This window comes from Lentzea alba (assembly GCF_011067745.1).
GTDB lineage: Bacteria > Actinomycetota > Actinomycetes > Mycobacteriales > Pseudonocardiaceae > Lentzea > Lentzea alba.
This window is the reverse complement of record NZ_JAAMPJ010000014.1, coordinates 57672-171515: the sequence shown is the minus strand read 5'-3', so window position 1 is coordinate 171515 and position 113844 is coordinate 57672. Positions and strand designations below refer to the sequence as shown.

General features: G+C 69.5%; 110 protein-coding genes and 1 pseudogene (2 of these 111 running past the window's edge). 51 read left to right on the top strand and 60 right to left on the bottom strand.

Annotated elements, in window-relative coordinates; all coding sequences use genetic code 11:
* A protein-coding gene (locus tag G7043_RS38960; protein ID WP_166053715.1) for an FAD-dependent monooxygenase crosses the window boundary here: on the top strand, nt 1–827 show its 3' portion. It extends 391 nt beyond the left edge of the window; 827 of the gene's 1218 nt are visible here — the last part of the coding sequence; the start codon falls outside the window, past its left edge; it ends in the stop codon at nt 825–827.
* Between the two features lie 18 nt (nt 828–845).
* Here the strand turns inward: G7043_RS38960 and G7043_RS38955 are convergent, their stop codons facing one another.
* Nucleotides 846–2507, bottom strand: a complete 1662-nt coding sequence (locus G7043_RS38955) for a M14 family metallopeptidase (protein WP_166053714.1) — start codon at nt 2505–2507, stop codon at nt 846–848.
* A gap of 104 nt (nt 2508–2611) precedes the next feature.
* On the opposite strand from G7043_RS38955, the gene G7043_RS38950 reads away from it, so the two are divergent.
* From G7043_RS38950 to G7043_RS38940, 3 genes are read left to right on the top strand one after another with little or no spacing between them, the layout of a single operon-like run.
* Nucleotides 2612–3334, top strand: a complete 723-nt coding sequence (locus tag G7043_RS38950; protein ID WP_166053713.1) for a class I SAM-dependent methyltransferase — start codon at nt 2612–2614, stop codon at nt 3332–3334.
* Between the two features lie 13 nt (nt 3335–3347).
* Nucleotides 3348–3947, top strand: a complete 600-nt coding sequence (locus tag G7043_RS38945) for a DinB family protein (protein WP_166053712.1) — start codon at nt 3348–3350, stop codon at nt 3945–3947.
* Nucleotides 3948–3952: 5 nt separating this feature from the next.
* Entirely contained in the window at nt 3953–4549 is a 597-nt protein-coding gene (locus tag G7043_RS38940) for a DinB family protein (protein ID WP_166053711.1), read from the top strand.
* Between the two features lie 48 nt (nt 4550–4597).
* Here G7043_RS38940 and G7043_RS38935 read toward each other — a convergent pair whose 3' ends face one another.
* Nucleotides 4598–5125 (bottom strand): hypothetical protein, encoded by a 528-nt coding sequence (locus tag G7043_RS38935; RefSeq protein WP_166053710.1) that lies wholly within the window; start codon nt 5123–5125, stop codon nt 4598–4600.
* A 119-nt stretch (nt 5126–5244) separates the two neighbouring features.
* Here G7043_RS38935 and G7043_RS38930 point away from each other — a divergent pair, with 119 nt between their 5' ends.
* The 3 genes and pseudogenes from G7043_RS38930 to G7043_RS38920 all read left to right on the top strand — a co-directional run.
* Complete coding sequence (locus G7043_RS38930) at nt 5245–6213, top strand: ArsR/SmtB family transcription factor (protein ID WP_166053709.1); 969 nt, start codon at nt 5245–5247, stop codon at nt 6211–6213.
* Between the two features lie 46 nt (nt 6214–6259).
* Entirely contained in the window at nt 6260–6835 is a 576-nt protein-coding gene (locus G7043_RS38925) for a pyridoxamine 5'-phosphate oxidase family protein (protein WP_166053708.1), read from the top strand.
* 77 nt (nt 6836–6912) lie between these two features.
* Nucleotides 6913–7401 (top strand): annotated as a pseudogene (locus G7043_RS38920) (pyridoxamine 5'-phosphate oxidase family protein); the annotation flags it as partial.
* Here G7043_RS38920 and G7043_RS38915 read toward each other — a convergent pair.
* Both G7043_RS38915 and G7043_RS38910 read right to left on the bottom strand, forming a co-directional pair.
* Nucleotides 7393–8679 (bottom strand): M20/M25/M40 family metallo-hydrolase, encoded by a 1287-nt coding sequence (locus G7043_RS38915; protein ID WP_166053707.1) that lies wholly within the window; start codon nt 8677–8679, stop codon nt 7393–7395. The pseudogene G7043_RS38920 and the gene G7043_RS38915 overlap by 9 nt on opposite strands.
* 45 nt (nt 8680–8724) lie before the next feature.
* Nucleotides 8725–9552 (bottom strand): M55 family metallopeptidase, encoded by an 828-nt coding sequence (locus G7043_RS38910; protein ID WP_313888293.1) that lies wholly within the window; start codon nt 9550–9552, stop codon nt 8725–8727.
* 45 nt (nt 9553–9597) lie between these two features.
* Between G7043_RS38910 and G7043_RS38905 the strand changes: the two genes are divergently transcribed.
* The 4 genes from G7043_RS38905 (at nt 9598) to G7043_RS38890 (ending at nt 14815) form a co-directional block, all read left to right on the top strand.
* A complete protein-coding gene (locus G7043_RS38905; protein WP_166053706.1) occupies nt 9598–11367 on the top strand; it encodes an ABC transporter substrate-binding protein in 1770 nt (589 codons plus the stop codon).
* On the top strand, nt 11368–12318 hold the full coding sequence (locus tag G7043_RS38900; RefSeq protein WP_313888292.1) for an ABC transporter permease: 951 nt from the start codon (nt 11368–11370) through the stop codon (nt 12316–12318). It abuts the gene before it with no gap.
* A gap of 73 nt (nt 12319–12391) precedes the next feature.
* Nucleotides 12392–13270: an ABC transporter permease gene (locus tag G7043_RS38895; protein ID WP_166053705.1), complete on the top strand. Its 879-nt coding sequence runs from the start codon at nt 12392–12394 to the stop codon at nt 13268–13270.
* 9 nt (nt 13271–13279) lie between these two features.
* Nucleotides 13280–14815: an ATP-binding cassette domain-containing protein gene (locus G7043_RS38890; RefSeq protein ID WP_207312311.1), complete on the top strand. Its 1536-nt coding sequence runs from the start codon at nt 13280–13282 to the stop codon at nt 14813–14815.
* A gap of 683 nt (nt 14816–15498) precedes the next feature.
* Here the strand turns inward: G7043_RS38890 and G7043_RS38885 are convergent.
* Entirely contained in the window at nt 15499–18234 is a 2736-nt protein-coding gene (locus tag G7043_RS38885; protein WP_166053704.1) for a BTAD domain-containing putative transcriptional regulator, read from the bottom strand.
* A 165-nt stretch (nt 18235–18399) separates the two neighbouring features.
* Between G7043_RS38885 and G7043_RS38880 the strand changes: the two genes are divergently transcribed.
* Nucleotides 18400–20532 (top strand): choice-of-anchor P family protein, encoded by a 2133-nt coding sequence (locus tag G7043_RS38880; RefSeq protein ID WP_166053703.1) that lies wholly within the window; start codon nt 18400–18402, stop codon nt 20530–20532.
* Between the two features lie 64 nt (nt 20533–20596).
* Here G7043_RS38880 and G7043_RS38875 read toward each other — a convergent pair whose 3' ends face one another.
* A complete protein-coding gene (locus G7043_RS38875) occupies nt 20597–20992 on the bottom strand; it encodes a cupin domain-containing protein (RefSeq protein ID WP_390829154.1) in 396 nt (131 codons plus the stop codon).
* A gap of 49 nt (nt 20993–21041) precedes the next feature.
* Here G7043_RS38875 and G7043_RS38870 point away from each other — a divergent pair, with 49 nt between their 5' ends.
* Nucleotides 21042–22013, top strand: coding sequence for a GlxA family transcriptional regulator (locus G7043_RS38870; protein WP_166053701.1), 972 nt, complete (start codon nt 21042–21044; stop codon nt 22011–22013).
* Here the strand turns inward: G7043_RS38870 and G7043_RS48875 are convergent.
* From G7043_RS48875 to G7043_RS38845, 5 genes are all read right to left on the bottom strand, one after another.
* Entirely contained in the window at nt 21991–23028 is a 1038-nt protein-coding gene (locus tag G7043_RS48875) for a GrpB family protein (RefSeq protein WP_313888291.1), read from the bottom strand. The two genes, G7043_RS38870 and G7043_RS48875, sit on opposite strands and share 23 nt — an antisense overlap.
* A gap of 32 nt (nt 23029–23060) precedes the next feature.
* Complete coding sequence (gene ligD / locus G7043_RS38860) at nt 23061–23933, bottom strand: non-homologous end-joining DNA ligase (RefSeq protein WP_166053700.1); 873 nt, start codon at nt 23931–23933, stop codon at nt 23061–23063.
* Entirely contained in the window at nt 23923–25365 is a 1443-nt protein-coding gene (gene ligD, locus G7043_RS38855; protein ID WP_166053699.1) for a non-homologous end-joining DNA ligase, read from the bottom strand. The genes ligD (G7043_RS38860) and ligD (G7043_RS38855) overlap by 11 nt, the downstream gene beginning before the upstream one ends.
* Entirely contained in the window at nt 25366–26193 is an 828-nt protein-coding gene (ku, locus tag G7043_RS38850; RefSeq protein WP_313888290.1) for a non-homologous end joining protein Ku, read from the bottom strand.
* A gap of 124 nt (nt 26194–26317) precedes the next feature.
* Nucleotides 26318–27295 (bottom strand): tyrosine-type recombinase/integrase, encoded by a 978-nt coding sequence (locus tag G7043_RS38845; RefSeq protein WP_166053698.1) that lies wholly within the window; start codon nt 27293–27295, stop codon nt 26318–26320.
* Nucleotides 27296–27673: 378 nt separating this feature from the next.
* On the opposite strand from G7043_RS38845, the gene G7043_RS38840 reads away from it, so the two are divergent.
* From G7043_RS38840 to G7043_RS38830, 3 genes are all read left to right on the top strand, one after another.
* Nucleotides 27674–28327: a hypothetical protein gene (locus tag G7043_RS38840; RefSeq protein ID WP_207312310.1), complete on the top strand. Its 654-nt coding sequence runs from the start codon at nt 27674–27676 to the stop codon at nt 28325–28327.
* Nucleotides 28324–28818 carry a DinB family protein gene (locus G7043_RS38835; protein WP_166053697.1) on the top strand — a complete coding sequence of 165 codons (495 nt, stop codon included), beginning with the start codon at nt 28324–28326 and terminating at the stop codon, nt 28816–28818. Before G7043_RS38840 ends, G7043_RS38835 begins: the two co-directional genes overlap by 4 nt.
* A 62-nt stretch (nt 28819–28880) precedes the next feature.
* Nucleotides 28881–29678, top strand: coding sequence for an LLM class flavin-dependent oxidoreductase (locus G7043_RS38830; RefSeq protein ID WP_166053696.1), 798 nt, complete (start codon nt 28881–28883; stop codon nt 29676–29678).
* Here G7043_RS38830 and G7043_RS38825 read toward each other — a convergent pair.
* Nucleotides 29667–30227, bottom strand: a complete 561-nt coding sequence (locus G7043_RS38825) for a TetR/AcrR family transcriptional regulator (RefSeq protein WP_166053695.1) — start codon at nt 30225–30227, stop codon at nt 29667–29669. The genes G7043_RS38830 and G7043_RS38825 overlap by 12 nt on opposite strands.
* Before the next feature lie 573 nt (nt 30228–30800).
* On the opposite strand from G7043_RS38825, the gene G7043_RS38820 reads away from it, so the two are divergent.
* Both G7043_RS38820 and G7043_RS38815 read left to right on the top strand, forming a co-directional pair.
* A complete protein-coding gene (locus G7043_RS38820; RefSeq protein WP_166053694.1) occupies nt 30801–31352 on the top strand; it encodes a cadmium resistance transporter in 552 nt (183 codons plus the stop codon).
* 29 nt (nt 31353–31381) lie between these two features.
* The gene (locus tag G7043_RS38815; protein WP_166053693.1) at nt 31382–34315 is read left to right on the top strand and encodes an NACHT domain-containing protein; all 2934 of its coding nucleotides are present in this window, start codon (nt 31382–31384) and stop codon (nt 34313–34315) included.
* On the opposite strand, the gene G7043_RS38810 is transcribed toward G7043_RS38815, so the two are convergent.
* Nucleotides 34227–34493, bottom strand: coding sequence for a hypothetical protein (locus G7043_RS38810; protein WP_166053692.1), 267 nt, complete (start codon nt 34491–34493; stop codon nt 34227–34229). The two genes, G7043_RS38815 and G7043_RS38810, sit on opposite strands and share 89 nt — an antisense overlap.
* 2 nt (nt 34494–34495) lie before the next feature.
* Nucleotides 34496–35440, bottom strand: a complete 945-nt coding sequence (locus G7043_RS38805; protein ID WP_166053691.1) for a helix-turn-helix transcriptional regulator — start codon at nt 35438–35440, stop codon at nt 34496–34498.
* A gap of 52 nt (nt 35441–35492) precedes the next feature.
* Here G7043_RS38805 and G7043_RS38800 point away from each other — a divergent pair, with 52 nt between their 5' ends.
* From G7043_RS38800 to G7043_RS38785, 4 genes are read left to right on the top strand one after another with little or no spacing between them, the layout of a single operon-like run.
* Nucleotides 35493–36578: an epoxide hydrolase family protein gene (locus G7043_RS38800; protein ID WP_166053690.1), complete on the top strand. Its 1086-nt coding sequence runs from the start codon at nt 35493–35495 to the stop codon at nt 36576–36578.
* 14 nt (nt 36579–36592) lie between these two features.
* The gene (locus tag G7043_RS38795) at nt 36593–37342 is read left to right on the top strand and encodes a ZIP family metal transporter (protein WP_166053689.1); all 750 of its coding nucleotides are present in this window, start codon (nt 36593–36595) and stop codon (nt 37340–37342) included.
* A 42-nt stretch (nt 37343–37384) separates the two neighbouring features.
* Nucleotides 37385–38308 (top strand): isopenicillin N synthase family dioxygenase, encoded by a 924-nt coding sequence (locus G7043_RS38790; protein ID WP_166053688.1) that lies wholly within the window; start codon nt 37385–37387, stop codon nt 38306–38308.
* Between the two features lie 12 nt (nt 38309–38320).
* The gene (locus tag G7043_RS38785) at nt 38321–38683 is read left to right on the top strand and encodes a VOC family protein (protein WP_166053687.1); all 363 of its coding nucleotides are present in this window, start codon (nt 38321–38323) and stop codon (nt 38681–38683) included.
* Nucleotides 38684–38986: 303 nt separating this feature from the next.
* On the opposite strand, the gene G7043_RS38780 is transcribed toward G7043_RS38785, so the two are convergent.
* The 5 genes from G7043_RS38780 to G7043_RS47815 form a co-directional block, all read right to left on the bottom strand.
* Nucleotides 38987–39616: a class I SAM-dependent methyltransferase gene (locus tag G7043_RS38780; RefSeq protein WP_166053686.1), complete on the bottom strand. Its 630-nt coding sequence runs from the start codon at nt 39614–39616 to the stop codon at nt 38987–38989.
* A 68-nt stretch (nt 39617–39684) separates the two neighbouring features.
* Nucleotides 39685–40206: an AAA family ATPase gene (locus G7043_RS38775; protein ID WP_166053685.1), complete on the bottom strand. Its 522-nt coding sequence runs from the start codon at nt 40204–40206 to the stop codon at nt 39685–39687.
* A gap of 37 nt (nt 40207–40243) precedes the next feature.
* Nucleotides 40244–41107 carry a sucrase ferredoxin gene (locus tag G7043_RS38770; protein WP_166053684.1) on the bottom strand — a complete coding sequence of 288 codons (864 nt, stop codon included), beginning with the start codon at nt 41105–41107 and terminating at the stop codon, nt 40244–40246.
* An 80-nt stretch (nt 41108–41187) separates the two neighbouring features.
* Entirely contained in the window at nt 41188–41520 is a 333-nt protein-coding gene (locus tag G7043_RS47820; protein WP_207312308.1) for a hypothetical protein, read from the bottom strand.
* Entirely contained in the window at nt 41517–42104 is a 588-nt protein-coding gene (locus G7043_RS47815) for a PadR family transcriptional regulator (RefSeq protein WP_207312307.1), read from the bottom strand. Before G7043_RS47815 ends, G7043_RS47820 begins: the two co-directional genes overlap by 4 nt.
* 48 nt (nt 42105–42152) lie before the next feature.
* On the opposite strand from G7043_RS47815, the gene G7043_RS38760 reads away from it, so the two are divergent.
* Together G7043_RS38760 and G7043_RS38755 are read left to right on the top strand one after the other, a co-directional pair.
* Nucleotides 42153–42851, top strand: coding sequence for an SDR family oxidoreductase (locus G7043_RS38760; protein WP_166053683.1), 699 nt, complete (start codon nt 42153–42155; stop codon nt 42849–42851).
* Between the two features lie 47 nt (nt 42852–42898).
* A complete protein-coding gene (locus tag G7043_RS38755) occupies nt 42899–43576 on the top strand; it encodes a hypothetical protein (RefSeq protein ID WP_166053682.1) in 678 nt (225 codons plus the stop codon).
* Here the strand turns inward: G7043_RS38755 and G7043_RS38750 are convergent.
* Nucleotides 43530–44144 (bottom strand): TetR/AcrR family transcriptional regulator, encoded by a 615-nt coding sequence (locus G7043_RS38750; RefSeq protein ID WP_313888289.1) that lies wholly within the window; start codon nt 44142–44144, stop codon nt 43530–43532. The two genes, G7043_RS38755 and G7043_RS38750, sit on opposite strands and share 47 nt — an antisense overlap.
* Nucleotides 44131–44337 carry a hypothetical protein gene (locus G7043_RS38745; protein ID WP_166053681.1) on the bottom strand — a complete coding sequence of 69 codons (207 nt, stop codon included), beginning with the start codon at nt 44335–44337 and terminating at the stop codon, nt 44131–44133. Before G7043_RS38745 ends, G7043_RS38750 begins: the two co-directional genes overlap by 14 nt.
* 26 nt (nt 44338–44363) lie before the next feature.
* Here G7043_RS38745 and G7043_RS38740 point away from each other — a divergent pair, with 26 nt between their 5' ends.
* A complete protein-coding gene (locus G7043_RS38740) occupies nt 44364–44864 on the top strand; it encodes a CGNR zinc finger domain-containing protein (RefSeq protein ID WP_166053680.1) in 501 nt (166 codons plus the stop codon).
* A gap of 49 nt (nt 44865–44913) precedes the next feature.
* Here G7043_RS38740 and G7043_RS38735 read toward each other — a convergent pair whose 3' ends face one another.
* The gene (locus G7043_RS38735; RefSeq protein WP_166053679.1) at nt 44914–45420 is read right to left on the bottom strand and encodes a hypothetical protein; all 507 of its coding nucleotides are present in this window, start codon (nt 45418–45420) and stop codon (nt 44914–44916) included.
* Nucleotides 45421–45470: 50 nt separating this feature from the next.
* On the opposite strand from G7043_RS38735, the gene G7043_RS38730 reads away from it, so the two are divergent.
* A complete protein-coding gene (locus tag G7043_RS38730) occupies nt 45471–46895 on the top strand; it encodes an amidase (RefSeq protein WP_166053678.1) in 1425 nt (474 codons plus the stop codon).
* A gap of 36 nt (nt 46896–46931) precedes the next feature.
* Here G7043_RS38730 and G7043_RS38725 read toward each other — a convergent pair whose 3' ends face one another.
* From G7043_RS38725 to G7043_RS38705, 5 genes are all read right to left on the bottom strand, one after another.
* Nucleotides 46932–48014, bottom strand: a complete 1083-nt coding sequence (locus G7043_RS38725; protein ID WP_166053677.1) for a hypothetical protein — start codon at nt 48012–48014, stop codon at nt 46932–46934.
* Between the two features lie 84 nt (nt 48015–48098).
* Nucleotides 48099–49379, bottom strand: a complete 1281-nt coding sequence (locus G7043_RS38720; RefSeq protein ID WP_166053676.1) for an RNA polymerase sigma factor — start codon at nt 49377–49379, stop codon at nt 48099–48101.
* A 26-nt stretch (nt 49380–49405) separates the two neighbouring features.
* On the bottom strand, nt 49406–49828 hold the full coding sequence (locus tag G7043_RS38715; RefSeq protein WP_086661643.1) for a YciI family protein: 423 nt from the start codon (nt 49826–49828) through the stop codon (nt 49406–49408).
* Nucleotides 49829–50006: 178 nt separating this feature from the next.
* Nucleotides 50007–51227, bottom strand: coding sequence for an SPFH domain-containing protein (locus tag G7043_RS38710; RefSeq protein WP_207312305.1), 1221 nt, complete (start codon nt 51225–51227; stop codon nt 50007–50009).
* A 37-nt stretch (nt 51228–51264) separates the two neighbouring features.
* Nucleotides 51265–51690 (bottom strand): NfeD family protein, encoded by a 426-nt coding sequence (locus tag G7043_RS38705; protein WP_166053675.1) that lies wholly within the window; start codon nt 51688–51690, stop codon nt 51265–51267.
* A gap of 399 nt (nt 51691–52089) precedes the next feature.
* Between G7043_RS38705 and G7043_RS38700 the strand changes: the two genes are divergently transcribed.
* Nucleotides 52090–53370, top strand: a complete 1281-nt coding sequence (locus G7043_RS38700) for an amidase domain-containing protein (protein ID WP_166053674.1) — start codon at nt 52090–52092, stop codon at nt 53368–53370.
* Nucleotides 53319–53843, top strand: coding sequence for a hypothetical protein (locus G7043_RS38695; protein WP_166053673.1), 525 nt, complete (start codon nt 53319–53321; stop codon nt 53841–53843). The genes G7043_RS38700 and G7043_RS38695 overlap by 52 nt, the downstream gene beginning before the upstream one ends.
* Nucleotide 53844: 1 nt before the next feature.
* On the opposite strand, the gene G7043_RS38690 is transcribed toward G7043_RS38695, so the two are convergent.
* The 5 genes from G7043_RS38690 to G7043_RS38670 all read right to left on the bottom strand — a co-directional run bounded on the left by G7043_RS38690 (nt 53845) and on the right by G7043_RS38670 (nt 57898).
* Nucleotides 53845–54645 carry a DUF3097 domain-containing protein gene (locus G7043_RS38690; protein WP_166053672.1) on the bottom strand — a complete coding sequence of 267 codons (801 nt, stop codon included), beginning with the start codon at nt 54643–54645 and terminating at the stop codon, nt 53845–53847.
* A 9-nt stretch (nt 54646–54654) separates the two neighbouring features.
* Nucleotides 54655–55368, bottom strand: coding sequence for an aminoglycoside phosphotransferase family protein (locus G7043_RS38685; protein ID WP_166053671.1), 714 nt, complete (start codon nt 55366–55368; stop codon nt 54655–54657).
* A 37-nt stretch (nt 55369–55405) separates the two neighbouring features.
* Entirely contained in the window at nt 55406–56440 is a 1035-nt protein-coding gene (locus G7043_RS38680; protein WP_166053670.1) for a S66 family peptidase, read from the bottom strand.
* A gap of 86 nt (nt 56441–56526) precedes the next feature.
* The gene (locus G7043_RS38675; protein WP_166053669.1) at nt 56527–57315 is read right to left on the bottom strand and encodes an SCO1664 family protein; all 789 of its coding nucleotides are present in this window, start codon (nt 57313–57315) and stop codon (nt 56527–56529) included.
* Between the two features lie 10 nt (nt 57316–57325).
* Nucleotides 57326–57898, bottom strand: coding sequence for a DUF3090 domain-containing protein (locus tag G7043_RS38670; protein WP_166053668.1), 573 nt, complete (start codon nt 57896–57898; stop codon nt 57326–57328).
* Between the two features lie 78 nt (nt 57899–57976).
* On the opposite strand from G7043_RS38670, the gene G7043_RS38665 reads away from it, so the two are divergent.
* Together G7043_RS38665 and G7043_RS38660 are read left to right on the top strand one after the other, a co-directional pair.
* Nucleotides 57977–59869: a prolyl oligopeptidase family serine peptidase gene (locus G7043_RS38665; RefSeq protein WP_166053667.1), complete on the top strand. Its 1893-nt coding sequence runs from the start codon at nt 57977–57979 to the stop codon at nt 59867–59869.
* The gene (locus G7043_RS38660) at nt 59866–60714 is read left to right on the top strand and encodes a S66 peptidase family protein (protein WP_166053666.1); all 849 of its coding nucleotides are present in this window, start codon (nt 59866–59868) and stop codon (nt 60712–60714) included. The genes G7043_RS38665 and G7043_RS38660 overlap by 4 nt, the downstream gene beginning before the upstream one ends.
* Nucleotides 60715–60774: 60 nt before the next feature.
* Here G7043_RS38660 and G7043_RS38655 read toward each other — a convergent pair whose 3' ends face one another.
* The gene (locus tag G7043_RS38655; RefSeq protein WP_242643161.1) at nt 60775–61488 is read right to left on the bottom strand and encodes a poly-gamma-glutamate hydrolase family protein; all 714 of its coding nucleotides are present in this window, start codon (nt 61486–61488) and stop codon (nt 60775–60777) included.
* A 54-nt stretch (nt 61489–61542) separates the two neighbouring features.
* Complete coding sequence (locus G7043_RS38650) at nt 61543–61974, bottom strand: Hsp20/alpha crystallin family protein (protein WP_166053664.1); 432 nt, start codon at nt 61972–61974, stop codon at nt 61543–61545.
* Nucleotides 61975–62077: 103 nt separating this feature from the next.
* Here G7043_RS38650 and G7043_RS38645 point away from each other — a divergent pair, with 103 nt between their 5' ends.
* Complete coding sequence (locus G7043_RS38645; RefSeq protein ID WP_166053663.1) at nt 62078–62620, top strand: HSP18 transcriptional regulator; 543 nt, start codon at nt 62078–62080, stop codon at nt 62618–62620.
* Nucleotides 62621–62630: 10 nt separating this feature from the next.
* The gene (locus tag G7043_RS38640) at nt 62631–62987 is read left to right on the top strand and encodes a VOC family protein (RefSeq protein ID WP_166053662.1); all 357 of its coding nucleotides are present in this window, start codon (nt 62631–62633) and stop codon (nt 62985–62987) included.
* Here G7043_RS38640 and G7043_RS38635 read toward each other — a convergent pair.
* From G7043_RS38635 to G7043_RS38620, 4 genes are read right to left on the bottom strand one after another with little or no spacing between them, the layout of a single operon-like run.
* Nucleotides 62984–63490 (bottom strand): GNAT family N-acetyltransferase, encoded by a 507-nt coding sequence (locus G7043_RS38635; protein ID WP_166053661.1) that lies wholly within the window; start codon nt 63488–63490, stop codon nt 62984–62986. The genes G7043_RS38640 and G7043_RS38635 overlap by 4 nt on opposite strands.
* Before the next feature lie 4 nt (nt 63491–63494).
* On the bottom strand, nt 63495–64700 hold the full coding sequence (locus G7043_RS38630; protein ID WP_166053660.1) for an acyl-CoA dehydrogenase family protein: 1206 nt from the start codon (nt 64698–64700) through the stop codon (nt 63495–63497).
* Nucleotides 64701–64703: 3 nt separating this feature from the next.
* Nucleotides 64704–65708 carry a phosphotransferase family protein gene (locus G7043_RS38625; protein ID WP_166053659.1) on the bottom strand — a complete coding sequence of 335 codons (1005 nt, stop codon included), beginning with the start codon at nt 65706–65708 and terminating at the stop codon, nt 64704–64706.
* Entirely contained in the window at nt 65705–66361 is a 657-nt protein-coding gene (locus G7043_RS38620; protein WP_313888288.1) for an HAD family hydrolase, read from the bottom strand. The genes G7043_RS38625 and G7043_RS38620 overlap by 4 nt, the downstream gene beginning before the upstream one ends.
* Nucleotides 66362–66506: 145 nt before the next feature.
* Here G7043_RS38620 and G7043_RS38615 point away from each other — a divergent pair, with 145 nt between their 5' ends.
* The 4 genes from G7043_RS38615 to G7043_RS38600 all read left to right on the top strand — a co-directional run bounded on the left by G7043_RS38615 (nt 66507) and on the right by G7043_RS38600 (nt 72201).
* Nucleotides 66507–68006 carry a carboxylesterase/lipase family protein gene (locus tag G7043_RS38615; RefSeq protein WP_166053658.1) on the top strand — a complete coding sequence of 500 codons (1500 nt, stop codon included), beginning with the start codon at nt 66507–66509 and terminating at the stop codon, nt 68004–68006.
* A 5-nt stretch (nt 68007–68011) separates the two neighbouring features.
* Nucleotides 68012–69493: a carboxylesterase/lipase family protein gene (locus G7043_RS38610; protein ID WP_166053897.1), complete on the top strand. Its 1482-nt coding sequence runs from the start codon at nt 68012–68014 to the stop codon at nt 69491–69493.
* 3 nt (nt 69494–69496) lie between these two features.
* Complete coding sequence (locus G7043_RS38605) at nt 69497–70771, top strand: MFS transporter (protein WP_166053657.1); 1275 nt, start codon at nt 69497–69499, stop codon at nt 70769–70771.
* A gap of 218 nt (nt 70772–70989) precedes the next feature.
* On the top strand, nt 70990–72201 hold the full coding sequence (locus G7043_RS38600; protein ID WP_313888287.1) for a GGDEF domain-containing protein: 1212 nt from the start codon (nt 70990–70992) through the stop codon (nt 72199–72201).
* 164 nt (nt 72202–72365) lie between these two features.
* Here the strand turns inward: G7043_RS38600 and G7043_RS38595 are convergent, their stop codons facing one another.
* The gene (locus G7043_RS38595) at nt 72366–73208 is read right to left on the bottom strand and encodes an alpha/beta fold hydrolase (RefSeq protein WP_166053656.1); all 843 of its coding nucleotides are present in this window, start codon (nt 73206–73208) and stop codon (nt 72366–72368) included.
* Between the two features lie 10 nt (nt 73209–73218).
* Here G7043_RS38595 and G7043_RS38590 point away from each other — a divergent pair, with 10 nt between their 5' ends.
* Nucleotides 73219–73683: a PPOX class F420-dependent oxidoreductase gene (locus G7043_RS38590; RefSeq protein ID WP_166053895.1), complete on the top strand. Its 465-nt coding sequence runs from the start codon at nt 73219–73221 to the stop codon at nt 73681–73683.
* A gap of 13 nt (nt 73684–73696) precedes the next feature.
* On the opposite strand, the gene G7043_RS38585 is transcribed toward G7043_RS38590, so the two are convergent.
* The 3 genes from G7043_RS38585 to G7043_RS38575 all read right to left on the bottom strand — a co-directional run bounded on the left by G7043_RS38585 (nt 73697) and on the right by G7043_RS38575 (nt 76778).
* Nucleotides 73697–74326 carry a VOC family protein gene (locus tag G7043_RS38585; RefSeq protein WP_166053655.1) on the bottom strand — a complete coding sequence of 210 codons (630 nt, stop codon included), beginning with the start codon at nt 74324–74326 and terminating at the stop codon, nt 73697–73699.
* Between the two features lie 36 nt (nt 74327–74362).
* Nucleotides 74363–76363, bottom strand: a complete 2001-nt coding sequence (locus tag G7043_RS38580; protein ID WP_313888286.1) for a putative bifunctional diguanylate cyclase/phosphodiesterase — start codon at nt 76361–76363, stop codon at nt 74363–74365.
* 73 nt (nt 76364–76436) lie between these two features.
* Complete coding sequence (locus G7043_RS38575) at nt 76437–76778, bottom strand: hypothetical protein (protein WP_030475304.1); 342 nt, start codon at nt 76776–76778, stop codon at nt 76437–76439.
* 380 nt (nt 76779–77158) lie between these two features.
* Between G7043_RS38575 and G7043_RS38570 the strand changes: the two genes are divergently transcribed.
* Complete coding sequence (locus G7043_RS38570) at nt 77159–77920, top strand: glycerophosphodiester phosphodiesterase (protein WP_313888285.1); 762 nt, start codon at nt 77159–77161, stop codon at nt 77918–77920.
* A 54-nt stretch (nt 77921–77974) separates the two neighbouring features.
* Nucleotides 77975–79384: an MFS transporter gene (locus G7043_RS38565; protein ID WP_166053653.1), complete on the top strand. Its 1410-nt coding sequence runs from the start codon at nt 77975–77977 to the stop codon at nt 79382–79384.
* On the opposite strand, the gene G7043_RS38560 is transcribed toward G7043_RS38565, so the two are convergent.
* From G7043_RS38560 to G7043_RS38550, 3 genes are read right to left on the bottom strand one after another with little or no spacing between them, the layout of a single operon-like run.
* Complete coding sequence (locus tag G7043_RS38560) at nt 79347–80234, bottom strand: hypothetical protein (RefSeq protein WP_166053652.1); 888 nt, start codon at nt 80232–80234, stop codon at nt 79347–79349. The genes G7043_RS38565 and G7043_RS38560 overlap by 38 nt on opposite strands.
* Nucleotides 80231–81103: a hypothetical protein gene (locus tag G7043_RS38555; protein WP_166053650.1), complete on the bottom strand. Its 873-nt coding sequence runs from the start codon at nt 81101–81103 to the stop codon at nt 80231–80233. The genes G7043_RS38560 and G7043_RS38555 overlap by 4 nt, the downstream gene beginning before the upstream one ends.
* Nucleotides 81100–81447 (bottom strand): PadR family transcriptional regulator, encoded by a 348-nt coding sequence (locus G7043_RS38550; protein WP_313888284.1) that lies wholly within the window; start codon nt 81445–81447, stop codon nt 81100–81102. The genes G7043_RS38555 and G7043_RS38550 overlap by 4 nt, the downstream gene beginning before the upstream one ends.
* Before the next feature lie 390 nt (nt 81448–81837).
* On the opposite strand from G7043_RS38550, the gene G7043_RS38545 reads away from it, so the two are divergent.
* Nucleotides 81838–82593, top strand: coding sequence for a thymidine kinase (locus G7043_RS38545; RefSeq protein WP_166053649.1), 756 nt, complete (start codon nt 81838–81840; stop codon nt 82591–82593).
* 238 nt (nt 82594–82831) lie between these two features.
* Nucleotides 82832–83176, top strand: coding sequence for an RNA polymerase-binding protein RbpA (locus G7043_RS38540; RefSeq protein WP_030466135.1), 345 nt, complete (start codon nt 82832–82834; stop codon nt 83174–83176).
* 58 nt (nt 83177–83234) lie between these two features.
* Here the strand turns inward: G7043_RS38540 and G7043_RS38535 are convergent, their stop codons facing one another.
* Nucleotides 83235–83867, bottom strand: coding sequence for a TVP38/TMEM64 family protein (locus G7043_RS38535; RefSeq protein WP_166053648.1), 633 nt, complete (start codon nt 83865–83867; stop codon nt 83235–83237).
* A 30-nt stretch (nt 83868–83897) separates the two neighbouring features.
* Here G7043_RS38535 and G7043_RS38530 point away from each other — a divergent pair, with 30 nt between their 5' ends.
* The 3 genes from G7043_RS38530 to G7043_RS38520 all read left to right on the top strand — a co-directional run bounded on the left by G7043_RS38530 (nt 83898) and on the right by G7043_RS38520 (nt 85798).
* Nucleotides 83898–84722: an aldo/keto reductase gene (locus G7043_RS38530; RefSeq protein ID WP_166053647.1), complete on the top strand. Its 825-nt coding sequence runs from the start codon at nt 83898–83900 to the stop codon at nt 84720–84722.
* Nucleotides 84723–84730: 8 nt separating this feature from the next.
* A complete protein-coding gene (locus G7043_RS38525) occupies nt 84731–85210 on the top strand; it encodes a hypothetical protein (protein WP_166053646.1) in 480 nt (159 codons plus the stop codon).
* A 159-nt stretch (nt 85211–85369) separates the two neighbouring features.
* Nucleotides 85370–85798 (top strand): MgtC/SapB family protein, encoded by a 429-nt coding sequence (locus G7043_RS38520; RefSeq protein ID WP_166053645.1) that lies wholly within the window; start codon nt 85370–85372, stop codon nt 85796–85798.
* Here G7043_RS38520 and G7043_RS38515 read toward each other — a convergent pair.
* Together G7043_RS38515 and G7043_RS38510 are read right to left on the bottom strand one after the other, a co-directional pair.
* Entirely contained in the window at nt 85795–86103 is a 309-nt protein-coding gene (locus G7043_RS38515; RefSeq protein ID WP_166053644.1) for a DUF1540 domain-containing protein, read from the bottom strand. The genes G7043_RS38520 and G7043_RS38515 overlap by 4 nt on opposite strands.
* Nucleotides 86104–86219: 116 nt before the next feature.
* Nucleotides 86220–88544 (bottom strand): DUF7617 domain-containing protein, encoded by a 2325-nt coding sequence (locus G7043_RS38510; protein ID WP_313888283.1) that lies wholly within the window; start codon nt 88542–88544, stop codon nt 86220–86222.
* Nucleotides 88545–88823: 279 nt separating this feature from the next.
* Between G7043_RS38510 and G7043_RS38505 the strand changes: the two genes are divergently transcribed.
* Entirely contained in the window at nt 88824–89666 is an 843-nt protein-coding gene (locus G7043_RS38505; protein WP_166053643.1) for an AfsR/SARP family transcriptional regulator, read from the top strand.
* Here the strand turns inward: G7043_RS38505 and G7043_RS38500 are convergent.
* Genes G7043_RS38500 through G7043_RS38485 form a run of 4 tightly spaced genes read right to left on the bottom strand, consistent with a single transcriptional unit; the run spans nt 89638 to nt 93670 of the window.
* Nucleotides 89638–89790 (bottom strand): hypothetical protein, encoded by a 153-nt coding sequence (locus G7043_RS38500; RefSeq protein WP_207312304.1) that lies wholly within the window; start codon nt 89788–89790, stop codon nt 89638–89640. The two genes, G7043_RS38505 and G7043_RS38500, sit on opposite strands and share 29 nt — an antisense overlap.
* Before the next feature lie 40 nt (nt 89791–89830).
* Nucleotides 89831–90352, bottom strand: coding sequence for a flavin reductase family protein (locus G7043_RS38495; protein WP_166053641.1), 522 nt, complete (start codon nt 90350–90352; stop codon nt 89831–89833).
* 11 nt (nt 90353–90363) lie between these two features.
* Nucleotides 90364–92439 carry a tetratricopeptide repeat protein gene (locus G7043_RS38490; protein WP_166053640.1) on the bottom strand — a complete coding sequence of 692 codons (2076 nt, stop codon included), beginning with the start codon at nt 92437–92439 and terminating at the stop codon, nt 90364–90366.
* A 25-nt stretch (nt 92440–92464) separates the two neighbouring features.
* Entirely contained in the window at nt 92465–93670 is a 1206-nt protein-coding gene (locus G7043_RS38485) for a hypothetical protein (RefSeq protein WP_166053639.1), read from the bottom strand.
* 302 nt (nt 93671–93972) lie between these two features.
* Between G7043_RS38485 and G7043_RS38480 the strand changes: the two genes are divergently transcribed.
* Nucleotides 93973–94941, top strand: coding sequence for a threonine ammonia-lyase (locus G7043_RS38480; protein WP_242643160.1), 969 nt, complete (start codon nt 93973–93975; stop codon nt 94939–94941).
* On the opposite strand, the gene G7043_RS38475 is transcribed toward G7043_RS38480, so the two are convergent.
* Entirely contained in the window at nt 94923–96140 is a 1218-nt protein-coding gene (locus G7043_RS38475) for an extracellular catalytic domain type 2 short-chain-length polyhydroxyalkanoate depolymerase (RefSeq protein ID WP_166053638.1), read from the bottom strand. The two genes, G7043_RS38480 and G7043_RS38475, sit on opposite strands and share 19 nt — an antisense overlap.
* Nucleotides 96141–96404: 264 nt before the next feature.
* Here G7043_RS38475 and G7043_RS38470 point away from each other — a divergent pair, with 264 nt between their 5' ends.
* A complete protein-coding gene (locus G7043_RS38470; protein ID WP_166053637.1) occupies nt 96405–97769 on the top strand; it encodes an alpha-amylase in 1365 nt (454 codons plus the stop codon).
* A 30-nt stretch (nt 97770–97799) separates the two neighbouring features.
* On the opposite strand, the gene G7043_RS38465 is transcribed toward G7043_RS38470, so the two are convergent.
* A complete protein-coding gene (locus tag G7043_RS38465; protein WP_166053636.1) occupies nt 97800–98831 on the bottom strand; it encodes a LacI family DNA-binding transcriptional regulator in 1032 nt (343 codons plus the stop codon).
* A 246-nt stretch (nt 98832–99077) separates the two neighbouring features.
* Between G7043_RS38465 and G7043_RS38460 the strand changes: the two genes are divergently transcribed.
* Genes G7043_RS38460 through G7043_RS38445 form a run of 4 tightly spaced genes read left to right on the top strand, consistent with a single transcriptional unit; the run spans nt 99078 to nt 103558 of the window.
* Nucleotides 99078–100334 (top strand): ABC transporter substrate-binding protein, encoded by a 1257-nt coding sequence (locus G7043_RS38460; RefSeq protein WP_166053635.1) that lies wholly within the window; start codon nt 99078–99080, stop codon nt 100332–100334.
* A gap of 10 nt (nt 100335–100344) precedes the next feature.
* Entirely contained in the window at nt 100345–101280 is a 936-nt protein-coding gene (locus tag G7043_RS38455) for a carbohydrate ABC transporter permease (RefSeq protein WP_166053634.1), read from the top strand.
* Nucleotides 101281–101284: 4 nt separating this feature from the next.
* A complete protein-coding gene (locus tag G7043_RS38450) occupies nt 101285–102172 on the top strand; it encodes a carbohydrate ABC transporter permease (protein WP_166053633.1) in 888 nt (295 codons plus the stop codon).
* Nucleotides 102173–102193: 21 nt separating this feature from the next.
* A complete protein-coding gene (locus G7043_RS38445; RefSeq protein WP_166053632.1) occupies nt 102194–103558 on the top strand; it encodes a GH1 family beta-glucosidase in 1365 nt (454 codons plus the stop codon).
* Here G7043_RS38445 and G7043_RS38440 read toward each other — a convergent pair.
* From G7043_RS38440 to G7043_RS38415, 6 genes are all read right to left on the bottom strand, one after another.
* Nucleotides 103527–104921: an alpha/beta hydrolase gene (locus G7043_RS38440; RefSeq protein ID WP_313888282.1), complete on the bottom strand. Its 1395-nt coding sequence runs from the start codon at nt 104919–104921 to the stop codon at nt 103527–103529. The genes G7043_RS38445 and G7043_RS38440 overlap by 32 nt on opposite strands.
* A gap of 78 nt (nt 104922–104999) precedes the next feature.
* The gene (locus G7043_RS38435; protein WP_166053630.1) at nt 105000–107189 is read right to left on the bottom strand and encodes an NACHT domain-containing protein; all 2190 of its coding nucleotides are present in this window, start codon (nt 107187–107189) and stop codon (nt 105000–105002) included.
* A 55-nt stretch (nt 107190–107244) separates the two neighbouring features.
* Complete coding sequence (locus tag G7043_RS38430; protein ID WP_166053628.1) at nt 107245–108285, bottom strand: hypothetical protein; 1041 nt, start codon at nt 108283–108285, stop codon at nt 107245–107247.
* 66 nt (nt 108286–108351) lie between these two features.
* A complete protein-coding gene (locus tag G7043_RS38425) occupies nt 108352–109731 on the bottom strand; it encodes a hypothetical protein (protein WP_166053627.1) in 1380 nt (459 codons plus the stop codon).
* A gap of 46 nt (nt 109732–109777) precedes the next feature.
* A complete protein-coding gene (locus G7043_RS38420; protein ID WP_166053626.1) occupies nt 109778–113098 on the bottom strand; it encodes a CHAT domain-containing protein in 3321 nt (1106 codons plus the stop codon).
* A 93-nt stretch (nt 113099–113191) separates the two neighbouring features.
* On the bottom strand, nt 113192–113844 hold the 3' portion of the coding sequence (locus tag G7043_RS38415) for a hypothetical protein (protein ID WP_166053625.1). Its footprint extends 706 nt past the window's final position; only the last 653 of its 1359 coding nucleotides appear in the window; the start codon falls outside the window, past its right edge; the stop codon is at nt 113192–113194.

Sequence of the window (113844 nt, the reverse complement as noted above, 5' to 3'; positions counted from 1 at the left end):
CGGACAGCGGTGAGGTCACGTTCGAGGTGGGCGCGCCGCGGCGGTTCGACCTGGTGGTCGGGGCCGACGGGTTGCACTCGAACGTGCGGCGACTGGTGTTCGGCGAGGTCGAGAAGCTGTTCACGGGGGCGTACCTGGCGGTGTTGTCGGTGCCGCGGGAACTGGTGGGGCCCAACAGGATGGTCGGACACATCGGGCCGGGACGGATGGCGTCGGTGTACCGGGCACGGCACCTCGACGAGGCGCGGGCGGTGTTCTTCTTCCGCAGCGCGCGGGAGCTGGACTACCACCACCGGGACGTGCCGCGGCAGAAGCGGTTGCTGCTGGCCGCGTTGGCGGGCCTGCACCCGCAGGTGGACGGGTGGCTCGAGCACCTGGACGGCGGCGGGGCGTTCTACTTCGACTCGATCACGCAGCTGCGGACGGACACGTGGTCGCGCGGGCGGGTCGCGCTGACCGGTGACGCCGCCTACTGCCCCGGCCCGGCGATCGGCGGCAGCACCAGCCTGGCCGTGGTCGGCGCGTACGTGCTGGCGGGTGAGCTGTCGCGCGGGGACTCGCACACGGCGGCGTTCGCGCGCTACGAGCACGAGATGCGGGAACTGGTGCACGCCAGCAGGAAGTTCGCGCTGGGGACGGCGAAGACGCTGATCCCGGCGACGGCGAGCGGTGTGTGGGCGTTGACCCGCGGTGCGCAGTTGTTCAACGCGCTGCCGACGTGGCTGGTGCGGCCGCTCGCGCGGCTCAACACGAAGGGGGTGCGCATGCACGACTCGATGCGCGTGCGGGACTACGAGCGTCAGGGCGCCGGCGTACCGGCGCCCTGACGGTTCAGCTCACGACAGTCAGAACTGCAGGCTCCACTTGTCGAGGAACCCGGTGTCCTGGTTGGCGTTGTCGTTGACCCTCAGCTGCCAGGTGCCGTTGGCGACCTCGCTGGAGGCGTTGACGGTGTAGGTGGTGTTGATGTTGTCCGTGCCGCCGCCGGTGCGGTTGTGCAGGACGTAGACCGTGCCGTCCGGCGCGACCAGGCTCACCTGCAGGTCGCCCTGGTAGGTGTGCTTGACGTCCACGGCGACCTTCAGGGTCGCCGGGGCGTTGCCGGTCACCTCGGACACCGCGATCGGGGAGTTGATGGTGGTGTTGTCCGCGATCTGGAAGTCCGTGGCGTTCTCGAAGTACTTGCCCGGCTGCGGCGGGGTGCCACCGCAGTACTGCGCTTCCTTGCCGATGGCCTCGTACGGGCAGTCGGCGCGCTCCAGCAGCTGCAGCACGGCTTCCTTGTTGCGGGAGGTCTGCGCCGGGATGACCTCGTCGGGCGGGTAGAAACCGCCGCCGGAGCCGGAGCTGCCGGGGTACATCTCGAAGGTGTAGGCGAAGACGCCCTGCGTGCCCCACAGCCAGTCGGGGATCGACCCGTCGGTGATGTACAGGTCGCTGGACTGCTCGGGCGTGTAGCCGTTGCTCTGCCCCATCGACTGGCCGATGGTGGCGAACGTGTCGCGCTGATCCTGGGTCAGGCCGGGCGCGACGTCGTCGTAGGTCCAGCCCCACGGCCACAGGATGAGCTGGCTGTAGGTGTGGAAGTCGATCGACGCGGTGATCTGCTGCTTGCCACCGACGTTGCGGCCGCGCACGAAGTCGGCCACGACCTTGACCTCGGGCGCGGACTCCGCGCTCGGCCCGCGGTAGGTGTCGGAACCGGTGCTGCCCGAGGAACCGCCGCAGCAGCCCCACTTGTAGCCCCAGTTGCGGTTGAGGTCGGTGCCGACGTTGCTGGAACCGGCGTTGGGCTGCCGGTTCTTGCGCCACGACCGGTAGCTGCCGGTCGCGATGTCGTACTCGCCGCCGTCGGGGTTGACGTCCGGGATGATCCAGATCTCACGGGTGTTCACCAGGTCCGTGAGCCGCGCTTCGGAGCCGTACTTCGTGGTGAACTCCTTGACCAGGTACAGCGCCATCTCGACGGTGAGGTGCTCACGGGCGTGCTGGTGGTGCGTGAACAGCACCTCCGGCTCGTTCTCGTCGACGCCGACGTTGTCGCTGATCTTGAGCGCGATGATGTCGCGGTTCTCGTAGGACTTGCCGATGACCTGCTTGCTCAGGATGTTCGGGTAGGCGGCGACCGCGGTGTTGATCTCGGCGGTCATCTCGGCGTAGTTGTGGTAGTTCGAGTCCGCGGCGGGGAAGTCGAACGGACCGATCTCGGCGTTCGCCTCCATCCGCTTGGGCAGCTCGGCGACCTCGAAGCCCTGGGCCTTGAGGTTCTTCGCCTCGCGTTCGGTCGCGGTGATCACGACGATGCCGTGCTCCTCGACCGAGTCGATCGCGGCACCGGACTTGGCGACCTTGGAGCGCTGTTCAGCGGTGCGAACGTTGCTGACCTGGTAGTTCGTCGTCGTCTCGGCCTTGTCGGGAGCGGCGCCGGTGGGCACCCCTCCCATCGTGAACACGACGCTCGCGGCGACGGTTACCCCGATCAGGGGTCTGAGATGGCTCTTTCGCATGCAGGGCAACCCTTTCGTACCACGGCAGGGACATGGCTTCGCCTTGTGTAGTCCGTGTGAAGGCTCACTGTCATCCCGCCATCCGTATGGGGTTACCTGGTGGGATGACGCGCTACGACGCTGTGGAGGCCACCTCGTACCGGGTGGCCCGCGAGATTTCACTGGCCGGGTTGTCGTCGTGGCGGGACGCGGTGGCGCCGTATTTCCAGCCGGGACGCACGGTGCTGGACCTGGGCGCGGGGACCGGGTTGTTCGTGCGGGCGTTCGCCGCGTGGTTCCCGGACGTCGAGGTCGTCGCGGTGGAGCCGTCGGCGGACATGCGCTCGGCGTCGGGCTTGCCGATGCTCGACGGAGACGCGGAGTCGATTCCTTTGCCGGACGGGTCGGTGGACGTGGTGTGGATGTCCACCGTGGTGCACCACGTGCGGGACTTGCCGGCCGCGGGCGCGGAGCTGCGGCGGGTGCTGCGTCCGGGCGGAGTGGTGGTGTTGCGGTCGTTGTTCCGGGAGCGGCATTCGGGCATCGGGCTGTTCCGGTTCTTCCCCGAGGCGGCGCGGGCGCTGACCGGGTTCCCGACCGTGGCCGAGGTGGCCGATGGGATGGGGTTCGCCGTGCAGCGGCTGGAACCGGTCCCTCAGGTGACGGCGGAGTCGTTGGCGGACAAGGCGTCCACCGTGCGGTGGGAAGCGGACACGTTGCTGCGGTCGCTGTCCGCCGAGGAGTTCTCGAAAGGCCGGGCGCGGTTGGCCGCAGCCGCGGAAGTGGAGACCGGGCCGGTGGTGGATCACCTGGATCTGCTCGTGCTCAAAACTGTCGGTGCTGTCTGAGACGCTGCTTCTCGTGGATCTCATCGACGAGAAAGCGCTGCTGCACCGGTTCCTGGAGGCGGCCCGCTCGGCGTTGCTGTGGAAGCTCGAGGGGCTGTCGGAGTACGACGTGCGGCGGCCGCTGACGCCGACGGGCACGAACCTGCTGGGGCTGGTGAAGCACGCGGCCGGGGTGGAGCTGAACTACTTCGGCCGCGTGTTCTCCCGGCCGTTCCCGGAACCTCCGCTGTGGTCGACGGCGGAGGCGTTACCGGCGTCGGACATGTACGCCTCGTTGGAGGAGTCGCGGGAGTCGGTGGTGGCGTTCTACGCGCGGGTGCGGGAGTTCGCAGACGCGACGATCGCGGCGCTGCCCGTGGACGCGCCGGGGGTGGTGCCGTGGTGGTCGCCCGGCCGGCGTGAGGTCACGTTGCGGCAGGTGCTGGTGCAGGTGTCGATCGAGCTGCACCGCCACGCCGGGCACGCGGACGTGGTGCGGGAGCTGATCGACGGCGCGGTCGGCATGCAGGACGGCAACTCCAACATGCCCGCGGTGCCCGAGGGGTGGTGGGCCGGGCACCACGCCCGGCTGGAAGAAATCGCCGTCGCCGCGGGCCGGGCTCTGCGAGGCTGACCGGCATGGCATCGGATCCGAAAGCCGACCTGCACCGCTACCTGAAGGTGGCCAGGCAGGCCGTGCGCTGGAAGCTCGAGGGACTGTCGGAGTACGACGTGCGCCGGCCGTTGACGCCGACGGCGACGAACCTGCTGGGCCTGGTCAAGCACCTCGCGACCACCGAGCAGGGGTACTTCGGCGACTGCATGGGCCGCTCGTTCGGTGAGAAGCTGCCGTGGGCCGACCTGTACGACACCGACCCGAACGCGGACATGTTCGCCACCGCCGAGGAGTCGCGGGAGGACCTGCTGGCGCTGTACGAGCGGGTCGCGGAGTTCTCGGACTCGGTGATCGCGGAGCTGCCGCTGAACGCTCCCGGTGTGGTGCCGTGGTGGCCGGAGGAACGCCGTTACGTGACCCTGCACCTGCTGCTGGTGCACATGATCGCGGAGACGAACCGGCACGCCGGGCACGCGGACATCCTGCGCGAGGGCCTCGACGGCGAGGCCGGGCTGCGGGAGGGCCTGTCGAACCTGCCGGAGCAGGACTGGGCGACGCACCGGGAACGGGTGGAGCGGGCGGCACGGGAGGCGTCGGGCCAGGCGTCGGGCCGGGTGTGAGCACGGGGTGTGCCGGGACGCCTCTCCTCGTCCCGGCACACCCGGCGGTCAGCAGCTCACCGGGATCGTCTTGCTCTGCCTGGTGATCCGGCTGGAGCTCAGGACCGGGACGTTGATGGCGCCGGCGGCGGTGACCGACGTGGCGTTCGGCTTGAGGTCGCACACCCTGGAGCGCGTCACGGCGGTGCCGAAGCACCCCGCGTAACGGTTGGCCGACAGACCGCTGTCACTGCAGCCGTCATCGGCGACCTGGGTCGACGTGGCGGGCCCGGCCCACAGGTTGATCTTCGTGGCGCTCATCTGGAAGCCGGTGTTGCCGAGGTTCCACACGACCATCACGGCCTTGTAGACCGGTTCGACGCCGTTGTGGGAGTTGATCACGCAGACGTCGATCGCGCCACGTGGCGAGGTCGGCGAGGGGAAGTAGTTCTCCGTGCAATGCCAGTTGGCCGGGTACGGGTAGTCCGGCGAGACCACCCAGCCGCGCACGGCGGCCGACGCGGGCTGGGCGAGTGCCAGGATCATGAGCAGGCACGACACGAGTGCCGCGGCGCCGGTTCTTTTGGGTCGATTCATCTGTTTCCCCTCGCTGTGGTGTTGTCCGCCCCCTCGGCCGACCCGCACAGCTCAGCGCAGCCCCACAGCGTTCACGAAACGATTTGAAACAGTTCGAATCGCTGCTAGTTTGCGAAGCCGTGATCACGCTGCGGGTGGATGCGGACACCATGGCCAGGGTCCGGTTCTCGTTCTCACCGGCGAACGAGGTCGTGTCGTGGCTGAAGATCGCGGCGACGGGCGGCGTCCACCCTGTTTTCGGTGATCCCGGCCCTGCTGCGCGCGCGGCGCTCACCCATCCCGACGTCGCGTTGCTGGCCGGGCTGGTGCCGCCGTCAGGGGCGAGTTACGTGCCGGATTTCGTGACACCGCAACCCGGTTTCGGCGACCGGTGCGCGGACGTGTTCGACGAACAAATCGCGGCGGTGGAAGCCACCGGGCACGAGGTGCTCGAATTCCAGCTCGGTGAGGCGATTGCGGCGACCTGGGGCCGGTCCGCGCCCGTCGCGGTCCGGCGGGCGGCGGAATCGGGAAGAATGCCGAAGCGGCTGGCCGCGGGACTCGCCCGGTTCTGGAAGGAATGCCTGGCGGAGATGTGGCCGACGCTGCAGTCGGTCATCGACCACGACCTCGCGATCCGTGCGGCGACGCTGAGAACGCGTGGCTTGGCGCGGCTGCTCAACACCGCGCACCCGACGTTGGTGTGGACCGGCGAGGCCCTCGTGCTCGACAGTGCCTTCGACGGTGCACACGACTTCTCCGGCCGCGATCTCGTGCTCTGCTGCGGTGTGCTGTCCTGGCCACAGGTGCTGGTGCAGGGCCCGGACGACGCGGTGATCTACCTTCCCGCACACCGCGTCGGCACCGGGACTCCCCGGTCCGGCCGGGATCTCGGCGCCGTGATCGGGGACGCCCGCGCCCTGCTGCTCGTGGAGTTGGAGCAGGCCCGCTCCACCACGGACCTCGCCCGCCGGCTGGGCTACACGCCGGGCACGATCTCCTACCACCTCAGCGCGATGCACCGCGTCGGCCTGGTCACCAAACGCCGCGACGGCCGGCACGTGCTCTACAAGCGCACCCCGCAGGCGCTGGTGTTGCTGCCCGACTAGCGAAACACCGCTGACAGGTGCCGCGAGACGATCAATACTGCTGAGCATGGGTAAGGAATACGAGCGCATCGAGCCGCGGCTGTGGGAGTTCATCGAGAACCAGAAGGTGTTCTTCGTGGCCACCGCCCCGCTGGCGGGTGACGGTCACGTCAACCTCTCGCCCAAGGGCCGGCAGGGCACGTTGCGGATCCTCGACGACCGCACGGTGGCCTACCTCGACTTCGGTGGCAGTCACGCCGAGACGATCGCGCATCTGCGGGAGAACGGCCGGATCACGTTGATGTGGTGCGCGTTCGAGGGGCCGCCGAACATCGTGCGCGTGCACGGCCGTGGTGAGCCGGTGTTCCGCGACGACCCGCGCTTCGCCGAGCTCGCCGCGGGGTTCGGGGAGGCGGACGGGCCGGCGCTGCGGGCGATCATCGTGGTCACGGCGGAGCTGATCAGCGACACGTGCGGGTTCGCGGTGCCGTTCATGGACTACCGGTCAGAGCGGGACCTGCACGCGGACTACTTCGGTCGCAAGAGCGACGAGGAGTTCCGCGAGTACACGGGCCGCAAGCCGTACAACAACGCGAGCATCGACGGTCTGCCGGCGGTTCCTCAGCCGTTGCCGCCCCGCTGAAAAGTTCTTGTGCGGGTGATGTCGAGAACGTCGCACCGGCTCCGTCCCCGCGGTGACGACGACGAAGGAGACCCGAGATGCGCACGCACGAGATCGCCGAGGTGCTCGACCGGCCGCTGAGCCGGGAGCTGCTGGGCCGCGACCTGACCCGGTTGGCGTACGTGGCCAAGGACGGCACGCCGCGCAGCATCCCGATCGCGTTCACCTGGAACGGCGCGCAGATCGTGTTGTGCACGTCGAAGAACGCGCCGAAGCTGCACTCGTTGCGGGCGAACCCCTCGGTGGCGCTCACGATCGACACCGAGGTGCACCCGCCGAAGATCCTGCTGATCCGCGGCACGGCGGAGCTGGACCCGGTCGACGGCATCCCGGAGGAGTTCCTGCGGATGAACGGCAGCTACGAGATGTCGCCGGAGCAGCGAGTGGAGTGGGAGCGCGAGGTCCGCTCCCTCTACGACGACGGCATGGTCCGCATCGTGGTCACGCCGACGTGGGCGAAGCTGATCGACTTCGAGACCACCCTGCCGACGCCGGTGCAGGAGCTGGCGCAGCGGCGGTCAGCTCGACAGGAAGCGGTCCAGGACGCGGACGCCGAACTCGAGGCCCGCGACGGGGACGCGTTCGTCGACGCCGTGGGCCATGGAGCGGTAGTCGAAGCCGACGGGCAGCTGCAGCGGTGAGAACCCGTAGCAGTGGATGCCCAGCTGGCTGAACGCCTTCGCGTCGGTGCCGCCGCCCAGGCAGTACGGCACGACCACGGCGGCGGGGTCCTCGTCGCGCAGCGCTTCGGCCATCGACGCGAACCACGCGGTGTCCACGGGCGCCTCGACCGGTGGCTGGTGTTCGAGGAACTCCCGCGTGACGCCGTCGGACAGCAGCGAGTCGATGGTGGTGACGAGCTCGTCGACGGTGCCGGGCAGGGTGCGCACGTCGAGCTGGGCGGTCGCGGTGCCGGGAATGACGTTGACCTTGTACCCGGCCTGCAGCATCGTCGGTGTGGTCGAGCAGCGCACGGTGTTCTCGACGAGCTTCGCGGCGGGGCCGAGGCGGGCGATCGTGGCGTCGACGTCGTCGAGGTCGACCTCCACGCCGAGGGCTTTGCCCGCGCCGACCAGGAACGCCTCGACCGTCGGGGTGAGCCGGACCGGGTGCTCGTGGGCGGAGATCCGCGCGAGTGAGGTGACCAGCGCGGTCACCGCGTTGCTGGGGTTGCGCCGCGAGCCGTGCCCGGCGCGGCCGGTGGCGGTGAGCTTCATGTGGGAGGTGCCGCGCTCGGCGGTGCCGATCGGGTAGAGCCGGGTGCCGTCGACGTCGAAGGAGAAGCCGCCGGACTCGCTGATCGCGGCCTCGACGCCGGCGAAGTAGCCGCCGTGGTGCTCGACCAGCCAGTGCGCGCCGTAATTGCCCTGGTCCTCCTCGTCGGCGACGAACGCCAGCACCACGTCGCGGCGCGGCCGGCGGCCCTCGACGTGCCAGCGGTTGATCACCGCGAGGGTCATCGCGGCCATGTCCTTCATGTCCACCGCGCCGCGGCCGTGCACGAACCCGTCGCGGATCTCCCCGGCGAACGGGTCGAAGCTCCACTCGGCGGCGTCGGCGGGCACGACGTCGAGGTGCGACTGGACCAGCAGGGCGGGCAGGCCTGGGTCGGTGCCGTGGATGCGCGCGAGGACGTTGGTGCGGCGGGGCGCCGGTTCGAGCAACGTGGGCGGCACGCCGTTGTCCTGCAGGATCGTGGCGACGTGCTCGGCGGCCTCACGTTCGCCCGCGCTGTCGCCGCCCCCGCGGTTGGTCGTGTCGAAGCGGATCAGCCGCGCGCACAGCTGCGCCACGTCCAGCGTCATGCCGCCACCCTACGCACGGCCACACAGTGCTTTTCTGGCCGGCGTTCAGCCGTAGATCCCTTCGATCGCCCCGGCGGCGACGTGCGTGACGATTTTGAACGCTTTCATGGCCTCGGTCATCGACGGCGCGTCGAACCCGACGCGCCGGGTCCCGATCAGGTCGACGGTCGGCACGACGGCCGCGGCGTCGGCGAGGTGGGTGGCGTCGAACTCGACCTCGATCCGATGCGCGGACACGACACCGCCGGACCGCCCGGCGGAGGCCATCGCCGCGGTGGCCGCTTCTGTGATATGTGAAAAAGCCACCGCGGGCGGCAGGCACACCGCCGCGTACCGCGACACGCACTCCTTCACCGCCACCAGCGTGGCGCCGGGCGCGTAGTCCGCGGCGTCGTCGCAGGTCAGGTCGTCACCGGTGACCAGCAGCACCGGGACGCCGTACTCGGCGGCCAGCGCGGCGTTGAGGCGTCCCTCGGAGGCGGGCACGCCGTCGAGCCACACGCCGGTGATCGAGTTCTCCAGGTAGGTGTGCGCGAGCACGCCCGCCGAGCCCGCACCGGTGTGATAGCCGAGAAACACCACGCCGTCCACGCCGCTGTCGATACCCTGCATCATCGAGAGCGGTTTGTGCCGGCCGGTGAGCAGGCGCGCCGCGGTGTGGAGGTCTTCGAGCAGCAGGTTTCGTTGCGAGGAATGGGCTTCATTGACCAGAACATCGTCGGCGCCGCCGGCGACCAGGCCCGCGACGCAGGCGTTGACGTCTCCGGTGAAGAGCCTCCGAAACCGTTGCCATTGCTCAGTACCGGGGACGACGTCCCCGGTCCAGGTGACGCCGGTGGCGCCTTCCATGTCCGCCGAGATCATGATCCGCACATCTCGGTAACGTAGCGGTGGGCTGCTGGGGAAGAGGGGTATTTCGTGCGGGTGAAATCGTCCGCGTTGCTTGCAATAGCAACGACACTGGGGGTGTCGGCCGCTCCGGCCACCGCCCAGGAGCAGGCTCCGACGCCGGTGATTCTCAAGGTCGCGATCACGCAGCAGATCGACTCGATGAACCCGTTCCTCGCGGTGTTCCAGTCGAGCACCGAGATCGGCCGGCTGATGTACGACTACCTGACCGCCTACGCGGCCGACGACCAGCGGGTCACCGAGGGCCTCGCGAACAGGTGGGAACCCTCGGCCGACAAGCTCACCTGGACGTTCACGGTCCCGGAGGGCAAGAAGTGGTCCGACGGGCAGCCGATCACGGCGCAGGACGTCGCGTTCACCTACAACCTGATGCTGACCGACGAGGTCGCGCGGACCGCGAACGGCAGCTTCGTCACCAACTTCGCCTCCGTCGCCGCGACCGACGACAAGACCGTCGTCGTCAAGACCAAGGCGCCCCAGGTGACGATGCTGGCCCTGGACATCCCGATCGTGCCCAAGCACGTGTGGGAGAAGGTCACCAGCGTCAAGGACTACACCAACGAGCAGATGCCGGTCGTCGGGTCGGGCCCGTTCGTGCTGACCGAGCACGTGGCCGGGCAGTTCATCAAGCTCAAGGCCAACAAGAACTACTGGCGCGGCGCGGCGAAGTACGACGAGCTGCACTTCGTGTACTTCCAGAACTCCGACGCCGCCGTGCAGGCGCTCGCGAAGGGCGAGGTCGACCTGGTCAACCGGATGGCCCCGGCCCAGTACGAGTCGCTCGAGGGCAAGGCGGGCGTCACCCGCAACAAGGCGCAGGGCCGCCGCTTCACCGAACTGCTGATCAACCCCGGCGCGCAGACCAGAACCGGCGAACCGATCGGTGACGGCAACCCCGCGCTCAAGGACGTGCGCGTGCGGCGGGCGATCGCGCAGGCCATCGACCTCGACGCGCTGGTGTCGCGGGTGAACCTCGGCTACGCGGAGAAGGGCGCCGGTCTGGTGCCGCCGGTGTTCGACAAGTGGCACTGGCAGCCCGGCACGTCCGAACAGCGCGAGTTCGACCCGGCCGCCGCCAACGCCGCCCTCGACGCCGCCGGCTTCCCGCGCAGGCCCGACGGCACCCGGTTCGGGCTGCGGCTGATCGGCCGGGCCGGCCGCGCCTACGACGAGCAGGCCTCGGAGTACCTGAAGCGGTCGATGAGCGAGATCGGCATCCCGCTGGACGTGCGGCTGGTGACGGACAACCAGCTCAACGAGGTGACCACGGCGGCGACCTACGACCTGGCGTTCTCGGGCTGGGCGACGAACGTGGACCCGGACTTCATCCTGAGCCTGCACACCTGCGCGCAACGGCCGGGCGCGGATGGCAAGGGCGGCACCACCGACGCCTACTTCTGCGACGAGACCTACGACAAGCTCTACGCGCAGCAGCTCTCGGAGTTCGACGAGGGCAAGCGGGTCGAGATCGTGAAGCAGATGCAGGCGCGCTTCTACGACCAGGTGCCCGCGGTGGTGCTGGCGTACGAGAACGCGCTGGAGGCCTACCGCTCCGACCACTTCGCCCGGTTCACCACGCAGCCCGCGGAGGGTGGCGTGATCATGGCGCAGAACGGCATGTGGGGTTACTACGGCGCCGAACCCGCCGGACGGGCCGCGCAGTCCTCGGGCAGCAGGTGGCCCGGACTGGTGCTGGGCGGTGTGGTGATCGCCGGTCTGGTGGTGGTGAGCGTGCTGTACGCGCGCCGGCGCAACGCGACGGCCGGGGAGCGCGAGTAGGTGCGTCTCGCCGGCCGGCTCGGTGGTGCCGCGGTCAGTCTGCTGATGGTGGCGGTGCTGGGCTTCTTCCTGTTCCGGGTGGTGCCCGGCGACCCCGTGGTCTCGATGACGCGCGGCCGGCCGACGACGGCGGCGATGCAGGCCGAACTGCGCACGCAGTTCGGCCTGGACCGCCCGTTGGTCGAACAGTTCTGGCACTACTTCACCGGGCTGCTGCGCGGCGACATGGGCACGTCGTTCACGTTCCGGCGCCCGGTGGCGGACGTGATCCTCGAACGCCTGGGCCCGACGCTGCTGCTGGTCGGCACCTCGACGCTGATCGCGGTGGTCCTCGGGCTGTGGCTGGGCGTCCGCGCGGCGTGGCGTCGTGACTCGGGCTTCGACCGGGCCACGACGGGGGTGTCGCTGACGTTGTGGGCGGTGCCGACGTTCTGGCTCGGCATGCTGCTGATGATGGCGACGGGAGACCTGTTCCCGTCGCGGGGCATGCGCGACACCGACACGGCGCCGGACTTCGTGTCGCAGGCCCTCGACGTCGGCCATCACCTGGTGCTGCCGTCGCTCACGCTGGTCGCGGTGGTGTGCGCGGAGTACGTGCTGGTGATGCGGTCGTCGTTGCTGGAGGAGATGCACGCGCCCTACCTGACGACGGCGCGCGCGAAGGGGCTGCGCGACGACCTGGTGCGCCGCCGCCACGCCGTGCCGAACGCGGTGCTGCCGGCGATCACGCTGGTGTTCCTGCGGTTCGGGCTGGTGGTGGCGGGGGCGATCACGACGGAGACGGTGTTCTCGTGGCCGGGGCTGGGGTTGTTGTTCTACGACGCGCTGACCGGGCCCGACTACTTCCTGCTGCAGGGGCTGCTGGTGGTGACGGCGGGCGCGGTCGTGGTGATGAACCTGCTGGCCGATGTGCTGCACGGGGTGCTGGATCCACGGGTGAAGGTCGTATGAGCGGGGTCGACGCACGAGGGTGCGGGACGAGCGGGTCCCGCACGGCGGGCCGGCACGGGGTGGTGGCTGCGGCATGACGGGGTTCCGCACGCGGTGGTTCAGCCGCGTTGGTCGCGGTGACGGCGCGGTGGGCGGGTTTCTCGCGCACCGGGCGGGTGTGGCGGGCGCGGTGGTGCTGGCGGTGGCCGCGCTGGTCGCGGTGATCGCGCCGCTGTTCATCCCCGCGGACGCGCTGGACGTGACGCGGGTGAGCGATGCGCCGTGGCAGGCACCGGGGCTGGGGCACTGGCTGGGGACCGATCACGCCGGGCGTTCGGTGGCGTTGCTGGTGGTGCAGGGGGCGGGGACGTCGTTGTTCGTCGGGTTGACGGCGGCGGTGTTGTCGGTGGGGATCGGCACGCTGGTCGGGATCGTGAGCGGGCACTTCGGTGGGCTGGCGGCTGGGGTGTTGTTGCGGGTCACGGACTTCTTCCTGGTGTTGCCGGCGTTGGTGCTGGCGATCGCGTTGTCGACGGTGCTGCCGCGCGGGCTGGGCACGATCGTGCTGGCGATCGGGCTGACGAGTTGGCCGTCGACGGCGCGGATGGTGCGGGCGCAGACGTTGACGATCGAGGCGCGGCCGTTCGTGGAGCGCGCGCGGGCGTTGGGTGGCGGGCACGGGCATGTGATCGGGCGGCACGTGTTGCCGTCGGTGTTGCCGTTGGTGCTGGTCAACGCGACGTTGGCGGTGGCGTCGGCGATCGTGGCGGAGTCGACGCTGGCGTTTTTGGGGTTGGGGGATCCGACGCGGATCTCGTGGGGTGCGATGGTGCACCAGGCTCAGCTGCACGGGGCGGTGCCGCAGCGGGCGTGGTGGTACCTGTTGCCGCCGGGGCTCGCGATCGTGGTGGTCGTGTTGGCGTTCACGCTCGTCGGGCGGGCGCTCGAAGCCGTTGTGACGCCGAAGAGGTAGCCGGCCAATATGATCAAACCCAGCCTGGAGCTGAAGAACCTCTCCGTCCATTACGGACACAAACGCGTCGTCCACGACGTGAACCTGGCGCTCGAGCCCGGCCAGACGCTGGGGCTGGCGGGCGAGTCGGGGTCGGGCAAGTCGACGGTGGCGATGTCGGTGCTGCGGTTGCTGCCCAGGACCGCCCACGTCGAGGGCGAGATCCTGCTCGACGGCGACGACGTGCGGACGATGTCGTGGGGCCGGTTGCGGGCGGTGCGGTGGGCGTCGGCGTCGATCGTGTTCCAGGGCGCGATGCACTCGCTCAACCCGGTGCAGCGTGTCGGTGAGCAGATCGCCGAGCCGATGCGCCTGCACGGCACCGGTGGCAGCGTCGGTGAGTTGCTGGAGCAGGTCGAGCTGCCGCTGGGCAAGGCGCGGGCGTATCCGCACGAGCTGTCGGGCGGGCAGAAGCAGCGGGTGATGATCGCGATGGCGCTGGCGTGCGGGCCGCGGCTGGTCATCGCGGACGAGCCGACGACGGCGCTGGACGTGGTGGTGCAGGCCCAGGTGCTGGGGGTGCTGAAACGCCTGGTCGCCGAGCAGGACCTCGGGCTGCTGATGATCAGCCACGACCTGTCGGTGCTCGCCGAGACGTGTGACGACCTGGCGGTGATGCACCGCGGCGAACTGGTGGAACGCGGCCGCACTCGCGAGGTGATCGCGAACCCCCGGCACCCGCACACGGCGGCGCTGACGGCGGCGTTCCCGGTGATCGGCGATCCGGCCCACCGCTGGGCCGAACCGGCGCCCGAACCACAGCCGCTGCTCGAGGTCCGGGACCTGGCGGTGGACTACGGCCGCACGCGCGCGGTCGACGGGGTGGATCTGACGATCGGGCGGGGCGAGATCGTGGCGCTGGTCGGGCAGTCCGGCTCCGGCAAAACGACACTAGCCCGTACCATAATGGGGCTGCGGACACCGTCCTCCGGTCGGGTGATCTTCGACGGTGTCGAGGTGCCTCGCAAGGGCAAGGCGCTCAAGGCCTTCCGCCGCCAGGTGCAGCTCGTGTTGCAGGACCCCGCGAGCGCCCTGAACCCGCGGCACACAGTGCACGACGCGGTCGCCGAGGGACTACGTGTCCACGGCCTCGCCGACGATGAGGAATCGCAGGTCACAGCCGCTGTGGAACGGGCGGAACTGCGTCCGGCGAGCCTGTATCTGGAGGCGTTGCCGCACGAGCTGTCCGGGGGTCAGCAACAGCGGGTGGTGATCGCCGGTGCCCTGGTGCTGCAACCCCGTCTGCTGGTGGCCGACGAGCCCGTCGCGTCGCTGGACGCCTCGGTGCGCGGGGAGATCGTGGCGTTGCTGCTCCGGTTGCGGCGCGAGCTGGGCCTTGCTTCATTGATCATCACGCACGACCTCGGGCTGGCGTGGCAGATCGCCGATCGGGTCGCGGTGATGCATCAGGGGAAGATCGTGGAACAAGGCTCGGTGGAACAAGTGCTGCTCAACCCCACTCATGACTACACCCGCGCCTTGCTGCGCGCGGTGCCTCAGGTCTGACGTGATCCCGATCGAACACGCCCGGTATCGGGCCTCGCTGACGCCTGCCGAGATCGGGCGGGGCGGGGCCGACGGCTGGGTGGACGTGGACGAGGTGCCGACGCTGGCCTGGCTGGCGTGGAACGACCTGGGCCGCCCGCCCGGAGTGCTGGGCGAACTCGCCGAGGCCAGCGAGCCAGGGCACGTCTTGGAACTGTGCCGGATCCTGGCCTCGACCTCACGCGCGGACACCGCGGCGGTGTGGCGCTACTTAGCCGCGGACTGGGAACGCACGGGGGAGCGTTCCGACGGCAGGCAACGGTTCCTGCTGGACCGGGCGATGCGTGGGGATGGCATGGACTGGCGCAGCTACTCGGCGTTGATGGGCACCGCCCGGCCCGAGGAGGTCGACGCGGCGTTCGACCGCGGCGAGGACATGGTCGGCATCGCCGTCATCGGCCTGGCCCTGTCGTATCCGGACCCGTGGGTGGCGCTGCACCGCGTCGCCCGCGCGTTGGACCACAACCGCATCGAGGTCCGCCGGCAGGGCGCCACCGCCCTCGCGCACGTGGCGCGACTGCACGGCGTGGTGTCGCGGGAGTGCCTGGAGGTGCTGCACCGCCACCCCGACGACGTCGCCGAGGACGACCTGTGGACGTTCATCGCCCACCACCGGCTGCCGCCGTGGTTGTGGTGGCGGCGGATCAAGGCCCGGCTAGGGCGGCGAGTTCCGCGCGCACCGCGTTCTCGGTTACGCGGTTGCGCTGCCGCAGCGCCCGTCGCAGCGCGTCGTCCAGACACGCTCGTGCCTCGTCGAGATCGCCCGCGTCGCGAGCGATCCGGCCGCGTTCCATCGCGATGTGACAGCGCATCTCGTCCGGCCCGTACCAGCCGCCGGGTGTCAGCTCCCACGCCTGGTCGCAGTGCGCCCGGGCGGCCACGTATTCGCCGGTGAGCCGAGCCAGCTCCGCCAGGCCGAGATGGGCGCCCGCCTGCACGACCAACGCTCCGGCGCGACGGGCCAGGCCGAGCGCGAGGTCGAAGTCGGCCCGCGCCCCGTCCAGGTCACCCGCCGCGAGCCTGGCCTGAGCCTGTCCGGTGACCACCTCGGCCGTGTCCTCGGTGGACCCGAGCTCGGCGAGCAGCCCGCGGGCCCGCTCGACGCAGGCCAGCGCGCCCGCGGCATCGCCTTGCGACAGGACCAGCTCACCGAGCTGGTTGAGCGCCAGCGCCGCACCCCACCGGTCACCGACCTGCTCGAACGCCACCGCGCCCGCCCGCAGAAAGTCCTGACCGCGCACGACGTCACCCTGCATGCGAGCCACGAGACCGTCACCGACCAGGGCGAGCGCCGCACTCCACGGATCGGTGCCCAGCAGCCGGTTGCGGCGGTGCCACATCTGCGACTCGGCCTCGGGCGCACCGAGCGCCATGCCCCACATCATGGTCATGATCGGGTAGCGCGGCGGCTCCCGCATCAACCCCAGCAGCGAGTCGGCCTGCCGGATCCGCGCGGTCTGGTCGCCGGCCGCGACGGGCCACGCGAGCAGCAGGCACAACGCGTACTCCTGCTCGCGCCCCGCCGGCGGAGTCTCGCCGCACGCGTGCAGCACCGCGTCGGCTTGTTGCGCGGCCTCCGTGCGCAGACCCCGGAACCAGTAGTAGGTCGCCAGCGCCGCCACCAGCTCCAGCGCGAGCTCGACGGAGTTCCCGGTCGCCCACGCGACGGCGGCGACGAGGTTGTGGTGGTCAGCGGCCAGCCGCTCGATCCACCGCACCTGCTCGTGCGCCCGCAGATGCGGTTCGGTCTCCTGGGCGAGGGTGAGGAACCAGCGGGCGTGCCGCTCCCGCAGATCCGGTGCGTGCCCGGCGCAGAACGCGCGGATCGTGTCGAGCATCCGGTACCGGTCGTCGGCCACCTCGACCAGTGACTTGTCCGCCAACGACGTGAGCGTGTCGACGTCGGAACCGGTGATGTCCGTGACCGCGGCCAGATCCGCGCCGCCGGAGAACACCGTGAACCGCGCGGCGAGGTCGCGTTCGGCGTCGGTGAGCAGGTCCCAGCTCCACTCCACGACGGCGTGCAGCGTGCGGTGCCGGGGCGCGGCGGTGCGACTGCCGCGCGAGAGCAACCGGAACCGGTCGTCCAGCCGCGCCGTGATCTCACCGATCGGCAACGACCGCACCCGCGCCGCCGCGAGCTCGATGGCCAAAGCGATCCCGTCGAGCCGCCGGCACACCTCCGCGATCACGTCCTGATCCGCGGTGAACCCCGGCTTCACGGCCTGCGCCCGGTCGCGGAACAGCTGAACGGCCGCCTCGTCGTCCAACGCGGTGACCGGGCTCAACGTCTCCCCGGTGATCCCCAGCGGTTCCCGGCTCGTCGCGAGCACCCGCACGTCCGGGCACGCCGACAGGACACCGCCCAGCACCCGCGCGGCCTCGTCGATCACGTGCTCGCAGTTGTCGACGACCAGTACCACCTCGCGTGCGGTCAGCGCCGCCCGCAACCGTTCCTCGACGCTGACCGGATCACTGGCGGGCCCCGCCGACAGCAGCCCGGCCTCCCGCGCACCGACGCCGTCCAGCAACGCCCGCGCGACATCGGCGGTGGCGGTGAGGTCGACGAACGCCACCTCACCGGGTTCGCGATGGGCGACTTCGACGGCGAGGCGGGTCTTGCCGGTGCCACCGGGCCCGATGAGCGTGACGAGCCGGTTGTCCTGCAGCCACTTGGCCACGCGACGCAGGTCCTCGTCCCGTCCGACGAAGCTGGTGAGCTGCGCGGGCACACCCCGGTGCGGCGCCTCGGCCCGCAGCACCTCCAGATGCGCCGCGGCCAGATCGGGGGAGGGGTCGACGCCGAGCTCCTCGGCCAGCAGCGCACGGCCCTCGGCGAACACTTCGAGCGCCTCGGTCTGCCGTCCGTCGCGGTACAGCGACCGCATCAACGCGGCCCGGACGTCCTCCCGCAGCGGGTGCTCGGAAACCAACCCTCGGAGGTCGTTCTGGGTCCCGCCGGAAAGTGCGCACTTGATGAACACTTCCGTCAGCCGCCGCCGCGCCTCGTCCACGAACGGCGCGTCGACGTCGGCCAACGCCGGGCCACGCCACAACCGCAACGCCTCCGCCCCCCGCCCGGCGCCGAGCAGCTCCAGGCACAGCAGCACATCCACCTCGGCAGGTGCCGCGACCAGCCGATATCCGGCCGGGTGATGCTCGATCACCAACCCCGGCACCGTCCGGCGCAGCCGGGAGACCTGGGACTGCAGGGCGTTGGCCGCACCTGCGGGAGGCGAGGAGTACAAGCCGCCGATCAGCTGGTCGTGCCCCACGATCCGCCCAGCGTCGAGCGCGAGCATCGCCAGCAGCGCGCGCTGCCGGGGCGCCGCGACCTCCACACCGTCGACCAGCACCGGACCGAGCACCCCGAACCTCACGAGACGTGATTGTTCCCGAGTCACAAGATCCACGAGGCCGGAACCCGGACTGCGCCGAATAGGTCGACTATCGATGCATTTCAGTGACACCGCGTATCAGCTCCGCCACCTGCGGTCTCCTTCCGTTCGGTCGGGGACGAATCTCACGAGCGGAGAAGGCACAGCATGAGACCCATGATCACGGTCGGCACCGCGCTGGTGACCACCGTGGCACTCGCGATCCCTGCACACGCGGCCGCCGGAAACCTGCCCGGCGGCACCAGCATCGGCGTGACCATCACCAGCCCCGCGGACAACTCCGTCGTGGTGCCGGGCCCGGTCACCGTCACCGGCAAGGCCTCCATCGGCACCGGCGTCGCGGTCGTCGACACGGCGCTGACCTACGTGCTGGACGTGTCCGGCTCCACCCAGGGCAGCGTCGCCGCCGGCTGTGGCGGCGACCAGAACGGCGACGGCAACCCGGCCACGATCCTCGACTGCGAGATCGCCGCCGCGAAGGCGTTGCACGCCAAGGCCGCCGTCCCCAACACCGTCGTCGGCAACACCGGCGCCGCCGTGTTCGGCGAGAACGGCCAGACCGTCGACGTCAGCCCCGCCGCGGGTGACCAGAAGGTCGTCGCACCCGGTGCCGACGGCAACGGCAACGGCACGAAGGACGTCCCCGAAGCGCTCGCCAGCGCGTTCTTCGGCGGCGGAGTGAACCTCTTCACGCCCCGCAACGCCGGCAACACCACGAACTTCGTCGGTGGCCTGAACGCCGGCATCTCCTCGGCCACCGCGGCACCGCAACCGCGCAAGCTGATGGTCTTCTTCTCCGACGGCGAGTCCAACGGCCCCGGCACCGTCGACGCCGCGCTGCAGCAGGCCGCCAACGCCGGCATCAAGATCTTCACCTTCGCCGTGTCCAACGCCGCGGCCTGTGACAACCCCGGCCTGCAGGGCTCGCTGCGCAAGATCGCCCAGACCACCGGCGGCACCTGCACCGAGGTCCCGGACGTCTCCCAGCTGCCCGACGTCGTGCCCGGTGTCATCGCCTCCAAGCTCACCCAGCTCACGCTGAAGGTGAACAACGGCGCGGACATCCCGATCACCTCGATCACGCCCGGCCTGCCGCAGGACGGTCCCGCCGAGGTCGGCTACACCGTCGACACCCCGCCTCTCGCAGCGGGCACGCACGAGCTGTGCGTCACCGCGCACGGCACCGACGGCGGCGGCAACGGCAGCGTCACCGAATGCACCACCGTCAAGGTCAACGCCCCACCGGTCGTGAAACCCGGCGGCCCGTACGCCGGGCAGGAAGGCACCGACGTCGGCATCGCCGGCCAGGTCACCGACCCCGACGGCCCGGCGCTGACCACCACCTGGACCGCCACCCCGAAGTCGGGCGTCGACGCGGGCGCCACCTGCTCGTTCGCCAACGCGGCCGCGCAGACCACCACGGTCAAGTGCACCGATGACGGCGTCTGGACCCTGACCCTCACGGCGAACGACGGCGTCAACCCGCCCGTCGCCGCCACCACGGACCTCACGCTTACCAACGTCGCACCGAAGACCACGCTGAGCGCCGACAAGACGCTCGTCACCCGCGGCACCACGGTGAACTTCACCGCGCCGTTCACCGACATCGCCACCAACGACAAGCACACCTGCACGCTCAACTACGACGACGGCACCCCGGTCGCCAACGGCACCGTCGCCCAGGGCGCCGGCAGCGGCACCTGCACCGCCGCGCACAAGTTCACCCAGCTCGGCGCGCACAACGTCCTGGTCACCGTGACCGACGACGACGGCGACTCCGCCACCGCCGTCGTCAAGGTCGTCGTCTACCTGCGCGGCGAGGCGTGGGCACTGAGTGCCTCGGGCCTGATCAACGTCGCGAAGACCCCGCACGCCCAGTGCCCGCCCAACGAGAACAAGACCGTCGCCACGGTCAACGTGCTGGGCCTCGCCTCGGTCAACGCCCTGCACGCCGACTGCACGCTCAACCCGGACACCGGCCGCACGGTCGCCTCGGCACGGGTCGAGGGAGCCACACTGCTCGGTGGCGCGATCAAGCTCAACGCCATCGAAGCGTCGTGCGTGAGTGACGCGAACGGCATCACCGGCTCGTCGAAGGTCGGCACGCTCAACGGCCAGCCCATCGGCACCGGCCCCGCCACCATCGGCATCCCCGGCGTCGCCACCGTGCACCTCAACGAGACCGCGACCGGGCCGAACGGCCAGCTGATCCAGAACGCCGTCCGCGTCCGCACGCTGCTCGGCCAGGAGATCATCCTGTCGGCCTGTCGCCTGGGCTGACCCGCTAGGACCGCACGCGGGGGCCTTTCGTACTGACACACAGTACGAAAGGCCCCCGCGTGCGTCACTGAAGGGCGTGGCCGATCGTCGCGTCGACGTGGTCGGGGATCTCGTCGTGGCTGTCGCCGACTGTCAGCGTGCCGGTGGGTTCGAACAACAGGATCTGCGCACCCGAGGGCGCGGACGGCTTGTGGTAGATCCCTCGCGGCACAGTGAAAACCGAGCCCTGGGGCAGAACCACCGTGCGTTCGCCGGCGGGCTCACGCAACGCGATGTGCAGTTCGCCGTCGAGCACCAGGAAGAACTCGTCGGTGTTGTCGTGGACATGCCAGATGTAGTCGCCGTCGACCTTGGTCACCCGCACGTCGTAGTCGTTGACGCGCGTGACGATGCGAGGGCTCCACAGCACGTCGAAGGAGGCCAGGGCCTTGTCGAGGGCGATGGGTTCACTGTTCACCACCCCAGCCTCGCCTCTACCGCACGGCCGGCGTGAGTGCTAGGAATCGCACATGTCGCAAGAATCCTCGCACCGGATCGTCGTGATCGTCGAAGAGAGCACGAACCCGTTCGAGCTCGGCTGCGCGATCGAGATCTTCGGCCTGCACCGCCCGGAGATCGGCGGCCACCTCTACGACTTCCGGCTGTGCACACCCGAACCGGCCACCCTCATGCGCGACGGGTTCTTCACCCTCACCGGCGTGGCCGACCTGCACGTCGCCGACACCGCCGACACCCTGATCATCCCCAGCCGCCCCACCCTCGACGTACCCCGCCGCCCGGACGTGCTCGACGCCCTCCGTCACGCCCACGTCCGCGGCACCCGCCTCGTCAGCTTCTGCACCGGCGCCTTCACCCTCGCCGAAGCCGGAGTCCTCGACGACCGCCGCGCCACCACGCACTGGCAGTGGGCCGAGAAGTTCCGCGCCCGCTTCCCAGCCGTGCAACTCGAACCGGACGTGCTCTTCGTCGACGACGGCGACATCCTCACCTCCGCCGGCAGCGCCGCCGCCCTCGACCTCGGCCTGCACCTCGTCCGCCGCGACCACGGCGCCGAGATCGCCAACGCCGTCAGCCGCCGCCTCGTCTTCGCCGCCCACCGCGACGGCGGCCAACGCCAGTTCGTCGAACGCCCCGTACCCGACCTGCCCGACGAGTCACTGGCCCCCGTACTCGCCTGGGCCCAGCAACACCTCGACACCGCCCTCACCGTCGCCGACCTCGCCGCACAGGCCGCCGTCAGCCCCGCGACCCTGCACCGCCGCTTCCAGGCCCAGCTCGGCACCACCCCGCTCGCCTGGCTCACCGGCGAACGCGTCACCCTCGCCTGCCGCCTGATCGAACTGGGGGAGCAGCGCTTCGACGTCGTCGCCCGCCGCACCGGACTCGGCACCGCCGCCAACCTCCGCGCCCTGATGCGCCGCGAAACCGGCCTGACCCCGTCGGCCTACCGGCGCCGGTTCAGCTCAGCGCCCGCAGGGTGATCCGCTCCACCACCCGCGTCTTCGCATCCGCGTAGTCCTGCACCCGCTCCCACGTCCGACCCGCCAGGTCACGCTTGGCCGCCTCGTACTCCGCCCGGTCCCGCGGGTGCGTGCGCAGCCGGTCGCGGAAGGCCAGCATCCGATCAACCTCCTCGCAGGCAGGGGAGAAGACGTGCAGGTTCACGTTCGGCACCGTGCCCTTCAGCACCCGGTGCCCGTACCAGGACGGCTCCCGCAACAGCAGGTAGTAGCCCGCTTCGACGAGAGCCGGCACATAGGCGTCCTCATCGGCCGAGTCCGGCACCACCAGCAGGACGTCGATCAACGGCTTGGCCGCCAGCCCCGGCACCGACGTCGACCCGCAGTGCTCCACCCGCACGACCACGTCACCCAGCGCCGCCCGGATCTTCGCCTCCTCCGCCGCATACCACTGCGGCCACACCGGGTCGTACTCCTGCAACACGATCGGCGCGTTGTGCGGCGGGTGCTCCGTCACGAACTCCACGTCGTCCGGCTCCGCCCGCCACGTCACGTAGGCCCGCTCGAGGATCTCCAGCACGACCTCGTTCTTCGCCGCCGCGTAGTCCTGCACCCGCTCCCACTCCCGCGCGGCCAGCTCCCGCTTCGTCCGCGCGTACAGCTCCCGGTCGTCCCCGTTGTCCCGCAACCAGTCCCGGAAGATCACGTGCCGCCGCACCTGCGCACAGCCACGCGGGAACACATGCAGGTTGATGTTCGTGTCCGGTCCCTTGAGGATCCGGTGGTCGTGCCAGTCGTCCTCCCGGATCGTCACCCGGTACCCGGCGGCCTCCAGCGCCGGCACGTACGACGCCTCGTCCTTCGGGTCGTCCACCACCAGCATCAAGTCGATCACCGGCTTCGCACACAACCCCGGCACCGACGTCGACCCCACGTGCTCCAGGTCCGCACCCGGCAGCACAGCGAGAATCCGCTCCCTCTCACGCTCGTACAAACCCGGCCACGCAGCGTCGTACTCGACCAGTTCGATGTTCACGGCGACCCCCTCGTAGGCAGTCGGCCAGAATATCAACCGCCGAACAAGTCACCCGCCGCCTCGACCCGCGCCAGCACCTCGTCCGCCGTGAACACCAGATCCTCCACCACCTGGCACTCCTCGACCTCGTCCCACGTGATCGGCGTCGACACCGTCGGCCGCTCCCGCGCCCGCAACGAATACGGCGCCACCGTCGTCTTCGCCGGATTGTTCTGCGACCAGTCGATGAACACCTTCCCCGGCCGCTGAGCCTTCGCCATCGTCGACACGACCAGCTTCGGCTGCTCCTTGGCCAACCGCTGCGCGATCGCCTTCGCGTACTCGGAGGTGTCCTTCGCCGGCGCCGAGGCGTACACCTGCATGCCCTTGTTCCCCGACGTCTTCGCCCACGCGTCCACACCGTCGTCGTCCAGCACGGTCCGCACCAGCTCAGCCACCCGGCAACACTCCACCACCGTCGCCGGCGCACCCGGATCCAGATCGAACACCAGCAGATCAGGATCCCGCTTGCCCCCGCGCGGCCCCACCGTCCACTGCGGCACGTGCAACTCCAACGCCGCCAGATTCGCCAGCCACACCAACGTCGCCAACTCGTCCACCATCACGTAGTTGACCGTCTCGTTGCCCTTCGAACTACCCGGCGACTCCAACCGCATCGTCCGCACCCAGTCCGGACGATGCTCCGCCGCGTTCTTCTCGAAGAACCACTTCCCGTCCACCCCGTTCGGATACCGCTTCAACGTCACCGGACGATCCTTGAGATGGGGGAGCAGCACCGGAGCGATCCGCGTGTAGTAGTCGATCACTTCACTCTTGGTGAACCCGAACTCCGGGTACAACACCTTGTCCAGGTTCGTCAGCTTCAACACCCGATCCTCGACCCTGACCGCGGCATCACTCGACAACCCGACGCACCTCCTCAGGCGACTTGTCCGGCCTCAACCCGCGCCACGCCGGAAACCGCATCCGCCCGTCCGGCGTCCACTGCCGGAACACCACCTCCGCCACCAACTCCGGCTCCACCCACAACGCACCCTTCGCCCGTTCCCTCGGCATCTCCGTCACGAACGGCGAACCCTTGCGCGCCAACGCCTTCAACCGCGGCGTCAACACCGCCAACTCCGCGTCGTTGAACCCGGTGCCCACCGAACCCGCGAACGCCAGCCCGCCGTCCTGCGGAATACCCAGCAACAACGCCCCCACCACACCCGCCCGCTTGCCTTCACCCATCCGCCAGCCGCCGATCACCACCTCCTGCGCCATCAGATCGGTGATCTTGCGCCACACCGGCGACCGCAACCCCGGCTGATACGGCGAATCCAGCCGCTTCGCCACCACCCCCTCCAACCCCTGCTCCCGGCTCGCCGCCAGCACCGCCGCCCCGTCCTCGTCGTAGGACGGGGGAGTCAGCCAGTGCGGACCCTTGAGCTCGAGCTCCCTGAGCAGCTCACGGCGCTGCCGAAAGGGGAGTTGCAGAGTGGAACTGCCGTCCAGGTGCAGCAGATCGAACAACAGCAACGTGATCGGGTACTGCCTCGCAGCCCGCCGTGCCGCATCGGACTTGCTCACGTGCATCCGGTTCTGCAACGCGCTGAAACTCGGCCGGCCGTTCTGCAACGCCACGATCTCGCCATCGAGAAGCGCCTCCGTCGAACCCAACTGCTCGCCGACGCCCTGCAGCTCCGGGTACGCGACCGTGATGTCGTTGCCCAGCCGCGACCAGGCCTGCACCCGACCGCCCTCCACCCGCAGAATTGCCCGGACACCGTCCCACTTGAACTCGTAGGCCCACAGATCATCATCGTCCTGGGGGAGAGGACCGGGCGTCGCCAGCATCGGCTTGAGCTGCTCAGGGAGGGTTTCCCAGTCCGGACGCGCCGGAGCGTGCCGGCGCTTCATCATCCAGTTCTTGCCATCCGCACCCGACCGGAAGAACACGAACTGACCCTCGACCCGATGACCGTGCAAGATCACGTCGACCTCGCGATCCGACCACTTCACCGTCTCGTAACGACCGCGATCCCAGATGACCATCTCGCCGCCGCCGTACTCACCCTTCGGAATCTTCCCCGAGAACTCCGCGTACTCCAGAGGGTGATCCTCGGTGTGCACAGCCAACCGCACCACATCGGTCGTGGACGGCAAACCCTTCGGCACCGCCCACGACACCAACACACCATCACGCTCCAACCGCACATCCCAATGCAGGCTGCTCGCGTGATGCTCCTGAATCACGAACGTGTCGTTACCACCGTGCGGAAGCTCGTCAGCGCTCGGCACGGGCTCCGGCGTCCTCGCCGGATCCCGCTTGCGCCGGTACTCGTCGAGCCCGGCCATCTACGCCGACGAGGCCTTCTTCTTCGGCGGCGCCTTCTTCGCACCCTTACGCCCGGCCTTCGCCTTCTCCACACTGCGCTCCAGAGCCGTCATCAAATCGATGACATCGCCCTTCTCCTCGGCCTCCGGCTGCTCGGGCAACTCAGCACCCTCGGCCTTCGCCGCGATGACCTTCTCCAGCGCGTCCCGGTAGTCGTCGGTGAACGTGTCCGGATCGAAGTCCCCGGCCATCGACTCCACCAACGACGTCGCCATCTTCAACTCCTGCGGCCGCACCTCGACGTTCTGGTCCAGGAAGTCGAACTCCGCCTTGCGAATCTCGTCCGGCCACAACATCGTGTGCATCACCAGCACGTCATCTCGCGCCCGGATCGTCGCCAGCGTCTCCTTCTGCCGGATCGTGATCTTCACGACCGCCAGCTGACCCGTCTTCACCAGGGCATCCCTGAGAAGCACGTACGGCCGCGCCGCCGCCTTGTCCGGCTCCAGGTAATACGTCTTCTGGAAGTAGATCGGATCGATCTCCTCCGCCGGCACGAACTCCAGGACGTCGATCGACTTGTCGGTCTTCACCGGCAACTTCTCGAAGTCCTCGTTCTCCATGATCACCATCCGGCCGTCGTCCAACTCGTAGCCCTTGGTGATGTCGCCGTACTCCACCTCGTTGCCGCACACCGAACAGACGCGCTTGTACTTGATGCGCCCGCCGTCCTCCCGGTGCACCTGGTTGAAACGGAAGTCGTGCTCCTCGACAGCCGTGTAGAGGCGCACGGCGATCGTCACCAACCCGAAGGAGATGGCCCCACGCCACACGGATCTCATTCTCATTGGGTACCCCTGAAATGCGGTTTTCGCACTATCAGGTCACCCACTTGGCCTAACGAACCGACAACTGAGCGACCCCCGGCTCACTGCGCTTGAACCGAGAGTGCCCTACCGCGGTGGAGCACCGCTAGATGTCCTTGAGCGCCCGATACGTCCGATTGCTCGCCACCGCCGCCCGCCGCTCCCGCGCCGTCGCCTCGATGTAGTTCTGACTCGTCGCCAAACTCGCATGCCCCAGCAACGCCATGATCTCGCTCGCCGACGCACCGTCCTCAGCGAGCCTCGTCGCGAACGTGTGCCGCAAAGCGTGCAGATTCGCCCCCGTCGGCACCCTGTCGTTCAACCCCGCCCACCGAAAACACGACTTGACCAGGTACTCCAGCCCACCCCGCCCGATCGGCTCGCCGTGACGATCCCTCAGGAGAGCTGAATCGCGGTCGAACCGGCCCTGCGGGAAGCGCTGCTTGCAACTCTTCAGATAGGCGTCGACGATCCGTTCCATCGGCGGCTCGATCGGCACACTCCGATCCCGGTTGCCCTTGCCCTTCACGTGCAGCCTCTTGTCACCCTCCCGGCCGACGATGCTCGCCAGCGTGAGGGTGCGCATCTCGGCACTGCGCAGACCGGCGACCAGGCCCAGGGCGATGACCAGCACATCCCGCTCGGGCCACGGGTCACGACCTTTGCGCGCGCCTTCCGCGGCGGCCGTGAGGAGCTGCTCGGGGGTGTCCTCACCCCGCAGCGGCTTGGGCACGAGCGGAGGGGTCTTCGGACGGGCGACGGCGCCCATCGGGTTGCCGGCGATGAGGTCCTCGGCGACGCAGAACGTCAGGAACTGGTTCCACGTCGACCAGGCCCGCAGCACGGAGCTCTTGGCGTGGGTGTCCGCGAACAACCCGAAGGCGTGGCGGAGGTTCGCCCCGGTGAGGTCCTGGGTCGTCAGATCCTCGACGGGGGAGGAGAGGGTCTCGGCCAGGAGTGTGTTCACGCCGGAGAGGTCGCGCTGGTACGCCGCTGTTGTGTGCGGCGAGTCCTTGCGAGTCCGGCGGGCGAGGAAGAAGGCGTCCTGAGCGGCGAGCACGTGCATATGGATCTTGTACCGCACAGCACCGACAATCCCGTGTTCCGTGCTGGATAATGGCGATTATGCATGAAATGTCCGTTTCGCCCGAGTTCGCCGGGCGCTGGACCAGGTGGCGTCACTTGTCGGGGATCGTGAGCGTAATGACTCGCCCCTGCGTACGTCTCACTGACGACACGTCGGTGTCGACCGCGCTCCGACATCGCCGAGGTTCGGATGTTGTGGCGTCTGCAAGTGCAGCCGGCCTGCCCGTTGGCTGACACTTGCAGACGCGCCAACACGGGCGTTTCAGCCCCTTCTGATGACGATCTTCGCAGGTCGCCGTTTCGCCGATAATCTACATTATGTCAAGTAACGGGGATTCGGGCTGCTGGGAGACGCTCTCCTGCCATGCTGTGCGCCGTGTCTGACTGGAATCGGTTCCTGGAGTGCGTGCCGTGGTTCGTCAAGCCCGGCCAGAACGTCGACGTCGGGTCGCCCGGTTCCTGGGCTCGCGGGTCGCTGCCGGGCTTGCCTCGACTGTCCGCGCTGCTGGCTTCCGCTCGCGTCACGCCGGTGTCCGTGGCGGGCCGGTCCTATGAACTGTTGTCGTGGGGTTCGTCCGGTTGGCTCTGTGAGCCCCCTCGGGACGCCGGCCCGGAGTTCCCTGCGACGCTTCGCCGGTTCTGGAGCGTCTGCGGCGGGACTGTCGAGCAGTTCTTCGGTCCGTCGACGCTGTGGCTGAACCAGGACGAGGTGCTGACGGCATCGGCGACCGAGACGTCGTTGTCGGACGTCATCGGTCACTACGAGTGGCTGTGGAAGGGCGAGGGTCTGACGGTTCCGGCCGAGGAGATGCGGAGTTACGTCACCGTGGCGATAGAGGCCAATGGGAACCTGACGGCGGCGCACCGCGAGACGGGCCGTCTCGTGTTGTTCGCGCCCGACCATTCGTTCTCTGACGTCACGCCGTTGCCGGGTTGTCCGGAGTACTCGCTGTACACGTTCGACGAGTTGCCGGACCTTGCGTCGTGGATCGAGGTGTGTGCGGCCGCGTGGCAGGCTGAGTCTCCATGATCGACGAATTCGCCAAGGGGTACCTGCATTCCGATCTGCGCGAGTTGCGTGAGGTGATGCTGTGGAAGCTCGACGGTCTGTCTGAGGCTGACGTGCGTCGTCCGCTCGTCGCGAGTGGCACGAACCTGTTGGGTTTGGTGAAGCATCTGACGTTGACGGAGTCGCGGTATTTCGGTGAGGTGTTCGGCCGGCCGTTTCCGGAGCCGTTGCCGCGGTGGGACGACCTGTCGGCGCGTGGCTTGGACATGTGGGCTGCGGAGCACGAGTCGCGTGAGGACATCGTTGGTCGTTATCGGCGTGCGTGGGTGCATTCGGATGCGACGATCGATGCTCTTGCGGTGGACTCCCCCGGCCATGTGCCGTGGTGGCCGCGTCCTGACGTGATGTTGTTCAACGTGTTGGTTCACGTGCTGACGGAGACGGCCCGGCACGCGGGGCATGCGGACATCCTGCGGGAGCAGATCGACGGCGCGACGGGCGTGGGGCCGTGAGCGTTTTCGCTGGTCAGCCACTTTGAAACGATCTTGTCGGGGGTGCTTGCCACACTCGGGACATGCGCTATGCGATCTATGTGCCCAACTACGGTTCGTCGTTCGGTGACCCGTCGGTGCTCGTGTCGCTCGCTGCCGAGGCGGAGGCGGCGGGGTGGGACGGGTTCTTCTTGTGGGATCACGTCGTGCAGCCGGGTGAGTCGGTGGTGGCTGATGTCTGGGTGACGTTGGGGGCGGTGGCGGCGCGGACGTCGTCGATCCTGCTGGGGCCGATGGTGACGTCGTTGGGGCGGCGGCGGCCGTGGAAGGTGGCGTTGGAGGCGTCGACGTTGCAGCGGTTGTCGGGTGGCCGGTTGGTGTTGGGGGTGGGTGCGGGGGTGCCGCAGGACTTCTCCCCCTTCGGCGAGCGGGTGTCGCGTGCGGAGGCGATGTCGGAGGGCGTCGAGCTGCTGTGTGCGTTGTTGTCGGGTGAGGTCGTTGAGCACCGCGGGGCTTTGTTCGAGGCGTCGGGTGTGCGGTTCGCGCCGGTGGAGGTGCCGATCTGGGTGGGCGGGAGCTGGCCTCGTTCGACGCCGTTCCGGGCTGCGGCGCGGGCGGCGGGTGTGGTGCCGGCGACGTTCGGGGAGGACGGGTTGGTCGTGCTCTCCCCCGCTGAGGCGGCGCGGTTGAAGGCCGATTTCGTGGCGTCGGGTGGGCCGGCTGAGGGTGATGTGGCGCTCTGGGGTGGTGGTGTGTTGCCGGAGGAGGTGACGGGGTACGAGGCCGCCGGGGTGACGTGGATGTTCACCGATGGTGGCGCGGTGGAGTTGGAGGAGTTGCGGGCGTTCGTGTCGGCTGGTCCGCCGGGGTCAGGTGCGTAGGCCGCGGAGCAGGGTGTCGAGGTAGCGGCGGGCGGTGGGGAGCCGGTCGGCCGGGGTGTCGCTGTGGACGTAGCTGGCGTAGGCGATGCCGCACATGAGTGGGACGAGGTCGCCGTCGGCGAGGTCGGGGCGGACGACGCCGGCGGTGCGGGCGCGGACGAGCAGTTCGGTGCCGGTGGCGATGAGCTGTTGTTTGAGTTCGGTGGTGCGCGGCAGGGTGTCGTGGGCGGTGGCGGCGACTTTGACGAGTGCGGGGTCGCTGACCTGGGCTTCGACGAGCCGGGTGAGGAAGTCGGAGAAGGCGTGCCAGGGGTCGTCGTGGCGGAGTGCTTCGTCGCCGTGGCCGGCGAGTGTTTCGAGGCAGGGGGTGGCGACGGTTTCGAGGAGTGCTTCGGTGGTCGGGAAGTGCCGGTAGACGGTGCCGACGCCGAGTCCTGCGCGGCGGGCGACGTCGTTGAGCTGCAGCGGGGTGCCTTCGTCGACGAGTTCTCTGGCGACGGTGATGATGCGGTCCCAGTTGCGGGCGGCGTCCTTCCGCAGCGGCGTCATGGGTTCAGTCTATTTGGATATTCCATCCGGAACCTGGACGAGTGGTGCGTGCCTCTCGCTGAGCGTGCGGACGGCGTGGGCGGTGCGCGGGCCGGTCGCTGCCTTGACGGGTGGCACGGGCAGACTGCGGGCTTCGATGACGGTGCCGGTGGGCAGTGTCTGGTCGGTGGCGGCGCCGCCGGGGGTCTGCCGCGAAAACGGTGACGCCACTCCCCTGCAGCCTTCTTGGCCAGGCCGACGGCTCCGGTTGTCACGTTGACGACTCTGGTCAGCCTGGGCAGCAGGAGTTCGGTCAGCAGGTAGGGCGAGAGGTGGTTGACCACGAACGTCGCTTCGATCCCGTCCATTTCGGTGCGCTCTTCGAACATGGCGCCGACGTTGTTGACCAGCAGGGTCACGTCGTCGAGTGAGGCGAGGTCGGCTTGCGGGAACTGTGCGGGCTCTGCTCCCCCGGCGTTGATCCTCTCGACGGCTTGGGTCAGTCCGAGGGCGGTCTCCAGTCCGATGCCGCCAGCCTGCGGCCAGCACATATCCGGATGTGTTATCCGGTTCGCGATTGTGGAGAATGCCGCTGTGGATCTCGGGGTGATCGGCCAGGCAGCGGGCATGTTCGCGGTGACGAACGTCGACGACCTGGTGCTGCTCGCCCTGTTCTTCGCGCGGGCGTGCACGGCGTGGCAGGTGGTGGCGGGTCAGTACCTGGGCTTCGCGGGCATCCTCGCGGTGGCGGTGGTCGGCGCGCTGGGTGCGTCGCTGCTGCCCGAGCAGTTCCGCCCGTGGCTTGGTCTCATCCCCCTGGCGCTGGGCGTCAAAGCGGCGTGGTCGCTGTGGCGCGGCTCCGACGACGATGACGAGCCCGACGCGGCTCCCGGCATCCTCGCTGTGGCGGGCGTGACTCTTGCGAACGGCGGCGACAACATCGGCGTCTACGTCCCGGTCTTCACCGTCGCGGAGTCGCTGTGGGTGTACGTGGCGGTGTTCCTGGTGCTGGTGGGCGTGTGGTGCCTGGCGGGCTGGTTCCTGGCGTCACGGCAGGTGGTGGCTCGCGCGCTGGCCAAGTGGGGGCACATCGCGCTGCCGGTGGTGCTGATCGTGATTGGCCTTTTGGTGTTGTTCTCCGGCTGATCGGCCTGTTCGTGAGGTAGACACTTCGGGTGCGAAAGACCTACAGCTACAACGAGGCCGTCAAGATCCTCGGCGGCCGCGAGCACCCGATCGTCGCCGCCATGGACAAGCTGCTGAACGGCGCGCTGCTCGCGGGCTCGTTGGGGCTGTGGCAGGTGCTGGACCTGTTCGACGCCAAGCCGGACTTCATCCGCCTCAGCAACGAGCTGATCTCCAAGGTGTCGGAGAAGCGCCGCAAGGTCAGCCGCTATACCCGCACCCAACAGCTGCACGCCGCCCACGCCGTGCTGGTGATGACGGCGTACTTCGATGCCTTCAAGGAACAGCAACTCCCCATCAAGCTCACGGCGATGGACCGCGAGCTCGTGGCGACGTACAACCCGTGGGACCTCGACCTGCCGCTTCCTTCGCCGGGTCGCCCTCACGAGGAGAACTTGGACCGCCTGAGCGTGCACTACTCCGGGCTGGCCAACTCGCTGTTCCAGGCGTTGACGTCCATGGCGGCGTGGGATGACCTCAACGACACGCAACGCGGCCGGGCAGAACTCGCGATCGTGCGCGTCACGCCGACACGGGCGGTTGAGCGATATGAGGAGTTGCTCGGTCAGCTCGCCGCTGAGTACCCGGAGATCAGGTTCTGGTGCGCGGTCCAGGACGGCAGGTCGGCGCGGTCGGCGTTGGCCCGGCTCGAAGACGCCTTGCGCGAGACGACGACGGACCTGACCCCCGAGGTGCGGCTGGCCGAGTTGGCGGGCGCGTACCGGGGTGCGTTGCGGCGGCCGCTGGTGAAGGCGTCCGAAGGTGTGCGGATCCCGAGCCTGGCCGACGCCTATGTCGACCCGCGGTTCCAGGTGGTGATCGGTACCGAGCGGTCCGGGGCGCCGTCGTTGCTGGCGTGGTGGGACGACGTGTCCATCCGCGACGATCTCTACGCCTACCTGGTGGGCTATCTGACGTCCCCTGTGGCGTTGACCGCTCCCCTGCTGGTGCTGGGCGATCCGGGTTCGGGCAAGTCGGTGCTGACCGAGATGCTGGCGGCACGACTGCCCTCTTCAGACTTCGCGGTTGTGCGGGTGGAGCTGCGGAGCACTCCGGTGGACGCCGACCTGAAGCGACAGATCGAGCACGGCTTGCACAAGCTGTTGCACGAGCCGGTCAGCTGGGCTGACTTCTCCCGCGACACCAGTGGTGCCCTGCCCGTGGTGATCCTGGACGGGTTCGACGAGTTGTTGCAGGCGACCGGTGTCAGCCAGACGCGGTACCTGACGGCGATCGCCGACTTCCAGCAGACGCTCCAGGACATGGGCAGGCCGGCGGTTTTCATCGTCACGAGCCGTTTGAGCGTGTGCGCAGGGCTTGAGCTGCCCGAGAGCACGCACGTGGTGCGGTTGCTGCCGTTCTCCGAGGAGCAGGTCCGCGCGTGGCTGGACGTGTGGAACGCGGTCAACCGCCCACTGCCCGCCGAGACCGTCCTGCAGTACGAGGACCTGGCGTCGCAGCCGCTGTTGTTGCTCATGCTGGCGTTGTACGACGCGGTGGACGACTCGTTCCAGCGTGATCACCTGAGCATGAGCCGAGGGCAGTTGTACGAACGGCTGCTCGATCGGTTCGCCCGCCGTGAGGTGACCAAGGACGACGCTGACCGGTCCGACGTTGATCTGAACGCGGACGTGGAGTTCGAGCTTGAGCGGTTGTCGGTCGTGGCGCTCGCGATGTTCAACCGGGGCGCGCAGTGGGTCGCCGAGCACGAAGTGACGTCGGACCTGGCTCAGTTGCTCGACGTCGACTCTGCCGACCGACAAGTGGGGACGCGGACTCCCCTGTCTGCCGGCGAGACGGTGCTGGGGCGGTTCTTCTTCGTGCAGAAGACGGAGGCCGTGCGGGAGGACAAGACCAAGCTGCGGACCTACGAGTTCCTGCACGCGACGTTCGGCGAGTACCTGGTGGCGCGGTTCGTGTGGGACCGGCTCCTCGTCCTTCAGCGCGAAGACGCGGCCCGGTCGCGGCGGAAGTCCACTGTGGACGACACGGAGCTGTACTCGGTGCTGTCGTTCACGGCGCTGACCAGCAGCGTGCCGATACTCGACTTTCTCCGTGAGTTCGCGCAGAGGCCCGGCAACGACGGCTTGTTCGACCTGGTGGTGCGGCTGTTCGGGGCGCGGGACGAGCGGCGCCTGTCGCGGGGTGTCTACGTGCCGAACGTCATGACTGACTCGGCCAGGGACGCGACGTACTCGGTGAACCTGGTGGCGCTGGCGTTGGCGCTGAGAGAGAAGGTCGACGGCCACGACCTGCGAATGAGCGTGGACGAGTGGCATCGGGAGGCGCTGTTCTGGAAGTCGAGGCTGGCGGGTGCCGAGTGGACGAGCGTGGTGCGGTGCTTCTGGGTCGAGTCCTACCCCGATCATGACTTCGTGGTGAGTCAGAGCAGACGAGCTCAGGACGTGCGTCCGGAATGGATGCTGCTGACGGAGCCGGACGTGCTGATGGATGGCGTCTCGTCCACGCTGCGAAACGCGGTGGCACCGTTGGTGTCGCAGCACAGCATCGAGGTGACGGCCGCACTGATCGAGTTGATGGCAACGCCCCTGGAGCGCGTCGCACCGGCGATCCGGCGGCTCGTTGAGGCGGGCGCCGACGGCGAAGTCGTCTTCAGGGAGGCGGACGCCAGGTTGGGCCTCGGCGGTGACGACCTGGCGATCGTCAAAGCGACCTACAACGTGGCCGGACATGCGGATCGAGCGGTGCAGCTCGACGCCTGGCTGCGGCTGCACGAGCGAGGATTCCGGTTTGAGCTGGTGAAAGTCCGAGACCTGACCTCGCTGTTGACCACCACAGATCTGCGGGACGTGTTCGAGCGCAGACCGGATCTGCTCAAGCGGGCCACAGCGGCCGCGGCCGAGTTGGGTCTTGAATGGCCGCTGTCAGACTGGACGCCATCGCCGCCAGATCCTCTTCTGTGAGGTCGCGCTCCCCCACCTGCCGCAGGATCTCCGTCCGCGAACAGACCACTACCGCGCCGGTGTAGCCGCCGAGCTCGCCCGCCGCGACGATCTCGGTTGTGCCGTTGTGCACGACCAGGATCGGGTCGGGGGTGTCGGTGTAGAGCAGGTGCTCGATGTCCCGTCCGGTGATGGCCATGGTCAGTCTTGTACGGCGCGGGCGTAGCGGGCCGCAAGGGTGCGAACGTGTGCGACCAGCTCGGGCGGTGAGGTGACTTCGAAGTCGTGGCCGAGCATGCCGATCCACACGGCCATGGTTTCCACGGTGTCGGCGCCCGTCACGAGCACGCAGGAGGTGGCGTCGACGGCTTCGACTGTGCCGACGGCGGCGGTGATGCGGGCGGCGACTTCGTCGGCTGGGGCGTGGACGAGGACGCGGGCCTGGAAGCGCCAGGCGGCTGAGCTGGCGCTGGAGGCGACGTAGGTGGTGGCGTCGAAGTCGCGGGCGGTGAAGCGGGGGCCGAACGGGGGTTGGGGTGGGGTCATGCGGTCGACGCGGAAGCTGCGCCAGTCGGTGCGGTCGCAGTCCCAGGCGACGAGGTACCAGCGGCGGCCCCAGTTGACCAGGCGGTGGGGTTCGACGCGGCGGCGTGAGGGGGTGCCGTGGTGGGAGTTGTAGTCGAAGCGGATGGTCTCGGAGTCGCGGCAGGCGGCGGCGAGGACGGAGAGCAGTTCGGGGTCGAGGGCGGGGGCCGCGGAGTCGCGGGGTACGGATTCGACGTGTTGCAGGGCGGAGACGCGGTGGCGCAGGCGGGACGGGAGGACCTGTTCCAGTTTGAGCAGGGCGCGCAGGGAGGTTTCTTCGAGGCCGCTGACGGCGTTGGTGCGCAGGGCGGCGGCGACGGCGACGGCTTCGTTGTCGTCGAGCAGCAGGGGTGGGAGTTCGGCGCCGGCGCCGAGGCGGTAGCCGCCGAAGCTGCCGGTGGTGGCGTTGACGGGGTAGCCGAGTTCGCGCAGGCGGTCGACGTCGCGGCGGACGGTGCGGGGGCTGATCTGGAGTTCGTCGGCGAGTTCGCTGCCTTGCCAGTCGCGGCGGGACTGCAGCAGGGCGAGCAGGCGCAGCAGGCGTGCCGAGGTTTCCAACATGACCGCAGACTTTAGGACAGAGGCTGGCCGCAAGCCCTTCTAGCCTTGGGTTATGACGGAGATCAGGGAATTCCACATCGCGGTCGACGAGGCGGACGTCGAGGAGCTGCGGTTCCGGTTGGCGCGGACGCGGTGGACCGACCAGGTGCCGGGGGCGGGTTCGCGGTACGGCGACGCGGTCGAGGACGTCCAGGAGATGGCGCGGTACTGGGCCGAGGACTTCGACTGGCGGGCGGTGGAGCGCACGCTCAACGCGTTTCCTCAGTTCATCACGGAGATCGACGGGACCGATGTGCACTTCCTGCACGTCCGGAGCGGTAACCCGGACGCGTTGCCGTTGCTGATGGTGCACGGCTGGCCGGGGTCGGTCATGGAGTTCGTGGACGTCGTCGAGCACCTGCGGGGTGACTTCCACCTGGTGATCCCCTCGATCCCGGGTTTCGGGTTCTCGGGGCCGACCACCGAGTCCGGCTGGCACTCCGGGCGGATCGCGCGGGCGTTCGCGGAGTTGATGGCGCGGCTGGGTTACGAGCGGTACGGAGTGCACGGCAACGACGCCGGGTCGATCATCGCGCCGGAGGTCGGGCGGGTCGCGCCGGAGCACGTGGCCGGGGTGCACGTCACGCAGATCTTCTCCTTCCCGTCGGGTGACCCGGCCGAGATGGAGGGCCTGACGGAGGACGACTTCCGGCGGCTCGGGGTGCTGCAGAACTTCTGGGAGACGATGTCCGGGTACGCCAAGCTGCAGCAGGCGCGGCCGCAGAACGTCGCGTTCGCGCTCGCGGACTCCCCCGCGGGCCAGCTCGCCTGGACGATGCAGCTGATGGGTGAGCCCGCGGTGACCAGGGACTTCCTGCTGGCCAACGTGTCGATCTACTGGTTCACCAACACCGCAGGCTCCTCGGCGCGGCTGTACTACGAGGACGCGCACCGCGAGGACGTGCCGGTCGAGCCGACGACGTTCCCGATGGGGGTGGCGATTTTCGCGGACGACTTCCAGACCATCCGCCGGTTCGCCGAGCGCGATCACCACAACCTGGTGCACTGGTCGGAGTTCGATCGTGGCGGTCACTACTCGGGTCACGAGGTGCCGGAGCTGCTCGCCGATGATCTGAAGGTGTACTTCGCCAAGATCTAGGACATCCCCGGGAAATGTCACAGTGGGTGGAAGCGGGTCTGTGGGGGTTGGCAGGCGGCGGGGCGCTCGTGGCGGGCGCGCTCGTCGCCTGGTTCCTGCGCGTGCCCCGCGATGTCGTGGCCGTCGTGATGGCGTTCGGTGCGGGGGTGCTGACCGCGGCGGCGGCGTTCGAGCTGATGGACGAGGCGGAGCGCAACGGCGGGTTGCTCGCCACCTCGGCGGGGTTCCTCGGCGGCGCGGTGGTCTACGTGCTGGCGAACGTGCTGCTGGCCCGCCGGGGTGGGCGGCACCGCAAGCGCAGCAGCAAGCAGCCGTCCGAACAGGACCAGGCGGGCAGCGGCACGGCGATCGCGGTCGGCGCGCTGCTCGACGGTGTGCCGGAGTCCGTGGTGCTCGGTGTGTCGTTGCTGGGTGGCGGCGGGATCGGGGTGGCGATGCTGGCGGCGGTGGTCATCTCGAACGTCCCGGAAGGCCTGTCCAGCGTCGCCGGTATGAAGCAGGCGGGGCGGGGGCCGGGGTACGTGTTCGGCGTGTGGGGTGCGATCGCGGTGGCGAGCGGGGTGTCGGCGGCGTTGGGCAACGTGCTGCTCGACGGTGCGTCGCCGCAGCTCATCGCGGTGATCACGGCGGTCGCGGCGGGGGCGATCCTGGCGATGATCGCGGACACGATGATCCCCGAGGCCTACGAGCGCGCCCGCCTGTACACCGGGTTGTGCACCACGGCGGGGTTCCTGACGGCGTTCGTGGTGGAACGGTTGGGCTAGTTGATCTGGTGCTCACGCCGTGACGGCGGTAGGAGTGCAGGCATGGGTGTTCCGCTGGTGGACTTGACCGGGTGGTTCGACGGCACGCGGCGTGCCGAGGTGGCGGCGCGGGTCGACGCGGCGCTGCGGGAGTCGGGTTTTCTGCTGATCACCGGGCACGGCGTCCCGGACGCGCTGCGTGCTCGCGTGCGCGGGCTGACCCGCTCGTTCTTCTCCCTGTCCGCTGAGGAGAAGTCCGCCTACGCGGTGAGGACCGGTGGGCGGGGCTGGTTGCCGCCCGACGAACAGGCCACCGGCCGCGCCGGCGGTGGCCTGGCTCCCCCGGACCTGAAGGAAACGCTGGCGTTCGGCTCGGACGACCCCTCAGGTGACGAGTTCTTCTTCCGCCCCAACGTCTTCCCGGCCGAGGTACCCGCACTCGAAGACGCCGTGACGGAGTACGTGCGGCGGATGCGGGCGCTGTGCGACGAGCTGCTGACGATCTTCGCGGTCGCGCTCGGCTCGCCGGAGGATCTGTTCACCCGGCACACGCGGCGGCCCTCGTACACGTTGAACGTCAACCACTACCCGCCGTTGCGGCAGGTCGGGCCCGCGGGGCCGGGGCAGTTCCGCATCGGCGAGCACACCGACTTCGGCACCGTGACGATCCTGGACCGCCAGCACGGCGTCGGCGGGCTGCAGGTCCGCTCTGCCGAGGGGGTCTGGGAGAACGCGCCGTTCGACCCAGCCGCGTTCACCGTCAACATCGGCGACCTCATGGCGCGCTGGGTGTCCGACCGCTGGCGTTCCACCCCGCACCGCGTGCTGCCACCGGACGCCTCGGCTCCCGACGAGGACCTGGTGTCACTGATCTTCTTCTACAACACCGACACCGACGCGCGGATCGTCTCGCTCGACGGCCGTTACCCGGAGGTCGGTGGCGGCGAGTACCTGCGGGCTAAGCTCGAGGCGATCTCGATCGGATAGTGGGGGCCTGGGATGGCGATCGGTGAGCTGTACGACGTGGTGTTCGACTGCCCGGACCCGGCGGCGCTCGCCGAGTTCTACCGGCAGGTCGTCGGCGGCGAGATCGTCGACTCCGACAGCGACTGGTTCACCCTGGCCACACCGAACGGGCGGCGCGTGTCGTTCCAGCGCGTCGACGACTACACCCCGCCGCGCTGGCCCGGCCAGGAACTGCCGCAGCAGATCCACCTCGACGTCATGGTCACCGACCTCGACGCGGCCGAGCCGCTGGTGCTCGCGCAGGGCGCGACGCTGCTGCGTGGTTCGGACAAGCCGGTCGGGTTCCGCGTGTACGCCGACCCCGCCGGCCACCCGTTCTGCCTGGTCACCAACTAGAACCTCTCCCGCAGCCACTCTTCCGAGTGAACCGGCGCCCACCCATCACACTCCGCAGTCCCCGCCCGCCTTGCCGATCGGCACGCGGGGGCCTTTCGTCCGCTTCTGCAGTACGCGGGGTCCCCGCGTGTCGAAAAATGGGGCTGGTGGGGTTCGGGTGAGTGAACAGGCATCAGCGCGGCGGGGCTTCTAGAAGGACGCCAGGGCTTAGATGAGACATACGGTCTGAAGGCCACACGGCTAGACGGTCCCGCACGGCTAGACGGTCCGCATGGCTTAGGTTGCTCGCACGGCCCTAGATGGCTAGATGGCCCACACGGTCGCGGAGCGGGTTTCGGTGCTTTCGAGGGTGAGTGGGACCGGGACGTTGTAGCGGGCCTGTTCGCGGAAGCGGTCGCGGGGCAGGTGTGCGCGGTCCGGGTCGCCTAGCAGCACGAGTGCGCCGCGCGCGGCTGCCCTGGTCAGGAACGGCAGCATCAGCGCGGTGATCTCGGCGTCGTAGAAGACGTCGCCCGCCAGCACGACGTCCGCGCCGAGCGCGTCGCTGTCGAGCTGGTCGCCGGGCAGCGTGGTGACGGTGACGTCGTTGGCGGCGGCGTTGAGCTGCACCGCGGCGAGTGAGAGCGGGTCGATGTCGTTGGCCGTCACCGAGTCCGCGCCGGCCAGCGCCGCGGCGATCGCGACCAGGCCGCTGCCGGACGCGAGGTCGAAGACCTTCCTGTCGCGCACCAGGCCGGGATAGTTGAGCAGGTGCCGTGCCAGCGCCTGGCCGCCCGCCCACGGGAACGCCCAGAACGGCGGCTGGTCGTGGTCGGTCAGCTCCCACAGGTCCATCGCCTCCGCCGCGCTGTGCAGGAGGACCTCGGGCACCAGGGGCACCGGTGTGAGAGCGGTGTTGGCGAGCACGAACTCGGAGAGCGTGGGCGCGGACATGACGGAGAAGCTTAGGGGCGCTCCCGGCGGTGGCCGCAGAGGCGAAAGGCCGTGGCTTCGCGTGGGGTTCACCTGCTCAGTGCCGCGATCAGTTCCCGGTAGGTCTGGTCGGCGTCGGCGTCACCCGTCTCGATCACCACCGACTCGCGCGTGAGGTAGTGGGTGAACTGGTCGCGGATCCGGTGGATCATCCCCGCCCCGCCCAGGGCCTCGACCGCGCCGTCGATGTGGTGATCACGTTGCTGGAACCGCTGTACCGCGACGTCCGCGGGGGCGAGTAGCACGAACTCCCGGTAGTCCGCGCCCGCGGCGTGGGCGGTCTCGGCGAACCTGTCGCGTTCGGACCGGCGGGCGACCAGTTGCGGCATCACCACGTCGTGGCCCGACGCCAGGTGCGTGGCCGCCATGGCGATCGCGAGCGGGCGGACCAGGGTGACGGTGCCGAAGAAGTCGTCCTGCCATCCGCCGACGAGACGCACGATCTCGTCGGCGTCGAGGTTGAGCGTCTTGGGGTGCTCGGCGGCGTAGCGGGCGGCGATGGTCGACTTGCCGACGCCGGTCGGGCCGTTGAGGTGGATCAGTGCGGGCACCGGCCCGAAACTACCGGCCCGAAGTTGTCGGCCGAAGCTATCGGTAGACCTTCGCGAGCTCGTCGATCGCGGTGGCGACCAGGGCGATCGCGATGTCGGGTGACTTGCCGCAGCTGGCCGGGCGCGGCGGCACCGGTTGCTCGGTCAGCGCCACCCGCCACTCGCGGCCGTCGGCGTGCCGCACGGTCGCGGAGTCGGAGGTCTCGGCGACGACGGTGAGCACATCGCGGGTCTCGCCGAGCTGTGTGCGCACGGCGACCTCGGCGACCTGTCCCCGCGGGGTGAAGCAGGACCGGCCGCGGCACCGGTCGGCGAGGATGCCCTCGGTGACCACGCGCTGGGCCAACTGGAGGTCGAGTCGCCCGTACAGGTGACCGGTGGGCAGCAGGACACCGGTCGGGGCGAAACGGTGCCCGCCGGTGTGGGTGCACTCCCAGAGGTTGAGCGCGGTGGCGATCGGACGGCCGTACAGGGCGCAGCAGACGTCGCGTTTGCTGTTGGTGCACACGAGCAGCAGCGGGTCGCGCACAGGCGTGCCGAACGCGGTGGACCGGCCCGCGCCCAGTGCCTCGAAGTCGAGTTCGAGGGCTTCCTCGGGGGCGGCGAGGTCGGCCTGCTCCAGCCACGACGCACCGGGCTTCGTCGAGGCCAGGTACAGGCGCCGCGTCGCGGGCGTGTGGTGGTCGGCGTGCTTGCCGGGGCGGCGGATCAGCAGGATGCGCACCCCGGTGCCGGCGGCGCGGCGTTGCAGCTCGGCGCCGAGTTCGGGGTCGAGGTGGCTCTCCACGATCGCGTCGCGGCCCCACGGGCCCGGCTGCTCCAGGCACAGCCACGCCGTCGCGGTCGCGGCCGTGCCGGCCAGCGGTTCTCCCGCGAAGTCGGAGAGCGTCGAGCACCTCATCTGCACACTCTATACAGCCGTTCGGGTGAGGAATAAGGTCACCCTTACCTGTCGTCGGTCACCGGCCGGTTTCTCGTCGGTCAGTGGCGACCTTCGAGGTGCGCGACCCGTTGCCTCATCGAGGCCTCGAGCCGGGAGCGGTAGCCGAGGAACAGCTTGTTCGCCAGGTAGGGAGCCCAGTTGCCTTGCTTTGCGATGTTGTAGACGCGGTGTACCACCAAGGCGCCCTCGGCATGCGGATGCAGCGAATCCTCCCCGCGGTACCACCAGTCGCCCCAGTAGGCGATCAGGCCCTGTTCGCGGTCGACCAGCCGGTGCGGTCCGGACTCCCCCGCGTCGGCGAACATGCGCTCGCGCACCTGTTCCAACGGTGCCCGCACCACGCCCCGCACCTCGAACAGCAGTCGTTTCATCGGTGTTGTCCCTCCCAGTGCTCGTGTCCGCCGACGGTGCCGTCGCGGATGGCGGTGGCGAACCAGGTGAGCCAGGCGCGTTCGGCGCGCAGCATGGCCATCCGGTAGTCGAGCTCGATCCACGCGAGCTGCGGCAGGCCCATGCCCGCGAGCCGTTCCAGCAGCACCGCGAGCGCGGCGAGCTGCTCGCCCACGGCCCGCTCACGCTGCTCGACGACGGTCAGCGCGTCGTCCGGGGGCAGCAGCCCGACCAGGGAGATTCCGGCCTCGAACCGCGGGTACTCCTTGGCCGGCACCGCGATCAGCTCGCGCAACCAGTCGTGCAGCTCCCGCGTGCCCGCCTCGGTGATGGCGTACACGGTGCGCTCGGGCCGGTTGCCCGCCTTCCGCGTGGCGCTCGCGGTGATCAGCTCGTGGCTGCGCAGCGACTCCACGACGGTGTACAGCGAGCCGTAGTTGAGCTTGATCACCTCCTCCTGGTGGCGTTCCCGCATGGTCTGCGCCATCTCGTAGGGGTGCATGGGCCGCTCCGACAGCAACGCCAGCACCGCGAGAGCCAGGGGGTTCGTGCGCTTGAACGACATATCCGCTCCCAAATACTCGGCACCGAATATATGGGTAGGGTGGGTGTCATGACAACGGTGATCACCGGGGGAAGCCGGGGTATCGGGGCCGCGACCGCACGCCGACTGGTGCGCGACGGCCACCGGGTCGTGATCAGCTACCGCCAGGCCGCCGACGAGGCCCGCCTGCTGGAGAAGGAGCTCGGCGTCGTGGCCGTGCAGGCGGACACCAGCGACGAACACGACGTGGCGCGCCTGTTCGACGCCGCCGGCGACGACGTCACCAGCGTGGTCAACAACGCCGGCATCACCTCCCCCTCGGGCCCGCTGGCCGACCTGCGCACCGAGGACCTGCGCCGGGTCGTGGACGTCAACGTGGTCGGCGCGTTCTTCGTGGCCCGCGAGGCGTCGCGGCGGATGAGCCGCGGCTCGATCGTGAACATCTCCTCCGGCGCCGCCACGCTGGGCAGCCCTGGTGAGTACGTCCACTACGCCGCGACCAAAGCGGCCGTGGACGCGATGACCATCGGGTTGTCCAAGGAGCTCGCGCCGCGCGGGATCCGGGTGAACTGCGTGCAGCCCGGCACCATCCGCACCGACATCCACCAGCTGTCGGGGCAGCCGGATCGCCCGGACCGGGTGGCCGGGCGCGTGCCGATGGGCCGGCCGGGTGAGGCCGAGGAGATCGCGAACGCCATCGCGTGGCTGCTGTCGGACGAGGCGTCCTACACGACGGGCGCGATCCTGCGGGTGACCGGCGGGACCTGACGCTGAAGGTCGCCGGGATTGTCAGACCCGCTGGGTAGGTTGATCGGATGGGTCAACTGCTGAGCTCTCACCCCGTCGCCACCGACCGAAGACGCGTGCTGGGCCGCGTGTTGCTGATCGTGGCTCTGGTCAGCGCGCTGCTGCTGGTGCTGATGTTCGTGATCGACCTCGGCGGCGCGCAGTACGCGCTGATCTTCGCCGCGTTCCCCCTGCTGCTCGCCGCCCCCGCGTCGGCGGTGCTGCTGCGCAAGGCCCGTGTGCCCGAGGTGATCGAGCTCTACGACGGCGGTATCGCGCACGTGCTGGGCGGCACCCGGCGCAGCTGGACGTGGGAGCAGGTGCGGGCGATCGACGTCGCCGAGCGCGGCGAGCACTCCTACACCGGCTCGGACCTCGACTGCGCGATCCGGTTCGACGACGGCCAGTTGCTGCACTTCAGCGGGCTCACGCAGGACAGCAGGGTGATCGTCGGCGCGCTGGGCAGGCACTGCGCCGCCGCGGCCCGCGAACCGGTGCGCAAGGCCTACAAGGCACGCGCGGTCGCGATCCTGGGCGGCATCACGCTCGTCGGCGGCGGGGTCGCGACCTGGGCGTTCTTCACCGTTCCGCACACGGCCGACGGCGGTGACCAGTTCGGGCTGGCGATGCTCGCCGTCGCCTGCGTGGTGCCGGCGGTGATCAGCTTGATTCTGCTGATCTCTGTCCTGGTGACCGGCCGGCGTTAGGCGCGGTCGCCGAAAATACGCCGATCCCGAGCGCGTAGGGGTCGTCGAGCCCGACCGTGCGCAGCGTCTCGGTCGGCAGGGCCAGCAGCGAGATCGCCACGCCCAGGAAGTAGGCGTCCAGCAGACCGGTGTCGCGGACCGTCGAGGGCAGGCCCGCCGCCTGCTGCAGGGTCGCGGCCGCCTCGGCGTTGGCCAGCACCATGCCGGACAACGCCTCGCGCACACCGGGGCGGCGGACGGCCTCCAGGTACAGCTCGACCATCGCGAGCATCTGGGTCGGGTCGTCGGCCACCGCGCGGCGCAGCAGGGCCGGGTACAGCTCGGCGACGTCGGAGGCGCTGACGTCGGCCGGGGTGGTCTCGCGCAGGCGGTCGACGGCGGCGCGGTGCAGGGCGGTCATCCGGGCCGCGGCGGCCGTGAGGATCGCCTCGCGGGTCGGGAAGTAGTTCTTGGTGGTGCCGATGGGGACGCCGGCCTCGCGGTCGATCGCGCGGTGGGTCAGGCCCCGGCCGCCTTCCACCGCGAGGATCTGGATCGCGGTGTCGCACAGAAGATCACGACGGCTCACGGTCCGGGACACTAGCAAGATCACCACAGCCGTGGTGAATCGGGGCGAACGTGCTGGTCCCGGCGGTCGCGGTGATGACTCCTCGCTCCACGACGAGGAACAGGCCGCACACGCAGCGGACGTAGGACACCGCACCGTGCGAGGAGACGGAGGAGGAGCAGGGCCAGTGGCAGGCGGGGCAGGTGGCGATCATGCTCACCAGCGTGCTGTCATGGTCTAGTGCATTTCAACCCTTACGGCGGGGCGGCCGCGGAACTCGCCGCGACGCTGGTCAACGCCGAGACCGGCGCGAACCTGCTCGACGTGCTCAAAGCGTCCGACTACCGGCCCCTCGGCTCGCTCGACGCCCGCCAGGAACGTGACGTACGAGACTGGATCGAGCGCCTGCGCCAGGTCTTCCACCAGCCGACGGTCGAGCTGCTCAACGAGTTGCTGGCCGAGTCGTCAACGACGCACTACATCTCCACGCACGACGGACGCGCGCCGCACCTGCACTACGCGCGTGAGGACGCACCGACCGACGTGCGCGTGAAGGCCTACACGGCGGCGGGCATGGCGGCGTTGTTCTGCGAGGACGCGGGGCGCATCGGCGCGTGCGACCGCGACGGCTGCGACACCGTCTTCGTCGACACCAGCCGCAACGGACGCCGCAGGTTCTGCGCCGCCAAGTGCGCGAACCGGGTCGCGGTCGCGAACCACCGCAGCCGCCAGCCGGCGTGAACCAGCACGCGGTGCCCACCGGCGGTGCCGGCCGGTGGGCACACCTGTCTCACTTGTCGATGACGTTGTTGAGCCTGCGGGCCTTGTAGTCGGAGTAGGGCTCCAGGCCGTAGGTGCGGGAGCGGTAGTCGGTGCCCCAGTCGCCGCGCTGCTCATAGGCGAAGTAGCGGGTCTTGCTGGTGTCGGTCCACCGGTCGAAGATCACGGCGTGGCGGTTGTTGCCGTCGCCGATCGCGTCGATGACGAGGTCGCCGCGCTTGAGCTCGGACATCGAGATCGGGCTCGTCCAGGTCGCGGTGTTGAGCTCGACGGTGTTGGGGCCCGGTTTGTCGAGCTTCGCGGCCATGGAGGCGTAGCCGGAGCAGTCCTGGCGGTAGCCGTCGGTCCAGGTGCGGTTCTGGTCGTAGGGCACGCGGGTGCCGTTGTTCGCTGTGAGCCAGCTGTTGGCGCGGTTGATGATCTCGTAGCGATACATCGGCGTGGCGGCGGCGTGGGCCGGTGTCACCAGTGTGCTCAGGGCGAGCAGGGCGGCGGTGGCCGTCGCGAGGACTCTCATGCGTGGTACTCCCATTCCGTAGATCACCTGTCGGCGCTTAGGGTCGGTTCATGGAGCTGACGGAGCTGTGTTTCGCCGGGGTGGCAAGGCAGGCCCACGCCGTGCGGTCCGGCGAGGTGACCGCGCGCGACCTCGTCGCCGAGCACCTGCGCCGCATCGAGCGCGTCGATCCGCAGCTCAACGCGTTCCGGCTGGTCTTCGCCGAGAAAGCCCTGGCGGAGGCCGAGCAGGCGGACGCGCGCCGGGCCGCCGGTGAGGACCTGCCGTTGCCGGGGGTGCCGATCGCGGTCAAGGAGGACATCGCGATCGAGGGCCTGCCCACGACCAAGGGCACGAACGCCGCCCGCACGCCCGAACCCGCCGACTCCGCGATCGTGGCGCGCCTGCGCGCGGCCGGGGCGGTGATCATCGGCCGGACCCGGATGCCCGAGCTGGGGCTGTGGCCCTACACCGAGAGCGGCTGGGCGGGTCCGACGCGCAACCCGTGGTCGCTGGCGCACTCCCCCGGCGGTTCCAGCGGCGGTTCGGCCGCGGCGGTGGCCGCGGGGCTGGCGGCGGCCGCGATCGGCACCGACGGCGCCGGGTCGATCCGGATCCCGTCGGCGGTCACGGGGCTGTTCGGGCTCAAGCCCCAGCGCGGCCGCGTGTCGCTCTCTCCCGAACGTGAGGCGTGGGGCGGCTTGGTGGTGGCGGGCCCGATCACCCGCACCGTGCTGGACTGGGCGTTGGTCGCCGACCAGATCCACGGCGCCGTCCCCGGTGACGCGCACGTCGCGCATCCGCCGCGCACGAGCTTCACGCAGGCCGCGCGGACCGATCCCGGACGGCTGCGGATCGGGGTGTCGCTGCGGCCGTGGGGTCCGGGCATCCCGATCGCCGACGAGGTCCGCGACGCCGTGCAGGACACCGCCGCGCTGCTCACCGACCTCGGTCACGACGTGATGCGCCTCGACCCGCCGATGCGCGATCTCACCGCCTCCACGCAGTTCGCCGCCCGCTACCTCTACAACGCCTACCTCGCGCGCACCGGCATGGAGTTCCCGGACCTGGTCGAGCCCCGCACCCGCGCGGTCGGTGACCTGGGCCGCCGTCTCCCGCGCGCCACCCGCCGCTGGGCGATGAAGGACGACGCCACCCTCACCGCGTACGCGAACCGGGTGTTCACCTCGGTCGACGTGCTGCTGACCCCGGCGCTGACCCGCCCGCCGATCCGGGTCGGCGAGTGGGACCACCGCAACGTCGTCACCGCGCTGCTCGCGGCCTCGCACTACACGACGTTCCTGCCGCTGTGGAACATCGTCGGCAACCCCGCCGCCTCGGTGCCCGCCGGCCGCACGTCGTCCGGCCTGCCGCTCGCGGTGCAGCTCGTCGGCCGCCAGCACGACGAGTGCACGCTGCTGTCGGTGTCCGCCCAGCTCGAGCGCGCTCGGCCGTGGGCGGACCGCACGCCGGCAGGCCTGGGTCATGCGAAATAGGATAGTACGAGTACGGACTATCCGAAGTGGTATTGGTCAGAGTCCGCGTTTGGACAACTCGTCGAGCAGTTGCCGGTCGGCGACGTGGCGCGACTTGATGTGCTCCAGGTAGTCCGCGAACGCGTCGGGCTGCAGGCCGCGTAGTTGGTGCAGCCATTCGACGACGAGTTCCTGCTCCTCGACGCCGCGCCGGGCGAGCTCGACCTCGACGATGCGCCGGTAGACCTCGATCGCGAGCCGGGTGCCGTCCTGCACGAGGTGGTTCACCAGCTCGGCGCGCAACGGCGGCCAGTCGTCGGTGTGCACGACCAGCGCGCGGATCTTGAGGTAGACGTCGAGGTTCGGCCGGGCGAAGAACGCCTCCCGGCACACCTCCACCGCCCGCTGCGGGCTGCCCCGCCGCAGGTGTTCCTCGACGGCCAGGTCGATCAACCGCAGCGCCGCGCCCCGGCCACCGACGGCACGCAAGCCGCGTTCCACCCAGTCCAGCGCCTCCTCGGAACGGCCGTTGTCCCGCAGCACGGTCGCGACCTGCAGGTAGTGCCAGCCCGACGACAGGTCCTTCGACAGCACCAGCAGTTGCAGGTCGACGTCCTCGCTGTACTCGGCGAGCTCCTCCATGACCCGCAGCAACGCCCAGCGGGCGCGGTCGTAGCGGCCGGTCTCGCCGAACCCGATCACCGGCAGCGGTTCGAACAACGTCACCGCGCGTTCGCGGTAGTGCGCGAGGCCCTCGTCGTCGAGCGCGTCGGCGTAGGCGGCGAGGCTGACGTCGGGGGCGTCGGGGTGCTGCAGCTGCAGGTCGAGCAGCCAGTCCGCCAGGCGCACCGGGTCGGGGGCGGTCTCGGCGCACGCGCGGGCGTGGGTGCTCAGCACGCGGTGGGCCAGCTCGGCCAGTTCGACCCGGTGTCTTCGGCTGCCGGCCACTCCGTCGGCCAGCTGGGTGACGATCTGTTCGATCAACGCGACCAGGTCCGGGCCGGGATCGGTGACCAGGAGTGACTGCAGCTCGACCGACACGGCGGTCAGCACCTGCCATCGGGCCGGCCAGTCCGTCTCGCTGCCGGCACTGTCGGCCTCGACGAGCGCGGAGGCCACGGTGGCGGGCAGCGAGTCCATCACAACATCATTCCCGCGTCACCCGGTCGAGTGCCACAGATGTCGCCCTAACGGATTTAAGGTTCACCCCACGTGGTCAGACGCCTACAAGTTCGCCAGTTTGCGGGACAGCACCTCACGCTCGCGTTCGTTGCCGCACAGCCGTATTGCCTGCTCCAAGGCGGTACGCGCCTCGTCCACCCGGCCGAGCCGCCGCAGTAGCTCGCCGCGTACTCCGGGTAGTTGGTGCGACTCCTTGAACGCGTCACTGCCCGCGAGGTCGTCCACGATCGGCAGCGCGGCGGCGGGACCCCGGGCCATGGACACGGCGACCGCGCGGTTGAGCTCGACGACCGGCGACGGGGCGAGCCGGCCCAGCGCCTCGTACAGCACGACGATCCGGTCCCAGTTGGTCTCCTCGACCGACGGGGCCAGCGCGTGGCATTCGGCGATGGCGGCCTGCAACCCGTAGTAGCCGAAGCCGCGGCCGATGTCGGCGGCCTTCGCGAGCGCCGCCCGGCCGCGGGCGATGGCCGAACGGTCCCAGCGGCGCCGGTCCTGGTCCTCCAGCAGGATCGTCTCGCCGTCGGGACCGCGGCGGGCGGGAAAGCGCGCGGCGGTGAGTTCGAGCAGGGCGAGCAGGCTGTGGGCCTCGTGCTCCTCGGGCATCAGCCGCGACAGGATCCGGGCCAGCCGCTGCGCCTCCCCTGCCAGGTCCAGGCGCATCACCTCGTCACCGGAGCTCGCCGACGAGCCCTCCGTGAAGATCAGGTAGATGCAGCTGAGCACCTGGGCCAGCCGTGCGGGCCGCTGCGCGACCGGTGGCACTTCGAACGGCACGTTCGCGGCACCGAGGGTCTTCTTGGCCCTGGTGATGCGGGCCTGCACGGTCGCGGTCGGCACCAGAAACGCCCGCGCGATCTCGTCGCTGGTCAGACCGCCGATCACGCGCAGCGTCAACGCCACTGCGGCCTCGCGCGAGAGCACCGGGTGGCAGGAGGTGAAGATCAGCGCGAGGGTGTCGTCGTCGATCTGGTCCGGATCCCACAGCACGTCGTCGGGCGCGGGCCCGGGTTCGGTGGCGCCGGTGAGAGCGCCGCCCTCGCTGAGGCGGTGGGCCAGGGCGGCGTACTTCTCGTCACGGGTGCTGCGGCGGCGGAACGCGTCGATCGCGCGGCGCCGGCCGACCGTGAGCAACCACCCGGCAGGGTTGGCCGGCACGCCCTCGCGCGGCCACGTCACCAGGGCCTCGGCGAGGGCTTCCTGGGCGAGGTCCTCGGCCAGCGCGAAGTCACCGGTGTAGCGGGTCAGCGCACCGATGATCCTCGCGGAGTCGATGCGCCACACCGCTGCTACGGCCTTGCGTCCCGTGGGGTCGCTGCTCATGGGTCCAGATCAAACCAAACGGCCGGTCAGAGCTGGCCGGTGGACTCGCGCCAGGCCCGTTCCTTCTTGATCCACTCGTTGTCCTGCGGGAACTCGTCGATCGTCGGCACACGGCGGATCTCGGTCTTGAACCCGGCGGCGGTCATCGGCGTGCGCTTGGCCCACTCGATCGCGTCCTGGATGGTGGGGACGTTGATCAGGTAGAAGCCGTTGAACAGCTCCTTGGTCTCGCCGTACGGGCCGTCGGTGACGACCGGCGGTTCGCTGGAGAAGTCGACGACCACGCCCTCCTCGGCGGGGGCGAGGCCCTCGGCGGCGATCAGCACGCCGGCCTCGATCAGCTCCTCGTTGAACCGGCCGACGGTCTCCAGCATCTGGTCGAAGTCGATCTCGCCGAGGTTGCCCCAGGCCTCGTCCGAGGTCACGCGCCAGATCAGCATGAACTTCATGTGTGCTCACTCCCCAGTGGGATCGTGCGGGTCCGTTGTGGACCCTTTCACGCCAAGGTCGAACGGGCGCGCTGTTCGATCGACACGCGCCCCAGAATTTCTCGAACTTTCTGTTTGCGCTGCTCACACGACCGAGCGGCCCACCCCGGTGTCCGGGATGGGCCGCTCGGGGCGTTGCTCAGACCTGTTCGTCGGGCTGGTGCAGCGACCTCGGCTGTTCTCCCTCAAAATCAGACACAGTCAGTTCCGGCACCGGCGCGGCGGCGCTCACCGGACGCGGCGTGGTGCTCAGCGGGCTGGGCACCTCCTTGCGCGCCACGGCCTCCGCGGCGGCGACGGCGGCGGCGACCTTCGGGTCCGGGGCGGTGTCGAACCAGTCGGCGACCGCCGGGTCGTCCTCTTCCGGTTTGGGCCGCTCGCCGGTGTCGGCCGGCGGCTCGTAGCGGAACACGCCGTCATCGCCGGGCGCGCCGAGCATGCGGGCGAACCCTTCGAGGGCCTTGCCGTAGTCGGACGGGATCATCCAGACCTTGTTCGCGTCGCCCTGCGCCATCTGCGGCAGCGTCTGCAGGTACTGGTACGCCAGCACCTCCGGCGTAGGGCGGCCGTCCTTGATCGCGGCGAAGACCTTCTCGATGGCCTTGGCCTGACCCTGTGCCTGCAGGTAGCGGGCGGCGCGTTCACCCTGCGCGCGCAGGATCTGCGACTGCCGCTCGGCCTCGGCGGTGAGGATCGCGGCCTGCTTGGCGCCCTCGGCGGCGAGGATCTGCGACTGCTTCTGACCCTCGGCGGTCTTGATCGACGACTCCCGCTGGCCCTCCGCGGTGAGGATCATGGCGCGCTTCTCGCGGTCGGCGCGCATCTGCTTCTCCATCGAGTCCTGAATGGACGGTGGCGGGTCGATGGACTTCAGCTCGACGCGGGCGACGCGCAGGCCCCAGCGGCCGGTCGCCTCGTCCAGCACACCGCGCAGCTGACCGTTGATGTGGTCGCGCGAGGTGAGGGTCTCCTCCAGGCTCATGCCACCGACGAGGTTGCGCAGCGTCGTGATCGTGAGCTGCTCGACACCGACGATGTAGTTGGAGATCTCGTAGACCGCGCTGCGCGGCTCGGTGACCTGGAAGTAGACGACCGTGTCGATGGAGACCGTCAGGTTGTCCTGGGTGATCACCGGCTGCGGCGGGAACGACACGACCTGCTCGCGCAGGTCGATGCGGGCCCGCACCTTGTCGATGAACGGCACGATGATGTTCAGGCCGGGCGCCGCGGTGTTGCGGTAGCGGCCGAGGCGTTCGATGACGGCGGCCTGCGCCTGCGGGATGACCAGCACCGACTTGACGGCGATGGTCAGCACGAAGATCGCGATGACGGCCACGACCACTGCGGTGATCGGGTCCAACTCGGCTCACATCCTTCTCAGGTCACACACTTCTGGGTCAGACGGCCGCGATGACCACGGCCGTCGCCCCCGAGATCTCGACAACGGTGACGGCTTCGCCCTGCTCGATCACGGACCCGTCGAGGGTGCGGGCGCTCCAGGTGTCGCCACCGATCTTCACCTGCCCGCCGTGCTCGTCCACCTGGGACGCCGCGACGGCCCTGGCACCCAGCAGCGCCTCGTGGTGCATCTTGACGCCCATCCCGAGCTGCAGCCGCTTCTTCACGAACGGCCGGGCCCCGACGATCAGGCCGACCGACGACACCGCGAAGACGAGCACGCTCACCAGGTCGTGGGCCCCCAGTGCGGACACGCCCGCCGCTGCCAGCGCCGCGGCGCCGAGCATGACCAGCACGAAGTCACCGGAGAGAACCTCGGCGACGACGAGCAGTATCCCGACGATCAGCCAGATCAGCGCGGCCATGCGCCCATACATACACCAACGGGGACCACCCGGCTCCAAGATTCACCGTGCTGGGACCCGGACCGTGACCGAAATCGATCAATCGGCGGTGTCGACGCCGCGTCAGCTCTTCACCTGGGGGCGCGGGACCGGCGGCGTCCGGTGCCGGTGCGGCCGCCGCCCAGGCCGGCGTGATCATCGTCCGCTGCCGGTGGCACGTCCGATGGGCCGTCCTTTTCGGAGGCTTTCGGCGCCGTTTTTCCCGCATTGACCCTTTTCTGCGTATTTCGCTACGGTCGTCTGCGGTCCGTGGGGGCGGGCTACCACATTCACGCACAACACCAGTGCCTCTGCGGGCTCGTCACTGCCGATTCCATTTATGGGGGAATTGTGTCGAGTAGTACGAGCAGAACAAGACGAGTGAGTCTCTTGTTGGCCGTCGCGAGCCTCGTGGCGGTGTCCGTGTCCGGAACGGCCCAGGCCGTTCCGGACAATCCTTCTCCCGAGCACCTCGCTTCACTTGCCCGCGACCTGCTGCTGGTCGAGAACGCGGCGGTGCTGGCCGACTCCGACCGGGCCAGGGCCACCGCGGGGATCCGCCCGGCGCTGACCGGCGCGGCAGTGGACAAGGCCGCGGCCCGGCTGGCGCTGAGCCAGGACCGAGCGGTCGCGCGGGACGCGGCCGGCGCCCGGGTCAGCACCGTGACGACCGAGGTGAAGGTCGAATCGGTCGAAGGCGGCGGCACCAGCCGCACCGCCGTGCTGGTGGAACGCAGCGGTCATCCCGTCGACGGCGCCAGGGACGGTGCCACGACGGGCACGTCGCGGCACCGCGTCAGCTACCAGTGGCTGGGCGGGTCGTGGGCGATCTCCGACATCGTCGCGCTCGACGCCGCGAGCGAGTTCTCCGAGGGCCGGATGCGGGCCGCGCTCGCGGTACCGGACGACCAGCGCCGGGCCAAGATCCGCGAGCGGGTCTCCGCCGTGCGCGACGGCATCCAGGCGAACCTGCCCGCGCTGAAGGCGGCCGACGCCGCGAAGATGGCGAACAAGCAGGTCACGACGCCGGACGCGCGGCAGCCGGGGCAGGGCAAGCAGACCCCGGAGCCCAGCGGGCTGGGCAGGCCCGCCACCCGGCCGTTCGCCGGTGTCGCGACCGAGCAGGTCGGGGCGCAGGGCGGTGAGGGGCGTCCGTACAACTACCAGTACATGGTCGACATGGCCTGGTACTACGCCGAGGACAACGACGTTCCCTACGTCCGGGACACGAACGACTGCACGACGTTCATTTCCTGGGTGCTGTGGAACGGCCGCTACGAGGAGCGCGGCAGCGAGGCCTTGATCGACGCCGTCTTCAACTACGACGATTACGACGTCTGGTATTACCGCTGCAACGACTGCTCACCCCGCAAGACCTACACGTGGGGCGGTGCGCGGAACTGGAGCATCTACGAGTACAACTACGGCGGTCGGGTCACGTTCCTGCAGTATCTGGACGATCTGCTGTTGTCCGACGTTTTCCAGATGGATTTCAACGGCTATGGCGACCCGCCGAACATTCCGGATCACACCGCCATGGTGACCGGGCGGGGCAGTGACGGCTGGCCGTTGCTGAGCTATCACACGGAGGATCGGAGGGACAAGGCGCTGTGGGAGCTGATCGGTTCGGAGGACGGCCCGTTCTGGGCGGCCCGTACCTGATCCCCGCGCTGGTGGCGTTGTCGGTGTGTGTGGCGGGGGCGGGCTGCGGCCAGTCTCCGCCCGCCGACTGCCTGTCACCGACGGAGGAGGTCGTGCGGTCGGACGCGGCCAAGTCGTTGTTCGTCGCGCGGGTGACGGTGACGGGCCATCCGCGGCTGGTGCAGGGGCCGACGTCCGGTGTGGGGCTGCTGCTGCGCACGGACGAGACGTTGTCCGGGCAGGCGCCGCCCGCGGAGTTCGCGTTGTGGAACGAGCCCGGCACGCCGGAGCTGCCGGACGGCACGACGGTGATCCTGTTCGGCCGGCGCGGCGTGACCGGCGACGCCCCGGCCACGGCGGACGGCCGCGACGTCGCGGTGTTCCACGTCGCGGTCCCGGCGGGGGTGCTCGAGCAGCGCGACGGTGAGCTCGCACGGTTGTGCCGCGACGGGCGCAGCGCCCCGGCCGGCGACGACGTGCTGCGGGAGCTGTGAGTCAGTCGACGGTGACGAAGTCGATGAGCCGCTCGACCGCGCCGAGCAGGTCCGACTCGATGTCGCGGTAGCTGCTCACCGCGCCCAGCACGCGCTGCCAGCCCTCCCAGGTCTCGCCCCAGCCGAGCTGTGCGCAGACGCCTTCCTTCCAGCCGATGTCGCGGGGCACGACGGGCCAGGCCTCGATCTTCACCGCCCGCGGTTTCACGGCCTGCCAGATGTCGACGTACGGGTGCCCGGTGACCAGCACGTTGTCGTCGTGGATCTGCTCGACGATGCGCTGTTCCTTGGAGCCCGCGACGAGGTGGTCGACCAGGACGCCGAGGCGGCGGTGCGGTGCCGTGCCGAACTCGCGGATGAGGCCGGGCAGTTCGTCGACGCCGCCCAGCGGTTCGACGACGATCCCTTCGACGCGCAGGTCGTGGCCCCAGACGCGTTCGACGAGCTCGGCGTCGTGCTTGCCCTCGACCCAGATGCGGCTGGCCTTGGCGGTTTTCGCCCGCAGGCCTTCGACTTTCACGGATCCGGACGCGCTGACGCGGGGTTTCTGGGGCTGTGGCGCGGGTTTGACGAGGGTGACGGGCCGGCCGTCGACGAGGAAGCCGGCGGGGTGCAGCGGGAACAGCCGGTGGCGGCCGTGCCGGTCCTCCAGCACGACCTGGCCGTACTCGAACTTCACGACGGCGCCGCAGAAGCCGCTGGCGGGGTCCTCGACGACGAGGCCGGGTTCGGCCGGGATCTCGGGGACCTTCTTGCGCTTCGGGGTGTTGAGGATGTCGCGGCCGTAGTCGTGAGAACGCACGCGCGAACCCTAGCCGTAGAACGGTTTGAAGGCGGTGAGCCACTCGTGGACGCGGTCGAGGTCGACGTCCGCGCCGTGCAGGTCGTGGCCGTCGTGCACGAAGTCCATCCAGTCGAACGCCGGGTCGCCGACGCACGCGCGCGGGTCGATGGCCTTCGGTCCGTGCGGGCCTTGCAGGACGTTGCCGGGGTGCATGTCGCCGTGCAGCAGCACCGGCGTGAGGTTGTCCTCGGCGAGTTTGCGGGCACGGTGGTGTTCGGTGGCGTAGTAGGTGCCGGTGCGGCGGGTGAGCACGGTTTCGAACAGGACGTCGACGCGGGCCTTGAGCGGCGGGAAGCCGGCGGGGTTCGCGTCGTGCAGTGGGGGGACGACGAGCGCGGGGTCGGTGGCGGGCGTGCCGGGGGTGATCGCTTCGAGCAGTAGCGCGCCGCGGGCGAGGTCGGTGTCGAGCAGGTCGACCATCGCGGGCGTGCCGGCCCACGCGGTGAGCGCTCTGGCCTCCTGGGCGGCGATGTCGTGGTCCGGGGTGATCTTCAGGACCGCGCGGCCGCCCGGACCCGTGCACAGGAACGTGGTGCCGGTGCCGCCGGGCATGAGCTCGGCGATGGTGAGGTGCCAGCGGGCGGTGAGGGTGGCGAGGAGGTCGGGCAGCGCGGCGATCCACCCGGTCACGTCGTCGCCGAAACGTCGGATGAGCCGGGATCTGGCGTCCTCGTCGATCACCTGACTCACGCTAGCGAGTAGGCCCGGGGTTGTCGCATCAGTAGGTGACGGTGATCGTGCGGCCGGGGCCGTCGACTTTCACCGTGCCGCCGACGGGCATGACGATCTGCGGGTCGGTGTGGCCGAGGTCGACGTCGAACACGATCATCGTGTCGGGCGCGTACTCGCTGAAGGCCTTGATCACGGCGGCGCGCTGCTCGGCGGTGTGGGTGGCGCGGTCGGTGTGCTGGTTGGTGAAGAACCAGGCCTTGGCGCGGCCGACGAGCACGGCGGGGAATCGCCGCAGCAGGCCGCGTTCGCCCATGTTGCGCAGGATCCGGTAGACCTCGGTCGCGGACGGCATCTCCTCGGAGGTCTCGAAGAACAGCACACGGCCGTCGTAGTGCTCGGGAGAGTTGATCTCCCGGTCGGCCATCATCAGCCAGGACAGGATCTCCAGGTTGCCGCCCCACGACCGGCCCTGCACGACCCGGTCCGGCTGGTGCCAGATCCAGCCGCCGCTGGGTTCGAGCACGGGTTCGACGTCGAAGGTGGCGGGGTCTTCCCAGGGGCTGTCCTTGTCGCCGTAGGCGGTGCTCTCGGTCAACTGGTACTCGCCGGGCGTGAACAGGGCGGCGCGCAGCGAGTCGGCGCTGGCCGGGTGCATGGCGCCGGGCCGGCCGAACTGGACCATGACGCTGCCGCCGGAGAAGCCGACGATGCCGCGGTTGGCGAGCCACACCAGCAGGTTGGTGTTGTCGCTGTGCCCGAAGAACGGCTTGGGGTTCGCGATGATCAGCTCGGCGTCCAGGTGCGGCAGCACGGTGATCTGGTCGTCGCCGCCGATGGTCGCGATCACGGCCTTGATCGTGGGGTCGGCGAACGCGGCGTGCAGGTCGTCGGCGCGTTCCCGCGGGGTCGAGCCCATCTTGCGGGTGGCCGGGTACTCGACGGGGTCGAGGCCGAAGTCGTTCTTGAGTCGGTTGAGGCCCAGTTCGTAGGGCAGGGGGAACAGGCCGGGCAGCCCCGCGGCCGGGGACACGATCGCGACACGGTCACCCGGCTGGGGCTTGGGCGGGTTGATCAACGACATGGGTGCCGAGCGTAGTGACGTCGAGGCGACGAGGTCGCGGCCTCGGGTTGCAAGTGACGATCTCCACGCCGGTGGACCCGGCACGGTCAGAACGCGGGCCAGGGGATGGCGGGCCAGTCGCCGGACGGTTCGGGGTAGACGCCGGCGGCGAGGAGTTTGTCGGTGCGCTCCCCCACGGCCCGGACCTCGGCGCGGGTGAGGTGGTCGTGCAGCGTCTCGCCCAGCTCACCGTCCAGCGCGGATCTCAGCCGGCGCAGCGACTCCAGCACTTCGGCGGGCAGGGGTTCGCGGGCCCAGCCCCACAGCACGGTGCGGAGTTTGGGTTCGGTGTGCAGGCAGATGCCGTGGTCGACGCCGTAGACCGCGCCGTCGAGGGCGTGCAGGACGTGGCCGCCTTTGCGGTCGGCGTTGTTGACGACGACGTCGAAGGCGGACATCAGGGCGATGCGCGGGTGGTCGGCGTGCACCAGGACGGCGGGGTCGCCGAAGCGGTCGTGGGCGTGGAAGACGGGGATCCAGCCGGGTTTGACGTCGTCGACGCCGATGATGTCGACGAGTTCGTCTTCCTCGCGGGTGTCGATCCAGAGTTGGACCATGCCGGTGCCGAACGGGCCGGGGCGCAGCACGGTGGGGGGCACGACGTCGAGGCCGGCGGCGGCGGAGATCAGGTAGGTGGCCACCTCGCGGCCCGCGAGGGTGCCGTCGGGGAAGTCCCACAGCGGGCGTTCGCCGCGCACGGGTTTGTAGACGCACTGGGCGTCGACGCCGTCCAACGAGATCTTGCAGAACAAGGTGGCGTTGGAGGCATCGACCAGGCGGCCTTCGACCTCGATGCGGCCGTTGTTCAGCAACTCCAGGGCCGCGGAGGTGTCCATGTCAGTCTTCTCAGTCTTCTTCGGTGCGGCGGTAGCCGTTCTGCCGGGGGCAGATGTGGCCGTCCGGGTCGAGCGGTTCGGCGCACAGTGGGCACGGTTTGCGGCCGGCGTTGACGACGCGGTCGGCTCGTTCGGCGAAGGCGCGGGCGGCGGTAGGCGACAGGAAGACCCGCACGGCGTCGGGGCCTTCCTCGGTGTCGTCGAGCACGACGGCCTCGTCGACCTCCTCCTCGGAGACCGCGAGGAGTTCGATCACGACGGCTTTGGACTCGGCGTCCCACCCGAGGCCCATGGTGCCGACGCGGAACTCCTCCTCGACGGGCACGTCGAGGGGTTCGGTGTCGAGGTTGTCGTCGTCCGGCGGCGGGTCGTCGGGGACGTCGGCGCCGAAGCGTCGGTGCACCTCCTCGAGCAACGAGCCGATGCGCTCGGCGAGGACCTGCACCTGCTGCTTTTCCAGGGCGACGCTGATCAGCCTGCTCTGCTCGGAGGCCTGCAGGTAGAAGGTGCGGTCGCCGGGCTGCCCGACGGTTCCGGCGACGAACCGGTCGGGTGCGCGGAATACGTGGATGACACGAGCCATGGCCCCTACGACCCTAGGCCACGCGGAGATCGTCGGCAGGTCCTCCCCCACCAAACACTCCGCGTATAGGGTCGGGTTGTGGTGAAGATCGCTTCGTACGGGACGTGGACCTCGCCGATCGGTGCCGGCGACACGGCGAAGCCGGGTGGTGGGTTCCAGTGGGCCGACCTGTCCGGTGAGCGGGTGTGGTGGGCGGAGAGCCGTCCGGCCGAGGGTGGCCGGGTGGCGTTGGTGCGGGACGGCGTGGACGTGCTGCCCGCGCCGTGGAACGCCCGCAACCGGGTGCACGAGTACGGCGGGCGGCCGTTCGTGGTGCTGGCCGAGGACCGGGTGGCGTTCACGCACTGGGCCGACCAGCGCGTGTACGTGTTCAACCCCGACGACCCGCGGCCCACGCCGCTGACGCCGGAACCGGAGCGGCACCACGGGATCCGGTACGCCGACCTGTCCGCGGGCCCGGACGGCGAGGTGTGGTGCGTGCGGGAGACGATCACCGGTGACGCCCGCACGGACGTGCGCCGCGACCTGGTGGCGATCACCTCGTCCGGTGAGGTGCGGGTGCTGGGCGGCTCGCACCACTTCATGACCGGCCCGAAGATCAGCCCGGACGGCACGAAGTTCGCGTGGATCGGCTGGAACCACCCGCAGATGCCGTGGGACGGCGCGGAGCTGTGCGTCGCCGAGCTCGATTCGGCGGGTGCCGGGCATCGGGTGCTGGCGGGGTCGACGACCGAGGCGGTGTGCCAGTTCGAGTGGGAGGGCGACTCCCTGCTGGTGCTGACCGACCCGGACGGCTGGTGGAACCTCTTCCGCGTCGGCCTGGACGCCTCGCGCAAGAACCTCGCGCCGTGCGAGGAGGAACTGGGCGGCCCGATGTGGCGGCTGGGCAACCGCTGGTTCGCGACGCTGTCGCCGGGCCGCTACCTCGTCGTGCGCAGCGGTCACCTCGCGGTGCTCGACGAGCGCAGTGCGACGGTGACCGACGTGCAGACCGACCTGCCGACGTGGGCGTCGGACCTGTCGGTGCGCGACGGTGTGGTGGTGTGCGGCGCGGCGGGGCCGACGTCGGAGTACGCGGTGGTGCGCCTGGACCTGTCCAACGGTGAGCTGACTTATCTGACCGGCGGGGAGTCCTCGCCGGAGGACGCGTATCTGCCGGTGCCGGTCGAGCGGATGTTCGGCGAGATCCCCGCGTACGTCTACGCGCCGTCCAACCCGGACTTCGCCGCGCCCGAGGGTGAGTTGCCGCCGTACGTGGTGCACGTGCACGGCGGTCCGACCGGGCGTGCGCTGCCGAAGCTCGACACCGACATCGCGTACTTCACCAGCCGCGGCATCGGCGTGGTGGCGGTGAACTACGGCGGGTCCACCGGCTACGGCCGTGCGTTCCGGGAGCGGCTGCGGGAGCAGTGGGGTGTGGTGGACGTGGAGGACTGCGCGTTCGTCGCCCAGCAGCTCGCCAAGGAGGGCACCGCGGATCCGCAGCGGCTGGGCATCCGGGGTGGTTCGGCGGGTGGCTGGACCTCGGCCGCGTCGCTGACCTCGACGGATGTGTACCGGTGCGGGATGGTGGCGTTCCCGATCCTGGATCTGGCGGGCTGGACGTCGGAGGGCGGCGAGACGCACGACTTCGAGTCCCGCTACGTCGAGGGCCTGGTCGGCACGCTTCCGGAGGCGGCGGACCGGTATCGGGACCGGTCGCCGTCGACGAAGGCGCGGTCGGTGTCGGGGCCGGTGCTGTTGCTGCAGGGCCTGGAGGACGAGATCTGCCCGCCGGAGCAGGCGGACCGGTTCGCCGCGGACCTGGCCGGGTCGGGGATCCCGCACGCGTACCTCACGTTCGAGGGTGAGCAGCACGGGTTCCGCAAGGCCGAGACGATCAAGATCGCGCTGGAGGCGGAGCTGTCGTTCTACGGGCAGGTGTTCGGGTTCACCCCGCCGGGGGTTCCGGTGCTGGAACTGTCCGAGTGAGTCTGCTGTCCGCCGGTGACAGGGTCGCGCTGGTGTCACCGGCCGGCCCGGCGCTCGCTTCCCGGGTCGCCGCGGGTGCCGAGGTGTTGCGGTCGTGGGGCCTGGAGGTCACCACACCTGTGGTGGGGTCGTGGTCGTTGCCGTACCTGGCGGGGTCGGACGAGGCGCGGGCCGCGGAGTTCGTGGCGGCGTGGTGCTCGGACGTGGCCGCGGTGGTCTGCGTGCGCGGCGGGTACGGGTGTCTGCGGATGGCCGACCTGGTGCCGTGGAAGGACCTGCCGCCGCGGGTGTTCGTGGGGTCGTCGGACGTGACGGTGCTGCACGCCGAGCTGAACGCCTCCGGTCTGCCGACGGTGTTCGGGCCGATGCCGGGCACGGCGGACTTCGTCGACGACCCGCTGGCGCAGACGCGGCTGCGCGAGATGTTGTTCGGGTCGGTGACGACGTGGACGGCCGGCACGCCGGTGGTGCCGGGTACCGCCCGCGGGGTGCTCACGGGCGGGAACGCGGCGTTGCTCGCGGCGTCGGTGGGCGCGCCGAGGTGGGCGCCGCCGATCGAGGGCGCGATCGCGTTGCTGGAGGACATCGGTGAGGAGCCGTACCGGCTGGACCGGATCCTGACGCAGTTGCTGCGGGCGGGCTGGTTCGCGCCGGTGTCGGGGATCGTGCTGGGGTCGTGGACGGACTGCGGTGACGTGTCGTCGGTGCTGCACGACCGCCTGTCCGGGCTGGGTGTGCCGATCCTGGGTGACTTCGGCTTCGGACACTGCGCGGGCCAGTGGTCACTGCCGCTGGGGGTCGAGGCCGCGCTCGACGTCGAGGCGCGGACGTTGACGGTGCTCTGACCTCCCGCGGCCGCTGACGGTCGAGGAGTTCGCCGCCGCCCGCAGGGACTTCTACCTCGGCTAGTTGTTCATGGCCTCGCGGGCGGTGAGGGCGGCACGGCAGGCGTGCACGAAGTCCCAGAACACCTCGGTGGTGGTGTGCCGGCGGTCCGAGCGGGAGTTCTCGGCGAACATCGCGGTGCGCAGCGGGGTGGTGAGTTCGAGCTGTCCGCCCTGTTTGGACTTGGTGCGGTTGGCGATGTTGGCCCGGTCGTAGCCGCCGAGGATCGGGTGGTCGACGGCGTCGATGGTGTGGAAGCCGGCGCGGCGCAGACGGGTGAGCAGTTCGAGGCGCAGCAGGGCGTCGCGGCCGCCGACGAGCACGGCTCGGTCGTGGTCTTCCAGGCCCGCCGCGGCGCTGGTGCAGCCGTGCAGGCCCAGGGCGTGCGAGGCGCCGGTCACCAGGGTGCGGGCCACGCGGTCGTCGCAGTTGGACGATGTGACGTGCAGTTCGTCGTTCGCGACCGACCGCAGGCCCTCGAACATCCAGTAGTCGTGCGTCTGGCCGATCGGCACGCGGGTTCCGGGGTGGTAGCCCGCGATCGCGAGGCACAGTTCCGAGGTGCCGATCTCGATGCCGCCGCCGTGCGGGGCGAGGACGACCGACGGGGTGCGGGGACGGTGCCGCTTGAAACGGCGCCGGTAGTCCACCCGTTCCACCAGTCGGGGATCGGCGTAGAGGTCGGAGTTGGACGCGTAGACGTCTAACGCCGCCCACTGAGGCTGGGATCTCATGGCGGGCGGAAGCCTACCTGGCATCACCCGGTCGGCCGCCGCCCGCCGGGTGAATCACGCGTCGATCTGCTTGGGGGCCTCGTCACCCGAGTTGATCGCGATCTTGCGCGGCTTGGCGCGCTCGGCGATCGGGATCCGCAGCGTCAGCACGCCCGCGTCGTACTGGGCGTCGATGCGGTCGGTGTCGAGCGTGTCGCCGAGGAACAGCTGGCGGGAGAACGCGCCGAGCGGCCGTTCCGACACCTGCATCTCGACGTCCTTGCCGATGGGCCGGCGCTCGGCCTTGACGGTCAGCACGTTGCGTTCGACGTCGAGTTCGATCGCGTCCGGCGAGACGCCCGGCAGGTCGAAGCACACGACGAACTGGTCGCCGTCGCGGTAGGCGTCCATCGGCATCGCAGTCGGCCTGGACCACGTTCCCGGAGTTCCGAAGACCTGCTGGGTCAGCCGGTCGAGCTCACGGAACGGGTCAGTGCGCATCAACATCTGACACCTCCTGTTATCCCTCGTTGGACTGTCAATGCGCTGCCCCTCTGTTGTAGCATGTCGTCGTAACGATGACAACCCCTGAAGTCATCGGAAGGACGACATGACGAGTGACTACGAATCGGTCCGCGCGGCCGCCGCCTCCCCTGGCGACGCTCGCGAGGTGCTGGCCGCGCTGATGTTGTTGCGGGAGCTGCGCGACGAGTTGTCGGGCTGGGAGCCGCAGCTGATCGAGGCGGCCCGTGCGCTGGGCACGAGCTGGGCGGATCTCGCTCCGGCGCTGGGCGTGGCGAGCAGGCAGGCGGCGGAGAAGCGCTACCTGCGGGTGCGGCGCACCGGCGAGGCCGGCACCGGCGACGAACGCGTGCAGGCGGAGCGGGACCGGCGGGCGGGCGACAAGGCGGTGGCGGCGTGGGCGCGGGAGAACGCGGGTGTGCTGCGGATGCTGGCCGCGCAGGTCGGGCCGCACGCCGCGGCGGTGCAGCAGGCGCTCGGGAGTGAGGACGCGGCGGGGCTGCTCGAACCGCTGGCCGAGGCGGGGCCGGGGTTGCGGGCGGGGCATCCGGGGCTCGCGGAGCAGATCGCGCAGATCGGGATGCGGACGGACCAGCTGCGCTCGGACGCGCAGAACCGCCGGTCCGGCTAGCGTCGGGGGCATGCGTCTCACCGCGGTCACCGTCGGAACGTCCCAGCCGCGCGTGCTCGCCGAGTTCTACGCCCGGCTGCTCGGCGCGGACGTGGTGACGGCGGAGGACGACTGGGTCCTGGTGCGGGTGCCGGGCGGGTTCTCGGTGGGGTTCGAGCGCGAGCGGCATTTCCGGCGGCCGGTGTGGCCGAGTGTGGCGGGCGAGCAGACGGCCTCGCAGCACCTCGACGTCGAGGTCGACGACCTGGACTCGGCCGTGGCGCACGCGGTGGCGTGCGGGGCGGTGCTCGCGCGGGAGCAGCCGCAGGAGAACGTGAGGGTGCTGCTCGATCCGGACGGGCACCCGTTCTGCCTGTTCCGGGACTAGACGCGCTGGGCGAGCAGCCGGCCGGGCCAGGTGCCGTTCCTGGCGGTGAAGGTGGCGACCGGGGTGAAGCCCTGTTTCTCGTAGTAGGCGACGAGCCGGTGGTCGTCTCCGTCGTAGCAGTCCACGCGCAGCAACCCGACCCCGGCGTCGCGGGCCTCGGCGCGGGCGTGGGCGAGAAGTGCGGCTCCGACGCCCGCGCCGGCGAACGCTCGTGCGGTGACCAGCAGGGACACGTAGTGCTCCGGTTCGGAGGCGGGCGGCACGTAGTCCGGGGGCGTGACCGAGGTGATGATCACGCCCGCGACGTCGTCGTGGACGAGGCCGAGCCAGACCGTGCCGGACGTGGCGAGTTGGGTGAACCGGTCGACCGCCGACGGGTTTTCCGACCAGTGATCGGTGCCCCACTGGCCGGCGCGGCCGAGGCTGGCGAGCCAGTCCTGGGCGTCGTCGAGCATCCGCATGATCGCCGGCACGTCGGCCGGTCCACCCTTCACCACGTCCATGGCATTACAGGTACTTCTTGAGCTCCCGCTTGGCCAGCGACATGCGGTGGACCTCGTCGGGGCCGTCGGCCAGGCGCAGGGTGCGGGTGGCGGCCCACAGTTCGGCGAGCGGGAAGTCCTGGCTGACGCCGGCGCCGCCGTGGGCCTGGATGGCCTTGTCGATGACCCATTCGGTCATCGCGGGGACGCCGATCTTGATGGCCTGGATCTCGGTGTGGGCGCCCTTGTTGCCGACGGTGTCCATCAGCCACGCGGTCTTGAGCACGAGCAGCCGGGCCTGTTCGATGCGGACGCGGGACTCGGCGATCCATTCGTGCACGACGCCCTGGGCCGCGAGGGGCTTGCCGAACGCCACGCGGGTGGTGGCGCGCTTGCAGAGCAGTTCGAGGGCGCGTTCGGCCATGCCGATCAGGCGCATGCAGTGGTGGATGCGGCCGGGGCCCAGGCGGGCCTGCGCGATGGCGAAGCCCTCGCCCTCGCCGGCGATCAGGTTCGACGCGGGCACGCGGACGTTGTCGAAGACGATCTCGGCGTGGCCGCCGTGGGCGTAGTCCTGGTAGCCGAAGACGTGCATGGCGCGCTTGACGGTGATGCCGGGGGTGTCGCGCGGGACGAGGATCTGCGACTGCTGGCGGTGCCGGTCGGCGTCGGGGTCGGTCTTGCCCATCACGATGAAGATGGCGCAGTTGGGGTTCATGGCGCCCGAGGACCACCACTTGCGGCCGTTGATGACGTAGTCGTCGCCGTCGCGTTCGATGCGGGTCGCGATGTTGGTGGCGTCGGAGGAGGCGACCTCGGGTTCGGTCATGCAGAACGCCGAGCGGATCTCGCCGTCGAGCAGCGGCTGCAGCCACTGCTTCTTCTGCTCGTCGGTGCCGAACATCGTCAGCACCTCCATGTTGCCGGTGTCCGGCGCGGCGCAGTTGAGCGCTTCGGGGGCGAGGTGGGGGCTGCGGCCGGTGATCTCGGCCAGCGGCGCGTACTGCAGGTTCGTCACGCCGTCGCTGTGCTCGGGGTGGAAGAGGTTCCACAGGCCCTGCTTGCGGGCCTCGGCCTTGAGTCCTTCGAGGACGGGCTGGCGTTCCCACGGGTCGGCGGCGTCGTGGATTTGCTGTTCGAGGACGGCCTCGGCCGGGTAGACGTGCTCGTCCATGAACGCGAGCAGCTTGGCGCGCAGTTCCTCGGTCTTGGCGTCGTAGGCGAAGTCCATGACTCAGAGCTCCTTCTGGGCGGCGGCGAGACCCTGCCGGACGAGGGGGACGGTGAACGCGCCGAGCTTCTCGAACCCGGCGCCGACGGTGTTGCCGCTGGCGAAGCGGAAGTGGATGCCTTCGACGATGACGGCGAGCTTGAAGTAGCCGAAGGCGATGTACCAGCCCAGCCCGGAGGTGTCGATGCCGGTGCGGGCGGTGTAGCGGGCGACGAGCTGGTCGGCGGTGAGGAAGCCGGGCATCGACGGGACGCTGCCGGTGATCGGGTCGTTCTCGATGGCGAGGCCCTGCCAGTAGACGTAGAGCAGGCCGAGGTCGGCGAGCGGGTCGCCGAGGGTGGCCATCTCCCAGTCCAGCACCGCGCTGATCGCCAGCGGTGACTGGGTGACCAGCGCGTTGTCGAGGCGGTAGTCGCCGTGGATGATCGCGGCGCGGCCCGAGGCGGGCACGGTGTCGGCGAGCTTGTCGCGCAGTTCGTCGATGCCGGGCAGGTCGCGGCTGCGGGAGGCGTCGAGCTGCTTGCCCCAGCGCTTGACCTGGCGGGCGAGGAACCCGTCGGGGCGGCCGAAGTCCTCGAGGCCGACGGAGGCGGGGTCGACGGAGTGCAGGTCGGCGAGCACGTCGACCAGCTTGCGCGACAGCACGGTGGCTCTCTCGGAGTTGAGCCAGGGGGCCTGCGACCGTTCCCGCAGCGCCACGCCCGGCATTTCCTCCATGAGGTAGAACGGCGCGCCGATGACGCCGGTGTCCTCGACGAGCTGGTAGGCGTGCGGCACGGGGACGTGGGTGTCGGCGAGCGCGGAGATGACGCGGAACTCGCGGGCCATGTCGTGCGCGGTGGCGAGGACGTGGCCCAGCGGCGGGCGGCGCAGCACCCAGCGCTGGGTGCCGTCGGTGACGCGGTAGGTGAGGTTGGAGCGGCCGCCGGGGAACAGCTCGCCCGACAGCGGGCCGGTGCCCAGGTGCGCGGCCAGTGCCTCCAGGTCGAGGCCGGGAAGGTCGGTCACGGGTTCACTCCGAGGGTGGCGAGGTGGGCGCGGGTGTCGTCGGCGGTGGTGTGGCGGAACGCGTGCATGCCGACGGCGCGGGCGGCGTCGACGTTGAGGGGCGCGTCGTCGAAGAACACGGCGCGGGAGGCCTCGACGCCGATCTGGTCGAGGGTGTGGCGGTAGATGCGCTCGTCGGGTTTGCGCAGGCCGATGCGGCCGCTGATCACGACGGTGTCGAACAGCTCGATCAGCAGTTCCTTCGGGTAGCCCTCGCCCCAGCTGTTGGACAGCAGCGCGGTGTGCAGGCCGGCGGCGCGGGCCTTGCGGACGAGCTCGACCATCGCCGGATCGGGCGTCGCGCCACCGAACATGCGCTTGAGCAGGCCGTTCTCGTCGATCTTCGCGCCGTTGGTGGTGATCAGTTCGGCGGCCAGCAGCCGTTCGAACTCGGGCACGGTCAGCTCGCCGGTCTCCAGGCGGGCGACGGGGTTGCCCGGGAGCGCGTCTCGGCTCATCCACTCGCGCATGATGCGTTGGTAGACCGCGCGGTCTACGGCCTCGGCGTGCAGCCATTCGCCGACGAACTCGGGCACGGAGACCGTCATGACGCCGCCCCAGTCGAACACGAGCGCGTCGACGAGCGGCTGTTGCGGAAGTGTCGTGTCACCCACGAGACGGAGGGTACCGACCGGTCGGTATGTCGGCAACAGGGGGAGGCGGAACGTCGACTTTCGGTGGATGGGACATGTGCACCTTCGGCTGTTTCCGACTCCCCCGGACCTCGATACGTTCGAGGTCCGAAGGGGGTCAACCACCATGGCAAGGATTCTGACGGCGGTCTTAACCGCCGCGCTGGCGCTCGCCCTCGTCCAGGTCCCGGCAGCGGGTGCCGCGGGCGACGGGCGGGTCGTGAAGACGGACAAGGGTGCCGTCGCGGGGACGGTCACCAGCACGTATCGCACGTTCGGCAACATCCCGTTCGCCGCCCCGCCGGTCGGGGAGAACCGGTGGAAGGATCCGCGGCCGGTCGCACCGTGGCAGGGCGTGCGGGACGCGACCACGCCCGCGCCGATGTGCGCGCAGAACCCCGACCTGGGGCAACCCACCGGTTCGGAGACCGAGGACTGCCTCTACCTGAACGTCACCACGCCGGCGGGTCAGCCGAAGAAACCGCGGCCGGTCATGGTGTGGATCCACGGCGGGTCGTTCACGTCCGGGTCGGGTTCCCTCTACGACGCGCGGTGGCTGGCGACGAAGAACGACGTCGTCGTCGTGACCATCAACTACCGGCTCGGGGTGTTCGGGTACTTCGGCTACCCCGGCCTGCCCGGCTCCGGGGCGTTCGGGATCGCCGACCAGCAGGCGGCACTGAAGTGGGTGCAGCGCAACGCACGGGCGTTCGGCGGTGACGCCCGCAACGTGACGGTGTTCGGCGAGTCGGCGGGCGGGCTGAGTGTGTGTGCTCAGCTGACGTCACCGCGGGCGGCGGGGTTGTTCGCGAAGGCGATCATCCAGTCCGGGCCGTGCGGGCTGGACTCGCCGGCGTTCACCGAGCCCGGCAAGTTCGTGCACCTGTGGAAGCCGCGGGCCGACGTCGAGAAGCAGGGCGTGGGCACGGTCGGCTGTGCCGACCTCGCGTGCCTACGAGCCCAACCGGTCGCGAAGCTGCTGACGGTGCACGCGCAGTTCTCCTCCCCCGCCTACGACACGGCCGTGCTGCCGATCGACCCGGTGGTGGCGCAACGGACCGGGCGCGTGCATCACGTGCCGACGATGGTCGGGTCGACGCACGACGAGATGACGTTGTTCACACCGTTGGTCTGGCCTCAGCCCGTACCGGAGTCCTCTTATAAGGAGCAACTCGTCGCGCTGTTCGGTCAGAACGCGGACAAGGTCGCGGCCCGGTACCCGGTCAACGGCAACAACGACGCCCGCGACGAGCTCGCGAGGGTGCTGACGGACAAGTCGTGGGCGTGCGCCTCACACGTCGCGCGCAAGGAACTCGGACGGTACGCACGAGTGTCGGGCTACGAGTTCGCGGACCGCGACGTGCCGCTGTTCTTCCCCGGCCTGCCGCCGTTCCCCGGCGGCTACGGCGCGTTCCACGCCTCCGAACTGCCGTTCCTGTTCGACTTCGGGCTGACCCTGACGCCGGGACAGCAGGAGCTGTCGGACTACATGATCGCCGCGTGGGGCCGGTTCGCGCGCACCGGTGATCCGGGCTGGCGGGCGGACGTGCAGTCGCTGGCGGCGGGCGCGGTCGGGCCGGCGGACTTCGCCGACGACCACCAGTGCGGCTTCTGGGGGCAGCTGTGAGAAGGATGCTGACCGCGCTCGTCGCCGCGGCGATGTCGTGTGGAGTGGTGAGTCCGGCTTCCGCGGAGATCGGCGGCGCGGTGGTGCGGACCGACAAGGGTGCCGTGCGGGGAACGGTCACCGAGACATATCGGACGTTCGGGAACATTCCGTTCGCCGCTCCGCCGGTCGGTGAGAACCGGTGGCGTGATCCGCGGCCGGTCGCACCGTGGCAGGGCGTGCGGGACGCGACCACGCCCGCGCCGATCTGCGCGCAGAACCCGCAGCTCGGGCAGCCGGGCTCACAGGTCGAGGACTGCCTGTACTTGAACGTCACCACGCCGGCGGGTCAGCCGAAGAAACCGCGGCCGGTGATGGTGTGGATCCACGGGGGCGGGTTCACCGCCGGTACCGCGTCCATGTACGACGCGCGGTGGCTGGCGACGAAGAACGACGCCGTGATCGTGACCATCAACTACCGGCTCGGCGTGTTCGGGTACTTCGGCTATCCCGGCCTGGCCGGCTCCGGTGCCTTCGGGATCGCCGACCAACAGGCCGCGTTGAGGTGGGTGCAGCGCAACGCACGGGCGTTCGGCGGTGACCGCCGCAACGTCACCGTGTTCGGCGAGTCGGCCGGTGGGTTGAGCGTGTGTGCTCACCTGGCCTCACCTCGGGCGGCGGGGTTGTTCGCCAAGGCGATCATCCAGTCCGGTCCGTGCGGGCTCACCCTGCCGAGCACCGGTAACGCCGGTGAGTTCATCGGCGTCTGGCGGCCACGAACGGCCGCGGAACAGCAAGGGCTGGGCACGCTGGGCTGTGCTGATCTCGCCTGTCTGCGCGCGCGGCCGGTGGCCGAACTGCTGACGGTGCACGACCAGTTCGCCTCGCCCGCCTACGACACCGCGGTGCTGCCGGTCGATCCGGTGGTGGCGCAGCGAACGGGCCGGATGCATCGGGTGCCGACGATGGTGGGCACAACGCACGACGAGATGACGTTGTTCGCGCCGTTGTTCTTCCCGCAGCCGCTGCCTGAGGCCGGATACCGGGCCATGCTGGCAGGGCTGTTCGGCGAGCAACACGCCGACCGGGTCGCCGCGAGATACCCGGTCAACGGCAACGACGACGCCCGCGACGAGATCGCGACGGTGCTGACGGACAGGTCGTGGGCGTGCCCGACACAGGACACGCGCACCCAACTCGGACGCCACACGCGGGTGTCGGGCTATGAGTTCGCGGACCCCGACGTGCCGATGATCTTCCCGTTGCCGCCGTTCCCGGACTACAAGGCCTACCACGGCTCCGAACTGCTGATGCTGTTCGACCTCGGCGCCCCGCTCACGCCCCACCAGCGCACGGTGTCGGACTACATGATCACCGCGTGGGGCCGGTTCGCGCGCACCGGCGATCCGGGCTGGCGATCGGCGGTGCAGTCCCTGGCACCCGGAGCAATCGGCGGCACCGATTTCGCCCGAGATCACCAGTGCGGGTTCTGGTCCTCCATCCTGTGAGGTATGCCCGGCTACCGCGAATTGGCCCGCGACGGCGAGTTCCGCGCCGTGCTCGTGGCCCACGTGGTATCGGTGGCCGGGGACCAGTTCGCCAGGGTCGCGCTGACGGTGCACGTCTACGACCGCACCGCCAGCGCCGGCCTGACCGCGCTGACCTACGCGCTGACGTTCCTGCCGGACCTGGTCGGCGGGCCGCTGTTGTCCGGGCTCGCCGACCGGTTCGCGCGCAAAGAAGTCATGGTGGCCGCCGACCTGGTCCGGGTGGCGCTGCTGTTGTTCATGGCGGTACCGGGGATGCCGTTGTGGGCGCTGTCGGCCCTGCTGGTGCTGGTGCAGTTCGCCGGGGCACCGCACGGGGCGGCACGAGCCGCTCTGCTGCCGCAGATCCTGCCCGACGAGCGCTACCCGATGGGCCAGGCCGTGCTCAGCACCGTCACCCAAGCCGCCCAGGTCGCCGGGTTCCTCACCGGCGGCGCGCTCGTCGCCTGGCTCGGCCCGGCACTGGTGCTGATCACCGACGCCGTCACGTTCGGCGTCTCGGCGTTCCTCGTGGGGGTGTTCCTGCTCGACCGGCCCGCACCACACAGCCCCCACGTACGGGCGTGGCCCGCCGACCTGATCGGCGGCGCCAGGCTCGTCTGGGACGACCGACGGCTGCGGTCACTGGTCGCGCTCGCCTGCGTCTCGGGCTTCTACATCGCCGGCGAAGCACTCGCGGTCCCGTACGCGACGCACCTGGGAGCCGGAGCCGCCGGCGTCGGACTGATCTTCGCCGCCTACGCCGCGGGCGCGGCGGTCGGCATGCTGCTCGTGGCACGGCTGGGCGAACAGCGGCAGCGGCGGGTCATGCCGTGGCTGGCGATCGCCGCGTGCGCCGTTCTCGTCCCGGCCGCGACCGGGCCGGGACTGACTGTCAGTGTGGGGTTGTTCGCGCTGTCCGGAGCGGCCAGTGCCTATCACCTGGTCGCGAACACGACGTTCGTGCGCGCGGTCCCGGACTCCTCGCGCGGGCAGGCGTTCGGCCTGGCCATCACCGCGTTGCGGGTGTCGCAAGGCCTCGGCGTGGCCGTCGCGGGAGTGGCCGCCGAACGGATCGCGGTGCACCTCGTCGTCGCCGCCGCCGGAGCACTCGGGGTGCTCGCGGCAGGCGGTGCGGCGATCCTCTGGTGGATCAGCGGGTCTCGCTCGAACGCCAGTCGTTCGGACGTGCCCAGTCGTTCGGACGGAACCAGTCGTTCGGGCGAACCGGACGCGGGGAGGACGCACGGACGATCATGACAATCTCCTTCAGGAGGTATTCCGAGGGGGTTTTCAGAAAAAAGGGGGTTCACAAGGGGTGCGGAAATGGTGAGCACTACTCAGGGTGAGGTCCCCCACATGGAGCCACGACTTTGAGTTACCCGGTAGCTACAGTTGTTTGTTCCTGACGGTGGTGTGGGGGTGGCAGCGTGCCTTGGCTCGACCCGCGCCGATGGAGGTTATGGTCCATTCCTCCTGTGGTGCTGGCCTATGTCGTGACGGCGGACGTTTTGGCGTCCCTCGTCACGCTCGCCACCGCATGGCGTACCCCTGCCGAGGCCTTCGCCTCGTCCTGGCCGTTGTTCCTGCTGCTCGCCGGCGGCGCGGTGCTGCACCTCGAAGCGGCACAGGGCATCGAGCGGATCCGCGAAATCTCACGCGAGGGCTCACCACACGCCCACATGCAATCGGTGTGGCTGTTCGCGGGCGTGCTCGTACTACCGATGCCCCTGCTGGTCGCGCTGATCGCCATCAGCTACCTGCACGCGTGGCTTCGGGTCTACAAGCGGCGGGCGGTCCTGTTCCGCAAGGTGTTCTCCGCGGCCACTGTCGTACTCGCCTGTGCCGCGGCGCAACTGGTTCTACGATTCTTCTCGAACCGGCCTCTTGACGTTGACGGCCCCATCGGCCTGATCGCCCTCGCCGGCGCCGGCGCCGTGTACTGGCTCGTCAACTACGCCCTCGTGGTCGCCGCCATCGTCATGACCAACCGCGACCAGCCCGCCCGCGCCGCCCTGGGCAACGCCTCCGACCAGCTCATCATCCTGGCCTCCATCGGCCTGGGCTCCGTGCTGGCGATCATGATGACCAGCCGGCCGTGGCTCACCCCGATGCTCCTGCTGACCGTGCTCGCCCTGCACATGGGCCTGCTGCTGCCGCAGTTCCGCGTCGCCGCCCGCACCGACTCCAAGACCGGCCTGGTCGACGCCACCTTCTGGCACGACGTCGCCGGCCGCGAGATCGAACGCGCCCGCCGCCTGCTGTCCACCGTCGGCATCCTGATCCTGGACCTCGACCACTTCAAACTCATCAACGACCAGTACGGACACCTCGCCGGCGACCGCGTGCTGCGCGCCGTCGCCGACGCGCTGAAACACTCCGTGCGCTCCTACGACCTCGTGGGCAGATTCGGCGGTGAGGAGTTCGCCGTCCTGCTGCCCGGCGTCAGCACCGACGAGGTCCGCGCCACCGCCGAACGCATCCGCCTCGAAATCGCCAGCCTGCACATCGCCGTCGTCGACCGCCTCGGCGAGGACCGCGTCATCTCCGGCCTGACCGCCTCAGTCGGCGCCGCGGTGTTCCCCGACACCGACACCGCGCTCAGCCCGCTGCTGCTGGCCGCCGACGAAGCCCTCTACCAGGCCAAGAGCAACGGCCGCGACCGCGTCGCGACCGCCCAGGTCCACTAGCACCCGCTCCGTCCACCAGCACCGGCACCGAGCGGCACCCCTTCACCCACACGCCCCCCACCAGCCCCATTTCCCGGCACGCGGGGCCCCCGCGCGCCCTTCTAGGAAACGCGGGGCCCCCGCGTGCCCACCGGCAACACGGGTGGGTGACACGGTGAGTGGACTTAGGCGTCCAGGAACGTGGCGAGCTGGTGGGAGACCTGGTCCGGGGCTTCTACCCACGGGTAGTGGCCCACGCCCTCGTGCACGTAGAGGGTCGAGTCCGGGAACAGATCGGCGAGCTCCACGCAGCGGCGGACCGGTGAGATCGGGTCCTCCGTGCACGCGTACACCAGCACCGGATGGTCGAAGTCCGTCAACGCCCGCCGCAACACACCCGGCACGAACGCGCCATCGGCGTTGTAGCCCAACGCCACCAGGTACTTCCACTGCCCCAGCTCCGCATTCGCATGCGCCTGGGCGCGCTCGTCCCACCGCGCGTACAACAACGGCGACGCCGCCACCCGGTTCCGCACCGACACATCACCCGCCGCCGTGCGCCGAAGCGCCGTCGTCGCACTCTCGAACCACGACTCACCCGCACGAGCAGCCAGGAACGCGTCCCAGTCACTCTGCTCCGGCGACAACCCCACCGACCGCAACGCCGGCGTCAGCAGCACCAACTTGCCCACCCGCTCCGGGAAGTCCGCCGCATACCCCATCGCGATCCCGGCACCCGCCGAGTGCCCCAGCACGTCCACCCGCTCCAGCCCCAGGTGACGACGCAACATCTCCACGTCCCGCACCAGCATGTCCCGCCGGTAGGTGAACGGATCCGCCGGCTCGTCCGACGCCCCCGTACCCCGGTTGTCCAGCACGATCAACCGCCGGAACCCGTCCAGGCCACCCAACGTCTCCAAGTACTCCGACGCCCTGCCCGGACCACCGGCCAGCACGACGAGAGGGGAGCCCTCACCAGCTTCCCGATACGCGAGTTCCGTGCCGTCGAACGAGGAGAAGCGTGCCATGCTGCACATCATGCCGAAGATCGCCACCGCCGACCTCGTCGACCGGCCGCAGCTGCTCGACTTCCTCCGCACCCGCCACCACGGCGTCCTGATCACCCACCGCTCCACCACCGACGGACTGCAGGTCTCCCCCGTCTCCTGCGGCATCGACACCCAAGGCCGCATCGTCGTGTCCACCTACCCACAACGCGCCAAAGCCCGCAACGCCCGCCGCACCCCGTCCGTCACGATGTGCGTGCTCTCCGACGACTTCGACGGCCCCTACGTCCAGATCGACGGCACCGCCGAAGTCCTCGACCTGCCCGACGCCCTCGAAGACTTCGTCGAGTACTACCGCTGCATCGCAGGCGAACACCCCGACTGGGACGAATACCGCGCCGCCATGCTGCGCCAGGGCAAATCCCTCATCCGCATCACCATCGACAGCTGGGGCCCCATCGCCACCGGCGGCTTCCCACCCGAACTCGACGCCTGAGCAACTCAGCCAGTCACTGGACCGACCAGGTACCGCCCCAGCCCTTCGGCTGCTCCAGCAACACACACGCACCACCGTGCGGCCCCTCCACCGACGCGACGAGTCCGGTTGGCACGGTCGTGGGCTCCACCAGCACCCGGCCGTCCAACTCGGACACCCTCCGGCACGCCTCACCCACGTCACCCACCGCGAAATACACCTGCCAGCCCTCCGCGCGGTCCGTCCTCAACCGGCCCGCGACCCGCCGAACATCACCATGCCGCGCCGACGTGAACAACACGAAGCCCTCCGCGGCACCCGACTCGGCCTCCCAGCCCAGCTCCCGCGCCCAGTACTCGTCATCCGGCTCACCGGTCATCAACTCCACCCAGCACGGCTCACCATCACGCGGCGCCGGAGCCCACGGACCGTGCAACACCCTGCCACTGTCCACAGAGGAGTTACCGACGAGCTCCCGCGGCTCGTCACCGTCGAAGAACACCCGCCAACCCTGTTGCCCCGCAACAACCTGAGCGACGAGTCTGTCACCCACCCACCCCGTGAACGAACCGCCGGTCTCCGCTATCACCGTCCAACCGAGAACACCGGCGAAGAAGTCCACCGACAACTCAGGCTCGGCAACGCTCAACTCAAGACGACGCACACCACAAGACGACACGGGCAACCCATCAGGCGGGGATCAGGAGCGCGCACCATCCTCTGCGCCAACCACCCGAGACGACAATGCGCCATTCGGCGGCATGCGCTCCGCGTTCACCACGTCACGCAACGGCACCGGCTTGCCCAGGTGGAACCCCTGCCCCACCCGCACCCCCAGCCGCCGCAACGCCTCCACCTGGGACGGCCGCTCCACCCACTCCGCCACCGACGACAACCCCAGCCCGTTCGCAATCTGCACGATCCCCGACACCAGCACCGCGTCCGCTTCGTTGGTCTCGATGCCCTTCACGAACTCACCGTCGATCTTGATCCCCGTGATCGGCAGATGCTTCAAGTGCACGAACGACCCGAACCCCGAACCGAAATCGTCCAGCGTGATCCGGCACCCGAAACTCCGCAGCTGCGTCGCCAGCGTCACCGCGGCATCCAAATTGGTCACCGCCGCCGTCTCCGTGATCTCCAACCCCAACCGGCCCGGCGCCACCCCAGCGGACCCCAGCTTCTCCAGCACGAAATCACCGAAGTCCGGATCCTCCAACGTCCGGCCCGACACGTTGACGTTGAACCGCAACCGCGAATCCGGCTCCGCCACCAACGCGTCGATCGCCGTCGACAACACCCACCGGTCGACCTCCAGAATCAGGTTCGACCGCTCCGCCACCGGCAGGAAATCCGCCGGCCCCAGATACGGCTCCTGCTGATCCTCCAACCGCAACAACAACTCGTGCCCGAGCGTCTGCCCCGTCGTCAGCTCCACCATCGGCATGCCGTACAACGCCAGACCACCACCGGCCAACGCCGCCCGCAACCGGTCCAGCACACTGACCCGCTTCACCGTGTCCGCGTAGTGGTTCGGCTCGTACACCGTCACCCGATCCCGGCCCGCCGCCTTCGACGCGTACAACGCCAGATCCGCGTTCGCCAGCACCAGCTCCCACGAATCACCCGGACCGAACTCCGCCAGCCCCGTGCTCACCGTGATCCGCGCCGGCGTACCGATCCCCGCCAGCGGGAAACTCGCCACCGCCTCCTTCAACGTGTCCGCGACCTCCGACGCGTCCTTCAACGACGCACCCGGCAACACCACCGCGAACTCGTCACCACCCAGCCGCGCGATCAACCGGTCCGACAACCGCGACTGCAACGCCGACGCCAGCATCCGCATCACCCGGTCACCCACCGCGTGCCCGCGCAGATCGTTGACGTCCTTGAAGTTGTCCAGGTCCAGCACCAGCAACGCACCCGAACCGTTGTGCGCCAGCTCCTGCTCCAGCGCCCTCGTCAGAGCACGACGATTCGGCAACCCCGTCAACGGGTCCTGCTCCGCCATCCGCACCAGCTCGTCGTGCACCCGCGACGACTGCGTCACGTCGTGCGCCGTCCCCAGCGCTCGCAACGGAACCCCGTCGTCACCCACGACGACCTCACCGAAGCACTCGAACACCCGCTCCTTGCCGTCCGGCCGCAACATCCGATGCGTGTACGTGAACACCGAACCGGTCTTGAGCGCCGCGTCCAGCGTCTCCTCGATCATCGGCAGGTCCTCCGGATGCACCAGCTGCGAGTACAGCTCGAAGTCGAACGCCGTCCCCGGCGCGAACCCGAACATCTCCAGCAACGTGTCCGACCAGGTCACCCGGTCTTCCGAGATCGACCACTCCCACGTCCCCATGCGCCCCAGCGCCTGCGCCCGGCGCAACGCGTCCGCCTCCTGGGTCACCGTCAGCTCGCGGTCACGCCACGCCGACACGTCCACGACCTCGTACATCAGGTCGTCACCCAGACGGCTGCACCGCACCTCGAGCCACTTCGGCCCCGGCACCAGCACCTCCCGCACCGGAGCGGGCACCTCGGGCACACCGGGAAGAAGCGCGGGCAACGACCGCCCGTACGCCTGCTCGACCGGCACACCCAGCACAGCACCCAGCGCGCGGTTGCACCACAGCAAGTTCCCGCGCGCGTCCGTCACGGCATAGCCGACGCCCGCTCGGTCCAGCACCGTGCGGCAGTAGGAGGTCACGCGCGTCATGATCGTCCGATCACCGGACGTAAGCAACCCGCTACGCCGGTCAGTTCGCTGATTTACGAACGGCTCACCTGAGCCGCTCCAAGCCTTTCGCCGACTCCACCAGCTCCGCGGCCAGTTTCCGCAGCTCCTCGTTCTCGGCCCCGTCCTGCGCCGCCGTCACCACGTCCTCCGCCGCACACCGCAGCTGGAACAACCTGTCCTGCAGGTCAGCCAGCTCCGCGGTGGACAACACCACCGCGTCCTCCGGCAGCCCGCCACGCTGCAACGCCGCCCTGCGCTCGTAGGCACGCTGACGACACGGCTGCGCGCAGTACCGCCTCGGCCGGCCTATCCGCCCACTCCCCGGCAACCGCCGCCCGCACCACGCGCAGTGCCTGGGCTCATCCGCCTCCATGGAGCGCTCCATGGCGCGCGACGGTAGCGAATGGCGGCGGGTGGTCTCCAGCGACGCGCCAGAAAGCCCGACCTTCGTAGGGAACCGGACAGTACCGGTAGCGCCATTGGTGCTGCTTTCGGGTGGGGTTTCGTTGTTTTGCGTTGATTGACGGGGCGCCTGCCTCGATTGATCGCTTTTCAACTACTTCTCCCCTACCCAGCTTCCTCGACCCCTTCGAGGGCGAAGGGTGCTCCTGGGTTCCGTTGCGTTGTTGATTCGAGAGTTACCTGTGAACGGAACGGCCGAGAGGCTTGACTTCAGGCAACACTGAAGCAATAGAGAACAAGAAGAAAGTGGCTCGCCACCCACTGTCCACCCCGAAGCCACCGCCGCCAGGCAGACTCGGGGCCGTGACCCACCCGTACCTCGCAGGCCCGCGCCCCCGCGCCTTCGCCCACCGCGGCTGGCACGTCGACGATCTGACGGGCATGGAGAACTCGCTGAGTTCGTTCCGCCGCGCCGTGCAGGAGGGCTACCGCTACATCGAGACCGACGTGCACGCCACCTCCGACGGCGAAGTCGTCGTGCACCACGACCACACCCTCGACCGCACCACCGACGCCCAAGGTCCCGTCGCCGACCTGCCCTGGACCGAGGTGCGCCAGGCCCGCGTCGGCGGCCGCGAACCCATCGCCCGCCTCGCCGACGTCCTCGAGGAGCTCCCGGAGACGTTCTTCAACATCGACGTCAAAGCCGACAGCGCCGTCGAACCGATCATCACGCTGCTGCGCAAGGCCAAGGCCCTGCAACGGGTCTGCCTCGCGAGCTTCTCGGACAACCGCCTCGCCCGGCTGCGCCGCCAGGGCGGACCCGGCCTGCTGACGTCCATGGGACCGCGCTCGGCCGGCGCGCTCTGGGCCGCCGGCCGGATCCCGTTCGCCGGACTCGCCGTGCGCGGACAGGTCGCCCAGGTGCCCGTGAGCCAGGGCCGACTCAAGATCGTCGACCGGAAGTTCGTCCAGGCAGCCCACCGCAGGGACCTCGAAGTGCACGTGTGGACGATCGACGACGAGGCCGACATGCGCGCCCTGCTCGATCTCGGCGTCGACGGACTGGTGACCGACCGGCCCGATCTCCTGCGCGAAGTACTCCGGTCGCGCAACAGCTGGTAACAGGTTGGACAGTCGATCATTGGACGTGTCGGCGGACAAGTACAGTCCGCCGTCATGAAGGTCAAGGGCGACGACGCCGCCGACGCCAACACCACCGGCCGCCGCAAGGAACAACGCGGCTGGGTCTGGTACGACGTGGCGAACTCCGTGTTCCCCACGTCCGTGATCACCGTCTTCTTCTCGCTGTACCTCATGAGCGTCGCGACCAACGCCGCCAAGGCGGACACCGCGCTCAACGGCACGAACCCCTGCGCCAACGACAACGCGTTCGACCACTGCGACGTCGCGATCGCCGGACTGCAGTTCCCCGTCGGCTCGATGTGGGGCTACCTGCTCTCCCTCGCGACCGTGATCCAGGTCCTCGTGCTGCCGGTCATGGGCGCCATCGCCGACCGCACCCAGAACAAGAAGAAGATGCTCGGCTTCTTCGCCTTCACCGGCTCCGCCGCGACCATCGCGCTCGCGACCGTCGAAGGCACCAACTGGAAGCTCGGCGTCCTGCTCTTCGTCATCGCCAACATCTGCTACGGCTCCAGCGTCGTCGTCTACTACGCCTTCCTGCCCGAGATCGCGACACCCGACGAACGCGACGGCGTCTCCAGCCGGGGCTGGGCGTTCGGCTACCTCGGCGGCGGTGTGGCACTGGCGATCCAGCTCGGCATCACGCTGTCCGCCCCCGCGCTCGGCATCACCGGGAGCGACTCCGCCCGCATCGCGTTCGTCATCTCCGGCATCTGGTGGGCCGCGTTCACGATCATCCCACTGCGCGCCCTCACCGAGCACCAGGCACCGCACGGCCGCGAACACGGCGCCTCGGTCATCTCCGGCGGGTTCAAGGAACTCGCCACAACCTTCAAGCAGGCCAAGGCGTTCCCGCTCACACTCGCGTTCCTCGGCACCTACCTGATCTACACCGACGGCATCGCCACCGTCGCGAACGTCTCCGCCCAGTACGGCAGCGTCGAGCTCAAGTTCTCGCAGTCGACGCTGATCACGGTGATCCTGATCGTCCAGTTCGTCGCGTTCCTCGGCGGCCTGCTGCACGGCTTCGTGGCCAAGCGCGTCGGCGCCAAGAAGACGATCCTGGGTTCCCTGGTCGTGTGGATCGTCGTGATCACCGCGGCGTTCTTCGTGCGCGCGGGCGACGAGCTGCAGTTCTACTTCGTCGCCGCGGGCATCGGCATCGTGCTCGGCGGCACGAACGCCTTGTCCCGCAGCCTCTTCAGCCAGATGGTGCCGCCCGGCCGCGAGGCGCAGTACTTCTCGCTCTACGAGGTCGGCGAGCGCTCCACCAGCTGGCTCGGCCCGCTGGTGTTCGCCGGCGTCGGGCAGGCCACCGGCAGCCTGCGCCCCGCCATCCTCGCCCTGATCATCTTCTTCGTCGCCGGCTTCGTCCTGCTGATCTTCGTGCCCGTCCGCCGGGCCATCAAGGCAGTCGGGAACCCAGAACCGACGCTCGTCTGACCGGAGCGGCGGCGCTGACCACCCACAGCGCCGCCGCCACCAGCACGGACGCCGCCCACTCCCCCGGCAGCCTCAGGTAGTTCGCCACAGCGTCCGGCAGGAACAGCACCGCGAACAGCGACAGCGCCCGCCCCAGGGACACTTCCCCGCGCGCGTAGGCCCAGAGCCTGACGGCGAGCACCACGGCCGGCAGCACGATCGGGCCGAACCACCCCGCGCCCAGTTCCGCGCCGCCCACCAGCACCGCTCCCCCACCCCACCAGAGCATCGCCTTCGCGTCGGGTGTCGGCGCTTCCTGGTGGAAACCCAGGCACAGGCACACGAACGCCACCAACCCCGGCAGCTGCCACAGCACGCTCGCCAGCCCCGCCGGACCCGGATCCGTCAGCACGGTGAACAGCCACGGCAGCAACACCACGCCCGCCACGACCTTCGCCCACGTCCGCTGTCCGCGCACCAACAACACGAGCGCCACCAGCGGACTGACGTTGCTGAAGACCACCCACTGCAGCGGCGGCACGAACTCCTCGGTCACCCGCAGGAAGATCTCGCTGTAGACCGCGTGCACGATGAACTTGAGGCCCAGCAACAACCCCAGCACACCCAGCCACCGCACGACCTCGCCTTGGCGCACCACCCGCGCCGGCGCGCTCACGGCCGCGAACCGCGTCCGGACCGCCAGCGCCAGCGTCGCCCACGTCTCGCCCCAGCCCGGCCAGCTGTGCTCCAGGTCCAGCTCGTCGGTCCGCTCCACCAGGAACAGCCCGACCATCTCCTCCTCGCGGTCCTCCCGGTACCACCGCGGCAACACCCTCAGCAGCGCGCGATACCGGCGCTCCAGGTTGTTCACGCCACTCGCGGTTTCCGCACCGGCGCCAGCGCGCAGATCACGACCAGCACCAACAGCCCGAGCGCGATCCCCCAGGTCTCTCCCCCGAGCAGCGGGAACGCGATCGGCCCCACCTCCAGCACGGCCAGCAGCGACAGCGCCCGGCCCAGCACGAAGTCACGGCGCACGAACGCCACCACGCGCACGATCACGACCGTCAGCACGACCACCACCAGCCCGAGCCCGCTCGCGAACCCGGTGAACAGGCCGAGCACCAACGCTCCCCCGCCCCACCATCCGAACCGGCGGGCGTCCGGTGTCGGCGCCTCCCGGTGAAAACCCAGGCACAGACACGCGAACGTCACCAGTGCCGGCAGCTGGTACAGCGCCCACACGCCCATCCGGATCGGATCCACCAACGCGACCAGACCCGGCAACACCGCGAGCGCCGCCATCACCTTGGCCGGCGTCCGCTTCCCGGCCAGCAACGCGATGAAGGCCGCGATCGGCAGCACGTCGAACACGCGCGTCCACGTGAGCCCGCCGACGATCTCCGGGTGGCGGTGGGCGTAGGCCATGCTCGTGATGAACATGCCCGCGAAGTACACGCTCAGCAGCAGCCCGAACAGACCCATCGCGCGCACGACCTCCCCGCGCCACACGACCTTGGCCGGCACGGTGGCGAGCGCCGCTCCGGCCGCCAGGTGCGTCCTGGCCGCCAGGCCGAGCACCGCCGCCGTCTCGCCCCACCCCGGCCAGCTGTGCTCCAGGTCGAGCTCGTCCGTGCGGTCCGCGAGGAAGATCCCGACCATCTCCTCCTCGCGGTCCTCCCGGTACCACCGCGGCAGGACCTTCAGCAGCGCGCGATACCGCCGCTCGAGGTTGCTCACGCCTTGTTCGCCCATGCCTGGACGCCCCTCCCCCTCAGCACCGCCGAGGCCGCCCGCACGTTCGCGCTGAGCCTCGCGACTTCCGCCTGCAACGCCCGCACACCGGAGTCGGTGAGCTTGTAGTAGCGCCGCAGCCGCCCCTGATGCACCTCTTCGCGGTCGCGCTCGGCGAACCCGTCCGCCACCAACCGGTCCAGCACGCCGTAAAGCGTGCCCACCCTCAGCACCATCCGCCCTTCGGACAGCTGCTCCACCGCCTGCACGATCGCGTAGCCGTGCAACGGCTCCTCCGCGAGCGCGGTGAGCACGAGGAACGTCTGCTCGGACATGACCCGACCACTCATGTCGTTGAATATATCGCGGCGCGAGCTATATCGGGAAGCCGCATATCTCGGGTGACCTGATTTTAGGCAACACTGAAGTTATCGAGTTAACTAGACTCCTGTTGGCGGTGCGCGGCCGTTCGAACGTCGATCGGAACTGTCCACGGCCTGTGCGGCCAAGCAGGGACGTCCTGGCCGAGGTCCTCGATCGCGGCGCCGCGCCGACACGCCGTTCAAATCAGCCAACACTGAAGTTATCGATGCAGTCGAGTCGAGATGATGTTTAGTCGATCGGCGTAGCGGCTATGACCTGCTGACAGTTGCGACGTTGACGCGAAGGGCCGATCGATGGGCGGGGTTACGCCATGGGGATTCCTGTTGATCAGGAGCCAGGCACTAGGGTGACCCGCCGTGGACGCCCTCCCCGATCCGACAGACGCCCTTTCCGCTGTACCTGTCGCGGGTTCCCGGCGGTCGACGCCGGTGGTCGGGCACGTCAAGTTCTTCTTCGGCCCGATGGACTGCGGCAAGTCGACGCTCGCGCTGCAGATCGACCACAACAACTCGCGGCAGGGTCGTCGCGGGCTGCTGCTGGTGCGGCACGACCGGTCGGGACAGCCGCAGATCTCCAGTCGGATCGGCATCACCCGCGAAGCCGCGGAGATCCGCGACGACGATCTCCGCCAGATGGTCCGCGCCGAGTGGGCCGAGGGCCGGCGGGTGGACTACCTGATCGTCGACGAGGCCCAGTTCCTGTCCCCCGAGCAGGTGGAACAGCTCGCCGAACTCGCGGACGACGTCCAGGTCGACGTCTACTGCTTCGGACTCGCCACGGACTTCCGCGGCGAGATGTTCCCCGGCTCGCAGCGGTTGTTCGAACTGGCGGACGAACTGAGGGCGATTCAGGTGGAGGTGCTGTGCTGGTGCGGGGTGCCGGGACGGTTCAACGCGCGGGTGCGGGCCGGACGAGTGATTCGCGCCGGAGACACGGTTCTGGTCGCGGACACGGCGACGGACACGGAACAGCACCGATCGGGTACAGAGAGCAACGGTGTAACCGATACCACGGAAACTACTGTCCGTTACCAAGTGCTCTGCCGGCGTCACTTCCGGTTGGGTGACTTGGGCCCTGACGTCGCACAAAGTGGCCAGCTGCGTCTGGCCTAGGCGGTTACCCACAGGGTTGGCTAGGCCATTAGAGTGACGCGTGCGCACAGTAGCTTGATAACGCGTCACGATCCTGTGGCGATCGCATCCATTAGTAGGAAGCCTTCGTTGACGAGTGAACGACGTCACTGTGGGCGACCATGAGAGCGAGCCGGAAACAAACGGAGCAATCCGGGCGTTGCACACGGTGAGCAAGAAGCCTGGGCCCCGGCCCTGAGCCGAGCGAAAGGACACCGCCATGGCCGACCGCGTTTTGCGTGGAAGCCGGCTCGGAGCAGTCAGCTACGAGACCGACCGCAATCACGATCTCGCTCCGCGCCGGGCAGCGCGGTACGCCTGCCCGAAGGGACACGACTTCGAGGTCCCGTTCTCCGACGACGCCGAGTTGCCGCCGACCTGGGAATGCCGTCTCCACGGCACCGAGTCGAAGATCATCGACGGGGTCGAGCCGGAGGTGAAGAAGGTCAAGCCGCCGCGCACGCACTGGGACATGCTCCTGGAGCGCCGGTCCATCCCCGAGCTTGAGGAGCTGCTCGACGAGCGCCTCGAAGAGCTTCGCGGACGCCGCACCCGCACGGCCTGATCGATTCGCAGACGCTTCAAGCCGTCCCGGTCTCCCGCCGGGGCGGCTTTTTGCGCGCCTACCGGGTCTGCAGCACCAGGTTGCGGCCCCACCACACGCCCGCCGCCGCCAGCACCGCCCAGATCGACAGCGCCACGATCGACCGGGTCGACCCGAGGTCGCTCAGCGCGTCCCCCAGCACCGCGGCGAGCACGGTCGACGGCACCAGCCCGAGCGCCGTGCCGAGCGCGAAGTCCCTGCCCCTGACCGCCGTGACACCCGCGCCGTAGTTGGCGAGCGCGAACGGCAGGATCGGCAGCAGCCTGATGACGAGCGTCGCCTCCACACCGCGGCGCGCGAACACCCGCTCAAGCGTGTTGAGCCGCTCCCCCAGCCATCCCTTGATCGCGTCCCGGCCGAGCCAGCGGGCGATGCCGAACGCGATCAGCGCACCCGCCGTGAACCCGGCGATCGCGAGCGCACTCCCCCACCCCACGCCGAACAACAGCCCGGCCGCCGTGGCGAGCACCGGTTTCGGGAAGAACACCGCCGTGCCGAGCGCGCAGACGGCCACGAAGACCACCGGCGCCGCCGCTCCGGCTTGGCTGACGAGTTCACGGAGTCCCGCGCCGTCCGGGATGTCCATGACGTTGGCGAGGACGGCCAGTGCGACGACGAGCAGCACCAGGAGAATGAGGCCCACGCGTCGCATCAGACCAACGTACCCGGCAAGCTTGGACGCATGACTGTCGCGCTGCCGTCCGGTGAGACCATCCCCGCGCTCGGCATGGGCACCTGGATGATGGCCGAGAACCCAGCTTCGCGCGCCTCCGAGATCGCGGCGCTGCGGGCCGGCCTCGACCTCGGCCTGACCCTGATCGACACCGCGGAGATGTACGGGTCGGGCGCCGCCGAGTCGCTCGTCGGCGAGGCCGTGGCCGGGCGCCGGGACGAGGTGTTCCTCGTGTCGAAGGTGCTGCCGTCCAACGCTTCCGCGCAGGGCGCTGTGCGGGCCTGTGAGGCCAGCCTGCGCCGTCTGGGCACCGACCGGCTGGATCTGTACCTGCTGCACTGGCGGGGCTCTGTACCGCTCGCTCAGACCGTGGACGGGTTCGCGGAACTGGTGGCGGCCGGCAAGATCCGGCACTGGGGTGTGAGCAATCTGGACCTGGCCGACATGCGCGAGCTCACGGCGTTGCCGGGGTTCTGCCAGACCAACCAGATCCTCTACAACCTGTCGCGGCGGGGGCCTGAGCACGATCTGCTGCCGTGGCACGCTTCGGTCGGGATGCCGGTCATGGCGTACTCCCCCGTCGAGCAGGGGCGGTTGCTGGGGTCGCCGGTGCTGGCGGAGGTGGCTGGGCGGCACGGGGCCACGCCTGCTCAGGTGGCGCTGGCTTGGGTGCTGCGGCTGCCGTACGTGAACGCCATTCCCAAGGCGGGGACGGTGGCGCACGTGCGGGAGAACGCTCTGGCGTTGGAGCTGCGGCTGTCCTCAGAGGACCTGGCGGATTTGGATCGGGCGTTTCCTCCCCCGGACGGTCCGGAACCGCTGGCCATGCTTTAGTTCGGCTCATGAACTGGAGCGGCGTTGCGGCCTGGGTGCGTGAGCACGCACCAGCGCTGCACGCGGCCTTTCTGCCGCCCTCTGGCATCGAGATCGGTGGTGTGCCACCGGATCTGGCGGCGTGGTGGCGGGAGTTCGATGGCGTGGATCGCGCCGTGCTGGGCGATGAGAGCCCGCTTCTCCCGCTGTCCTGGCATCCCTTGGACGTCGTGTCCGCACTCCGTCGCCGCACTCGCGCCGATCGGCTGCCGATCGCGGCCGACTGCTTCGACGACGCAGACCTGCTCTTCGTGGACCTCCATGACGGCAGCGTCGTCACCGAGGAAACCGGACGTGAGTGGGACAGGGTTACCGCGATGCTCGATCACGTGCTGCGAATGTTCGAGCGCAACGACGACCCCGTGTACCGGCTCCTCCGCTACGAGGACGGCCACATCAACTGGGACACCCGTCCCACTCTCACCCGGGGCTCACACGCGGTTCAGTAACGTGAACCGGTCTTACCGACCAGACACGAGGAAGCGAGGTGAGCGACACATGCCAGGCGACAGTAGCCCGCGCAGGTCTTTCACCTCGCACGTCCAATCAGGGCACGCTTCAGTTTCTGGCGTGTGACGCGCACCCCTGCACTTAAGGGGAGTCACACGATGCACGTCTTCGACATGACGCTGCGCATTGCCGAGAGCATGGGCCTCGGCGCGTTGATCGGTTTTGAGCGGCAGTACCGCTCACGGATGGCAGGCCTGCGGACCAACGCCCTCGTGGCGGTGGGGGCGGCGCTGTTCGTGGTGCTGTCCGCGCAGGGTTTCGACGGCCAGGGCGGTGACCCCACTCGGGTGGCCGCTCAGGTCGTGTCCGGGATCGGGTTCCTCGGCGCGGGCGTGATCCTGCGCGACGGGTTGTCGGTGCGCGGGCTCAACACCGCGGCCACGCTCTGGTGCGCGGCCGCGGTGGGCTCGCTGGCGGGCGCCGGGATGCACGTGATGGCGGTGGCCGGCACTGTGGCGATCATCGCGGTCAACGTCGGGCTGCGGGAGCTGGGCCGGGCCGTGGACCGCAAGGACGAGGAGGCCTAGCGCGGTTGGTAGGTCAGGCAGTTGGCGTGGTGGTCGCCGACGCCGGGACCGATGCGCACGCTCTGCGCCGAGCATTCCAGCGAGGAGTTGTGCACGCAGTCGGTGCGGGAACAGGCGCCTACCTGTGCCACTACCTTCTCCAGGCCGCCCTTCGTGCTCAGCGGGATGAAGGTGCCGCAGTCGGCGGCGCCGTTGTCGCCGCGCACGGTGATCGCGAACGCGTGGCAGCCGTCGTGGTTGTACGAGCAGTCGCTCACGGTGCAATCGTGGACGGCGGGCATCGCCGGGTTCTCGAGGGTGGTCATGTCCGCTCCTGCCGTGGTGGGAAAGGTTCGGTGATTCGGACCTTGCCACCACGGCAGGAGGGCCGCAATTCGAAAGGAATTAGGCGAGCCTGTCCTCCGGAAATGCCGAACATCAATTAGTTGAGCACGCAGAGCAGGGAACACGCCTTGGCGGACGACCAGTCGGTGTAGGTGCGGGCCGCGTTCGGCGGGGTGTACTTCGCCTTCGCCTTGTTCGTCATCGGGAACAACGACAGCAGGGCGTAGGTCGAGCAGTGCACCTGCTTCGACTCACCGGGTTGCAAGGCGAACGGTCCGGTCTGGCAGGACGGTTCCACCTCGTCGACCACGTAGGCGTCCGCGATCGGGATCGGGCCGTTGTTGGTCACGGTGACGCGCCAGTACGCGGTCGCGAACAGCAGGCCGAGGACGCCCACGGGGGCCTCCTTCACCCACGGCCCGGCGCCGCCCGCCTTGCAGTGCGCGGGTGTGTGCGAGGCGCAGATCTCCTTGTTCACCACCACGTTCGGCATGCACGCCGCACCCGGTGCCACCTGCCTGGTCACGGTGTTGGAGGTGAGGGTGCCGGTCGCGTCGGTGCCGCCCGCGGTGTTGGCGATCGACGTGACCGGGCAGTCCGCGGAGATCGTGGTGCGGAAGCACATCTGGGGTGCGTCGCCGGTGAACTCCACGACCAGTGACGGCTGGTTGCCGCCGCCGAAGTCCGACGCGTTGTTCAGCACGAGCGACGCCGTGACGGTCAGCGTGGTGGCGGAGGCGCCGCTCAGGTCGACGGTGCCGTCAGGCGCGAAACCCGGTGTGGCCACGGGGTTTCCGTTCTGGTCGGTGACCGAGACGGTGGACGCGCCGAAGTTCACGTTCGCAGGTGTCACGCCGGTCAGGCGCGCTTTGGTGTAGCTGACGGCGTGGGGTTTGCCGTCGCAGTAGAACTGCGACGGGGTGAGCGACACGGAGGCGCCACTGCGTACGCACGGCGACGCCCCCGTGTCAGGATCCATCGAGAACAGCACGCCGGCGTCGCCCAGACCGATCAGGCAGCCGGTGGGAGCGTCGTAGGCGTAGCCGTAATCCCGTGTGTCGCCACCGTTGACGTTGGGGTGGGTGATGCGCGGTGGCAGGCCGGCGCAGGACGTGCCGGTGCTCCAGTCGTGGCACACCGCCGCCCCCAGGTACGGGCCGCGCCACACGCCGAGGTAGCTGCGCACGCGGTCACCGGTGCGGATCAGCTCGGGGTTGAAGACGATGACGCCGCCTTCCAGGCCCGCCGCGGACGTCGGAGCGGGCAGGGACGACCCGTCGACCGCGTAGCAGGTGGTGACGTTCTGGGCGCCGGTCGTGCTGGAGCACGCACCGGTCTCCGCGCCCGTTGTGCTGTAGGCGGTGTAGGCGTTGTAGGTGTAGTTGCCGGACGGGCCGATCGGCTTCGGGGCCGGCCAGCCACCACACACGCCTGTGGTGCCGGGGTCGAAGCAGCCGAGCACGGGGACGCCACCGCCGAAGGGTGACGACGACGCGAACAGCTTGCCCGCGGCCACGGTCAGCGCGCCGAGATACCACCCGTTGCTGTTGGTGAACGGCACGATCGGCGCGTACGGCTGGTTCGCGCACGCGCTCTGGGTGGCCATCGTCCAGCAGACAACGTAACCGGAGGTCGCCACGCCGTAGAGGTTTCCGCCGATCTGGACGAGTCCGCCCAGGTCGGTCGTCTGCCCGGCGCGGGTCATCAGCGGCCAGTAGCCGCAGTTGCCGGGTGCGGCGAGGTCGAGGCAGCCAACGCCGATCGAGGTCGCGGTGGCCGCCGAGTAGTACACGCGGGCCGGGTTCGCCGGATCGCGGACGTACTGCGGTTCCAGCGGGCTGGCGATGTCGCCGGTGTTGCCCGTGCCGAACGGGCCGGGGGTCGTGTTGAGCGGTTTCGGCCACGGACCACCCGTGCACGGGGCGCTGGTCGTGAGGTCGGTGCACACCAGCTTCGGGAACGCGGCGGCCACGTGGTGGTAGACGTTCCACGCCTGCAGGCGACCGTCCGGCGTGCGGTGCAGGATCGGGGTGAAGCCGTCGCCACCAGTCGGGGTCGCGCTGGCCTGCACGGGCGGGGTGAGCAGGCTGGACAGCGCCCTGCCGCCGTTGCGCACGCCGGGATTCGTCGCGCTGATCGGGTTGCCTTCGGTCCCGGTCCAGCCGGGCGGCACCTGCAGCGAGCCGGGCAGGTAGGTCTGGCCGGTGCCGATGGTGTCGGTGATGGTGGCGGCGCCGGGGGCGCCGTTCGCGTACGACACGACCCAGGTGGCGGTGTCACCGTGGCCGGCGGGATCGGACACGCCTTGCACGGACTTGGTGAGCGTGGAAACGGACGGTTGGGCGACCACGGGGACAGCGGCGGTGAGCGTGCTGCCAGCGAGCGCGGTCGCCAGCAACATCGCCGGCAAACGTCTTCGCACGAGCAGGATCCCTTCAGCGGCGGGGTTGGTTCGGGAACTGATCGCCGACGTTAGGGAGTTGCGTCCGGACACACCAACGCACTCACCCGCGTGCGTGGTATTTCTGCCTCATCAGACGAATGCGAACACCCGACACATGTGATCCGACAAGAGATTCCACGGCGACCCAGAATCGAATTTCACCTGAACGCCACGGATCTGCCGATCCGAGAACCGAATGCACGGCAGTTTCGCGCCGAGCACTACCTCGAAGCCCGCGGACTGACTGACACTGGCCGAGTGAGTCTTCACGACGAACCACTGCAGTTCCGGGTTCTGGGCACGTTCGAAATCACCCGCGGCAATCGAAGATGCACGCCGACAGCACCGAAACAGCGGGCCTTGCTCGCACTGCTCGCCCTGCACGCCAACGAGTTCGTGGCGACCCGCCGCATCGTGGACCAGCTGTGGACGCGGGGCGCTCCCCGCTCGGCCATCGCCGCACTGCACGGCTACGTCACCGCGGTGCGGCGGGCACTCACGCCGGGGTGGAACAGCTCCAGGAATTCACACCCGATCCTGAACACCCGCCCTGCCGGTTACGTGCTCTGCCTGGAACCGCACCAGCTGGACCTCACCAGATTCCGAGAACTGGCCAAACGAGCACAGGCCGAGATAGCCGTCGGCGACTGCGCACGCGCACGAGAGGCGATCGCCGCGGCACTCGGCCTGTGGCGCGGCGCGCCGTTGGCGGATCTCCGCGAGACCGGCGTGTTCGACCACGACATCTCACGACTGGAAAAGGAATACCTGGAATTGCTGCGCAATCGGTTCGACGTCATGCTCTGCCACGGCGACGGACACCTCGCGGTGCGCGAACTCGAGGAACTGTGCACCGACTACCCGTTGCGCGAACGGTTCCACGAGCAGCTGATGCTCGCGCTGTGCCAGGCCGACCGCCGCGCCGACGCGCTGACCGCGTACGCCAGGGCGTACCGCGAGCTGTCGAGCCACGCCGGCATCGAGCCGGGGCCGCGGTTGCGGGCCATGCATCAGGTCATCCTGAGCGGGGACGACCCGTTCGACCGCGGCCACCGGCACCTCGCCGGGGCGGTCACCCGAAGGTCGCCAGCCGGGCGGTGATGTGCGCCGCGGCACCCTCCATCAGCACGTCGGCCACGGCTTCGACCGTGCGCGCATGCCAGGACTCGAGCTCCGTACCGGCGACCGCCTGGTCGAACGCGCCCGTCGAAGGGCCGCAGCGCACCTGGTAGTCCACGTTGGACTACCAGCGCCAGGAAGCCGGGTCACAGGGTTGAGCGAACCTGCGAGCCTCTCAGTCTCCAGTGGAACAGCCGCCGGTAACACACCAACGGCTCGGCTTCGGTCAGCGCGGTGCGGGTGACCTCGCCGATCAGGACGGTGTGGTCGCCGTGGTCGAACACGGCGGTGGTAGTGCAGCGCAAGTAGATCGGCGCCGCGCACAACCGGGGCACGGCGCCGTCCCACTCCCACCCGACGTCGGCGAACTTGTCCACGCCACGGCTCGCGAACGTCCGCGCGGTGCGTTCCTCGGTGTGGCCGAGCACGTGCACGCCGAACTCGGCGCAGTGCGCGAGAGGGTCACGGCAGCGCGAGGCGTGGTCGACGACCACCAGCACCGACGGCGGATCCACGCTGTACGAGCAGATCGACGAGACGAGCAACCCGCACGGCCGTCCGTTCGCCTGTCGCGTGGTGACCACGGCGAGACCGGAGACCAGCCGGCTCATGGCGTCGGTGAACGTGGCCACCGGCATCCCCGGGGCCACGTTCTCCGTTGCTGTCACGGCGATTCCTCCTACCTGGCCGTGGCCGCGGCGCAGAGTTCCCTGCGGTGCCGCGCGTCCTCGTCGTCGGTGACGGCGAGGACGGCGTCGTAGTCGAGGATCGCCGCACCCAGGTCCCCGGACTCCTCGTACGCGACCGCGCGGTTGAACCGCGCCTCCGGGTTGTCGTCGAGCGTGATGGCCCGGCTCAGGTAGCTGATCGCGTCGGTGAGGTCGCCGGACGCCACCGCGATCGTGCCACGGATCGCCCAGGCTTCAGCCAGCCGTTCGTTGCGCTGCACCGCTTCGGCCAGTGCAACGGAGGCCTCGGCGTACTCCTCCCGTTCGACGAGCAGCTGTCCTTTGAGGCACAACAGGTGTGCGTTGTCCGGCGCCAGTTCGAGCGCGACGGTCACATCACGCCACGCCCCCTCGACGTCACCATCGGCGAGCAGGAGTCCGGCACGGTTGATCCTGGCGTCGACGTGCCGCGGGTCGAGCTCGATGACGTAGCCGAAATCCGCCAGGGCCCCTTCGGTGTCGCCGAGAGCGAGGCGTGCGTCGGCGAGGTTGTAGTACGCCTCGGGGAACGGCGGTGAGAGGCGCAGTGCCTCGCGGTAGGCGGCGATCGCCTCCTCGTCGCGGCCGAGCCTGCGCAGCACGTTGCCGACGTTGAAGTGGTGCTCGGGGAAGTTCGGATCCCGTTCGAGAACGTAGGTGTAGTCGGCGAGAGCCTCGTCCAACCGGCCCATGGCGCCGTAGACCTGCGCCCGGTTGTAGCGCAGCACCAGGCGATGCAGTGCGTGTTCGTGCGGTTCCAGGTCCCGGTCCAGCCTGGCCATGCCCTCGTTGACGAGGGCGAGCGCGACCTCCGGCTTCTTCTCCCGGACCTCCACGAGCGCGAGGCCGTTGCGCGTGAAGACGGACTGGAACGCCTCGGTCTTGGGATCAGTCAACACTGAAGCCATTGCAATAGCCAAATTCATCCACGCCCGTGCGCGCACGTAGTCCCGTTGGGCTTCCGGGTAGTGCCGCGCGTGCAACATCGCCGTCGAGTACGCCATTTCCAGGTGCACGGCCGGATCCGTGGACGCGGCGCGGCCCTCGACGTACAGCACCTCCGCCTCGTCCGCCCGGCCTACCGCCGCCAGCACGATCCCGGTCTGCATGGTGAGGTGCCACCAGGTCTCGCTCGCCCGGTCCGCGACCGCCCGGCCGCGCAGCCCGAGGTCCGCGGCGGCCTGGTACAGCCCGGTCTTGTGGCAGTGGTCCAGCGCGGCGCGCAGGGCAGCCGCGCCGGCTCCGGCGGGGTCGCTGCCGTGCTCCAGGTGGTACGGGATCGCGCCGAGGCGCAACGAGAACTCCGCGGACCGTGCGAGCTCCTCGGCGCGGGCGTCGTGCAGTGCGGCTCTGGCTTCTTCCGACAAGGCGAGGTAGGCGGCGAGCACGAGCGGGTCGTCGTCCGTGCCGTCACTGTCCACATAGGCCTGTGCCGCGTGGTCGGGCAGCGGATGTTCTCCGGCACACGCGTCCACCACTTGTGCGTGCGCGGCGATCGTCTCAGCCAGCGACACGTCGATCTCACCGCGCGGGTCGACCAGCGGTTCCCGGCTCGTGCCCACGACCACGGTGAGATCGGGGAGGTCGCCGCGGCGGAGCAGGACCGCGATGAGCTCCTGGTCCGACGGGTCGGCCTCGTGCGCGTTCTCGAACACCAGCGTGCGCGGCCCGCCGCCCAGTGCGGCCAGGTAGTCGCGCAACACCTCGGCCAGGCCGTTGGCGATGTTGCGGGTGTGCAGCCGCGAGTAGTACCGGGTGCGTTCGCTGTCCTTCACCTCCCATTCCAGCGTGTGCCACGCGCTGGGCACCCTCCCGGCCAGTTCCGGCGTGCTGGTGAGCAGTTCGATGTTGTGCCGCTCCGCCAGTTCCGGGCACCGCTCCAGCAGGTCGTCGGCGACCATGCGCAGCAACGACCCCGCCGCGGTGTACGGCCCGCGCAGCCGCCGGTGCGCGTCGACAGTCGCCCAGATCGGCGGCAGGTCCAGCGCGGCGAGCGCGTGCGTCCGGTCGCGTCGCCGGTCGGCGCGGATCCAGTAGCGGCTGTCCATGATGCGTCCCTTTCGGTGAAGCGAGTCAGTGGATGACGTGCTGCAGACGGTGATCCCGGCGGGTCTGCACGCGTTCGCGGACCATCAGCCAGCCGAGCACCGCGCACTGCACGATCGCCACGCCACCGAAGACGATCGAGTCGAGCAACAAGGGCGTCGGCACGCCATCACCGGTGATCCGGCTGATCACGCCGGTGGCGAACCGATATGCCACCGGGGCACCGGCGAGCACGAACGTGGTGAGGCTGGCCGTGTACCCGACCACGACGAGCCACGAGTACCAGCGCGCCACCTGGCGGTCGATCGGGTGCAGCAGCGACTCGTCCGTCTCACTGCGCCCGAACAGCCACCGGAACCGGTTGCGCACGATCTGGCGGGCGGCGCCGTGCAAGTCGACACAGCCGAGCACGGTGGTCACGAGCACGTAGATGTCCGTGCGCAGGTAGAAGAAGAACTGCCAGATGACCCGCAGCAGCGCGGCGAACGCCACGGCCAGCAGGAACCGTCCCGCACCCGACAGCGAGCCGTCCGGGTGTCGCGTGAGGTCGGCGGCGATGGTGCACACGGCGATTCCGATGACGTCGGCCAGCAGGCCGGCCACGATCGGCAGGTACCGCCGGCGGCGCGGCACCGCCACGAGCCCGTCCAGCGAGGTCTCCAGCACGATGAAGTAGAGCCGCCGCCCGATTCTCAGTCGCGATGTGATGCCGAGCCTGCGCCCGGCCAACGCGTGAAAGGACTCGTGCAAAAGCAGCAGCGGAATGGCGGCCGCGAACAGTCCGACCTGGATCAGCATGTAATAGTCGGAGAAGAATATGTTGTGATAACTCGGCCGGAGATCCGCGTTGACCACCATGACGAACAACGCCCAAGCGGCCAGACCCGCGTAGACCACCCAGGCCAGCGGCGAGAACAGCGCGGCACCGAGCCGCCTGAAGCGCACCGGCGCGGTCCGCGTGACGAGCTCGCCGGACTTGCGGACGAGGTCGAGCTCGTCCAGCCCCGCGACGACGTCCTCGATGTCGACGCCTTCCCCGTAGGTCCGCTCGAACCAGTCGGCCGCCTGGCGCGGCGTGTCGCCCGCGACCAGCCTGCGCACGAGTTCGGCACCCTCACCGGGGAAGATGCCGTACGAGTCGATGTCGGCCCTGCCGATCGTCACCTCGTCGCCGTCCTCCAGGAACACCAGCGGGTGCAGTGGCACCGGCCGGTCCAGGTCGAACTCGGTCACGTCGCTCCTCCCCCGGTGAGATGCGCTGGGCGCTTGAGGCCCAGCGCATCCGCGCCGCGCCTTAAGCCGGCTTGACGTTGTACTGCGAGCAGGCTGCCGCCGTGAGGCGAACCGGGCCCACCTTGCGCACCGTGATCTTCTTCATTTTCGTCGTCTTGGTCTTCTCCATGAGAGCACCTCCTCTGGCTCGGATACCGACACGAGTGAGCCTGCCAGCGCTCTCCAAGAAACCGCCAAGAACGCTCCAAAATCGATTTTTGCTTACCGGGTAAAGGATTCGCCGATTGACTAAGGTGAGGGGCATGGCTGAACTGGTGACCATCGGCGACGTGCGGGCCGCGGCCGAGGTGCTCGACGGACGGGTGCTGCGCACGCCGACGCTCCCCTCGCCCGGGCTGTCCGCGCTGCTCGGCGTCCCGACGACGGTGAAGCTGGAGTTGTTGCAGCACACCGGTTCGTTCAAGACGCGCGGCGCGTTCGCGAAGATCCTCTCGCTGTCCGACGAGGCGCGGGCGGCGGGCGTGGTCGGGGTCAGCGGCGGCAACCACGGCATCGCGCTGGCGGATGTCGCTCGTTCGCTGGGTGTGGCCGCGACCGTCGTGATGCCCGCCTCGGCACCCGCGCGTTCGGTCGAACTCGCCCGCGCCTGCGGTGCGGACGTGCGCCTCACCGACGACCTGCCGTCCGCGTTCGCGCTGTTGAACGACCTGGTCGCGGCGGGCAAAACCCTTGTACACCCCTATGACGACCCGGTCGTGGTCGCGGGTCAGGGCACCGTGGGCCTGGAGTTCGCTCAGGACGCCCCCGACCTGACCGACGTGCTGGTGAGCATCGGCGGCGGAGGGCTCATCTCCGGCGTCGCGACGGCGTTCCACGCGCTCGTGCCCGGCATCCGCGTGTGGGGCGTCGAGGTCGAGGGCGCCGATGCGATGCACCGCGCGCTGGCGGCGGGCGGACCGGTGGACTTCACGCCCACGTCGATCGTCTCGACGCTCTCAGCGCCCCACGTGTCGCAGCTGACCTACGACCACACGGTCGCGCTGGTCGAGGACGTGCTGGTGGTGTCCGACGCCGAGGCCGTGCGGGGCTCGATCACGCTGGCCGAGACGCAGAAGGTGTGGGCCGAGCCCGCCGCCGGCTGTCTGGTCGCGGCGGCGGGCTCGGTGCTCGATCGGGTCGGGCCCGGGGCCCGGCTCGGGATCGTGGTGTGCGGTGGGAACGCGACTTTCGCCGACGTCGTGCGCTGGACCGGTCAGCACTTCACCCAGTAGTTCGGCGACGTCTGGCGGATGGTGCTGGTGGTGAAGGTGTTCCACAGGCCGAGCGCCTGGTTGGAGCCGAGCGCGTAGGTCTGTCCCAACGTGACGTAGGCGCGGCCGGCAGTGGTGTGGGCGTAGTTGCTCGCGGTGATGCACTGCGGAACCGGCGTGGTGGTGGTCGTCGGCGGTGGGGTGTCGCCGCTCATCGCCTTGACCATGTTCACCACGGCGGCCATCTGCGGGCCGGTCTTGAGCGCGTACTGGACGGACTGGTAACCCCACCAGTCCCAGCAGCCGCGCGGGTTGCCGATCATCGTGGTGGCCTGCGGGTAGAGCACGATCATGTTGTTCGTGTCGGCGTACTCGTTGAGGTATCCCTTGTCCATCAACGCGTTGCCGACCAGACCGTAATACTGGTAGCAGCCGTGCAGCGTGACCATCAGCTTGCACGGACCGGTCTCGCACGCCTTCGGCACGTACGCGAACCCCTCCCCGCCCATGCTGATCGCGGCCGCGTTGCCGCCGGGCGCGTACCGGCTCTGGTCGAACTGGACCAGCTTGCCGGACAACGCCGACGCGGCCGGGCTCACCTGGCCGAACAGGTGCGTGAGCATCTCCTTCACCGGATCGGCGGCCCCGCAGTTGTTGACGTACGGCGAGGACGTGGAGCCGCAGCTGTTCGGGCCGATCGGACTGACCCAGGCGTGTCCGGCCGCGGACGTGTTGTTGTAGGCGACCCGCGCGCCGAAGTCGCGGTAGTAGGTGGCCAGGTCGTCGTTCACCGCGCGGTCGACCGTCTGGTCAGAGGTGCCGTGGAACAGCCACACCGGGTCGCCGGACAGGTTCTGGGGCGGGTCGACACTGCCCGCCGCCGCACGGGTGCGGGTCAGCTGCTCCAGCTCGGCCGGCGTCCTGCGCGGCTGGAAGGTGTCCATGCACGCGTACAGAGCGGTGTTCAGGTTGTTCTGCGCGCAGTCGTACGCGCCGGCGGAGAAGATGCCCGCGCCTTGGAACACCCCGGAGTACGCGACGTGCAGCTGGTTGGCCAGAAAGCCGCCGGACGACAACCCGCTCACGTACGTGCCGGTGATGTCGTACCCGCCGAGGGTGCCGGTCTGGGGTGGTGGCACCGCGGCCGTCGAGATCGAGAGAGAAGCCGCGGCCAGGCCGGTGGCCGCGGCGAGTGCCAGGAACACTTTCCTCAATCGCATGTGCTCGCCTCCGTCGTTGCAGGCAGGACAGCGCGAGGTTAAGAGCCGATAACTGGGCTGCACCACGTGTGCGGCCTACACCTCGCGTCGCCGCACGACGTCGGTCTGAGCCATAGTGCACTTTCGGCGACAGCTGATCGCACCACAGAGGACTGGTCCGTACGGCCCCGCGGACCAATTGCGCACGAAACTTCTTGCAACTCTTCCCGGTCCGCCTTAGGCCTGTTAGACCTGGAAGAGAACCCCCTGCAGCTTGGAGACAACGTGGTTTCCTCGGCTCTTCGCGTCCTGCTCACCGCCGTGCTCGCCGTCGCCCTGTGCACACCGGTGCAAGGTTTTGCGGCCCCGCCCGGCAGCAAGGACGTCACCGTCACCCTGTTCCAATGGCCGTTCGCCCGCGTGGCCTCGGAGTGCACCAACGTCCTGGGCCCCAAGGGCTACGGGTACGTGGAGGTCTCCCCCGCCACCGAGCACGTCCAGGGTCCCCAGTGGTGGACCTCCTACCAGCCCGTCAGCTACCGGATCGCCGGCCGCCTCGGCGACGAGACCGCGTTCCGGAACATGATCACCACCTGCCACAACGCGGGCGTCAAGGTGATCGCGGACGCGGTGATCAACCACATGAGCGCGGGATCCGGCACCGGCACCGGCGGCTCCGGCTACTCGAAGTACAACTACCCCGGCCTGTACAGCGAGTGGGACTTCCACACCTGCCGGACGGCGATCGACAACTACCAGGACCGCGGCAACGTCCAGAACTGCGAGCTCGTCAACCTGTCCGATCTGAACACCGGCAACGACTACGTGCGCGGCGCGATCGCCGGGTACCTCAACCGGCTCATCGGCATGGGCGTGGACGGGTTCCGGATCGACGCCGCCAAGCACATCGCCGCCGCCGACATGTCCGCCATCAAGGCCAGGCTGACCAACCCGAACGTCTTCTGGGTGCACGAGGTCATCTACGGCGCGGGCGAGGCGGTGCAGCCCGGCGAGTACACCGGTTCCGGTGACGTCGACGAGTTCCGCTACGCCTACGACCTCAAGCGGATCTTCACCAACGAGAACCTCGCGTACCTGCGCACGTTCGGCCAGTCGTGGGGCTTCCTGCCCAGCGGCCAGGCCCGGCCGTTCGTCGACAACTGGGACACCGAACGCAACGGCTCCACCCTGTCCTACCGGGACAACTCCACCTACACGCTAGCCAACGTGTTCATGCTGGCGTGGAACTACGGCGCGCCCCAGGTGTACTCGGGCTACGAGTTCAGCGACAAGGACGCGGGCCCGCCCGGCAACTCGGTCTGCTTCAGCGGCTGGAAGTGCCAGCACCTGTGGACGCAGATCGCGAACATGGTCGCCTTCCGCAACACCGTCGCCGGCACCGACGTGAACAACTGGTGGGACAACGGCTACGACGCCATCGCGTTCGGTCGTGGCACCAAGGGTTTCGTGGCGATCAACCGGGAGACCTTCGCGGTCAGCAGCACGTTCCAGACCTCGCTGCCCGCCGGGACCTACTGCAACGTCCAGGAGAACGGCTGCGTCCGTGTGACCGTGGACTCGTCAGGCAGGTTCACCGCGACCCTGGGTGCGGGGACCGCGCTCGCGCTGCACGTCAACGCACGAGGCTGAGCGACGGGCCCGCTACGCGGCGGGCCCGTCTCAAGATCCGCAGGAGTTCCTGACGACCAACCGGGTCGGCAGGACAACGGGTTGCTCGCGGCCCCCACCGGTGATCATGGCCATGATCGCCTTCGCCGCCGCCACCCCGAACCCCGGCTTGTCCTGCGCCACCGTGGTCAGCGCCGGATCGACGACGGAGGCGATCTCGATGTCGTCGAACCCGACCAGCGCCAAGTCCTGAGGCACCCGCAGCCCCGCGGCACGAGCGGCGAGCAACGCGCCCACCGCCATCTCGTCGCTGGCCGCGAACACCGCGGTCGGCGGTTCGTCCAACGCGAGAAGTCGTTGCGTGGCGGCGTTTCCGCTCGCCCGGTAGAAGTCGCCGGACACGACGTACTCGTCCCGGAACGGCAGCCCGGCCTCCTGCAACCCCTTGCGGTAGCCCGAAACGCGGGCGTCCGAAGGCTGGTTGCCGACCGGGCCGGTGATCGTGGCGATCCGCGAGTGACCGAGCGAGACGAGGTGCCGGACGGCCGACAGCGCGCCGCTCACGTTGTCCGACGTCACGTAGGTGGCCTTGGGACCGTCGACCGCGACGTCCACCGCGACGCACGGAACCCCGGACTGCGCAAAGGCTTCGAACGCCTCGGCGTCGGATCCGCTGTCGATCAGGACCAGCCCGCCGAGGTGGTGGCGGCGGGTCATGTTCACGTAGCCGACCGGATCGGCGAGGGACGCGCCGATCTCGCGGGCGTCGCCGCTGGTGGCCAGCATCAGCAGGTGGTAGCCGTGCGCGCTGAGTGCCGACTTCAACCCGATCAGCAGGTCCTGCAGGTACGGGTGCCGCCAGTCGGGGCGGCGGTGGTCGGTGTCCCAGACCAGTCCGATCATCGTGGACTGCTTGGTCGACAACGCCCGCGCGGACTCGTTGGGTTGGTAGCCGAGCTCTTTCGCGACCCGCAGCACGCGTTCACGCGTTTCCTCGTTGACCGTTTCCGGCTGGTTGAAGACGCGCGACACCGTCGCCACGGACACGCCGCAGAGCTGGGCGATCTCACGCCCGGTCGCCATCGGGCCTCCGTTTCCACCGTAAGCGGTTACATAGACCCTACGAGCAGCGCTTTACCTAGTCAAACCGGTGCACGAGTTGATCTGTTTATCGTTTTGTTACTTGACGTGCGCGCCGTAACCCCGCTGTCATAGGCGCCACACATCTTCGGCCGGTGGTCCACACCACGCCGGTTCACCTGATCCACCAACACTTTTCTGCTTCAGCGCGCCCAAAAAACGACGCCACAGATCGACGGAGGCCTGGAAATGCGCCCCAAAGCACTCGCCCTCGGTTGCGCCGCATTGGCGACAGCCGTGGTGCTCAGCGGTTGCGGCAGCGACACCGCCGGCGGCGGGAAGACCAAGCTGACCATCGGGTTGTTCGGCAACTTCGGGTACGCCGAGCTGCTCAAGGAGTACGCGAGCACGCACCCGGACGTCGAGATCACGGACCGCACCGCGTCCTACTCCGACCACCACAAGAACCTCGCCGCCCACCTCGCCACCAACAGCGGCGCCGCCGACATCGAGGCCGTCGACACCGGGTACGTCAACCAGTTCAAGGCCACCCCGGACAAGTTCGTCGACCTCAACACCAAGGGCGGCACCGAACTGAAGGACCGCTGGCTCCCGTGGAAGTGGGAGGGCTCGCTCAGCAAGGACGGCAAGCAGATCGGGTACGGCACCGACGTCGGCGGCCTGGCCATCTGCTACCGCCGCGACCTGCTGCAGAACGCCGGACTGCCCGCCGACCGCGACCAGCTCGCGGCGCTGTGGCCGACCTGGCAGGAGTTCATGGCCGCGGGCAAGAAGTTCCAGGAGAAGGCCCCCGAGGGCGTGAAGTGGTTCGACGGCGGGCCGTCCGTGCTCAACGCGATCGTCGGCCAGGCTTCCGTCGGCTACTACGACAAGTCCGACAAGATCGTCGTGGGCGAGAACAAGGAGATCAAGGCCGGCTGGGACCTCGTGGTCGACGGCGTGCAGGCGGGCCTGTCCTCGAAGCTGCTGTACTCCACGCCGGTCTGGAACACCGGGTTCAAGCAGGGCCAGTTCGCGACCGTGACCTGCCCGGCCTGGCAGATGGCCAAGATCAAGGACCAGGCGGGACCGGAGGCCGCGGGCAAGTGGGACGTCACCTCCGTGCCCGGCGGGGGCGGCAACTGGGGCGGCTCGTACCTCACGGTGCCCAAGGCGGGCAAGAACGTCGACAAGGCCGTGGAGCTGGCGGCGTGGCTGACCGCGCCCGAGCAGCAGGCCAAGGTGTTCAAGAGCTCCGGGCTGCTGCCGTCGATCCCGAAGCTGTACGACGACCCGTCGATCGTCGACTACAAGAACCCGTACTTCAACGACGCCCCGATCGGCAAGCTGTTCACCGACGCGGCGAAGAAGCTGAACCCGCAGTACCAAGGCCCGAAGGCGGGCGACATCCAGACCGCGATCGGCAACGCGATGCAGCGCGTGGAGCAGGGCAAGCAGAACGGCGAGGACTCGTGGCGCCAGTTCGTCGGCGACGTCCAGAAGTGACGCGGCTGACATGACTCTGATCGACCGGCGAGTGGTGGACAGGGCGGCCAGGAGACACCGCTGGGACACGAGGTTCGCGCCGTACGGGTACGTGGCGCCGTACTTCCTGATCTTCGGTGTCTTCGGGCTGTTCCCCCTGCTCTACACCATCTGGGTCTCACTGCAGGAACGCAACCTGCTCGACGAGAACGCCGCACACCTGGTCTGGCTCGACAACTACACGCTCCTCCTCGCGGACCCGTACTTCTGGAACGCCATGGGCAACACGATGAGCCTGTGGCTGCTCACCACCGTCCCGCAGATCCTGTTCGCGCTGGGGATCGCTGCACTGCTCAACCGCAAGGTCCGGACCCGCACGCTGTTCCGGATGGGCGTGATCCTGCCGAACATCACCTCGGTGGCGGCGGTGACGATCATCTTCGCGCAGCTGTTCGGCCGGGACTTCGGCCTGGTCAACTGGGTGCTGGAGCTGTTCGGCGCCGGCCAGATCGACTGGCAGGCGGGCACGGCGACCTCGCACGTCGCGATCGCCGTGATGGTGGTGTGGCGGTGGACCGGCTACCACGCGCTGATCTTCCTGGCGTCCATGCAGGCCATCTCGCCCAGCCTGTACGAGGCGGCCACTTTGGACGGTGCGAGCGGGTGGCAGCAGTTCTGGCGCATCACGGTGCCGTTGCTGCGGCCACAGATCATCTTCACCACGATCATCGCGACCACCGGCAACATGCGCCTGCTCGCCGAACCACTGCTGTTCAACCCCGGTGCGGCGGCCGCGACCGGCGGGTCCGACCGGCAGTTCCAGACCGCCGCGCTCTACCTGTACGAGCAGGGCTTCACCAAGTACGACTTCGGCTACAGCTCGGCGATCGCGGTCGTGCTGGCGATCGCCACGATCATCGTCGCCGGTCTCGGCTACCTGGTGACCAAACGGATCCAGACGGAGTGAACCCATGACCGCTGTGCTGGAACGTCCCGCACCGGTGCGCCCCACCGGTCCCGCGGGGAAAGCGCGCAGGCTGGCCCGGCGCGTGGCCGGACCGTGGACGTACGCCGCACTGATCGCCGTGCTCGCCGGGTCGGCCTTCCCCGTGTACTGGTCGTTCGTGGTGTCCTCGCAGACACCGGACGCGATCGACAGCGTGCCGCCGGTCCTGGTACCGGGCGGCCACCTGTTCGAGAACATCGCCCGCGTCTTCGACACCACGGACTTCGCGCTCGCGATGATGAACTCGATCATCGTGTCGAGCACGGTGACCGTGTCCGTGGTGCTGTTCTCGACGCTGGCCGGGTTCGCGTTCGCCAAGATGAAGTTCCGCGGCCGCAACGTGCTGCTGTTGCTCATCATCGCCACCCAGGCGATCCCGACCGAGCTCGGCATCATCCCGCTGTACATGATGATGAGCGAGTTCGGCTGGGCCGGGGAGATCCACGCGGTGATCGTGCCGGGGCTCGTGACCGCGTTCGGCGTGTTCTTCATGCGGCAGTACTTCGAGCGGGCGATCCCGGACGAGCTGCTCGAGGCGGGCCGGATGGACGGGTGCCACTCGCTGCGGCTGTTCTGGCACGTCGCGCTGCCCGCCGCCCGGCCGGCCGCGGCGGTGCTCGGGTTGTTCACGTTCATGCAGGCGTGGAACGACTTCTTCTGGCCGCTCGTGGTGCTGGTGCCGGAGAACCCGACCGTGCAGACCGCTCTGTCCACTTTGGCCAGCGGCTACACCACCGACTACACGCTCGTGCTCACCGCCGCGACCATCGGCACGGTTCCCGTGCTGGCCGTGTTCCTGTTGTTCGGCCGCCAGATCGTCGGCGGCATCATGTCCGGCGCCGTCAAAGGCTGACCTCGTTCTTGGGAGACTGTTGTGAGCTTTCCGGCCGGCTTCCGCTGGGGTGTGGCGACCTCGGCCTATCAGATCGAAGGGGCGGCGGCGCTCGACGGCCGCGGCCCGTCCGTCTGGGACACCTTCGCCACCGTGCCCGGTGCCGTCGCGTCCGGCGACACCGGTGACGTGGCGGCGGACCACTACCACCGCTGGGCCGAGGACGTGCGGCTGCTCGCCTACCTGGGCGTGGACGCGTACCGGTTCTCGATCTCGTGGTCGAGGATCCTGCCGGACGGTCACGGGCGGGTCGAGCAGCGCGGCCTCGACTTCTACCGGCGGCTGATCGAGTCGTTGCTGGACAACGGGATCGAGCCCTTCGTCACGTTGTACCACTGGGACCTGCCGCAGGCGCTGGAGGACCGGGGCGGGTGGCGCGTCCGCGAGACGTCCGGCTGGTTCGCCGACTACGCGGCGACCGTGCACGAGGCGCTCGGTGACGTCGTCTCCAAGTGGACCACGCTGAACGAGCCGTACTGCTCCTCGATCGTGGGCTACGGCGAGGGCCGCCACGCACCCGGGGCACGGGAAGGCCACGGCGCCCTGGCCGCGGCGCACCACCACCTGCTGGGCCACGGCCTGGCGGTGCAGGCCATGCGCGCCAACGGGTTGCCGGGCCAGGAGTTCGGCATCGTGCTCAACCAGTCCCCGGCCGTGCCGGTGACGGACTCCCCCGCCGACGTCGCCGCGGCCAGTCGCCAGGACTGCCTGCTGCGCCGCCAGTTCACCGACCCGCTGTTCGGCTCGGCCTACCCGGACGAGCTGACCTCGATGTTCGGCGCGATCACCGACTTCTCGTTCCGGCACGACGACGACCTGGCGATCATCGGCGAACCGCTGGACTACGTCGGCCTCAACTACTACTACCGGCTGCACGTCGCCGACGCGCCGCACCGGGAGCCGGACCCGGCCAAGCGCACCGCCCACGACATCGGCGTCGACACGACCCAGCTGCCGGACGTCCCCCGGACCGGCATGGGCTGGCCGGTCGAACCCGCCGGTCTCACCACCGCGTTGACGGACCTCAAGGCCCGCCACCCCGGCCTGCCGCCCGTCTACGTCACGGAGAACGGCTGCGTCTACCCCGACGTGGACGGGTTCGCGGACCTCGACCGCATCAACTTCCTGCAGGACCACATCGGCGCAGCCGAAGCGGCCGCGGCGGCCGGAGTGGACCTCCGCGGCTACTTCTGCTGGTCACTGCTGGACAACTTCGAGTGGGCGCACGGCTACAAGCACCGGTTCGGCCTGGTCCACGTCGACTACGAAAGCCAGGCCCGCTCACCGCGCGCCAGCTACCACTGGTACCGCGCGTTCATCGCGGCGGCTCGATCGCAGGACAGCTGACCGCCGGCACCTTCAGGTCCAGCAGGTAGTCGTCGACGCCACCGCGCGTGCAGGCGCTCTGGGGATAGGCCACGTGGCCCCATCCCTCGTACGTCAGCAGCGCGGTGTTGCGCGGCGCCTGGCGGTGGATGTTGACGGCCCAGGCGTACGGCGTCGTCGGGTCGTGCCGCGCGCTGAGCACCAGGATCTTCGGCGCGTCGCTGATGTTCAGCCGGTGTGGTGGGTTGCTGGGCGGTCCGGGAACACCGGCGCACGCGGTGGCCTCGTCGTGGCCGATGAGGCTGCCGCGCATGATCGGTGACCGGCGGAGCTCCTCGGCCCGCAGCCGGGAGTACTCGGAGAAGGTCCTGATGCGCAGGGAGAAGTCCTGACAGACCGTGGCCAGCCGGACCGACTCGTAGTTCGGTTCGAAGGAGAGGCCGGCCCGGCGTTGCGCACCGGTGGTGGCGATGAGGTGCGTGGCATACCCCCAGTCCGGAACGCTCAGCGCGCCGTACATGGAGTCGATCAGCCGCTGCCGGCCGAGCGGTTCCGCGTCAGCACGGACGAGCGCCGCCTCCCAGGCCGCGTGGACGTCCTGTCCGTGCAGGGCGCAGGAAACCGTGCGGTCGCACCAACGAGCGAACTCGGCGAACGAGTCGTCCACGGCCGCGGCCCGCTCCCCCACGAAACGCTTCAGGTCCACGCTGTGGTCGACGACGCTGTCGAGGACCATCGCACGGACCCGGTCACCGAACTTCTCGGCGTACGCCTGCCCGAACACCGTCCCGTACGACAGCCCGAGATAGCTGATCTTCCGCTCACCCAGCGCCCGCCGAACGGCGTCCATGTCCTGTGCGACGCTCGCGCTGTCCGCGTGGTCGAAGATCGGCCCGCTGCGTTCACGACACTTGGCGAGCACGTTCTTGTTGTACTGCACCAACGCGGTGAACCCGGCCTCGTCGGCCGGATAGCTCGACGGCGGATCGGTCATCAGGTCGGCACAGCGGATCGGCAGGCTGTTGCCGGTCCCCCGCGAGTCGATGCCAACGATGTCAAACCGCGCCCGAAGGTCCGGGCTGAACAGGCGGGACAGCGCGAACGCCGCCGCCGAACCGCCAGGACCACCGGGGTCGACCATGAGCACGCCGATCCGCCGGGCCGGATCGGTCGCCTTGTGCCGCGCCACCGCGACATCGATGCGCTGGCCCCAGGGCTTCGCCCAGTCCAGCGGCACGCTCAACGTCCCGCACTCGCCCTCCTGGTCGTCCGCGCACGGCGCCCACGCGATGGCCGGCGCGGGTTCGGCGCTCGCGACACCCGCGCACGTCACCAAAACCGTTGCGACGATCGAACTTGCCAGTGCCCGTCTCAGGGACCGCACAGCGCCTCCAGCTCTCATGGGAAGTGATCACCCTAGGAGAGAAAGCGCTTTCTGAACACGGCCGCCCAGGACACCGGCCTAGGCGGAGGACGTCCGGCTGATGGCTGTGTTCGAGGCGAGGTGGGACTGCAGCGTGCGGTGCAGGAACGCGTGGCCCAGCACGGTCTTCCGCATGATCACGCGATCCTCCGCGTGGGCGAGGAACCCGTCGATGTCCCGTGGGAGCGTGTTCGACGCGACGATCGCGCGCACCGCGCTGGTGTGACTCCACCAGCCGCTCAGCGAGATCGCGAAGCCACCGAGCCACATCCCGACACCGCTCGCCACCAGGATGAAGTACATCGTCGGCCGCCACGCGGGGTCCCAGACGAACGTGATCAGCAGCGACGGGAGCCACAGGCTCACCGCCAGACTCACCGCGCCGGTGAGCACACGCACCCAGAGCGTCATTCGTGCCGCACTTCTGGCGGAGCGGTGTCGTTCGCCGGGCGCCCGGTGCGGCAACGAGATCACCGCGGACGTGAGGCCCGCCAGCACGCCGGGCAGCACCCCGAGCGGCAACGCCTCCGCCCCGCCGACGATGCCCACGCACAGACCGGCGAACAGGCCCGTCACCGGCGGGATGATCAGGGCCGAGCACCCGGCGGTGACGTCCAGCACCCAGCGGCTGTCCACGAAGTCGCTGAGGTCCATCCGCGACCTTCCGTCCTGACCGGGCAACGGGTGGTCCGCGGCGAGCAGGTTGGCGAACGCCGTCCCCGCCAGCACCAGCACGCTGATCCACGCCATCGCGAAATCGGCCTGGACCCACGCCACCGCCGCCACGCCGGCCCCTGCCACGGCCGCCGCCGCCAGGTAGAGCCACGTCGCCGTCCGGCCGGCCAGAGGGTCGATCCTCCACACCCAGGTGAGGTCCAGCGAGTTGACCGCGACGCTGTCCTGCTGGACGTCTTCCATCATTCGCGCGAGCTTGCGCAGGTAGGCGACGATCTCCTCGTCGGTGTGGCTCACGGTGCGCAGGCCGGTCCGGCTGCGCTGCCTCGGCAGCGCCTCCTGCAGGTACGCCTCCCACAGGTGGTCGAGCCGGTTGGTCAGCAACTGCGCCACGACCTCGTCGGTGACGTCCTTGCCCTGATAGGTCAGCACCGCGACGGTCAACGCGAGCGGCGTGTTCAACAACGTCGCCAGCTCGGGATTGCGCTGACACGCCGTGCGCAACGACACCAGTTCGTCGCCGGCGATCTCCAGGTACTCGTCGACGTTCGCCGGGCTCAACGGCAGGATCTCGGCCGCCGCCCCGAACCGCAGGTGGCTTCTCGTCTCGAAGTACTCCGCCGTCCGGCTGCACACCACCATGCCGGTGTTCAATCGGGTGCGCAGCAATGACAACACGCGCACGCATCGCCTGCGGTCGGCCAGGTCCCGGATCTCGTCGAGACCGTCGAGCAGCAGCACCACCGGGCTGTGGTCCGCCCGCAACCACTCCTCGACCTTGCGTTGCGGCACCGCGTACAACTCGCTGATCTCCCACGCCAGCCAGTCGATCGTGGCGTCGAGCACCTTCTCCACGTCCTCGACCCGTGCCTGGTAAGCCTGCCGCCGCCGTTCCCGGACGGCCTCGTCGACCTCCTGGTCGGTGCGCACCGCGCTGAGCACGTGCTGCAACTCGGGCAGGTCCAGTCGCCAGCTGTTCGCCGACAACGTGACCACGATCGGCACTGGCCCGTCCTCTTCGGACAGCAGGTGCTGAGCGAGCCGGAGCAGCTGCGTCGTCTTGCCCGCGCCGGGGGCGCCGAGCAGCACCAGCCTGCGTTCGGTCTCAGGCGCGGCGAACAGCTCGACCACGTCGACGTCGAGCTCGCCTTCGTCGTCACCGATCTTGCGCAACGGCCCGGAAATCGCGTCGCGGCGCTCCCGGAACCCGAGCCGTGCGGGCACGATCCGTTCCAGCGAGCAGTCCAGGAACCCCGTGATCCAGATCTTGTGCACCTGTTGCCGGAGATCGTCGAGGTACCCGTCGGCGTCGCGATCGACCGCTCGCCCGTCGTGCGACCGCTCCGCCGGCCCGCGCCGTTGCCATGCCAGCGCTCCGGCCAGCAGTCCGGCCGCGGCGAAGGCCAGCAACGCGAGCCCGGTGTGCTCCCGCATCCACCGCTGGCCCGGCAGGGGGTTCGCCGCCGCGAAGTCGCCCAGTGGCGCGAAGTAGGCGGCGGCGGTCGCGGCCACCACGATGGCCGCGACGGCCGGCAACGCCCCGCCCCGTCTCACCGGGCGTCCTTCCGCGTGAGAGCCGCGGTGCTCGCCATCGCGCGAGCGTGCCTTCTCAACTCCCCGACCCGGTGTACGTGGTCGGGTTGACGCGGCCGAACCTCGCGTCGCCCTTCGGCCCGGCAACGCCCCCGGCGTAGATCTCGGTGTAGTCCCGGAAGGCCGGTCCCGTCGTCGACGACGGATCCTGGCTCGCGATCGCCGTCACCTCGAAGGCCTTGCCGTGGTCGTCGATCGTCTGCTTCACCGGCGCGACGCCGAGCCCGACGTTGACCGTGATCTCCAGCTTGAACTTGCAGTGCTTCTTCGCGGTGATCCCGTGCACGACCAGTGCGTGCGTCTCGTCCTTCTTGATCGACACCGTGTGGTCGAGGAAGTAGTTGCCCGACAGCACCCCGCGCTCGTAGTTCTGCGGCAGCGGCGACGGGTTGTCGAGGTTGAACCCGATCTGGACGCTGTCGTCCTGGCCTCCGGGCGGGGCGAACAACAGCGCCCCTGTCAACGGCGCACCGCAGGTGGCGATCGTCCGCATGTTCGTGATCACCGCGGTCTCGGCGCTGGCTCCGCGCAACGCGATCTGAACCGCGACGTTGCCGGGACCGACGCCACCCATGGCTCTGGCCCGTTCCTCGTAGTCGCCGGCGCCTGCGTACAGGTCGCTCAACTCGGCGACCTGAGCGTCGGTGAGTCGAAGTGCCTGGGGGAAGGCAAAACTCGATCCGACGTTGGGCACGCCGATGTACTGAACGGAGTCCACGTGCACCGCGGGAGCCTGCCTCGCCGCTTCCGGTGCGTTCGGTGCCGGGGACGCGGTGGTCGGGCGGGGTGCCGACGACGTGGAGGTCGAGAGCGACTGCGGGGCTGCCTGGCCTGTGGTGGCGTTGTCCGGCTGGGAACGGACGGACCAGACGACCAACGCCACCACTGAGACCATGACCACGACGGTCGCACCCAGGACCATCAAGAGCGTGCGCCGGTCGTACGGGTGGATGTTGACCACGTCGATGCTGCCGCTCTGCACGACGGCACCCGCCTCCACGCCGGCGGCGGAGTTCAGCACGCCCGGCGAACTGTCTTCGGGTTGGTCGGCGGTCACTCGATGTGTATCAGAGGGCTCACACCTGCCGTTACCGGCACAGGTTTGCCGGATCGGGTGGAATGGCTACCCGTTCTCCCGCTCCGCGAGCCACGGCGGCTGGGTGATCGTCCACTTCGGTTCGCTCCGCCACCGGCCGAGCAGGTCGCACGGCTGCCACGGCAGGTCCGGGTGCTGGCGCGTCTCCTCGGAGGTCGCCGTGTGCCGGATGGTCACCATGAAGCCCGGTTCGCCGTTCACGATCTGGAAGTAGCGGATGCCGGTCACCAGGTGCGCCTTGATCCGCTGCACCTCGGCCGCGCCGATCGGCAACGTGACGAGCGTGAGCGGGCTGGCTGTGGGAAGCCATTCGCCCTCGCGCAGGAACAGCTCCCACCGCGGTGAGGTGTCGGCCGCGCATCGGATCAGGGAGAACGCCTTGTCGGGCTCGGCGGCGTCGCGCAGGGAGTCGAGCACGGCGAAGTAGTAGTGGCCGTCGACGGGTTGGGCCTGGCGGCGGGCGGACCGCATGGTCAGGCGCAGGAAGAGGCGGTAGGCCTCGAAGTCGCTCAGCGGCAGCACCACCGGGGCGTCCGGTTCCGGTGAGCGCACCAGGCCGTAGGCCGAGTCGATGTCCAGGACGTCGTTGGGGTGCTGGAAAATCGCGTAACCGCCGGTGAGTTCGTCCTTCTTCTGTTCGCGGTGGAAGCGGACGAGGGCTGCCATCACGGCGACCGCGTGGTCGAGGGTGACCTGCTCGGCGCCGGCGTTGGGTTCGTCGGCGATCTGGCTCAGCAGGTCGCCGGGCACGAACTCGCCGTCGGCGGTGAACATGATCGGGCCGACCGAGGAGTCCGCCTTGCGCGGGACGCCGACCACGGAGAACGGGTTGCCGTTGATGGTGGCGACGTAGTGGATCAGGATGTCGTTCTCCCACGTCGCGTCGATGCGCTGTTTGAGCTCGCCCGCCTCGGCCGCGCTGATGGCGACGTACTCCTGCCGCATGTCCTCGCCGCGGTCGATGTCGTGCAGCTTGTCGCACGTCTCCCACATGTTGTGGCCCGCGTATTCCTCGTCGCCGTAGAACTCGGGGCGGCGCACCAGCATGTACGCCAGGGAGAGGTCGAGGACGTCCAGCGTGGCGCGGAAGACCGCGAAGTACTTGTAGTCGGCGAACTCCGACAGGTGCTGCCGCGCGCGGATCACCTGCACCAGTTCGACGAGGAAACCGTTGGCGTAGCCGACGTTGGCCGGTCGCGCGGTCCACCGCGGTTCGGCGGGCACGCGGCTGAGCAGGTTCGAGGGTTCCCAGCGCAGGTTGTGCGTGAAGGCTTCCTCCACCGCGCCGGTCTGCCTGACGACGGCGAGCGGAAGCGCTTCGCCCTCGACGAGAATGATGGTGTAGCTCACGTTCGGGTCTTCGACGCCCGCGTAGTGGTCGCGCAGGCCCCAGTCGTCACCGATCATGCGATCGCCCCCCAGCGGATCTTTTGGGCAGCATAGCGTCGTTGCCTCACGCACCGGCGTGCAGGTAGCTCGCCCACCGCGACGGCTCGTCCGGAAGCCTGTTCCGCAGCGCCGACTGCACCCGGTGCAGAGCCGCGGCGGAACGGCCGGCGACCGGGCCGTCCTCGCCCAGGATCTGGAGGTAGACCTTCTCCGCCACCGTCGCCGCCGTTTTGTCGTAGACGGCCCACAGCGTGCCGACGACGTGGCGGAAGCCCGCCGTCTGGAACGCGGCGGCGAGGTGGATCGCCTCGTCCGAGAGCGTCGGCTCGGTCCTCGCGGTGTCGCAGGCCGAGAGGAAGGCGAACTCGGCGTCGGCCAGCCGCAGGCGCGCGATGTCCGGCACGCGCAACGGTTCGTCGGCGAGCAGGAGGTGGCTCTGGGACGGGTTCGCCGGGTCGGCGTGGCCGTGGCAGGCGAAATGTGCCCATGTCGTGTCCGCCAAGGCTTCCAGCACCGCCGTGCGGGTGGCCGCCGGGCCGGGGAGGACCGTGCGGGGTCGAATCCTGGTCACCACCTCGGCCTCGAGTCCGGCGTGCGGCAGGTCGTCGGCTCCCGGAGTGACCGGCATCGAGACGACCAGCTGATGAGGATCCGCCCCCGACGAACCGCGCCGGGCGTGCCGCAGTGCGCGGATCGTGGGCGTGTAGGAGGAGATGACGTGATCGCCGACCCACTGTCCACCGTGGACACCGGCCGCGTGCAGCGGGAGCAGCGCCAGCGGGCCGACCGGTGACCACCAGACCCTGGGCAGCGTGCCGGCCCGAGGTGCCAGCTCGTCGAGCACCGGGCGGGCGACGGAGTGCCACAGCCACTCGAGGGTTTCCAGCACCGTCTGGTCGCGAACTCGGCGGTCGCGGTCGGCGAGACCTGTCTGGAACGCCGTGACCCGCCGGCGCAGCTCCTCTTCGGAAAGTTCCGGCAGGGCAACGGCTCGCGCCCCGCTCGGCGTCACGATCAGCGCGTCGCTGCGGTGCCGGCTCGTGTTGACGAGCACGATCGGCCCGGCGGCGGCCACCTCGGTCAGCTCGGCGAACGTCGGGCGGCGCAGGAAGTCCTCGTGGCCGGGAAGCGCGCGGATGTCGGCCAGCACCTCCTCGAACGCCGCGGCCAATGCCATCCGGTCCGCGTCCCGCTCGCTCTCGATCGCCTCGCTCACCTGCTCGAACCGGGCGGCGAGCGCCGGTGCGTCCTCGTGCAGCGCGCTCAGGTCGGCGCGGGAGTCGAGTGCCTGCGCGGCGAGCACGCCACGACCGACCTCCAGCGCCACCACCGCCCCCGCCGGGCTGCCGGCGGTGAGGGCGCACGCGGCGGCTTTGGCGCCGAGACCGGTGAAGCGGCGCAGCCAGAACTGGGCGTCGCCGCGGCCGAGACGCCGGGAAGCCAGGCGCGGCAACAACCCCACCGCGGTCGCGAACGCAACGGCGGCTTCCTCTGCCCGTCCCGCGTCGGCGGCCAGGTCTCCCCAGACGATGGCGGCGCGCAGGCGGTCGTCGACCGGCGAGGCCGCGAACCCGGCGGCTGTGCGCAGCACGTCCAACGCCTCGGCCAGCGCGGCACGGTCACCGGTCTGCGCGTAGCGGGCCCGCAGCGCGTCGCCGAGCACGCCGAGCGCGTGGGTGTGGCCGAAGTGCCGGTCGTAGTGGACCGCCTGCCGAGCGAGCGCGACGGCCTCGTCGATCTCGCCTCGCGACCGCAGCACGTCGCTCAGGTTCGTCAGGCGACTGGCCCGGTCCAGGTGGTTCGCCGGGGTGAGAGCGAGAGCGGCGCGGTGGGCGGCGACAGCGGCGTCGAGCGCGCCTTTGTCGCCGTGCCGGTCGAAGAGCGTGTGCTGCACCGCGCCGAGGTTGCCGAGGTGGTGCGCCCGCTTCGGATGACCGACGGGCACACCGCCGACCACCTCGCGGTGCACCTCGATGCTCTCCCGCAGCGCGGCGGGATCGCCGGTGCGGTGGTACCAGGCAGACAACAGTGAGGCGAGATTGCCGGCGTGGTGCAGGACGTCGCCCTCGTCCGGCAGACGGGTCGCCGACCGCACGGTGATCACCGCCTCTTCCAGCACGGCCAGTTCACCGGTCGCGTCGTACCTCTTGCTCAGACACACCGCCAACTGTCCGAGGTTGGCCGCGCTCGGCAACCGGTCGACGGCTGCCCGGGCGAACTCGATCGCCTTGTTCACGACGGCGAGCTCACCGTTCCTCTCGAACACGACGAGCAGCGTGCTGCTCGCGTTCGCGAGGTGCCGCGCGCACGGATCCAGATCGATCGCTTGCCCGTGCAACGCAACAGATTCCGTGAGGTCGCTACCCCTGGCCGAGGCGAGTTCGAGCAACGCCGTGGCCAACGTGTCCAGGTGACTCGCGCGGCGTTCGCGGATCGGGGTACCGGACTGCACGGCGGCCCTGGCGAGTGCGATGCCCTCCACCAGCGGATCCACCTCGCCGGTCTGCTTGTACCGCGCAATGCGGCGCACGGCCTCCGCCGCGAGCAGCTCCGCCTGGTCCGGCATGGCCGTCGCAGGCCTGGACGCGTTGAGCGCCCTCAGGTTCTGCTCGGCCCGGTCCCTGGCCTCGTGACCCGGCGGCGCGATCCTGGCCGCCAGCGTGTGGGCTTCGACGAGCACGGCCTTGTCCCGCGCCGACCCCGTCCGTTCCCAGCGCTCGTCCAGCATCGCGCAGAGGTGTTCCTGGCGTTCGATCGTGCTCTCCGCGCCGGCCGGGGACATCGTGACGGCCTTGCGGGCCTCGGTGATCGCGGCGTCCAGCGCGTCCAGGTCGCCCACCGCGTCGTACCAGTCGGCCAGCGCCAGCGCGTAGGAGTACTGGTAGTGCGCGGGATCGTTCTGGTCGTCGGGCAGGTCGACGGCCGCACGGGACAGCGCCACCGCCTCCTCGAGCGCCCACCGCTCGCCGGTGTGGTCGAAGACCGCCCGCAGCACCCGCGAGAGCATCCGATGAGCCGTGGGGCGGTCAGGACGCAGCGCCACCGCGTGCCGGGCCAGTGACTCGGCCTCGGCCAGGGCGGCCGAGTCGCCGGTCTGCCGGAACAGCATGTGCAGCAGCAGGGCGTAGTCGCCCACTTGGACGGCGTCCTCGGGGTCGTCGGCGAACGCGGCCCGTTCCAGCTCTCGCGCCTCGTGCAGGTCGGCGACCGCGCCTCCGCGGAGGAACCGGTCGTACAACGCACCGGCGAGGGGCGAGCGGTACCGCGTCCCACCCGGTTCCGTCACGGCTTTGCGCCCCGCCGTCACCGCCGCCGACAGGGTCTCGGCGGACTGCGCGGCCTGCGCGACCCGCAGCGCTTCCTCGAACCGTGCTCCCCAGACCACCCGGATCAGTCCTCCCCGGCGATCACCGTATCGGTTTGCGGCCGTTCGCACGGTCACGTTCGCCCAGACGGGTGCCCCAGCGCTGAGAACGCCCTAGGCTCGCGCCGCGGCGAGGATGTGGTCCATCCGCTCCACCAGCAGCGAGATGCCGTCCAGGCGCAGGAGGTTCGTCTCGAAGGTCAGGACCGGTTTCGGCGAAGCGCCCATGATCGGCCCGACCCCGAGGTTGAGGGTGGCGGGGACGTTCGTCCGCTCCGCCGGGGTCTCGGTGATCGCGGGCTGGTCCGGATCCGCCACCACGCCGGGGTCCGCCCGCTGGGCCGGTCCGGTCCAGCCGTCCCTGGCGACGACCGAGCGGACGTCGTTGAAATGAACGAACGGCGCGTGTTCCGGGTCGACGCCCAGACGGGGCAGGAACAACTCGCCGGGAGACTGGGCGTGCCGGTAGGCCGTGAGCGAGCCGCGGAACACCTCTCGTACCGCGGACCGGAAGTCCGACGGGCCTCGCGAGTACGTGTACATGGTCATGTTCTTGAGCCGGGTGATCGATTCCTGGCGGGCCAGGTCACTCCGGTTGGAGCAGTGCAGGTAGCAGCCGAAGGCGTCCACCTCGAAGAGCTGCGCGGTGGCGAGCAGGAAGGCGGTCAGCAGGACCCCGGATGAGCTCGTTCCGGACGTCCGGGCCACTTCGTCGGCGGCATCCAGAAGTGAGCCGACCGGCGCCGTGATCGTCCGCACGGGCCCGC

Coding starts and splice junctions, on each gene's coding strand:
- G7043_RS38955 (WP_166053714.1), bottom strand. CDS start 2,507: ATGCGAAAGAGCCATCTCAGACCCCTGATCGGGGTAACCGTCGCCGCG.
- G7043_RS38950 (WP_166053713.1), top strand. CDS start 2,612: ATGACGCGCTACGACGCTGTGGAGGCCACCTCGTACCGGGTGGCCCGC.
- G7043_RS38940 (WP_166053711.1), top strand. CDS start 3,953: ATGGCATCGGATCCGAAAGCCGACCTGCACCGCTACCTGAAGGTGGCC.
- G7043_RS38935 (WP_166053710.1), bottom strand. CDS start 5,125: ATGAATCGACCCAAAAGAACCGGCGCCGCGGCACTCGTGTCGTGCCTG.
- G7043_RS38925 (WP_166053708.1), top strand. CDS start 6,260: ATGGGTAAGGAATACGAGCGCATCGAGCCGCGGCTGTGGGAGTTCATC.
- G7043_RS38915 (WP_166053707.1), bottom strand. CDS start 8,679: ATGACGCTGGACGTGGCGCAGCTGTGCGCGCGGCTGATCCGCTTCGAC.
- G7043_RS38895 (WP_166053705.1), top strand. CDS start 12,392: ATGACGGGGTTCCGCACGCGGTGGTTCAGCCGCGTTGGTCGCGGTGAC.
- G7043_RS38890 (WP_207312311.1), top strand. CDS start 13,280: ATGATCAAACCCAGCCTGGAGCTGAAGAACCTCTCCGTCCATTACGGA.
- G7043_RS38880 (WP_166053703.1), top strand. CDS start 18,400: ATGAGACCCATGATCACGGTCGGCACCGCGCTGGTGACCACCGTGGCA.
- G7043_RS38870 (WP_166053701.1), top strand. CDS start 21,042: ATGTCGCAAGAATCCTCGCACCGGATCGTCGTGATCGTCGAAGAGAGC.
- ligD (WP_166053699.1), bottom strand. CDS start 25,365: ATGGCCGGGCTCGACGAGTACCGGCGCAAGCGGGATCCGGCGAGGACG.
- ku (WP_313888290.1), bottom strand. CDS start 26,193: ATGAGAATGAGATCCGTGTGGCGTGGGGCCATCTCCTTCGGGTTGGTG.
- G7043_RS38835 (WP_166053697.1), top strand. CDS start 28,324: ATGATCGACGAATTCGCCAAGGGGTACCTGCATTCCGATCTGCGCGAG.
- G7043_RS38830 (WP_166053696.1), top strand. CDS start 28,881: ATGCGCTATGCGATCTATGTGCCCAACTACGGTTCGTCGTTCGGTGAC.
- G7043_RS38825 (WP_166053695.1), bottom strand. CDS start 30,227: ATGACGCCGCTGCGGAAGGACGCCGCCCGCAACTGGGACCGCATCATC.
- G7043_RS38810 (WP_166053692.1), bottom strand. CDS start 34,493: ATGGCCATCACCGGACGGGACATCGAGCACCTGCTCTACACCGACACC.
- G7043_RS38805 (WP_166053691.1), bottom strand. CDS start 35,440: ATGTTGGAAACCTCGGCACGCCTGCTGCGCCTGCTCGCCCTGCTGCAG.
- G7043_RS38800 (WP_166053690.1), top strand. CDS start 35,493: ATGACGGAGATCAGGGAATTCCACATCGCGGTCGACGAGGCGGACGTC.
- G7043_RS38795 (WP_166053689.1), top strand. CDS start 36,593: ATGTCACAGTGGGTGGAAGCGGGTCTGTGGGGGTTGGCAGGCGGCGGG.
- G7043_RS38790 (WP_166053688.1), top strand. CDS start 37,385: ATGGGTGTTCCGCTGGTGGACTTGACCGGGTGGTTCGACGGCACGCGG.
- G7043_RS38785 (WP_166053687.1), top strand. CDS start 38,321: ATGGCGATCGGTGAGCTGTACGACGTGGTGTTCGACTGCCCGGACCCG.
- G7043_RS38780 (WP_166053686.1), bottom strand. CDS start 39,616: ATGTCCGCGCCCACGCTCTCCGAGTTCGTGCTCGCCAACACCGCTCTC.
- G7043_RS38770 (WP_166053684.1), bottom strand. CDS start 41,107: ATGAGGTGCTCGACGCTCTCCGACTTCGCGGGAGAACCGCTGGCCGGC.
- G7043_RS47820 (WP_207312308.1), bottom strand. CDS start 41,520: ATGAAACGACTGCTGTTCGAGGTGCGGGGCGTGGTGCGGGCACCGTTG.
- G7043_RS47815 (WP_207312307.1), bottom strand. CDS start 42,104: ATGTCGTTCAAGCGCACGAACCCCCTGGCTCTCGCGGTGCTGGCGTTG.
- G7043_RS38760 (WP_166053683.1), top strand. CDS start 42,153: ATGACAACGGTGATCACCGGGGGAAGCCGGGGTATCGGGGCCGCGACC.
- G7043_RS38755 (WP_166053682.1), top strand. CDS start 42,899: ATGGGTCAACTGCTGAGCTCTCACCCCGTCGCCACCGACCGAAGACGC.
- G7043_RS38745 (WP_166053681.1), bottom strand. CDS start 44,337: ATGATCGCCACCTGCCCCGCCTGCCACTGGCCCTGCTCCTCCTCCGTC.
- G7043_RS38735 (WP_166053679.1), bottom strand. CDS start 45,420: ATGAGAGTCCTCGCGACGGCCACCGCCGCCCTGCTCGCCCTGAGCACA.
- G7043_RS38730 (WP_166053678.1), top strand. CDS start 45,471: ATGGAGCTGACGGAGCTGTGTTTCGCCGGGGTGGCAAGGCAGGCCCAC.
- G7043_RS38725 (WP_166053677.1), bottom strand. CDS start 48,014: ATGGACTCGCTGCCCGCCACCGTGGCCTCCGCGCTCGTCGAGGCCGAC.
- G7043_RS38720 (WP_166053676.1), bottom strand. CDS start 49,379: ATGAGCAGCGACCCCACGGGACGCAAGGCCGTAGCAGCGGTGTGGCGC.
- G7043_RS38715 (WP_086661643.1), bottom strand. CDS start 49,828: ATGAAGTTCATGCTGATCTGGCGCGTGACCTCGGACGAGGCCTGGGGC.
- G7043_RS38705 (WP_166053675.1), bottom strand. CDS start 51,690: ATGGCCGCGCTGATCTGGCTGATCGTCGGGATACTGCTCGTCGTCGCC.
- G7043_RS38680 (WP_166053670.1), bottom strand. CDS start 56,440: ATGTCGTTGATCAACCCGCCCAAGCCCCAGCCGGGTGACCGTGTCGCG.
- G7043_RS38675 (WP_166053669.1), bottom strand. CDS start 57,315: ATGGACACCTCCGCGGCCCTGGAGTTGCTGAACAACGGCCGCATCGAG.
- G7043_RS38670 (WP_166053668.1), bottom strand. CDS start 57,898: ATGGCTCGTGTCATCCACGTATTCCGCGCACCCGACCGGTTCGTCGCC.
- G7043_RS38655 (WP_242643161.1), bottom strand. CDS start 61,488: ATGAGATCCCAGCCTCAGTGGGCGGCGTTAGACGTCTACGCGTCCAAC.
- G7043_RS38650 (WP_166053664.1), bottom strand. CDS start 61,974: ATGTTGATGCGCACTGACCCGTTCCGTGAGCTCGACCGGCTGACCCAG.
- G7043_RS38645 (WP_166053663.1), top strand. CDS start 62,078: ATGACGAGTGACTACGAATCGGTCCGCGCGGCCGCCGCCTCCCCTGGC.
- G7043_RS38640 (WP_166053662.1), top strand. CDS start 62,631: ATGCGTCTCACCGCGGTCACCGTCGGAACGTCCCAGCCGCGCGTGCTC.
- G7043_RS38635 (WP_166053661.1), bottom strand. CDS start 63,490: ATGGACGTGGTGAAGGGTGGACCGGCCGACGTGCCGGCGATCATGCGG.
- G7043_RS38630 (WP_166053660.1), bottom strand. CDS start 64,700: ATGGACTTCGCCTACGACGCCAAGACCGAGGAACTGCGCGCCAAGCTG.
- G7043_RS38615 (WP_166053658.1), top strand. CDS start 66,507: ATGGCAAGGATTCTGACGGCGGTCTTAACCGCCGCGCTGGCGCTCGCC.
- G7043_RS38610 (WP_166053897.1), top strand. CDS start 68,012: ATGCTGACCGCGCTCGTCGCCGCGGCGATGTCGTGTGGAGTGGTGAGT.
- G7043_RS38605 (WP_166053657.1), top strand. CDS start 69,497: ATGCCCGGCTACCGCGAATTGGCCCGCGACGGCGAGTTCCGCGCCGTG.
- G7043_RS38595 (WP_166053656.1), bottom strand. CDS start 73,208: ATGGCACGCTTCTCCTCGTTCGACGGCACGGAACTCGCGTATCGGGAA.
- G7043_RS38590 (WP_166053895.1), top strand. CDS start 73,219: ATGCCGAAGATCGCCACCGCCGACCTCGTCGACCGGCCGCAGCTGCTC.
- G7043_RS38575 (WP_030475304.1), bottom strand. CDS start 76,778: ATGGAGCGCTCCATGGAGGCGGATGAGCCCAGGCACTGCGCGTGGTGC.
- G7043_RS38565 (WP_166053653.1), top strand. CDS start 77,975: ATGAAGGTCAAGGGCGACGACGCCGCCGACGCCAACACCACCGGCCGC.
- G7043_RS38550 (WP_313888284.1), bottom strand. CDS start 81,447: ATGAGTGGTCGGGTCATGTCCGAGCAGACGTTCCTCGTGCTCACCGCG.
- G7043_RS38540 (WP_030466135.1), top strand. CDS start 82,832: ATGGCCGACCGCGTTTTGCGTGGAAGCCGGCTCGGAGCAGTCAGCTAC.
- G7043_RS38535 (WP_166053648.1), bottom strand. CDS start 83,867: ATGCGACGCGTGGGCCTCATTCTCCTGGTGCTGCTCGTCGTCGCACTG.
- G7043_RS38530 (WP_166053647.1), top strand. CDS start 83,898: ATGACTGTCGCGCTGCCGTCCGGTGAGACCATCCCCGCGCTCGGCATG.
- G7043_RS38525 (WP_166053646.1), top strand. CDS start 84,731: ATGAACTGGAGCGGCGTTGCGGCCTGGGTGCGTGAGCACGCACCAGCG.
- G7043_RS38520 (WP_166053645.1), top strand. CDS start 85,370: ATGCACGTCTTCGACATGACGCTGCGCATTGCCGAGAGCATGGGCCTC.
- G7043_RS38515 (WP_166053644.1), bottom strand. CDS start 86,103: ATGACCACCCTCGAGAACCCGGCGATGCCCGCCGTCCACGATTGCACC.
- G7043_RS38490 (WP_166053640.1), bottom strand. CDS start 92,439: ATGGACAGCCGCTACTGGATCCGCGCCGACCGGCGACGCGACCGGACG.
- G7043_RS38480 (WP_242643160.1), top strand. CDS start 93,973: ATGGCTGAACTGGTGACCATCGGCGACGTGCGGGCCGCGGCCGAGGTG.
- G7043_RS38475 (WP_166053638.1), bottom strand. CDS start 96,140: ATGCGATTGAGGAAAGTGTTCCTGGCACTCGCCGCGGCCACCGGCCTG.
- G7043_RS38465 (WP_166053636.1), bottom strand. CDS start 98,831: ATGGCGACCGGGCGTGAGATCGCCCAGCTCTGCGGCGTGTCCGTGGCG.
- G7043_RS38460 (WP_166053635.1), top strand. CDS start 99,078: ATGCGCCCCAAAGCACTCGCCCTCGGTTGCGCCGCATTGGCGACAGCC.
- G7043_RS38455 (WP_166053634.1), top strand. CDS start 100,345: ATGACTCTGATCGACCGGCGAGTGGTGGACAGGGCGGCCAGGAGACAC.
- G7043_RS38450 (WP_166053633.1), top strand. CDS start 101,285: ATGACCGCTGTGCTGGAACGTCCCGCACCGGTGCGCCCCACCGGTCCC.
- G7043_RS38425 (WP_166053627.1), bottom strand. CDS start 109,731: ATGATCGGTGACGACTGGGGCCTGCGCGACCACTACGCGGGCGTCGAA.